The sequence below is a fragment of the Pseudomonas sp. 5Ae-yellow genome, assembly GCF_014077575.1.
Taxonomy (GTDB): Bacteria; Pseudomonadota; Gammaproteobacteria; order Pseudomonadales; family Pseudomonadaceae; genus Halopseudomonas; species Halopseudomonas neustonica.
The window spans coordinates 1-115,343 of record NZ_JACGWE010000006.1 but is presented as its reverse complement, the minus strand read 5'-3'; the positions used below and the strand labels follow the sequence as shown (position 1 = coordinate 115,343).

The following is a 115,343-nucleotide window of genomic DNA, read 5'->3' as shown; positions in this document are numbered from 1 at the left end:
ACCCTGCGCGTTGGCCCAGGTAACCACGATGCCACCGAGCAAAAAGGCCATGCCGGCACCGAGGTAAATACCCATGGCGTACACGCTGATGGCCGTGGCGCGGCGATCAGCCGGGAAGCTATCGGCAATCAGCGAATAGGCGGCTGGCGACAAGGCCGCTTCACCCGCACCGACGCCAATACGGCAAAGGATGAAGTGCCAGTACTGCTGCGCCAGACCGCAGGCAGCGGTCATCAGACTCCAGAAGGCCACGCCCCAGGCAATCAGCCCGCGGCGGCTCTTGCTGTCGGCGATGCGGCCCAAGGGGATACCGGCAATGGTATAGAAAATGGCAAACGACAGGCCCATCAGCAGGCTCATCTGGGTATCGTTGATGCCCAGGTCGGCGCGGATTGGGCCAACCAGCAGATTGAGGATCTGGCGGTCAACAAAGGAAAGAACATAGGCCACCAACAGGATACCAACGGTACACCAGGCGCGGACGGTTGTCGGATAACGAATCTGGTCGTTCACTCTACGCTCCCTTTTTGTTTGTATTTGGAGTTATCAGTTTGCAGACTATCAGGTTCGCACAGCGAAAGTCGATTTCGAAATACGCGCATTAGTAAGCACAATGCGTACTTATCAATGGGGGCTATGTGCGTAACAAAGTGCTATCAGCGTAGCCGGTGAAATGCAGGCCGACGACCCAATCCGACCAGCTGTGCACACTTCCCCTTGCCGCCCACAGCAGCTAGTCTTCAGGCATGCAAAAAAACACACCTAACGCTCCGCTGGTATTGGTTGGTGCGGGCCATGCTCATCTGGTAACCCTGGGCCAATGGGCGGCCAAGGGCTTCAGTGCACCTGCCGGTAGCCTGCTGATCAATCCCGATCCGCATGCCTGGTACTCAGGCATGATGCCCGGACTGATTGCTGGTCGCTTTCAGCCTGAGCAGTGCCGCATTCCCCTAGCTCCGCTCTGCGCGGCCAGCGGCCTTGAGCTTGTCTGCGCTGCCGTCAGCTCGATTACGGCAGACAATAGTGCGCTTGAATTGGCCGACGGGCAGCGCATCGCGTTCGACACGCTGTCACTCAACAGCGGTGCTAAAGCACCGGTGCTCTTCGAGCAGGACCAGAGCCTGGCGCTAATCGGTGCCAAGCCCTTCCCACACTTTATCCGCCAGTGGCAGCAATGGTTAACCACCCCACCCCGCCAACTCGCCATCGTTGGTGCTGGCGCTGCCGGCTTTGAGTTAGCTATGGCCTTACGCATAAGCCTGCCCGGCACACAAATCGACCTATTCAGCAGCGGTACACTGCTGGCTAGTCATCCGCCGAGGCTGGCGCGACTGGCCAGCAACCGGCTAAGAAAAGCGCAAATCACACTCCACGAGCACAGCCCAATTGATCGCATCACCAGCGGACAGCTTTATGTTAAGCAGCAACCGGTACTGCAACCGCAAGCCGTGATTCTGGCCACAGGCACCGCCGCGCCGGATTGGCAGCAACACAGCGGACTCAACTGTGATACCCAGGGCTTTATCCGTATCGACTCACACCTGCGAAGCCTCGACCACGACAACATTTTTGCCAGCGGTGATTGCGCCAGCCTGCCGCAAACGCCCCACTCTGGCGTCTATGCTGTAAGGCAAGGCTCGGTTTTGGCCGATAACCTCATTGCTCACCTGCAGGGCAGCCCACTGGGCAGCTTTCAACCGCAGAGCAAGGCGCTGGCTCTGCTGTCTTGCGCCGACGGCCGTGCACTACTGAGTTATGGCCCATTGGCGAGCGAAGGCAAACTGGCGGGACGCTTTAAAGACTGGCTGGACCTACGCTTCATGCAGCAACAGCGACTGACGTAAGGACAGCTTGATTGAATTGCACCGCAGGCAATGGCCTAATGACTGCCAGCACGCCTGTGTTAACAACAATAATGAGCAGTAGCGGTACCTAACGGACTATAACAATGCAAACAGGATTCATCGGCAAGGTCGCCCTGGCCATCATTCAGGCTGGCATGCTCGCCTGGCTTTTCTACAGTCACGGCGGCGATGCGGTAGCCCCTGCACTGGTACTCTGCATTATTCCCTGGCTAGGCCTGCCCTGGCGCTATCCACCAGCGGATCAGCCAATGGCAAAGGATAACCTGGCAGCCACAGAGACGATCAGGCAGCAAGGCCTGGCCGACGCAGAACAGAACAAGCAATATGCAGATCGTCTCGAGATTCTCGCGCACAACGCCAAACAACTGGCTCTCAGCCTCACTGCGCCGTGCAGTGAACTGGAGCAACTTCACAATCAACAGGCATCAGCCCTGCAAAGCCAGGGTGCAGCGCAGCAGTTGCATGCCGATACCACCGAGTCTGTCAGCCAGGTGCGCAGTGCAAACGCGCTCAACCGACAAACGCTGAGTGAGTGCGTCATCCTGAGCCAGAGTCTGACACTGCATAGCGACAACAGCCTGCAATTGCTTGCTCAACTGCAGGAGCAAAGCGCGCGAATCAGTCAGGTAACCCAGGTGATTGATAGCATTGCCAGCCAGACCAACTTGCTTGCGCTGAATGCAGCCATTGAAGCCGCGCGTGCCGGGGAAAGCGGTCGTGGCTTCGCGGTGGTCGCCGACGAGGTTCGCGCATTGGCCACCCGTACCACCAAGGCCACCGCAGAGGTGGGCGAGATTATCGAACAGATGAATCTGCAGACGGGCAAAGTGGATACCGAAATCAATGCACTCGGTAATCAGGTACAAAAAACCAACCTGCTAATCGAACAAGCCAGTACGCAGGCAGAGACAACCGAGCAGTTGAGCGATACCGCGCTGCAGCAATTGACGCAGGTTGAGCAGCACCACGCGGAACTTGGCCATGCGCAGTTGGCAGAGCAACTGTCGCAACTACAGAACGACCTGCAGCAAGGCCAGCACAGTCTTGAGCAACTCAGCTTTGAGATGGGCCAATTGAGTGCAGAGCTTCAAGCCTGATTGCCGGATGACTAGCGGGGCACTGGCCTCAGGCGCAGCTCTGCACTATTGGCTTTTGCTCGCTCAGTGCCAACAGTGTTTGCGCTTGGTCTGCGCCTGCAGCCAGCGCATCCAGACAACGACTGATCGATTCTGCATTCGTCTCACGGCGCAGCGCATCAAATAGCGGCTTGGCTTCGGCATAGGTCAATCCCAGCATGGATAACCACTGTTTCAGCCTGCCCGGTGCATGCCGATCCACTACCCGCTCGCGGGTCTGCTGAAAGAAATCGGCAATCCAGGGCAAGAGGCTGGGCCAAGGCGCCATAGCCGTATCAGCACAATCGGCTTGGCGAATCTGCCGGGCCAGATCAGGCCGCCGCACCAGCCCGCGGCCAATCATCACCCGTTCGCAGCCACTAATGTCGCGAATCTGGCGATAGTCCTCGGGCGTCCAGACATCACCATTGGCGATCACCGGCACGCTGACCGACTCACGGATACGCGCCAGCCACTCCCAGTGCGCTGGCGGTTTATAACCTTCAACCTTGGTCCGCGCATGCACCGTGATTTCGGCCGCGCCACCCGCCTCCAGCGCGGCAGCACACTCCAGCGTCAATCCGGTATCGCTATAACCCAGGCGCATTTTTGCGGTAACCGGAACAGACGCGGGCGTAGCCGCTCTGACACTGGCTACAATCTGTTGCAGTAGCTCAGGTTCGCGCAGCAGGCTGGCACCACCGCGGTGTCGGTTCACCGTCTTGGCCGGGCAGCCAAAATTCAGATCAATCGCTGGCGCTCCCAGACTTGCCAGCAACGCTGCGTTCTCACCCAGCCAGTGAGCATCCGAGCCAAGCAACTGTGGCCGTACCGGCACCCCGGCACGGGTTTTCCAGCCATGATCCATTTCCGGCACTATGCGCTGTAGTGTGCCGTGGTTAAGCAGCCCGGTCGTCACGCGGATGAACTCGCTGACACACCAGTCGATCCCGCCAATGCGGGTAAGAATATCGCGCATCGGCGGATCAACCAGGCCTTCCATCGGCGCCAGTACAATAATCTCGCTCATGGCTGAATGCCGTGTTCAGCCAGCAGACTCAGCAACCCTGCTTCATCCAGCACAGCCACACCCAACTGCTCGGCCTTGGCCAGCTTGCTGCCAGCGCCCGGCCCGGCGACCACGCACTGGGTTTTGGCCGATACACTGCCAGCCACCTTGGCGCCCAGACTTTCCAGGTGCACCTTGGCAACATCACGTGGCATAGCCTCCAGGGTGCCGGTCAGCACCCAGGTCTGGCCTGCCAGCGGCAAGCTGTCTGTCTCGGCGCGCGCCGACTCCCAGTGCATGCCGAAGTCACGCAACTGCTGCTCAACGGCAAGCGCCTGTGCACGCGCCTGATCATCCTGCGCAAAGGCCCGCAGCTCCTTGATGGCTTTATCGTTCAACCGCTCGACCTGCTTGAGATCGAGCCAGTCGGCAGCAAATATCGCTGCAAGACTGCCAAAGCGCGCAGCTAGTCGCTCGGCACCGGTCTTGGCAATATGCGGGATATCCAGGCGCGCCAGAAACTCGGCGAGCGACACACTGGCCGCGAACTCCGCGCCCAGCTCGCCTGTTTCCTTGGGCGTTACACCACGTGCCAGCAATTGATCGATGACCTGCTGGTTATGCTCGTCGGCAAAGAAATTATGGATCTCGTAAGCCACTTCGGCGCCCACATCCGGCAGGTACACCAATACCTGTGGTAATGCCTGGCGAATGCGCTCTAGCGAGCCCAGCGCACGTGCCAGCAACTTGGCGGTCTCTTCACCCACATCAGGAATGCCCAGCGCGTAGATGAAGCGCGCCAGTGCAGGTGCACGGCTATCGGCAATGGCCGCCAACAGGTTACGGCTGGACAGCTCGGCAAAGCCGTCCAGTGCCAATACCTGCTCAAAAGTCAGTTGAAACAGATCCGCAGGTGATGCGACCAAGCCGGTATCCACCAACTGTTCGACGCTCTTTTCGCCCAAGCCGTCGATGTCCATCGCTTTGCGCGAGACAAAATGAATGATCGACTGCTTCAGTTGTGCCTGACAGGTCAAGCGACCAACACAGCGATAGACCGCACCGTCCGAGGTGGTTTCCCGCCCCTTGCCCCGTTTGACCAATTGGGTGCGTTCGACCGCAGAACCGCATATCGGGCATTCGCTAGGCACGTCAACCGGGCGGGCATCCGCCGGACGACGCTCGCTCACCACCTGCATGACCTGCGGAATAACATCGCCGGCGCGACGGATGATCACGGTATCGCCGATCATCACACCCAGGCGGGCCACCTCATCCATATTGTGCAAGGTTGCGTTGGAGACGGTCACACCCGCGACCTGAACCGGTTTCAACCGCGCCACCGGCGTAATGGCCCCGGTGCGCCCAACCTGAAACTCGACATCCAATAACTCGGTTAACTCCTCGGAGGCGGGAAACTTGTGGGCAATGGCCCAACGCGGCTCACGCGCTCGAAAGCCCAGCTCACGCTGGTAGTCCAACCGATTAACCTTGAACACCACCCCATCAATCTCGTATTCCAGAGCAGCCCGTCGCTCACCAATATCACGGTAATAGGCCAGACAACCGGCGACGCCCTGTACCTGCTTGAGCTCGCGGCTAATGGTCAGGCCCCACTCCTTGAATGCCTGCAGAATGCTTACCTGAGTCGCTGGCAGCTCGCCCTCGACCCGGCCAAAACCATAGCAGCAGAACTCCAACGGACGACTGGCAGTGATGGCGGGATCAAGCTGACGCAAGCTGCCAGCCGCGGCGTTACGCGGATTGGCGAAGGTTTTGCTGTCGTTAGCGCGCGCGGCCTCATTCAGCGCCTCAAAGCCCGCCTTACTGATGAACACCTCACCACGCACTTCCAATACCGCTGGCCAACCCTCGCCGCGCAGCTTCAGCGGCACATTGCGAATGGTGCGCACGTTGCTGGAGATATCCTCACCGGTACTGCCATCACCGCGCGTTGCGCCCCGCACCAGCAACCCGTTTTCATACAGCAAACTGACTGCCAGGCCGTCCAGCTTGGGCTCACAGCAATACTCAACCTCGGCACCGTCACCGAAGAGGTCGCCAGCTGGCAGATCCAATCCCTCACGCACCCGGCGATCAAAGTCGTGCATGTCCTGCTCGGCAAAAGCGTTACCCAGGCTAAGCATGGGTACTTCATGCTGCACTTCGCCAAAACCACCCGCCGGCGCCCCACCCACCCGCTGAGTGGGTGAGTCCGGCGTAACCAGGTCGGGATACTCCGCTTCAATACGCTTGAGTTCGTTGAACAGGCGGTCGTACTCAGCATCCGGTATGGCGGGTTCATCCAGCACGTAGTAATTATGGTTGTGCTGGGCAATCTCGTCGCGCAACGCAATAGCGCGTTCGGCGGGCGTGGTGTGCTGAGTCATGGGTAACCGAAGTGATGGGAAACAGGCTGTTGATTGTAACCAAGCCAGCCGCACGCGGCGAGTGCCACCGCAGCCGCAGCCGCAGAGCTGCAAGCCTCAAGCTTTAAGCGGCAAGCTAAACCAAAAGCAGCAACCACTGCCAACCGGCGGGGTTTGCTTCTTGCTTCTAGCTTGAAGCTTGCGGCTTGTAGCTTGAAGCTTGAAGCTTGAAGCTTGTGGCTTGTGGCTTGTGGCTTGTGGCTTGTGGCTTGTGGCTTGTGGCTTGTGGCTTGTGGCTGGAAGGCGCACGCCTTCCAGCACTGTTTTTAACGCCGCTGACTGTAGTGCCGCCGCTCAAACTCCGCAATACGCTGGCGGTAGTGCTCGATGGTTTGTGCGGTAAGCACGCTACGCTGCTCGTCTTTCAAATCGCCGCCCAGCTCATGAGAAAGCTTGCGGGCAGCGGCGATCATCAGATCCAGCGCCTGCTTGGGATGCCGTGGGCCGGGCAGCCCCATAAAGAAACTAACCGCACGGACATGTCCCTGATCCATTTCATCCAGATCAAATACACCCGGCTTCAAGGCATTGGCCATGGAGAACAGCACGTCACCGTTGCCACTCATACTCTCGTGACGGTGGAAAATATTCATATCGCCAAAGCGCAGGCCACTTTCCAGAATGCTCTGATGTAGCGCTGAACCGACAAAACCCTGCTCATCACGGGCAACAACATTGATCACCAGCACTTCTTCAACCGGAGGCAAGTCTTGCCCGGCCTTGGCCTTCGGCTCTGGTTGCCGCGGCTTGCCCGGCTTACCCGCTGCAGGCCCGCGAGAGGCAACAGGGTCAACCAGTATCGGCGGTTCTTCCAGATCCAGGCCGCCCTGCTGCGGCTCACGCCAATCAGCGTCGGCCTGCGAGTCAGTCACGTCGTCCAGAGAAGAACCAAAGGACGGTTCTTCGCGCTCAGGTCTGCCACCGATAACCCTTGGTGGGCCCAGCAATTCATCACTTCCTGCTGCTTCTTCCGGCAAGTCGTTGAGGTTGCGCTCCAACTTGAAGCGAATGCGCGAACGCCCGCCCATACGACGCCAACCGTCGAACAGAATGCCGGCGATGACAAGAAGGCCAAAAATGAAAAGCCACTCACGCAAACCGAAATCCATGAATACCCGTTCCTGTTCTTACAATTCTGTGTGGGGCCAAGGCCCGCCTGATATCTGGCCGGATGCTAGCATGCCAGCTCTAAACTTTACACTGCCGCCAGTGCTGCTGCCTCTTCTACGTCTACTGTGACCAGTCTTGAGCAACCCGGTTCATGCATAGTTACTCCCATTAACTGATCTGCCATCTCCATCGCAATTTTGTTATGCGTAATGTAAATGAACTGCACCCGTGACGACATCTCCTTGACCATACGCGCGTAACGCCCCACGTTGGCATCATCCAGCGGTGCATCCACCTCATCCAGCATGCAGAATGGCGCGGGATTAAGCTGAAAGATAGAAAATACCAGCGCAATCGCGGTCAGCGCTTTTTCACCACCGGACAAAAGATGAATAGTACTGTTCTTTTTACCGGGTGGGCGCGCCATGATGGTCACGCCGGTGTCCAGCAGATCATCGCCGGTTAGCTCAAGGTAGGCATTACCTCCGCCAAAGACTTTGGGAAAGAGTGCCTGCAGCCCATGATTAACCTTATCGAAGGTTTCCTTAAAGCGTGCACGGGTTTCCCGGTCAATTTTGCGAATGACCTGCTCCAGCGTATTGAGCGCCTCTTCGAGATCCGCGTTCTGCGCATCCAGATACCGCTTGCGCTCTGATTGCTGCTCGTATTCTTCAATCGCCGCCAGGTTGATCGCGCCCAAACGCTGAATACGCGCATCCAGCTGGGCCAACTGCTGCTCCCAGTCGGCCTCGGTCGCCCCTTCCGGCAAGGTCTCAATAACGCCGTTGAGATCGTACCCCGACTCCAGCAACTGCTCCTGCAACCCCTGACGACGAGTCTGCAGATCACGGGCGTTGAGGCGCTGCTCGTCCAGTTGTTCACGCAGAACCTGAGCCTGCTGCTCGGCCTGCACGCGGCGGGTTTCCTGTGCCCGCATTTGCTGGTCGACTGTCTCCAGCTCGTGCCGCGCAGCAGTCAGCTGATGCTCGACATCAACCCGCTGCTCCAGCAAGGTTTCCAGCTCAATGCGTTGATCGTCTTCCGGTGCCTGGCTCTCTTCCAGCGTCATGCGCAACTGCTCACGGCGCTCGCCCAGTCGCTCGGCCTGCATCTGTTGCCGCTCCAGGCCCTGCGCCGTGCTGTTCTGCTGCGCCTTGAGCGACTGCACCCGCAAGGCCATTTGATGTGACCGGTCTTTCTGCTGACGGCCCTGCTGCCGTGCCTGATCCAGCGCTTCACGCGCCTGATCGCGCTGGCGCAGCAGCTCTTCGCGCTGGCCGGTGTCCTGCTCCATACTGTCGAGGGCGGCTTGCAGAGTCAGCCGCGCTTCACCAATCTGCTCCAGCTCATCGCTGCGCTGCTGCTTGATGTCCTGCAGATCGTCGCCAATGCGCTGCCTTCGCGCCGTAATCTGCTCCAGCCGTACCTGCTTGGCCGACCACTGTGCCTTTAGGTCACCTTGCTGACGGCTCAAGCCAGAGATTGCCTGCTGCAACCCTTCACGTTTGAGTTCGAGTCCGCGAATCCGCTCACGCAGGTCACCCAGGCGTTGTTGACTGCTCTCCAGTGCCAATTCCTGTTCAGCGAGTAGCGCCTGCAGCTGCTCCATCTCCTGTTGCCGGGCCAGTACGCCTGACTCGCTGGCCTCACCACGCCGATACCGCAACCAGTTGGGGCCAAGCCAATGACCTTGCGGGGTAATCAGCGATTCATGCGCTGCCAGTTGGTCGCGCTGGGCCAAGGCGTCTATGAGATGTTCAACCGGACGAATACTGCCGAGCCAGGGGCTGAGATCGATCGCGGATTCAACCTTGTCGAGCAGACTACCGGGGGAGCTGCGGCCCGCATTGCGCGCATCCAGCAAGCGCAGATTGCCCTGTTCGAAGTCAGCCAGTGCCTCAGTCAGGTTGGCAACGTCGTCCAGACAGACCGCTTGCAGGTCATCGGCCAGCACAGTCTCCACCGCCAATTCCCAACCGCTGGCAACCTGAATCTGCTCGGCGAGCTGACGACCGCCCGCCAGACCCTGCGCCGCCAGCCAGTCACCCACCTCGGTACCCTGATCCAACGCGGCTTGCTGCAAGGCCTCCAATGACGCCAGGCGACCGCTGCCGCGCTGCATTTCGCCACGTCGAATATCCTGCTCCTGCTGCAGCGCATTAAGGTTGTCGCGCTCGTGCTGCAGCGTTTCACCCACTTCTGCCAAGGCCAGCTGATCACCCTCACCACGCATTTCCAGTTCAGCCAGTTGCTCACCCAGCTCAGCCAGCTCGTCATCCAGTGGCCCAGCGTTCAAGCTACCGCGCTCTTCTTCCAGGCGCTGAATACGCTCGCCCAGGCGCTCAATGGATTGCTCCATGTGCCGGATACGCGACTGCTCGACTTCGGCTTGTTGGCGCGGTACCGCTGCCTGCTGATTGAACTGCTCCCACGCCTGCTGCCAGCTTTGCATGCTCTCTTCGGCTGCCTGCAGTTGCATGGCGGTGTCTTCATCGGCAGCACCCGCCAGTTCCAGCTCGGGCTCCAGCTCGCTCAGTTCGTTTTGCAGGTCGGCCAATAGCGCCTGGTCCTGAGTCAGGTGGCTCTGCGCTTCCTGCCAGGCATTCTCGGTCTGCTCGATATCGTCATGCAGCTGCCGCTGACGATCACGGTTGAATTGCAGCACCTGCTCGATACGGCTGATATCCGCACCCAGACTATAGAAGCGGGCCTGCACCTGATTAAAGCGCTCGTTCAGATCGCTGTGCTGGTCGCGGTGTTTTTCGATTTCGCTGTCAGCGTTACGCTGCTCGGCAATCAGGGCTTCGAGCGCGACCTCAAGATCACGCACCCGATGTTCGCGCTCACCCGTCTGCGCGTTCAGCCCCTGCCAACGCAGTGCCTGCAGCTGCGCCTTGAGCTGTCGCTCTTCAGTTTTGTATTCCTTATACTTCTCCGCGGCCTGCGCCTGTCGATGCAAGTGCGAAAGCTGGCGTTCGAGTTCTTCGCGCAGATCGGTCAGACGGGACAGATTCTCGTGGGTACGGCGAATGCGGTTTTCGGTTTCCCGGCGGCGCTCCTTGTACTTGGAGATACCTGCGGCCTCTTCGATAAACAGACGCAACTCATCGGGCTTGGCCTCGATCAACTTGGAGATCATGCCCTGTTCGATGATCGAGTAACTGCGCGGGCCCAGGCCCGTGCCCATAAAGATGTCGGTTATATCGCGGCGGCGGCACTTGGTACCGTTGAGAAAGTACTGATTCTGCGCCTCGCGGGTTACCCGGCGACGAATGGATATCTCGTTGTAGCCAGCGTATTCACCACGCAAGGTGCCATCGCTATTATCAAATACCAGTTCAATCGAGGCTTGGCCTACCGGCTTGCGCGTGTTGGAGCCATTGAAAATGACATCGGTCATGGACTCGCCACGCAGATTTTTGGCTGAGCTTTCACCCATCACCCAGCGCACCGCGTCGATAATATTGGATTTGCCGCAGCCGTTCGGCCCCACCACCGCTCCCATGTTGGTCGGGAAGTAAACGGTGGTAGGGTCAACAAAGGATTTGAAGCCTGCCAGCTTGATGCATTTCAATCGCATGGGTGAGGCATGTCCTTGCTCGACTCAGCGGCTGTCTCGGCCAAAAACCGCCGCAGACAGAATAAACGCCCATTTTTACTCACTATGCTGCGCAAAGAGAAGCCCCGCGCGGCAAAACAAGCATGATTGGCACTGCTAGCCAAGCGCCGACAACTGCGGCAAACTCTTGCGCCGACGTCGATAGCCACCGGAGAAGACCGCGCACCATGGCACTGGAACCTGATCTTAACGGCCTGTACAACAAGCTGATGAATGAAGAAGACGCGCGCGTGTGCAAGGATATCCCGGACGGTGCCTGCACCAACGTGCCGCAGAACTTCTTCCGGCAAGTGCTGGCCAACACCCTGACCAGCCTTGGCGACACGCTGACCAACCCGAAAACCACCCTGGCCTGGCTGATGGGCGTGGTGGGCGCGCCGGTGGCGCTGGTAGCCTGGCTGGTGCCGATCCGCGAATCCGGCTCCATGCTGCCGCAACTGCTCATTGCCTCTTACGTGCGCCGCTTCAAGTATCGTAAAGGCACCTGGATACTCGGCAGTCTGCTGCAGGCTGCAGCCCTGCTGGCGATGGGCGCGGTCGCTTGGGCGACTGAAGGTGCCTTGGCTGGCGGCCTGATCATTCTTTGCCTGATCATCTTCAGCCTGGCACGCGGCCTCTGTTCTGTGGCCAGCAAGGACGTGATTGGCAAGACGGTTCCCAAGACCCGTCGTGGCCGCCTTAATGGCCTGGCCAGCAGCCTGTCCGGCTGGGTTGCTCTGGCCTTCGGTGTCTACTGCCTGATCTGGCCACCTCAGGATGATGACATGCTGTTCTATGCCGTCCTGCTTGCCGCCTCGGCCTTGCTCTGGGTGCTCGCGGCGCTGGTCTATCAAACGATCGATGAAGCACCTGGGGCAACGGACGGTGGCGGCAATGGCATCAGCGAAGCTATTGGGCGCATCAGCCTGCTGCGCGATGACAAAGCCTTTCGCCGTTTTGTCATAACCCGTGCGCTGCTGCTGTGTTCGGCGCTATCCGCGCCCTATTACGTCATTCTGGCGCAGGATATCAACGCCGGATTTGGCATGCTCGGCGCTTTTCTGGTGGCCAACGGCCTGGCGAGCAGCTTGAGCGCAATGGTCTGGGGGCGGATGTCGGACACATCGAGCAAGCAGGTGATGATTCGTGCCGCCTTTATGGCCAGCCTGCTCGGGCCGCTGGTGATTGCCCTGCATGAGCTATCGGTACTGCCAGACAGCCTGCAGGCCTGGCTGTTTCCTGTCGCCTTTTTTATTCTCGGCATTGCCCATAGCGGCGTGCGCGTGGGCCGCAAGACCTATGTACTGGATATGGCGGGCGGCAGCAAACGCACGGATTACGTCGCGGTAGGCAACAGCGCTATCGGCCTGATTCTGCTGGCAACCGGTTTGTTCGGCTTGCTCAGCTCGCTCATCGGCGCGAGCGGAATGCTACTCCTGCTCTCAGGTATCGGCCTGCTCGGAGCGCTGCTGGCGTTCACCCTGCCAGAGGTGCAGCAAGACTGAACTCAGGCGCTCAACCGGCCTGCACCCAGTCGCGCGCCTCGTCTGTTTGATCAGACCGAAACACACGCACATCAATCGAGCTGAACAGCGTATCCGCCAGGCTAGCCATGGTTTCCATCCAGCGCTTATCGGTGACCACGGCTTCACGCTCGAAACGGCTCCAGTGACTGAAGCCATACTTGATGTCTTTATAGAAAGCTTCCACGGTGATGCCGTCAAAGCTTGGCATCTCGACATACAGCCTGACCTTGTCGTGCTTTTCTAGCGCGACCTCAATCAGCGCTATGGCCTGGTCCAGCACCTCAGTGGTGACTTTGCTTTCAATACGAAAACCAACCACCCGGTCGTCGGCAAAGGGAATTGAAACCAGCATCTCCCACCTCTCCTGCCTGCTAAACAGGCTGTCAGCGGCAGAACCCATCAGCCGCTTTGGTTGCCAGCGCCCGCCACGCGGGAGCTGGTCTCAGGTAACACAGATATTTTGACTGACACACTCACGTGAGGTTCACGCAAAAAAAATCGCCCTGCCGGTATCCGACAGAGCGATCATGGGCGCCGCGCAGTTAGCCCGGGTTAGTCAGCGGCCTGGTTGATAACCAACTCCAACTGCTCACCACTGCCAGCATGCACATCATCCAGCCGTCCCAGATGAGTGCCTTGGCGAGCATCACCTGTGGGCGAAACACGCGCCACTACTTCCAGCGTCTGTTCAGCGCTGAGCGTGACGCCGGGCAACATGGCATCAGCCTGGGTCAGGATAATATCCAGTGGCAACTGGGATAGCGTCAGCCGCTTGGCGATAAGCGGCATGGGTGGGCCATTGGGCTCACGAGCGAAGACGAACACACTGGCGTTGGGATCCAGCTGTGCCATCAGCTCTGGCGCCACACTGACCCTGAGGCTGATTGACGGCCCTTCATCCACTGCTGCCGGCGGCGTGCCACCCGCGGCTGCGAGACGCTCGCGAGCACGATCGATACCGCCCTGAATAGCCTCGACTCCTTGACTGCCCGGCTCAGTTGCCTGCAGCAAACGCTGCCAGTAGCCAATCGCGCCTGAATAGTCGCCGCCCTCAAATGCAGCGATGCCCAGCAAGCCCAAGGCAGTGGGGTTATTGGGTTGCAGCTCCAGGGTCTTGTCCAGCGCAGCCACCGCCTCTGGATCAAGCTGATTGCCATTGGCGAAGTAACGCGCCTGGGCCAATTGCGCCAATACATCCGGCGCTTCGCCCAACTGGTTCAAGCTATTACCAAAAGCTTGAACAGCGTCGGCTGGACGCTGCGCGCTCATATAGGCACGACCGAGCATATACCAGGCTTCGCCGTTGGTTGGCTGTACTTCCACCACCCGCTCGGTACGATCGATCAAGGCTTCAACGCTGCTCACTTGTGGGGTGTCCTGCATTTCGCGGTACAGCGCCAGACCGTCCGGATTACCCCATGCCTGATACAGGCCGACAACCGCCAGCGGCATTACCACCGCCGCCAGCAGCAATACACCTTTGATCCCCCGAGTTAACGGGGCGCGCTTGGCATCGGCTGCAGCAGTATCTTCCAGCAGCAAGCGACTGGCCTCCTGCTGGGCACTCTGTACCTGCGCCTCGGTTAATTCACCAGCGCGCTGTTGTGCCTGCAGTTCAGCCACTCGCTCTTCGTACAGCGCGACATTCAGCGCAGTACGATCAACCCGCTCATTGCTACGTCTGCGCCACAACGGCCAGACGACGACTACCACCGCCAGTAAAACCATGGCGGCGGCTATTAACCAGAAATCAATCATTTTGACTCTTCTTTTCTTCCAGCAGTTGATCCAGCCGTTGTTGCTCTTCACTGGTCAAGATAGTGTCCAGCGGGTCTTTAGCAGCACGCTGACGGCGGCGAACCAGCATGAACACCGCCAGAAAACCCGCGAGCAGGAAAAACACCGGGCCAAACCAAAGCACCAGGGTTTCGGCGTTCAACGCCGGTCGATAACGCACAAAATCGCCATAGCGCGCGACCATGTAATCAACCACTTCCTCATCACTGCGGCCGTCTTCCAGTAACCGATAAACCTCGTTACGCAAGTCATGAGCGATAGGCGCATCCGAGTCCGCTATATTCTGGTTCTGGCACTTGGGGCAGCGCAGCTCGGTACTGATCGCGTAAAAGCGCTCGCGTTCCAGCTCCGAGGAAAATTCAAAGGTGTCGACTGCTGCCTGCGCACTGAGTAGCACAGCACCCAGGGTCAGACCTGCCAGCCAGCGCTTCATGGTTTCACCTCATCAACCAGTGCCTGATAACGAGCAGCAAGTTCGCGCTCCCAGACCTTCTCGTCGATCACCCCAATGAACTTGTAGCGAACAATCCCTTGGGCATCGATGAGAAAGGTCTCGGGGGCACCGTATACGCCCAGATCAAGACCTAAACGGCCATCGGTATCACTGATATTCAACTGGTAGGGGTTGTGAAAATCACGCAGCCACTTCTGCGCAGCGGCGTTGTCATCCTTGTAGTTGACGCCATGAATAACCACGCCTTGCGCAGACAGCTTGTTCAACACCGGATGCTCAACTCGGCAAGCGACGCACCAGGTAGCCCAGATGTTGACCAGCGCAGGCTTGCCGAGCAAATCATCGCGTGACACGTGTTGCTGCGCATCCGGTACCGATGGCAGATTAAATGCGGGAAACGGCTGATTGATGAGCGGAGAAGGTAGCGTCAATTCGTTCTTGCCCTCCTCCTTACTCAGCAGGTCGCGCAAAAAGAACCCAGCCAGCACCAGAAACAGCAGAAAGGGAACAATCAGTAATAGCCGGCGCATCAGACAGCCTCCTCGGCATTGAGCGGCGCTGACTTGCGCTGCCGCACTTTCAGGCGGTAGCGCTTGTCGCTGGCCGACAGCAAGCCGCCCGCCATCATCAGCAAGCCGCCCAGCCACACCCAGCGCACAAACGGCTTGATGTGCACGCGGATGGCCCAGGCATCGCCTTCCAGCGGCTCGCCCATGGCAACAAACAGATCACGGGTGAAACCGGCGTCGATACCCGCTTCGGTCATCACCTGATTTTTTACTTTGTACAAGCGCTTCTCCGGATACAGCATGGTGACCTGACTGTCGCCTTGCATCACCCGCACCCGCCCCTGATCAGACACCCAGTTGGAGCCCTCACGGTGCTGCACACCCTCAAAGACAAACTCATAACCGCCCAGCTCAAGGCTGTCGCCCGGCGCCATACGCAGGTCACGCTGATTATCGAACAGGCTGGCGCCGATCACCCCGACCGCACACACAGCGATACCCAGGTGCGCCAGCGTCATGCCCCAGTAACTGCGCGGTAGCGCACGCAAGCCCTTGCGCAAACCCTTGTTGCGCGTCTTGTGCAGGATGTCGCGCACACTCGCGCCAGTTACCCAGAACACCAGCAGCAGCATGCTGCCAACGGCGAACAGATGATCACCAATCCATAGCGCGATGCCGATGGCGCCGACTGCCGCCAGTAACAGCACCCACTTCAACTGCCCGGTTAGCCAACTCAACGGCGTTTCTTTCCAGCGGCTGAGAATACCCGCGCCCATGGCTAACATCAGAATCGCCATTAGCGGCAGGAACATGCCATTGAAGTAAGGCGGACCCACCGATACCAGACTGCCAAAGGCCGACATGATCAGCGGATAAAGCGTACCCAGCAGCACCATCAGCGCCGCAACCACCAGGACCAGGTTATTGACCAGCAAGAGTGCCTCACGCGAGTTCCAGGCGAAGCCAATCTGACTTTTAACCACCGGAGCACGCAGGGCGTAGAGCAACAGTGAACCGCCCACCACAACCAGCAGGAAGCCAAGAATGAACACACCGCGCTCAGGATCGGTCGCAAACGCATGCACCGAGGTGAGCACGCCGGACCGCACCAGGAAGGTACCCAGCAGACTCAGCGAGAAAGCGGCAATGGCCAGCAGCACCGTCCAGCTCTTGAACACACCACGCTTCTCGGTCACTGCCAGCGAATGGATCAGTGCAGTACCCACCAGCCACGGCATGAAAGAGGCATTTTCTACCGGGTCCCAGAACCACCAGCCACCCCAGCCAAGCTCGTAATAAGCCCACCAGGAGCCGAGCACGATACCCAGACTCAGAAACGCCCAGGCGACGATGGTCCATGGCCGTGACCAGCGCGCCCAGGCGGCATCCAGACGACCGCCGAGTAGCGCAGCAATGGCAAAGGCAAAGGCAACCGAAAAGCCCACATACCCCATGTAGAGCATCGGCGGGTGCACGATGAGTCCAAAATCCTGCAACAGCGGGTTGAGGTCATTACCATCTGCTGGATGAAACGGCAGCTGACGATCAAAGGGGTTGGAGGTCATCAACATGAAGAGCAAAAAGCCAACACTGATCATGCCCATGATAGACAGCACGCGGCTCAACATATCTTCGGGCAAATCGCGCGAGAAGATCGCCACGGCAAAGGTCCAGGCAGAAAGAATCAGTGCCCACAACAGCAAGGAGCCTTCATGGCCGCCCCATACCGCGCTAACCCGGTAGTACCAGGGCAGTGCAGAGTTGGAGTTGAGTGCTACATAGGTCACGCTGAAGTCGTTGCTGACAAACGCCTGCACCAGACACAGAAAGGCGAAGAATACAAACAGGCACTGGGCCATGGCCGCTGGCTGCGCAAAGCTCATCGCCAGCGAGTCACCCCGCCAGGCGCCATACAGCGGGACCGTTGCCTGCAGCAGCGCCAGACATAGGGCAATAATCAGGGCAACTTGCCCAAGCTCGGGAATCATACGATCTCCACCTCAGTAATTGCTGGCCGGGGCGCCATCGGCAGCCTTCTTGGCCTTGGCGTCATTCATGGCTTTGGCCACTTCAGGCGGCATATACTCTTCATCGTGCTTGGCCAACACCTCGTCAGCCTGCAATACGCCCTCGGCATCCAGCCGACCCAGCGCCACTATCCCCTGCCCCTCACGGAACAGGTCAGGCAGAATACCGCTGTAAGCGATAGTTACGACGTGCGTGCCATCGGTAACATCAAAGTGCACATCCAGACTATCTTTGGCGCGTGTCAAACTCCCCTCGACAACCATACCGCCGGCGCGAATACGGGCGTCACCGGGCACCTCGCCAGCCACAATCTGACTAGGCGTATAAAACAGATTGATGTTCTGCTGCAGGGCCGACAGCGCCAACGCGACAGCCGCTCCCACACCAATGATCACCAGCAAAATCAAAATCAGGCGTTTTCTTCGCAACGGATGCATTACATACCCTCCCGCCGACGTCGGCGTGCTTCAGCCTGAACCAACCGACGCTTTCCCAGTATCGGTGGCAGGAACAACAGAATCAGAACCGTCGCCGTAATCCCGTAGGCAGACCAGACATACACACCATGACCACCCATCGCCAGAACATCGGGCAGATTGCTCATGAGCTTTTCTCCAGAATCTCGCGGACCCAACGCGCCTTGTACTCACGGCGGAGCACTTCAAGACGCATGCGCAGCAACAGGTTGAGCGCAAACAGGCCGTAAAAAGCGATCACCATCACCAGCAGCGGCAACCACATTTCCGGTGGCATCGCGGGCTTTTCAGTCATGGTAAACGTGGCCGGCTGATGCAGCGTATTCCACCAATCAACCGAGTATTTGATGATCGGGATATTCACTACACCAACAATCGCCATCACCGCAGTAGCCTTGGCGGCGGTATCCCGATTACTGATCGCCATGCGCAGCGCAATAATCCCGAAGTACAGAAATAGCAGAATAAGCATGGACGTCAGGCGCGCATCCCATTCCCAATAAGTACCCCAGGTCGGCTTACCCCAGATTGAGCCGGTGATTAGCGCCACGAAGGTCATCCAGGCACCAATGGGCGCCGCGCACTGCAGCGCCACATCAGCCAGCTTCATGCGCCAGACCAAGCCGACTATGCCGGCCACAGCCAGCATCATGTAGCATGATTGCGCCAGAATAGCGGCAGGCACATGGATGTAAATGATGCGAAAGCTATTGCCCTGCTGGTAATCCTCGGGCGCATAAAACAAGCCCCAGACAACGCCAATAGCCAACAGCAACACACTAGCCAGCGCAAGCCACGGCAGCAGTTTTCCGCTGATCTCGTAGAACCATTTGGGCGAGCCCAGTTTGTGAAAAAATGTCCAGCTCATTCGCTGTCAGTCTCCGCGCCTATTCACTCACGCCAATTCGCAAACCTGCTGCTATTGCCAGTGGCGCCAGGCTCAAAGCCAATAACGCCAGACAGCCAAGCCAGAGCAGATAACCCAATACCGGTAACCCCTGCAAAGCAGCGTCCATCGCACCCGTACCAAGAATCAGCACGGGGATATAAAGCGGTAGTATCAACAGTGCCAGCAGCATGCTGCCACTGCCTTTCAAACCGACGGTCAGTGCTGCGCCAATTGCGCCCAATAAACTTAAAACGGCGGTGCCTAACAAGAGCGTGAGGCAGAGTGTTGGCATAACCGACCAGGGCAGCGCGAGCATCAAACCCAGCACCGGCGCCAACAGTACCAGTAACAGGCCACACATCAACCAATGATGCAGTACTTTGACCAACACCAGCAGCGTCAGTGGGTGTGGTGACAGCACCCACTGCTCCAACGAGCCATCTTCAAAATCACTGCGAAACAGGCCATCCAGAGACAATAAGGTCGCCAGCAACGCCGCTACCCAGATAATGCCCGACGCCATGCGCTGCAATAATTGTGGCTCCGGCCCGACCGCCAATGGGAAAAGGGTAATGACCATGGCAAAGAAAATGAGCGGGTTGAGCAAATCGCCGGGGCGGCGCCAGGTCAATTGCCATTCGCGTTTGAGTAACAGCCAGATCATCTGTCGCATCAGTTGACCCGCCCCAGTTCCAGCCGCCGCACGCCGGCAACATGCGCCAGACTATGGTGGGTCGTTAGCACCACAGTGCCGCCGGACGCGGCAAAGCTCATAATGTGCTGCTCCAGCGTGAGCACGCCAGCCTGATCCAGCGCGGTAAAAGGTTCATCGAGAATCCATATCGGTGCGCCCGGCAAATACAAACGTGCCAATGCAACGCGGCGCTGCTGGCCGGCAGAAAGCTGGCGACAGGGCACATCCTCAAAACCGCGCAGCCCCACCTGATCGAGCGCCTGCCAGATAGCCTCGCTACTGACCGGCCGGGTCAATGCGCAGAGCCAGCTAAGGTTTTCTTCCGCTGTCAGCGCAGACTTCACGGCGGGAGCATGACCAATATAGAGGAGATTGCGGCGCCAATACTCTCGACCGCTACCGGACAGGATACTCTTTTCGGCAAAGCTGATATCGCCGGCGGTAGCGGGCATCAAACCCGCCATAATGCGCAGCAGGCTGGTTTTACCCGCGCCATTCGGGCCCGCAACCTGCAGGACGTCTCCTGGCTGCAGACAGAAGGAGACCGCGGAGAAAAGCTCACGCTCATCCCGCTCACAGGCCAGCTCGATGACGTCGATCTGCTGCTTGCTCACCGCTACTCCAGACACAGGCTATATCGCACCGATACCATTGCGTTCATGATTACGGCATGCTGGCCGCTATACTCAATGCAATAGCCGCCAGAAGCGGGCTTAAGAGCCCGTTCTCAGGGGCGCCATTATACATGCCCCCCTTGCCCGGGGGACCTCGATTTACATCAACATGTGACAACATGAGCCCGGATTTTCGCCTACCGCCAACCAGCACTATAACGCCCAGCGCGCCAACCACGCCTGTTGCGGCGCCGAGCGCGCGTAGCGCAGAGGCAATCAGTGTGGCCTTACAGCTGTTGCGGCCAATTGACGCACTGCAACTTGGCGCTGGCGCCAAGGTACCTGCCGAAGTGGTGCAAAGTAACCCGAGCACCAGCACTGGCGGACAGTTTGATGTGATGCTGCGCATCGCACGCGCTGACACCGGAGTCCCGGCCACGCTGCAGACGAGCAGCCCGCAGCCGTTCACTACCGGCACCCAGGTGCTGATTCAAGCGGTGAGCCAAACGCAGCTTCTGGCAGTACTGCAACCGAGCGGCACCGCAGCCACCACGGAGCCACTCACTCGCCTGGACCCTACTCAATTTCCGCCAGGCAGCGCAGTACAAGCCAAGGTACTGAGCCAGCAACCCGTTAACGACGCTGCGGGCAAACAGGTTGCCTTTGCCCTGCTGGCCAAAATCATTCAAGGCGCCGGTATGGGTAACCTGTTGAAGCTGACCAGCAATCAACCGGTAGAGCCCGGCACTCAGCTCAATGCCAGCGTAGGAGCACAAGGTGAGTTACGCGTACTAGCCAGCGGCGCTCAACAGCGCCAACTGGATTTGCTGCAAGGATTACGTGACACCTTGCAGAATCAAGCGTCCAGCGAGCCACTGCTGAAACGCCTGGATCAGCTGCAAGCGTCACCACGCGGGCTGCCCGCGGTGCCAGCCTTGCATCAGGCAATAAGCAATGTGCTGCAGCAGATCACCACACCGCAACAACTAACCACCGCTAACGGCGTCGCCAATGCAATAAAGCAGAGCGGCCTGTTTCTCGAACCCAATCTCGCCAAGCTGGCTGACTCTCTGATCGCTCAAGCCACCGCCAAACAAAATATCGGGCCCGCTGGCTCCGGGACCACAGACGCTGGCAGCCAACTAAATACCGCAGCGCAGCGAATCATGCCCGCACTGGATAAACTGCTTCCTCTACTGTCAGGTCTTTCAACGCCGCCCGGAACACACGAGCCCCTGGCCGGAGTCGACCTCAAGGGTACCCTGGTCAGTCTGTTGATCAACCTGCAGCAACAGTTGCCGCCCAGCAGCCTGAACGCGCTAAATCCCCCTCAAGGGCCATGGCAGCAAGCCAGCCAGGCGGCCACGCAACAGCAGCTCAAGGCTGGCTTGTTTCCCCTGCCAACCCGCGCCTTGCAAGCACTGGGAGAGGCCAATGATCTTGGCAGCCTGTTGCGCCTGACGGCGGCCCTGCTGTCACGAATACAGCATCATCAGCTTCAGAGTCTGGGGCAAACCCAGAGCTTTTCCGATGGCAGCACACAGACGACCTGGCAGCTGGAAATTCCGCTGCGCGACGGCCATCAGTTCAGCCACGTACAAATGCGTATACAGCGCGACAACCCGCCGCCCGATGCCAAGCAACAGGCCGAACCAGTAGCCCAATGGGAAGTCAGGCTTTCATTTAACCTGGATGAGCTCGGCAGCATGCAAGCTATTGCCAGGCTGCGAAAAGACAAAGTTAGCACCGAGTTTTGGGCCGAGCGGGCGGAGACCCTAAGCCTGCTGGATACACAAATGTCCGAGCTGCGCGACCGGCTGCTGGCAAAAGGATTGGACGTAGGTGAACTGAGCTGCCATCGCGGTTCCCCGCCACCACCTCGCCAAGCATTGCAGCAAACCTGGATTGACGAGGTAACCTGATGAGCAATTCACGTGAAGCCATCGCCCTGGTTTACGACGGGGAGAAAGCGCCGGTACTCACCGCCAAAGGCGAAGGCGAACTCGCCGAACAGATTATTCAGCTCGCTTTAGACTACGAAGTTCCCATCTACGAGAATGCGGACCTGGCTCGGATGCTCACGCAACTGGAGTTGGGCGACCAGATACCTGAGGCACTCTATCGCACCATTGCGGAAATCATTGCTTTTGCCTGGTACCTGAAGGGAAAACGCCCAGCGGGATTCGACCCCGATGGCGGCCAGCCGAAGCCCAAGCAGCTAAAACATGATCAGCCGAATCAGGGCTCAAAATAAGAATGCTGTAACAAGCTACCAACGGGATGGTGAAAGCCTGCCCTCAATTACGTCCGACGCCGTGCAGCTTTACGAAAAGCTCTGCTTCCGACTTGGAAAGCCCGCACGATTGAGTAAGGTCTTCTATGCTAGCGCCCATACCAACCAGGCGAGCGGCCTGGCTATAGGGCAACGACTGCGGGTCATGGGTTTCCAACTTGAGCTGCTTGTCTTCCAGCCGCTTGAGCTGCAGCCGCAGTGCCGTCAGCTCCTCACCCATACGAATACTGCCCTGTTGAAAAGTCGCAACATCACGCGACAGCTGCTCCTGGCGCAGACGGAGCTGCTCTGACTGGAGCCGAACTTCCATCGGCAGAGCACGAACCTTGGCGAACAGCACAATCAGTGCAGCTACAACCAGGCCCAGGACACTGCCGAGCAACAGCACTAGCCAAGGTTCATTCATCGCCATCAAAATCCGGACAGTTCAGCCCACTCATCCTCAGTCATCATCTTTTCGAGATCGACCAGAATCAGCAGTTCATTGTTCTTGTTGCATACACCCTGAATGAACTTGGCAGACTCATCGGTACCCACATTAGGCGCGGTCTCGATCTCGGATTGACGCAGATAAACCACCTCGGCCACGCTATCAACCAGAATACCCACCACCTGCTTGTCAGCCTCGATGATCACCACACGCGTGCTGTCAGTAATAGGTGCAGGCGTCAGTCCAAAACGTTGGCGGGTATCAATAACGGTAACAACGTTGCCACGCAGATTGATGATACCCAACACATAGGATGGCGCACCCGGAACGGGGGCAATCTCGGTGTGGCGCAGCACTTCCTGCACCTGCATAACATTGATGCCATAACTCTCGTTATCCAGGCGGAAGGTAACCCATTGCAGGATCGGATCTTCACTACTTTGTCCCGAATTATTTTTCATTATCTTGCTTCCCGATCATCGTTGATAGCGATCCAGCAGCCTGGGACGCCGGATGTTGGTTCTGACTCAGTAGCCAGAAGCCAGTGTAGTTATCCTAATGCTGGCGATGCGGCATTACCAGATTTCTGCGCGGCAACACCCTTTACTATCAGGCTAGCCAGCGCAGACACATCCAGCAAGGCACACATATGATCAATCACGGTACCGGCCAACCAAGGACGTTTGCTTTCTTGCGAACGCCATTTAATCTGCTCCGGTTGCAACCGAATGGATTGATGCACACCGTGCACGGCCATCCCCCAGTCATAACCCTCTACTGAGATGACAAAAGCCAGCCTGTCCTTCAATTCCTCACTGTAACGCTCCGGCATGACCCAACGTGCGGTATCCAGCACCTTAAGATTGCCCGCCTGGGTCGCCATTATGCCCAGGAACCAATCGGGCTGGCCAAACAACGGCGTGATTTCGGTATCCAGCGGGTAGATGGTGCCCAATGATACCAGCGGCACTGCGAGCTTTAAGCCACCCACATCAAAGAGTAAGGCTTCAAAAGACTGCTCGCGCCAGGCCGCGCTGGCTGCCGGCACAGGTATAGAAGTCTCTGGTTCTGGCTGAGACACCGCTGGCACAGATTCGACAACTGACGGCGTATTGTCTCGCAGGCGCTGGGGAGCCTCTGTTTTGAGGGCCTCTACCACGGGCACAGGCGCGGCCTGAACAGGCTGAACGCTAGGATCAACTTCAACTCGCGCGAGTTCCTCTGCCGCATCCTGCAGCAGCGCATCCAGATAATGCTGAATGGTTTGTTCCGGCACGAACTCCTGCACCGGCAATCTGGATTTACTCATAACACCTGCGTCGTCATTAGTTTGTCTGAAGCCTCAGCAATTGCTGACCTTAACAGTATATCGGCGGCGAAGATTAAAGCATTAGCCAACCTGACCGTGTTCAGGCTACCTGCTCGCTTCGCGACAGGCTCTGCGCCAGTAAATAACGCAGGAGCGCGCGATAAGCCAAAACACCGCGCGCGCTGCTATCTAGCTGCGAAGGCACCAGACCAGCCAGACTGGCGTCGCGCAATTTGGTATCAATCGGGATATAAGCCTGCCAAAGCTGGTCAGCATAATCGCGCCGCAACATGCGCAACGTGCTGAGCGAGGCCTGAGTACGACGATCAAACAAGGTAGGAACGATGGTATAAGGCAGCGCCTGTTTTCGTGACCGATTGACCATGTTCAATGTGTGCACCATACGCTCCAGGCCCTTAAGAGCCAGAAACTCGGTTTGCACCGGAATAATCAGCTGCTCACTGGCCGCCAAAGCATTGATCATGGACACACCCAACAACGGTGGACTATCAATAATTACAAACTGGAAATCGTTCCACAGCTGAGCCAGCGCGCGAGAAATAACCAGCCCGTAACCGCCCTGTGCCGCAGACTGCCGCTCTAACGTCGCCAGCGAAGTACTGGAGGGGAGCAGCTGAATATTGGGATGCGAGGTATCAAGCAACAACGCCGATGCCAAGCCTTCAGGCACCTGCCCATTGTGCTGAAATAAATTAAATACGCTACTGGTGAGCTGGTCAGGGTCATGCCCGAAATAACTGGTCATAGAGCCGTGGGGATCAAGATCCACCACCAGCACACGCTGCCCCTGGTCCGCCAAAAGCCCGGCCAACGCTACAGCAGAGGTAGTCTTGCCCACCCCACCCTTCTGGTTGGCTACTGCCCAGACTCTCATAGCTCACCTCCGGGGGCATTCCTGTTCGGATAGACCCGATGACACGTGATAAACGACAACATTTTGACTATCCAGATCTATTACAGCTAAGGAGTAGAGTTCGATGCAGAACCCGTGCCAGATGAATTAACCGTGTTCACAGGTGCCGCAACGTCACTACGGGCCTCACGCATTGCATTGACGGAGCCCGGCTCCCCGCCGTAAGGCTCATGCCGTTTATCGAGAAAACGAGAGACCAGCAACACGACCCTACGATTCGCTTTTCGGCCTGCTGCAGTCGTGTTATCGGCAACTGGCCTAAATTCACCATAGCCTATCGCAGCCAAACGGTCAGGATTGACACCGCCATTGCTCAGCATGCGCACCACACTCGCGGCCCGCGCTGCAGAAAGCTCCCAGTTAGTCGGGTAGTTGCCAGAACGCATGGGGACATTATCGGTAAAGCCTTCAACATGCACCGGATTTTCGTAGGGCGCCAGTATGTCGGCGATCCGGTCCACCAGACCAAATGCAGCATCCAGTGGTAAAGCATCCCCACTAGGGAACAACAAACCCGAACTCAGCTCGATTTCAACCCAGAGCTCGTTACCACGAACCTCTAGCTCACCGGATTGAATCAGCTCACCAAAGGCCTGCTGCATTGCCTGCGTAATATCCTGCAGCGCGTCACGTCCATCAGCCTGCTGTCCCGCCTGGGTTCCGCTGTTGTCCTGGGTGCCAACCCCGCGCGGCTTCTCTTGTCCAACCTGGATGGGGTCTATTGCCCGCGGAGGTTGGTTGAACGCGCCCTCCAGGGTGTCAGACAGCACTTTGTACTTGCCTTCATTAACCGAGGAAATGGAATACATAACGACAAAAAAAGCGAACAACAGCGTGATAAAGTCAGCGTAGGAAACCAGCCAGCGCTCGTGATTCTCATGTTCTTCCTGACGACGTCGCCGCATTACTCTCTCCAGCTAGTCCAGGAAGCCCTCGAGCTTCATTTCGATGGAGCGCGGGTTCTCCCCTTCAGCAATCGACATAAGGCCTTCGAGTAGCATTTCACGGTACCGAGACTGCTGCATCGCTACCGCCTTCAACTTGTGAGCTACCGGAATCAGAAAAAGATTCGCCAGAGCAACACCATAGATAGTTGCGACAAAAGCAACGGCAATGCCAGAGCCCAGCATTGACGGATCAGCCAGATTACCCATTACATGAATCAGCCCCATTACGGCGCCAATAATACCAATGGTTGGCGAGTACCCACCCATACTTTCATAGACTTTGGCCGCCATGAGATCGTGGTTTTCGCGAGTCATCAGCTCGACCTCGAGAATACTGCGCAGCGCCTCAGGCTCACTGCCATCAACCAACAACTGTAACCCTTTACGGGCATAAGGATCCGACTCGACATCAGCCAGTGCCTCCAGCCCGAGCAGGCCTTCCTTACGCGCTATCGTGCTCCAGTTGATAATCTGACTAATTCCCTCACGCAAACGACTTGAGGGCGGGAAGACAATCCAGCGCAGAATAGCCAGCGCACGCTTGAAAACCGTCAAGGGTGTCTGAATGAAGGCAGCGCCCAGGGTGCCCCCGATGACAATCAGCGCGGCAGGGGCGTTCAGCAAAGCGGAAACGTGACCGCCTTCGAGATGATTACCACCGATAATGGCGACGAAAGCCAGGATGATGCCGATGATGCTGAGGATATCCATCAGCCAATCTCTGCCAGATAACGCCCAATCTCATCCAGACTGTAAACACCGTCGGCAAGATTAGCCTTGGCAATAGCCATAGGCATACCGTAAATAACGCAACTGGCCTCATCCTGCGCCCAGACCGCACTGCCGGCCTGCTTGAGCATGCGCGCGCCCTCTCGGCCATCAGCGCCCATGCCAGTCAGTACCACTGCCAGCACCTTGTCTTGAAAAGCCTTGGCAGCCGAGCCAAAGGTGACATCGACGCAAGGCTTGTAATTTAGCCGCTCGTCACCAGGGAGAATGCGTACAACGCCACGACCATCAAGCATCATCTGCTTGCCGCCTGGCGCCAACAGTGCCTGGCCAGGACGCAAAATATCGCCATCCTCGGCTTCCTTCACGGAAATACGACATAGCTTGTCAAGACGCTCCGCAAATGCCTTGGTAAAAGCCGCAGGCATATGCTGAATAAGCAACAAAGGAGCCGGGAAGTTACTTGGCAGCTGGGTCAGCACCTTCTGCAAGGCAACGGGGCCACCGGTAGAGGTACCTATAGCGACCAGCTTGTAGCTGCGCTTGCGCGGCGCCGGGCTACTGCGCGGTGCGGCGACAGCCGGTTTCGCAGCAGTCGTTGACCCCGTCACGGGCCGAGCAACACTACTACTGGTATGGCTGGGAGCAGGGCTCGCTACCGGAGTAGAACTGAGACCCAGCGATCGACGATTGGTGCGGGCAAGTGCGTTAACGCGATCGCACAACAACTGCCGGACCTTGTCCGGGTTGCGAGAAATATCTTCGAAATTTTTGGGTAGATAATCGGCGGCGCCAGCATCAAGGGCATCAAGACTGACACGAGCACCTTCATACGTGAGCGAAGAGAACATGATCACCGGCGTAGGACAGCGCTGCATGATCTCCTTGACCGCGGTGATACCGTCCATCACCGGCATCTCATAATCCATGGTGATAACGTCTGGCCGCAGCGATAGCGTCTGCTCAATAGCCTCCTTGCCATTGGTTGCTGTGCCCACAACCTGGATCTGCGGGTCGCCCGCGAGAATTTCCGTCACCCGGCGGCGAAAAAAACCTGAGTCATCCACTACCAGAACCTTGACCGCCATACCCTCTCCTGAGCCCGCGTCGCCAATCGGTGAAACTACTGTGCGCCTTTTTCCTGAGCACCAACAACTGCTTGTTGCTTCAGCTCATCATGGCCACAGTAGGCGGCAGATGCGGTTGAAACAACAAGCTAGCGCTATTATGTGCGCCGTGCGTAACGATTAAGCAGGCTGGGAATATCCAGAATCAACGCGATACGTCCATCACCCGTAATAGTCGCACCCGCCATGCCCGCAGTACCTTGCAGCATACGACCCAACGGCTTGATAACAACTTCTTCCTGGCCGACCAATTGATCGACCACAAAACCGACTCGCTGAGTACCTACCGACACTATCACCACACTGGCCGCTGAATGATCACTGGTATCTTCAACACCAGGCATCAACCAACGCTTGAGATAGAACAGCGAGAGCGCCTTGTCACGAACGATGATGACTTCCTGACCATCAACGACATTGGTACGTGACAAATCAAGACTGTAAATTTCATTAACACTGACCAGCGGCAGCGCAAAGGCCTGATCTGCCAGCATTACCATCAGGGTTGGCATGATCGCCAGTGTCAGCGGCACCTTAATCGCGATACGCGAGCCTTGGCCCTTGGTAGACTCGATATTGATAGTGCCGTTGAGCTGGGAAATCTTGGTCTTAACGACATCCATGCCAACACCACGACCGGAGACATCGGATATCTCGGTCTTGGTTGAAAAGCCGGGCGCCAAAATCAGGTTAAAGCACTCGCTTTCAGTCAGGCGATCGGCTGCATCCTTGTCCATCATGCCTTTTTCAACCGCTTTGGCACGAAGCACATCAGGATCCATGCCGCGACCGTCATCGACAATAGTCAAGAGTATATGATCGCCCTCTTGCTGTGCAGCCAGTACCACCTTACCCGTGCGCGGCTTGCCAGCAGCCTCGCGCTCGGCGGGCAGCTCAACACCATGATCCACCGAGTTGCGCACAAGGTGAACCAACGGGTCTGCCAAGGCTTCCACCAGGTTTTTATCGAGATCGGTCTCTTCGCCAATCAGTTCAAGGTTTATTTCCTTTTTCAAGCTGCGCGCCAGATCACGCACAACCCTGGGGAAACGACCAAATACTTTTTTGATCGGCTGCATGCGCGTCTTCATGACGGACATCTGCAAATCAGCTGTGACTACATCTAAATTACCCACAGCCTTGTTGAGCTCTTCATCGCCGCTGCTCAAACCCAGGCGCACCAGACGGTTACGAACCAGCACCAACTCGCCAACCATATTCATGATCTCGTCGAGTCTGGCGGTATCGACCCGCACTGTAGTTTCTGCCGTCGAAGCAGGCGCTTCGACAGCCGGTGCTGTCTTCGCAGCGCTGGCGGCTGGGGCTGGCGTAGCAGCCTTGGCAGCTGGCTTGGGCTCAGGTTTGCTCGGTGTAGCCGCAGCCTTGGGAGTGGACGTGACGGGCGCTTGCTCAGCAGCATCCTGCTTGCCGGGCGCCGCACCGTGGCCGTGGAGCTGATCGAGCAAAGACTCGAATTCGTCGTCGGTTATTTTGTCAGGATCGGCAGGCCCGGACGCTGCTGGCGCTTTTGCTGCGCCTGACGAGCTCTGTTCCTCTTTACCAGGCGCCGCGCCCTTACCGTGCAGCTCATCCAGCAAGCTTTCAAACTCATCGTCTGAAATATCATCGCCATTGCTAGCTGCAGCCTTGGCAGCAGCGCCTGTCGGCGCTCCACCTTGGCCATGCAGCTCATCCAGCAAGGCATCGAACTCGTCGTCGGAGATCTCATCGCTGCCAGTGGATACAGCTGCGGGCGGAGCTGCAACTGCCGGAGAGGCCGCGGGCGTATCCCCATGCAGCGCATCAAGTAAAAGCTCAAACTCGTCGTCGGTTATGTCACCTTCACCGCTGGCAATGCTCTCAACTGCTGCAACGCTTGGCGGCGTCGATTCAGGCTCTGCGACCGGAGCCGGAGATGGCTCAGCAACAACATCGGCACTGGCTGGCTGCGCTAATGCTGCCAGCGCATCAAGCAATGCCGGCTCTGCAGGAGTGGGGTCTTGTTGATTGCGTACTTGATCAAACATCACGTTGACTGCGTCAAGCGCCTGCAGTACCACGTCCATCAAGTCGGAGGTAACAGGACGCTCGCCCTTGCGCAGAATATCAAACACGTTTTCCGCGATATGGCAGCAGGCTACCAGGGCATCGAGCTGCAGGAACCCAGCACCACCTTTGACGGTATGGAAACCGCGAAAAATGGCATTGAGCAGTTCCTTGTCTTCGGGACGGTTCTCCAGCTCAACCAGCTGCTCAGACAAAAGTTCGAGAATTTCACCTGCCTCGACCAGAAAGTCCTGGAGAATCTCTTCATCCGCATCGAAACTCATGCACCCACTCCCCTCGGGCGTGTTAACAGTAAACGGGCATACGTCGGGCGCTAATAGTGCTGCTTGCACGCAGTCCGTTGTTATCAGTCGTCAATCCGGAACCAGAAAACCTAACCACTCTACATTCTGCCTGACTGCAACCAGCACGCTGCGCGCTGGCGTTTATCTGTAGGAGTCAGAATCCCAAGCTGGATAGAAGGTCGTCAACTTCATCCTGACCGGATACAACGTCTTCTCTTGTATCGGCATGAATCTGCGGACCTTCACCTTTAGTTGTAGGTTTTTTTGTCTCGCTGACTGTTTCGGTATGACTTACGCCGGTAATACGGTCAACTTGACCGGCCATACGCACCAGGTTGAGCAAACTCTCCTCAACGTCATGCACCAGTGTAATAACCCGCTTGATTACCTGACCGGTCAAATCCTGGTAATCCTGTGCGATCAGAATATTGTTGAGATCGCCCGACACATCGGTGCTGGTAGTCTCGACCTTGTCCAGAAAGTCATCCATGCGCTTGTACAGCTCACGAAACTCATCAGCGGCCATTTCGCGGCGCTGCAACCGCTGCCAATCAGCACGCAGTGACGTTGCTTCCGCACCCAAACCAGAGACCTTGGGCGCAATATTTTCGACCAGATCCATAGTACGGTTAGCTGCTTTATCAGTCAGCTTTACGACGTAATCCAAACGATCAGAGGCGTCAGAAATCTTTGAGGTGTCGTTTACGTCATCCAGCGCGTGAGTGGTATCGATCTGGAAGTTGACGATGGAATTGTGCAGTGCTCGGGTCAGCTGCCCGACCTCATGATAGAGGCCGCGATCACGCGCCTGATTGATTGCGTGGATCACCAGCAGGGCTTCGGCAAAGTCGCCTTGCTCTAAATGATCGACCAGTTGGCGCGCGTTATCCTTCAGGGAATGTTCAAATTCCTGAGCAGTCGCCTGGCCGGGATCCTTACTTAACGACATAACCTGTACCCCGGTTGATTATTATTTTGCCTGTACGCGCTCAAAAATCTTTTCGATTTTTTCTTTCAAGGCTTGAGCGGTGAAGGGCTTGACTACATAACCATTAACGCCAGCCTGAGCAGCTTCGATGATCTGGTCACGTTTGGCCTCAGCCGTCACCATTAGCACCGGCAAATGTTTAAGCCGATCATCAGCGCGCACCGCACGCAACAGATCGATGCCACTCATGCCGGGCATATTCCAGTCAGTCACCAGAAAATCGAAATTGCCGCTTTGCAACATAGGCAAAGCGGTGTTGCCATCATCGGCTTCTGCCGTGTTGGTAAAACCCAGGTCGCGCAACAGGTTCTTGATAATGCGCCTCATCGTTGAAAAATCATCAACGATGAGAATTTTCATATTCTTGTCCAAGTCGACCTCCGTACAAACCAGGGAAAGTGCAGGCCTGCACCCCGAAACCCATTGCAATGGCCAAACTAGCCGTTAAAAGAAATTCTGAGCAGCCCACTGCGACACAACCCGCTGCTCACAACATCTTCATGTTTACGTCATTAAAACAGGATAAGGCGCAGTGCTGCTGTGTTGAGCAGCCAGTGCATTGTCCGGATGCTGGCGACAAAATCAATCATTTCGCCAACTTGTTAACCTTGCTCGCAACCGCGCGGCACACTGGCTGTGTAACTGACTGACGCGAGACTCGCTCACACCCAGTACAGCTCCTATCTCCTTGAGGTTTAACTCTTCGTCGTAATACAGCGACAGCAGCAATCGCTCACGCTCAGGCAAACTGTCGATAGCCTCAGCCAATGCCACGCGAAAACGCTCGTCCTGCAACCCCGAAAAAGGTTCATAGTCACCCTGGACATCAGCCGGCGCACCGCTTTCCAGCAAGTCATCAAAGCTAAACAACTTGCTACCGGCAGTGTCATTGAGAATTGAATAATATTCCTCAAGGCTCATATCAAGTTCGGCAGCAACCTCGTGATCTTTAGCGTCACGACCTAAACGAGATTCCACTGAGCGCATTGCATCACTCACCATGCGCGTATTTCGATGCACAGAGCGTGGCGCCCAATCGCCCTTGCGCACCTCATCAAGCATAGAGCCTCGGATGCGAATGCCAGCGTAGGTTTCGAAGCTGGCGCCCTTGCCAAAATCAAATTTCCGCGAGGCCTCGAGTAGACCTATCATTCCGGCCTGCATCAGATCGTCAACCTGCACACTGGACGGCAAGCGACCAAGCAGATGATAAGCAATACGTTTTACCAACGGAGCATATTGCTCAACGAGTCGATCCTGATTATTTGCAGAACTTTGTGCTCGTGTATACATGCTTAATCCGCCAGCCGCTGCAATCATAGGCCTGATCCAGTGGGCCGTACCAGGCGTTCGACAAAGAACTCAAGATGTCCGCGAGGATTCGCCGGCAAAGGCCATGAATCTACTTTTTGCGCAATCGAACGAATCGCCATGGCAGCCTTGCTGCGCGGAAACGCTTCGTAAACTGCACGCTGCTTCTGTACGGACTTGCGTACCGCCTCGTCGAAAGGTACGGCCCCGACGTATTGCAGCGCTACGTCGAGAAACCGGTCAGTTACTTTTGATAGTTTAGCAAAAACCATGCGACCTTCCTGCGGAGTTCCCACCATATTTGCTAATACCCGAAATCGGGTCATGCCATGATCCCGATTCAGCAGCTTGATAAGCGCGTAGGCATCAGTGATTGAGGTCGGTTCATCACAGACAACAACCAAGGCCTCTTGTGCAGCACGCACAAAGCTCACAACCGAATCACCGATACCCGCAGCGGTGTCGACAACCAACACATCGATGTTGTCGCCAATCTCACTGAACGCCTGAATCAGCCCAGCGTGCTCTTGATGGCTCAGGCTAACCATGCTGGCAGCACCCGAAGCAGCAGGTACCACACGAATGCCTCCGGGGCCGTTGATCATTACATCGCGCAGATCACACTTGCCTTCCAGCACGTCAGCCAGAGTAGCTTTGGGCTTTAGCCCCAGCAGTACATCGACATTGGCCAAGCCCAAGTCGGCATCCAGCAGCACTACACGCCGCCCGATATCCGCCAGCGCCAAGCTGAGGTTGACCGACACATTGGTTTTGCCGATACCGCCTTTACCGCCGGTGACCGCGATAACCTGAACCGGATGATTGCTACCCATCTACGATGATTACCTTGAGTTATTGATTTGCTTAACTTGCCCGCTGGCCATGCATCATGCCGGCAAACACATCTGCCATCGCCTGATCTGCCGGCGCCTCACTACTTCCCATGCTAACTGCGCGGGTGACCAACTGATGCCCTACGGCACGATTGATGTCGTCGGGAATTCGCTGGCCATCTGCCAGATAGGCTACCGGCAAACCCTGCTCCATAGCCAGCCCTAATGACTCACCCAAGGTAGCAGCCTCGTCGACCTTGGTCAGTATGCAGCCACTGAGACCGCAACTCTTGTAGTTGTGGTAAGCAGCCTTCATCACCCGATACTGACTGGTGGCAGCCAACACCAACAGATTGCGTACCTGCCGGCCCTGCTGCGCCAATGCGCTCAACTGGCTGCGCAGGTAAGGATCCTGGGCCTGCAGGCCAGCCGTATCTACCAGCACCAAACGCTTGCCGGAAAAGTCAGCCAGTACGTCCTGCAAACTGTTTTGTTCGTCAACCACCCGCACCGGCACATCCAGAATACGACCCAGGGTGCGCAGCTGTTCATGCGCACCAATGCGATAGGTATCCATCGTCACCAGAGCCACATGCTGACTACCGTGCTTAAGTACATAACGCGCAGCCAGCTTACCCAGTGTAGTTGTCTTGCCTGCGCCCGTGGGCCCAACCAACGCGATGATACCGCCTTGATCCAGCAGCTCTTCACGTAACGTAGGGATCCGATGCGCCAGGTGCGCCAGCAGCAGGCGCCAGGCTTGGCGCACATCTGGCACATCAGCCACCTGGCGCAGCAGATCCTGGCAGATTTCCGCTGGCAGCCCGAGCTGAGTCAGACGACGCCATAAACCCGCTTGTTTGGGCTGCTGCTGGTTGAGTTGCCCCCAGGCCATACCGCCCAATTGCGACTCCAGCATTTCACGCAGCCCAGCCAGTTCAGCACGCATAGCGCTGAGCCCGCCCGCGTCAGCCGACTCAGCGGCAGGCGCAGACGGCTCAACCGACTTGGCCTTGCGCTGCACTGAAGGCTCTTCGCTCGGCTCCTGCACAAGCCTGTCGAGTAAATCACGCGCCACGGGCGAGCCCTGCTCCGCAGCCGCACGCATGCTATCTCCAAATAATTGACGGTTAACCGTCGGCTGGTTGTGCGAGGCCATGCTCCCCACTTCCAGCTCAGCCCGAGCGGCAACAATGCGCTCCTGGGTTTTCTTCAGTTCCTGATCAAGCCCGGGAGTCGGAGGCGTAAGACGCGGCGCCACGTAGTCCAGCGCAGCGGTCAGCTCAACACCACCGGCAACCCGACGGTTGGCGATGATGGAGGCATCAGCGCCCAACTCATCACGCACCAGTTTCATCGCTTGGCGCATATCGGCGGCAAAGAAACGTTTGACTTTCATGGCTGACCTCATCAGTTACCAAAGCCCCGCGCATCGCGCCAGGCGGCTGTTGTTCTTTACTCTAGAGCCTTCGCTCAGTTCTGTCCGACCGTGGCGACAATGGTCACCTGCTTGCTGTCCGGAATTTCCTGATAGGACAACACATGAGCTCCGGGAGCGGCGTAGCGGACAAACTTGGCCATCATCATGCGAATCGGCCCAGCGACCAGCAGTATCGCTGGCTTGCCCTGCACTTCCTGGCGCTGCACTGCATCCGACAAGGAGCGCTGCAGTTTTTCTGCCATTCCCGGCTCCAGCAACATGCCATCATCGACACCTTGCCCGGCCTTCTGAAGACTCTGTAGCAACATCTGTTCCAACCTTGGTTCCAAGGTGATCACAGGGAGCTCGGAGTCAAGCCCTACAATGCTTTGCACGATGGAGCGCGAAAGCGCGACACGTACCGCGCCAATCACAGCGCCAGGATCTTGACTCTTGCCAGAGCTGTTAGCGATGGCCTCGGCAATGGTTCTGATGTCACGCACCGGCACCTGCTCCTGCAACAGCCCCTGCAATACCTTAAGCAGATTGGAAATGGAGATCAGCCCGGGCACCAGCTCCTCGGCCAGCTTGGGCGAGGCTTTGGCGAGAACCTGCAGCAGTTGCTGAACTTCCTCGTGGCCGATGAGCTCATGCGCGTGCTTATGCAGTATCTGATTGATATGGGTTGCCACGACAGTACTGGCATCCACGACCGTGTAGCCGAGGGATTGGGCTTGATCTTTCTGCGCGGGCTCGATCCATACCGCATCCAGCCCGAAGGCCGGGTCCTTGCCCGCCACGCCCTTGACCTCACCAAACACCTGGCCCGGGTTGATCGCCAGCTCACGATCCGGATAAATCTCCGCCTCGGCCACGCCCACACCCATCAGCGTCAATCGGTAGGCGTTGGGAGCCAGATCGAGGTTGTCGCGGATGTGCACTGAGGGCATCAGAAACCCCAGGTCCTGCGATAGCTTTTTGCGTACACCCTTGATCCGTGCCAGCAACTGCCCACCCTGATTACGATCGACCAGCGGAATCAGCCGGTAACCGACCTCAAGCCCAACCATATCGACGGGCGTAACGTCATCCCAGCCCAGCTCACGGGTTTCCGGCGACTGAACCGCTGGTGGTAACGCCTGCTGGCGCTCAACCTCGGCATCTTCCTCAACTTTCACCTGCTGACGCTTGGCAATAACGTATGCACCACCGGCAGCCAGCGCACCCAGGCCAATGAAAGAGAAATGCGGCATACCAGGGATCAAACCCATGATAATCATAATTGCTGCAGCAATCGCCAACGCCTTGGGCGAGGTAAACATCTGCCTCTGAACCTGGGCACCCATATCCTCTGAGGTGGATACCCGCGTCACCATAATGGCGGCGGCAGTAGACAGCAGCAGCGACGGAATTTGCGCCACCAGACCGTCACCAATCGTCAGCAGTACGTATATCTTTCCGGCTTCAGCGAACGGCAAGCCATGCTGCGCCATACCGATGGCCAGACCGCCAATGACGTTGATAAACAGGATCAGCAGACCAGCAACCGCGTCGCCGCGCACAAACTTACTGGCACCATCCATAGAGCCGTAGAAGTCTGCCTCTTGCGAAACCTCCATGCGGCGCGTTTTAGCCTGCTCCTGATCAATCAGGCCCGAGTTGAGATCGGCATCGATCGCCATCTGCTTGCCCGGCATGGCATCCAGAGTAAAGCGGGCGCTTACTTCAGAGATGCGGCCAGCACCCTTGGTTACCACCACAAAGTTGATGATCATCAAAATGGCAAAGACCACCAGGCCCACCACATAGTTACCGCCGATCACCACCTCACCAAACGCCTGAATAACCTTACCCGCTGCGTCGCCCCCCTCATGGCCGTACAGCAACACCACCCGAGTAGAGGCAACGTTGAGCGCCAGCCGCAGCAAAGTAGCCACCAGCAAAATAGTAGGGAATACGGCAAAATCCAGCGGGCGTAAGGCGTAGGCGCCAACCAGCAGAACCACCAGCGCCAGCGCAATATTGAAGGTAAAGAGTACGTCAAGCAGGAATGGCGGTACCGGCAACATCATCATGCCGAGCATGACCAGCAACAAAATGGGCACGCCCAGACTGCCATGTCGCAGGCCGGCCAGGTTGGTCCGCATGTTACCCATCATTTGTGCGCGATCGACTGCCATTGCTCGGAGCATCCCAGATCAATAATTTGACGCGAATTGCGTGCTTACGAAGCCTTACGCAAGAAGCGTTCCAGCTAGCAAAAAAATATCAGACAGATGACATTAAAAGGCCACTCATTAAACTCAAAGACCAGTGCTATGCTTTGCTCACGGCACCACTCTGTTACAATCGCGGCTCGATAACGGCAAGGGATGGCCAAGTTTAGTAATACCGCCATACCGGATCATCTGAGTAGCCTGTAAAGATGTTCCACCCAGCGTTACCGACCTTCATAGAGAGATTTCATGCGCGCACTTTTGGTTTTGCTGCTCGGCCTCACGGCAGCGTTGACTGGCTGCGAAAGCTTGTCTAAACCCGACGGACTGTTAGCGCGCTCAAGCGAAGTACTGCAAAACCAGCGCCAGCGCTTGGCTGAACTGGCATCCAGCTTGAGGAGTGACCCGCAAGAGCAGGCACGCCACACCGAAGTTCAAGCGCTATTCGATCAGCAATACATCGACCCCTTGACCGAGTATCTGCGGCTGCATAGCGAAGACATCGACTATGCCCCTTACCTGGATCTTGTTCGCGCCGAACGTAACGAGCGCTGCAGCGCTGTGGCTAACCGTTACGCTGGCCAGACAGCCTCTCCCGCCAGCCTGCAGCGCTTGAAACGCGGCTACAACCTTTCCTGCCCTGCCGTGGTAGACGCCTTTGCTCAGCGCGTCGCCAGCCAGCAACCAACAACCAGCAAACTGCCTGCCGCGGCGCAGTCCAATAGCAATCAGCCCACAAGAGCTGAAAGCACCTCACTCAGCGGCGAAAGCAAAGATTGCTACTTACTATTCAGCATCAAGAATTTCCAACAGGCTGCAGCGCCTTGCAGCGCCGCAGCGGCCAATGATGATGCCAAGGCTCAGCATCATCTTGCAGTGATCGCACAGGCCAATAATGATCAAGCGCAGGCCTTGCAGTGGGCAACCAGGTCGGCAGAACTGGGAGACCCTAATGGACAGCTGATGCTCGCCAACCTGCTCAGTCGCAAGGGTGATGACGAACAAGCCTTTCGCTGGCTGCAGGCCTCAGCAGAGCAGGGTCAACGTGAAGCTACTTACCTGTTGGCACGGGCATACCGTGAGGGCACAGGCACAGCGACCAACCCGTCACAAGCGCAGGTGTACCTGGAGCGCGCGGCAAATGCTGGTGACGTAAAGGCTATGTTGCAGCTAGCCAGTCAGGAAAAGGGATTGCCCAGCTCGCGCCAATGGCTAAAGCAAGCGGCCAACAAGAATGCGTCCGAAGCGCAATACCTGCTGGGCATGGATTATCTGGAAGGCAGCAGCGGCAATATTGATTTGCAGGAAGCCTACGTCTGGCTCAGTCTGGCGCTGGTCAATGGCGAGAACCGCGGCAGAGCTAAGCTTGAACAACTATCCAGCCGGTTAAGTGCGGAGGAGTTGACGCAGGCGCAAAACCGCATCCATTCTGGACTCAACGGATTTTAGCCTAGGAATGCCCATGCTCCCGGTCAAGCCAGCCATCATGCTCCTACTCAGCCTGCTGGTTGGGATCTTCATGTTTGGCACTTGGCTAATGTCCAGCTTGAACTTGAACTACTCGCAGAGCGCGATGGCGGAATTACGCCAGCGGCAGATAACCGACACGTTCTACGCCAACCTGGACCGAATCAATGCACACCATCGACAGATGGAGCACAACACCCAAGGCCTGGCGCGCATGGGTAGTTTGCTCGATAGTTTGCAGAGTAGCCCCAGCCTAACCACGCAACGCTTGCGTCAAAGCCTGCAGCAAACATTAACAGACTTTCCCGATAGTTACGGGGGCAGTGTCTGGTTTGCCAACGATCGAGCAGACAGAGCGCTCTACGCCTATCGCCAGGAAAACAACATACAGGTTGAGAGTATCCCGGCGGGCGAGCGTGAGATGATTGCGCAGTGGTTTGCGCGGCTTGCAAACCAATATCAATCAGGCGACCTACCAGACCCCGCAGATAGCTGGATGCCCGCTTACTACAAAGCCAGTATCGAGAGCGCCGTTATCAGCCACGCGGCCCTGATTACCAATAGTCAACAACAGCCAATCGGCTTGGCCATCACCGATTGGCGGGCAGAAGATATCGTCCGCACTGTAAGTCGTGTAGAAGTCACACCCGGCACTTTTTCGTTTCTACTCGATACCGAGAACCGCAACCTTTCCAGTCTCGCCGAAGCCGACAACGTGGCCAAGGCGCAAGAGCTGATCAACGCTATCATTGATTTGAATCTGTATGAGCAAGTAACGCCGCAAACGTCTGCGCAAATCGTCAGCACACGTCAACTGGCTTCACCGATGCAGCAATTGCGGATTAACCTGGATCAGCGAGAGTTCGCGCTGTTTTTTTCACGCACGCAAGCCGGCATGATGTTCGGGGTTGGCGTACCCCAGGCGGAAATCGATGCAGTGCTGGCACCCATGCGCAAGAGCAACTTCAAGATTGTCAGCCTTACCGCGCTGATTTTGCTGATTATCGCAGCGCTGATTCTCTATCTTGTAGCCGGCATCCTGCGCCAGCTACACAATCTCTATACCGACAGCCTCACCAATTTACCCAATCGTGAGCGCCTCATCGTCGATTTGAAAAAACGCCGCACCGCCTCACTAATCCTGCTCAACATTGATTCATTCAAAGAGATTAACGACGTCTATGGCCATGAGTGCGGCGACCATGTGATTGCCGAGTTGGCCCACTCTCTGGATCACTACTTGGCGGACGAGCCCGAGTGGCAACAAAGCCGACTGTACCGCATGCCCGCCGACGAGCTGGCGATCTGGCTACCAGGACAGCAAAGTGAAGACTCGCTGCACCCCCAGCTGAATCACCTGCTTGAATTCATCAGCGCGCTTAAGATCACTTGGCAAAACCAGGATATCCCGGTCAATGCGAGTATTGGTGCCGCGAGCAGCTCGCAGCGCAGTAGCGATGAGATCAATGGCGAATCACTGCTGCCAGGTGCAAATATCGCGCTGGAGCTGGCCCGCCTGAATAAGGACAACTACGTCATTTACGATGAGCGGCACAAGATTCGCGAGAGTTACGAGCAAAATCTGATCTGGGCCAATCGACTAAAAGGTGCGCTCGGAAGCGGCCGCATAGTTCCTTTCTTTCAGCCCATCATGGACCTCAAGACCAACCGAATAGACAAGTTCGAGTGCCTGGTGCGGCTACTGGATGAGCAAGGAGAGCCAATCGGACCTATCCACTTCCTGGACCTGGCAAAAAAGGTACGCCTGTACCGATCGATTACACGCTGTATGGTCGAGAGCAGCATGCGTCAATTTGCTGACCTGCCCTACACCTTCTCGCTGAACCTGTCCTGTGAAGACCTGCTGGATCAGGCGCTATCGGACCATATCATTGCCATGGTCGAAGAGTATCAAATTGGGTCGCGTGTCATTTTTGAAATCCTGGAATCCGAGGGTATCGAGAATTACGCGGAAGTCCGTCAGTTCATCGATCGCGCCAAAACCTTAGGCTGCCGGATCGCGATTGACGACTTCGGGACCGGTTACTCCAACTTCGAGCACCTGCTGCGCCTGGATGTCGACCTGATCAAAATTGATGGCAGCCTGATCAAGCAACTCGATACCAACCCGACAGCCATGACCATTTGTAATGGGATCGTGCACTTTGCCGAAGAGCTCGGCATGCAGACGGTCGCTGAGTTTGTGCATAGCCCAGCGATTCTTGCCAAGGTGCGAGAGCTGGGCATCAACTTCGCGCAAGGAGCCGCTATTGGCATGCCATCGGCCAGCCTTATCACGAAGGTCACCATGCCCGGCAAAGAGTCAGCAACAGACAGCGATTCGCCTGACTCCTAGCGGTATATGATGTCGTCCCGCATGGGCACCAGGCGTTGCAATAGTCTATTTTGCACCCGCACCGGGATCCCCTCATCGTCCATTGCGGCGATGAGGTCTTCCACCAACGCGTTAAAATCAGCCTCGTTGATATCGAAACCGGCATGCACCTGTTTCATGCTGTCGCCTGTGTATTCACAAGGGCCACCAGCCTCAACACAAAGTTGCTCCTGCAACTTCTCCTGCAGCCGCGCAATGTCGGTATCGGCAAAATGGTGCACGATGCGCGGATCATCCGCAATGCGATACAACAGCCCTTCTACCACCCGATTGATTCCCGCCTGCGACCCCAGATCCTGATAAAGGCTATCGTTTGCAGGTGGCGCACTAGTCATACAACCAGCCAGTCCCAAGAAAAGCAGGCTCAGACTGAGATCTTTGAAGGTAAACCGGCGCATACACTGCCTCAATAGCTTAGTTGCAATGAAAGATATAGCCCCTGCTGATCCTCAAGCGTAGCGATTTCACCCAGGTCGGCCCAACCCGCGACCAACCCGAGGCGTTTGCTGGGGAAGTAGCCAACAAATAGATCCTGCCAGTCACTTTCACCGGCGAACGACAGGTTGTCAGGCTTTTCACGATACTCGATACCCACTACCCATTGCGGACTCAGCAAAAGCGCTGCACTACCTTCCTTCAACAGACTGCGACTGTCTCGACGATCACCGCCAAAGCCCAGCAACCCAGTCTCGTTTGCCCGCGAGTAACGCAGCGTGCCATTCAGCAGCAGGTTATACCCGCCTGCAGCACCGACAAATAAACGCGATGCTGCCATGTAGTAGTCGGTGTCAGCGTCGCGTCGCGCCCCCACCAGCGAGGGAATCTGAAAATTGTTTTGGCGCTTGTACTGCGCGCCAAAGGAAACCTGCGGCAGCGAATCGTAGATAAGGTCACCAAACAGCCTCACCTTGAGTCCGAAAACATCCTGACTCAGGGTTCTTTCGGGCAGAGCAGCGGCTTTCGCAAGCGCGTCAATATCCAGGCGTTGGCGCGCCAGGGATAGCTCTACACGATTACCCAAGCTGAGCGCGGCGCCATAGCTGTCGAGACGATAGTCTCCGGTCTCGACCCGAGTAGCGAATACATCGCCGCCCCACTCATCGCGCGTACCGTAACCGGACAAGACCGCCCATGGCACTATTCCGCCACCGGCCGCGCCCTCAATATTGGTTGCGCCACCGGTAGCCAGCAACCGCCCCCCTGGTTGAGCAGAGGCGATGCCGGTAAAAGTCGATAACATCAGGACGAAAACTGTTTTTCTCATGTGCCCTCACCACCGCCAAAGGTGCCACGGGTATCTTCCAGCCATTGCTCCAAATCAGTTGCTGAAAGCGGACGACTAATAAAATACCCCTGCGCCACATCACAATGCCGCTCCTTCAGCCAGTTAAGGCTATAAAGGTTCTCTACCCCTTCTGCGACAACTTTGAGTCCCATATTGTGGGCAAGCTCGATAGTTGATTTGACGATCACTGCATCCTCGCTGCCTTCAGCCAGCTGCAATACAAAAGACTTGTCTATCTTAAGATCCTGCACCGGCAAACTCTTTAGCATCGCCAGTGAGGAGTAACCCGTCCCGTAATCATCAACTGCCAGGGCGATACCCAGCTCCCGCAGCACACGCAGACTAACAATGCTGCGCTCCGGGTCTGTCATCAACGCGCTTTCAGTCACTTCCATCGACAGATACGCCGGGCTAATTTGTTGAGCCAGCAACAAACCCTCGATGCGCTGCGGAAAAAGTGGGTCATCCAGATCCCGGGCGGAGATATTCATTGCCACTTGCAAACCGATGCCGCGATCTATCCAGTCGCGTAGTTGCGAAACAACTGCATCCATCATCCACTGCGTCAGCATCCCAATGCTGCCGGTCTGCTCCGCTAACACAATGAACTCATCCGGACCTATTGGCCCTAACTCACTATGAGTCCAGCGCATCAATGCCTCAACTTGCCGCACCTCACCTGAGGCCAGATCGAGCTTGGGCTGAAAGACGACGGACAGCTCCTTGTACTCTGGCGCATAGCGGATATCCCGCGCCAGCTGAATACGACGCTGGAAGGCTCGATCACGCTGAGCCTGATAGACTGCAACACGATCAGCACCGGGAGAGGCATCAGCGAGTGCGATACTGGCTTGGCGCAGCAGCTCATGAGGATCACTCCCGTTAAGCGGCCACTCAACCACACCCGCCACCCATTGCGAACTAAGCTTTATATCATCGACCTGCATCTTCTCGCTAAGCCGCGCCAGCAGGGCATCAATATCCACAACAGCCTGATCCAGATTAGCCCGCTCCAACAGCAGCAGAAATCCAACACCGGGCTGCCAGGCCAACAACGCATGCGCTGGCAGGTGATCAACCAGACGCGTCACTGACTGGCGAATAAATGCATCCATAAAATCCTGCCCGCGGGCGTTTATCAGCAACTCGGCAGACACGAGATCACATTGCGCAAGCACACCTGCTTGCCCATTCGCGATTGCACTCCTGAGCCGCTCACGTATCACGCTAACGTTAGGCAAGCCGGTAAGCGGATCATGCAGTGCGTTATGCGAAATCAATTTTTCACGTTCTGCGATACCCACCCGCATCTCGTCAATGCTTGTGGCCAGCATCCCCAGTTCATCTGTGCGCGGCAATGCCACCTTGCCACTATAGTCGCCGCGACCAATGCGCTCGGCAGCCAATGCCAGTAAGGTAACAGGGCGCGCCAAACTGCCAGACAGGCGCACTGCCAACAATGACGAGACCAACAAAGCAATCAGCGTGATGATCATCAGCTCACGCTTGAGGTAATCAAAACTGGCCAAGGCTTCGCTCAAGGGGCTGGCTAGCTGAGCAACCACGCTATAAGGTGCCTGATCCAGTAGAGTGATAGGGATAGTCAGGTAAATCTCTTCCGCAAATTGCTGAGTCCCCTCCTGCATGCTCATATTCTGCTGCGCGAATGGCATAGTAGAGAAAGCACTCATAACCTCTTGGTCACGACGACTGACAAAACGAATCTCCAGCCCCGTAATTGTCTGCAGCTCGTTGGCCAGCGCAGTGTCCAGCGCGAACGCCATCGCTACCTGACCGACCGGCACTGGAGCACGCACAACCGCCTCTACCAATAGGTAGGGCCGATTATCTATAACCGTGATCATTGCCTGATCAGACAAAGACTGCAGCGCTTGCACTTCGACCTTATCAGCCCCCGCAACCGTGGCAGTAGAAATGCGTAAAGCACCTTTGGCATCGAAGAAAAGGGCTTGATCTGCGCCTATTCGACCGACCTGATTAAGCAAAGCTGAGCGTATAGTCGCAAGATCACCGGTCGCAACCGCTTGGCGAAAGCCGAAATCAGCTACCAGAATCTGTGTGGCATTGGTTAGTTCACGGGCACGCGCCTCCAGCAGGTTACTGAAAACATTGCTACCGATCTCCAGCTGCCTCTGCGCCTGGCGCTGGGCTGAGAAGTTGGTACTCGCATACACCGCCAGAAAAACCAGGCCCAGCACTATCGCCAACAAACCAACCGCAGTCAGTATAAGTCGAGTACGCAGCGAGCGAATACGCATCAAGCTATTGAGTCGCATTCTTGAAGCGCTGTTGCAGCGGCGACAATGCGGGCTTCACCACTGAACCAGCTTGCGTAACAGGTAAGCTGATGATTTGACTGGCCTGACTCAGATCAAGTTCGCCCAAGGCAACTGGGGCTTGCTCAAACAAGGAGGGGTGCCACCACGCTACAGGCCACTTACCTGCAGGTAAATCCGCAAGAGATACCATGCCTTGTGTATCACTCACGGCGAAGCGCGGACTATCGGTGATCAGGATATAGCCAACCATGGCATCGTGAATATTACAGCCGAGCACCACTACCCCCGGACGCTCAAAGGACACCGGCGGCGCGTCAGAACCTTTGAACAAACCTAATTCGAAGGGTTTGGCGGAAGAGAACGAATAGACGTGATGACGGACATCATCACTATTGGGAAAGTCGACCAATGACCCACTGGGCACAACCAGCACGTGCGGCTCAAACTGTCGATCAATTTGGTCCATGACATAAGAGTGCGATGCGAGTGCCGGAACCTCGTCAACCATGAGAACGGCATTGGCCAAAGGCTCGCCTGCCTCATCGGTCAACATCACCTGGGCTGCAAAACCACATGCAGACCAAAACAACGATGCAAGTGACGCCATCCCCATAAAAAGGGGAACTTGCATTTGACTGCGACTGAAAAAATGCGGCATGGACTTTTCGCTCATCAGGTGCTCAATCAGGCAGTCTGAAACTGATCCGATCCTCCGACACTCAGACGCTTGCAGCAACCATTCAGGGGATTCATTGCCCAGTCATGATTAGCTGTGTTTACTGAGGTCATTCAACGTTAGCATAGCCTGATTGCAAACTGATGTGCAGGAGAAACCATGACTAGCCCGGCCGTAAAGTTATCCATACTGGATCTATGTTCAGTCACTGAAGGCGCAACCCCAGCTGATGCACTGCACAATGCCTTGGCGTTAGCTCAACTTGCCGAAGAGCTGGACTACAATCGTTTCTGGGTAGCCGAACATCACAACATGACGGGGATAGCCAGCGCCGCCACTTCAGTAGTGATGGGCTACCTAGCCGCGGGTACGCACAAAATCCGCATCGGCTCCGGCGGCATCATGCTGCCAAATCATGCGCCGTTGCAGATTGCCGAGCAGTTTGGCACGCTGGAATCGCTCTACCCAGGCCGCATCGACCTCGGACTTGGCCGAGCACCCGGCACAGACCAGTCAACAGCACAGGCTTTGCGCCGCGGCCGCACCGACGGCGAAGACTTTCCGCAAATGCTCGAAGAATTGCGCAAGCTGTTTGCCAGCCCCACACCTGAACAGCGTTTGCGCGCGGTACCCGGTTCTGGCCTCAATGTGCCTATCTGGTTACTCGGCTCCAGCACCTTCAGCGCCCAATTGGCCGGGCGCCTGGGCCTGCCTTTCGCCTTTGCCGGCCAGTTCTCGCCCGACTATCTGTTCAGTGCCCTGCGCCTGTATCGCGAGCACTTCACGCCTTCCGAGCAGCTGGAAGAGCCTTATGCCATGCTGGGCATCAACGCCTATCTGGCCGATGACCGCGAGCAGGCTCACTACCTGGCGACCTCACACCAGCAAGCGTTTCTGAATCTGATTCGTGGACGCCCTGGCAAGATGCCCGCGCCAGTGCATGATATGGAAAGCCTATGGCAGCCACATGAAAGACATCAGGTTATGTCGACCCTTTCCGGCAGTCTGATCGGTGACTCGCAAGCGGCAAGTGAGCAGATGGATCAGCTTTTGGAGCGCACAGGCGTCAATGAGTTGATCGTCAATAGCCCTATATTTGACCAACAAGCCAGGCAGCATAGTTACCGATTACTGATGCAACTCAACCGCGAGCGCCAAGCCTAAAATCGAGGGCGACGAAAACAAATATCGTCGCCCTCTTCCCCAGCGTCGGCGACTCTGGTAAAAAGAGCGCCTGTGCGGGTGTAGCTCAATGGTAGAGCAGAAGCTTCCCAAGCTTACGACGAGGGTTCGATTCCCTTCACCCGCTCCAGTAACTCCCTGTTTTTCAATAAAATCAACTGCGCTTTATGGGCTCCTGTCGCCAAAATGTCGACACCAGGAACGCTGAATACTGCCCACACCTTACAGATCAGAAAAATCGCTGATCGTCCCTCGAAAGCCAGGCCACCAAATCCAGATGACGCCTTGGTAGGGACGAGCCAACACAGCCCTCCCCTATAACCAGCAACAACTGGCGTATAAACACGTCAACAGTGCCAGTGCCAAACATATCACCAGCACTGAGAGGAACTGCAGCTAATGTCACCGTCGACACTAGAGCTCATAAAATAGGGTCGTCCGCACCTGCTACAATCAACATCATCAATGATGCTAACGCCATACTGCCAAGGCATTAGAAGCGAAAGAAAACCTTATTTCAGGATACTAAAACTTGCCTAATGTGGCGTGACACAACTATTAAGTTACGCGCAAAAGATACGATCAAGACTTACTCTCACCACGTTTTTCAATATCACAAATGAGACTATAACCCATTGTAAGTAAAAGCATTTAATTCATCATAATGATAGCAATACAAGTTTAATCTAGGCACAATTCCACTATATTCGAATAGCTGCAGGAGTACCGCACAATGCAAGGCCAACCAGAGGTTATCAATTGCCTGATCGAGCTACTGCGAGGCGAGCTGGGAGCTCGTGACCAGTACTTCCTGCATTCGCGCCTTTACGAGGACCTGGGCTACAGCAAGCTGTACGAACGCATCAACCACGAAATGGAAGAAGAAACCCAGCACGCCGATGCGATTCTCAAACGCATCCTCTTCCTGGAAGGCAAGCCGGACATGCGCCCCTCTGCCATTACCCCCGGCTTCACTGTGCAAGATATGCTGAAAGCAGACCTGAAACTTGAGTACGAGGTACGCGACAACCTGGCCAACGCAATCGCCTTGTGTGAACGGCATGGTGACTACCCCACTCGCGAGATGCTCGAGGTTCAGCTGAAAGATACTGAAGAAGACCATGCCTACTGGCTAGAGCAACAGCTGCGCCTGATTAAAATGGTGGGTGAACAGAACTACCTGCAATCACAGATGTGAGCGAGCGGTAGATCTTAGAAAAAAGGCCCCGACAACGACGTTGTCGGGGCCTTTTCATTTAGAGAGCCCGCCAATAATTTTCAGCGGGGCTGAGCAAAAAACACACTGCCATGCTACTAATCGAGCAAACCGCGCGGACGCTCGGTCGTATCCGCCTATCCATCGCCTGGACGATTGCTATATTGATGTAAGACAAAACCTGAGCGAACAATACTTGGCATGCTAGCGAGCATGGAAAGCAGCTGACAACTAAACAGTGTCAGGCAAGGGACTATACGCTGCTTGTGAATCAGCCAGTGACCAACTGACTTTTGTCAGCTGCAAAGACGGGGCTTAGTTCTTTAAAGCGCTGATTAATGCCTAGCAGGTGGCAAATTCGCTATTTTCACCATACCAAAATGCCGAGCAAGCTGATGTAATTGACGGTAGTGTTAATAGAAATATACCTACTAGCCGATCAAATAGTCGGCCCAGCCTTGGGTACTTGACTGCCACGGCATACAGGAAAGCAGGACACTAACGCTAAGCTTATCGTCTTTCTAATTAAAAATAATGAGGACTTACACTATGAAGTACCTGCTCTGCATCGTCGCCTTGTGCGCAATGAGTCAGGCACATGCCGAAGACGTGATTCGCGTCCTGAACTGGAATGACTACATTGAACCGACTCTTCTAGACAAATTTGAGCAGCAGACAGGGGTTCGCGTCGACTATCAAACCTTTGAGGAAGGCCAGGAACTCATCGCAGCAATGAAAGGGGAAGAATCTTACGACATCGTAGTGCCCTCGCATTACATGCTTAAGCAGATGATCGCAGAGCAGGCCCTGATGCCTATCGATAACAGCAAACTGAAAAACTATAACAACCTGGATATTTGGCTAGTCTCCGTTTTGGCCAGTATTCCTCGCGCCAGCGAGCACGCAGTACCCTATCTATGGGGCGCTAACGGTCTTGCTGTTAACGTGCCCCTGGCCGAAGCCGCGCTAGGCGAAAACGTGCCGCAGAGCTGGGCCCTGCTATTCGACGAGTCATATGCCTCGCGCCTGTCATCATGCGGCCTGGGTATGCTGGCAGCTCCGGAAGAAGTTGCTTCAGTGCTAATGAATTTCCACGGCAGACGTCTATCCGGAAGTACTAGCCGCAAGATAGCCCGCACCTTCGAATCAATTGATTATCTGCGCAACAGTGTGAGTGAAATCAATAACTGGGAGCACGTCGAAGCACTTGCGCAGAACAAGATTTGCGTGGCATTGACCTGGGGTGGTAACGCACTATTCGCCATGGCTGAAAACCCTGACATACAGTTTTGGATTCCGGAGGCGGGCTCGAGTATTTTCATCGATACCCTGGCCATACCGAGCAATGCACCAAACCCCGACCTGGCTTACCAATTTATCGACTTCTTGATGGAGCCGGAAAACGCCATTCTCAATGCAACTGCTTCCAACTTCTACCCCACAGTATCCAGTGAGTCAGCCGAAATGCAGGCGTTTACCGAAGCCAACCCATACCAGGTCATGACCGTGGAGCAACGCCGTCGGAGTTACTTGCTGGAATCTTTGACCGAAGAGCAGAAGTCCGCAGTCGATCAAGCATGGGAGCGCTTTGTAAGCCCGCGCCAAGAGCCGCAAGCGACCGCAGAGTAATGCACATGCTGCTTCGTTCTGGCGTGAATGCCGGGCGAAGCAACTAACGGCAAATCGAGCGGGCCCAGTACGGGGTAGAACCCGACCAAAAGGCCAGCTTTTATAAAAAGCTGACTTTCCGAAAAATAAATTCTGAAATCCTTCTCAAGCTAAGTGTTATTACACGCACAATAATGCTGCACTATTCAAGCGACTGCACCGTCATTTAGCCCACTTACCCCTCCTCTTCCTCTGCCTCTAACAGAGCACATCTTTTAGCTGACCAATCAGACAGCTATTCACAAAAACAGCACCAAATACAACAAGATGGCATTTTTCCTGCATAAACCAATAGCACCCCACTACTGGAGCCAGCAAGTGAATCTGATCAGGCCAGCAATGCAATTCCTATCGTGCCCATCAAGCCAATGACGATAGCCGTGACCGACCGCACTCAAACGCATATTCTGTTCCCACAGAGCGCTTTTGAAGCGGTTGCTTTGGCAGTACGCCATCAAGCGCCCTATATAGCTGGCGCGACCGCTCTTCAGCTAAGCTGGAACAAAACGGCGAACTGGCCCACTCAAGCTGTTGCACTCAGCGGGCTGAGCGAGTTGATCGGATGCAAGCGTTTGGCAAGCAGCTGGCAGCTCGGCGCCTTAACCTCATTGGCGGAGCTAGCCAATAACAGTGCGCTAGCCGAATACATGCCACTGCTTTCTCAGGCAGCCGTTAGCGTTGGCGCTGCCGGCGTACGTCAACTCGGGACTCTGGCTGGCAACATCGGTTTTGCTGGCGATCTAATGCCTTCGTTACTGGTACTGGATACCCAGGTTCTTTGGATTGATCAACATGGCAGGTCGCAACAACAACCGCTAACGCAGTGGCTTGAAGCGCCGCAGCCGCAGGGCTTGATCACTGCTTTGCAAATACCCGCCCCCCTGGCCGGTAGCATTACCCGCATGGAAAAACTCGCCAGTCGCAGCGCTTTCAACCCACCATTGTTGAACGTAGCCAGTCTGCAATGTTGGCAAGAAGGCCAACTGCAGAAACTGCGGCTGGCCATTGGCGGCAATGCTATTCAGCCTTCTCTGTTACCGATCAGCCCTCATTCGCTTCCGCTCCAGGACAGTCGTCGCGTGTTGAGCTCTGCCTTGCGCGCCAACCTCGACAGCATCCTGCCGCTCGGCTGCGCGCAGCGTGACTACCTGATATCAGCCGGCGCCAAGCTGCTGTGCGACCAACTGAGCCCAAATTTGTCATGAATAATGTCCCAACCGCCGTACCGCTGGACCAAAAGCATTTTGCCGAAAGATGGAACGCCCGCCCTGACAGCACCGAGAAAGCTTACGGACTCCAGCAGTACCCCACCGACGAATTGCACTGGCCCGGATTACTGCACGGCCGGATCCTGCGCAGTGCCTGGCCGCACGCGCACATCTTGCATATCGACTTGAGCCAAGCTCGCAGCCTGCCCGGTGTACGTGCGGTCGTTTGCGCTGAGGACATTCCAGGCACCAACAGCTACGGCATCATCTTTCGGGATCAGCCCGTATTCTGCACTGACAGAGTTCGCTTTCTTGGCGATGCTATTGCTGCAGTGGCAGCGGATAGCCCCGAAATTGCAGCTCACGCACTCACCCTTATCAAGGTAGTTTATGAGCCACTACCCAACATCGGCGATAGCCAACAAGCTCTGACCTCAGCAGCGCCCCGGCTGCACCCCGATGGCAATCTGCTGGATAGCTCACGACTGGGTCACGGCGATATTGACGCTGGCTTTGCTCAGTGCAGCTATATCGTCGACAGCCGCTACAGCACGCCGCGCCAGATGCATGTATTCATGGAGACCGAAGGCGGCGTGGCTATTCCCGAGCAAGACGGCAGCCTGACCTTTCGAGTCGGCTGCCAAAGTGGCCATCGCGACCGCGATCAGCTCGCTGATATTCTAGGATTACCCCAACATAAGGTACGGGTTATTGGCCTTTCTACCGGCGGCGGTTTCGGCGGCAAAGACGAGCTGACCATGCAGCCCGCTGCGGGCTTACTGGCCCTGAAAACTGGCCGCCCCGTGCGCATTCATTACGACCGCCAAGAGTCCACGCGGGCCGGTATCAAGCGCCATCCGATACAGATGTTTGCACGTACAGGCTGCGACGCCGAGGGCCGCCTGATTGCCCATCAGCTGCATGCTGTGCTGGATACCGGAGCCTATGCATCTCTCGGTCCCGCAGTGCTGACCAACTTCAGTGATCACGCAGCCGCGCCCCTGTATCGCATACCGCACGTTGACGTACAGGGCCAGCTGGTCTACACCAACAACAGCGTCGCCGGTGCCTTTCGCGGATTCGGTGGCAATCAGGCGACCTTCGCAGTGGAAAGCCAGCTGGACAAGCTCGCGCTGACTGCTGGACTGTCACCTGCGGAGCTGCGCCGGCGCAATCTGCGCACTCCGGATGACGACGGCGTCGAAGGCCAAAGCCAGCAAATGCCCTGTCACCCCAACACGCTGCTGAACGCTGCTATCGCATCACCATTATGGCAAATCAACCCCGCTGACGCAGAGCACGGACGCTGGCTGAGCGGCGTGGGCATGGCACTAGGCGCACAAGGCAACGGCTTGGGCAATGGCTTGCCTGATTCGGGCGGCGCCAGCCTGCGCCTGACCAAACAAGGCCACATTCAGCTAGCCTTTGGGTTTATCGAGTACGGACAAGGCGTAGTTGCCGCCGTTCAGGCTTTGGCCTGCGAAGCGCTTGGCTGCAGCGCGGAGGATTTGGATATTCGCTTGGGCGACTCAGACGGTCCCGATTCCGGCCCTACCAGCGCTTCGCGCAGCACCGTGATAGCCACAGAAGCACTGCGGCGGCTACGCGACGACTGGCAACAGCAGCTGATCCAGCTGGGCAAATCCTTACTGGGCGATCATCGGGCATTATGCACCGGTGCGGGCGGGCTCTGGTACGACGAGCCAAAGGGCAAGCGTGCTATCAGCTATCAAGCACTGGCGAGCGGAGTCAAAGACCTGTCACTGCCGGCGCTAAAAATCCATTTTGACTTTCCCACTGGCCCCGACGCTCAGCCCAAGGGGCGCTACCTGCAACTGCTTATTGCCACTGTTGCCCGCGTCAAAGTCGACCGTTTCACCGGACGCGTGAAGGTGTCCCATTTGCACCACATCGCCGCCGGCGGCAAGGTCATCCATCCCCCGAGCTATAGAGGTCAAATCGAAGGAGCGGCCGTCATGGGAATGGGTATGGCGTTGCTGGAAGACGTACCCATGCACAACGGCGAGTACCAACTCGATAACCTCGATGCCTATCTGATCCCAACCCTGGCCGATGTACCTGCGCAGCAAGTTGATGTGATCGAAACCATCGTCGCCGGCGATCAATACCCTGTGCGCGGTATCGGCGAGCTGGGCATTGAAGCCATCAGTCCCGCATTGATGGCCGCGATTCAAGATGCCACTGGTATACGGCCATGCGACCTGCCCGCTCGCCCCGCGGCACTACTAGCCGCTATGACCGCTGCCGAGGAAAACCTGCCATGAGCACCGAAAATACTACTCCGAACATGCAGCTAAATTTTACCTTGAACGGGCAGTTGCTGAATATGAGGGTCGGCCCGGCCCGCCGCTTGCTGGACATACTGCGCTTAGACCAAGGACTCACTGGCCCCAAGGAAGGCTGCAGCATCGGGCGCTGCGGGGCCTGCACGATTCAGCTCGACGGAGCGGCAGTGCCAGCGTGTTTACTGCTGGCCTATCAGGTGCAGGGCAAAGAGGTGATTACTGTTGAAGGGCTGCGCTCCAAACCTGCATTTCAACGGGTAGCGGACAGCTTGATCGAACACGGCGCGCTGCAATGCGGCTACTGCATCCCGGGGATAACCACTAGTTTAACCGCCGCCCTGACGCAACGCCCGAACGCCAGCGAAGGCGAGCTTGAGCAGGCGATGCACGGTAACTTGTGCCGCTGTACTGGGTACAGCGGCTTACAGCAGGTGATCAAGGACTTGGCGACCCCTGCGCCAAACAACTAGATACGGAAGCTACCCACCAACTCACGCAAGCGAGTAACCTGTTGCTCAAGCGAAGTGCATGCGCGCAGGGTCGCCTGCAGATTGTCTACGCCCTCCTGGTTGAGCATGTTGATATCGGTTATATCCACGTTGAGGCTTTCGATTACTGAAGTCTGTTCCTCGGTCGCAGTAGCAACTGACTGGTTCATGTTATCAATCTCGCCAATACCTAGCGTAATCTGATGCAATCGCTCCCCCGCTTGCGCGGCCACACTCACGCTGTGTTCACTATACTGCTGGCTATCGCTCATCAGGGTCACAGCGGAGGCTGCGTCACTACGCAATCCTTCAATCATCACCTGAATTTCCTGTGCCGAGCTTTGTGTGCGATGCGCCAGATTACGTACCTCGTCGGCGACCACTGCAAATCCTCGTCCGGTTTCTCCGGCTCGGGCTGCCTCAATCGCAGCGTTGAGTGCCAGTAGATTAGTCTGCTCGGAAATACCCTGGATCACCTCAAGAATGCGCCCAATGTCCTCGGTCTTATTACTCAACTGCTCTATCGTTTTGCTCGACTGACGGATCTTGTTCGACAACTCCTGCATGGCGGCAATGGTCTTGCTGACAACCTCGCTACCCTGCTCTGCACCGTCGCGGGCACCGCTGGCTTGCGTAGAGGCGTCTGCGGCATTACGAGCAATCTCTTGCGCAGCTGCGCCCAGTTGATTGATTGCCGCTGCCACGCTATTGGTTCGCGCAGACTGCTGATCCGAACTCGCCATATTCGCGTTGGAGGCATCGAGTACTCGCAGCGCCACATCATTCAGCTCACTACTGGTTTGAGCGACCTGACTGATAGATTCGTGAATACGCTCTACAAACTGATTGAAAGCCATAGCCAGACGGCCAAACTCGTCGCGGCTATGAACCGGCAACCGCTTGGTCAGATCGCCTTCCCCTTTAGCAATATTATCCAGCGCGTGACCAAGTGAATTGAGCGGCAGCAGCAGATAACGCATCAGTAGGCTGAGCAATAGGACAATGGCCGTCAAGGCAATAACAGCAGCAATCAGAGCTGAGATACGAAAGCTGGTCAGACTGGCAAATGCCTTGTCCTGATCCACTGACAATCCCACCTACCATTCCACGCCGGGTAAACCATGAACAGGGACGAAAGTGAGCATCCGCTTCTGCCCGTCAAGCACAGCTTCGCTTAAGGCGCTGTTGATCTGTGGTGTGTTTTGCGGATAAACATCCTGCAGCCTCTTCATCTGCAGGTCGGTGTCGGGATGAACTAGTATGTCGCCATCACCACTGACCAAAAACGCGTAACCCAGACCATTGAACTCCAGTGCGTTGATAATCCCCGAGATCACCTTGAGATTAAGATCGCCCCCCACCACATCAGGGCCAGCAGGCGTCGCTATGGTCATGATCAGATCGCCCGTTGCGGCATCGACGTAGGGTGCTGTCAGTATGGTCTTGCCTGAGGCTTTGGCATTTTTAAACCACGGACGCGTACGCGGATCATAATCCGCCGGCATCGCAGAGTCGGGACGCATGGTGAAGTCGCCGTTGGCAGCCCCCAGATAGCTGAACTCAAACGTCTGCTCGAGTGTTTTCTGTTGCAGCAGCGGCACCAGACGATAGGCCCCTTCGCTCTGGGTATTGGCCGCCAGATTTTCTAACAGAAGAATACGTCCGGATAGCCAGTTGCTGATATTTTCTGCAGTAAGACTACCGGCATCCGCCAGGTAGGTTTGCAGATTATCCTGCAACGTCTTGCGCTGCAGATAATCGTTATAAACAGAAAATGCAGCAAAAGCGGCGATAACCACAACACAGGCAGCACTGACAATTTTCTGGTTAAAACTCAATTGCACAGCCATATCTGTTGCCTCGGCGATAAAGTAATAACCTCTAATCGTCCGCAGCAGACAAAACTTTATCTAAAACCGATGAACAGCGTACAAAGGATGCAACAGCGCCGTTGCTACAAGCGTCACTCGATGACTCTTCGCGCAGAATACGTTCCAGCCAGCCAGGGCCGCCAATCGATCCGCCAGATTGCCCGCAACCCCTTGATTAGGAGATACAGGAACAACAACGGCAGTATCAACGTACGCAGTACAAAGAGCGTCATAGCCCTCAGCACGGTATCAACAGCACTATCCAATGCCTGTTTGATCGCCAAATAGGTTTCCGGATCGGCGGCACGCGCAAACTGTTCGCCCAAGGGTATGGCATCAGTAGCACCGTCCGCTTTAGCCTCCTGCACTGCCGCGCGCTCCTGTCCGATATCCGCTAGCCGCTGCACGAGTGGCCTAAGCTGATCCTCAACCGCCTGCTGTTGATCCTCCAAACGCTCAACCTGCCTGAGCAGGGCGATATGATCTTCGCTGCGAGAAAAGGGATTAAGACGCGCCATACCGCCAAGTTGCTGCTCCAGCTCAGTCAATGCCCGACGGCTCTGGGCCAGCGCGTGGCCCAGTCGCCCCTGCTCTGCCAGTAACTGATTACGTTGCTGTTGCAACGGCCGCTCGCGCTCTCGGAGCGCATTCAGCGCGGGCTCGGTATCCAACACAGTCGCGTTGCCGCCCAGGGTCTTTACTTGTGCCGGCAGGTTATCCAACTGCACCACCTGCTGCCGTGTTTGATCATCCAGAAAGTAGTGATCGACCACGCCGTTGAGCAATACGACGGCGGCCATGGCAAAACGCAGAAACAACAGCGCCAGGAATAACCTCAGAGAACTGGCAGCCCACCTTCCACGTCGCCACCACAAGCTGAACGCCAATAGAATCGCACTTAGTGTGATCAGTACTTTGAAGACGCTATGCGATACCACTCCGAGCAGGATTTTCTGGGTGAGCAGAGAACCAATAGCCCACTGCATTAGCGTGCCATATTGTTCAATCAGGTCATTGAAAGGATCGAGGAGCTCGCCAAGCGTCACTGCTACACCGCCAAATAAGCTAAAGCTCAGGGTAGTTGACTGCAGTACCGAGATCAGCGCGTTAAGTGCTCGCGCAGAGGCAAAGGCAACCGAGGCCTGTAGCAAGGCGCTATCGACATAGTCCACCGACGACCGGTCAGCGCTGCCCAACCACGACAGTAGCACTACTGCTGCCGCAAGGATCAGCAGTAGGGTACGAAACCAAAAAGACCGTTGCCTGCCCACATCGCTATGCATGAAATACCCCTGGCTGCTTGCTCCGAGGTATCCAGCATACCAGCACCGCTTAATTCAAGGCACAGAGGTTAGATGATGCGAGAGAACCGTTGCGCGCTTTGCTCACTCTGATAAGCATCAAACAGCATGCAGATAGAACGGATAAGCAAACGGCCCGCTGGCTGGACCCTGATGCTACCTGGAGTCAAGATCAATAGTCCGTCGCGCGCCATCTGCTCCAGCATGGGCAGGCAGTCGGCGAAGTACTCATGAAACTCGATACCAAAGCGCTTCTCGATGTCAGCGAAGGAAAGTTTGCAATGGCAGATCAACTGGGCGATTACCGCGCGCCGAATATGATCATCCGTATGGCACATCAAGCCGCGATGAGTGGCCAACCCACCTTCCTGCAGCACCTGTTGATAGTGCTTTATATCGCTACTGTTCTGGCTGTATAGATCGCCAATCTGGCTGATCGACGACACACCGAGACCAATCAGGTCACAATGACCATGGGTTGTGTAGCCCTGAAAATTACGCTGCAGCTCACCACTGTCCTGGGCAATACTAAGGCTATCATCAGGCAAGGCAAAGTGATCCATCCCGATATAGCGATAGCCTGCGGCCAGCAACTGTCGCACGCTGTTTTCAAACATCAGCAATTTATCTTGTGGCGTTGGCAGATCAGCGCTGTTGATGCGGCGCTGCGGCATGAAGCGCTCGGGTAAATGGGCGTAATTGAACACCGACAGACGATCCGGTTTCAGCGCAATAATGGCATCGACCGTTTCCGCAAATCGCTCCGGCGTCTGTTTAGGCAGCCCGTAGATAAGGTCAATATTGATTGAACGGTACGCCAGGGTGCGCGCTGCATCCATCACCGTTTGCGTCTGCTCCTGACTCTGCAAGCGGTTTACCGCTCGCTGCACTTCGGGGTCAAGATCCTGCACGCCAAAGCTGACGCGATTGAAGCCCAGCTCACGCAATAGCCCCATGGTCGCCCAATCGGCTTCACGTGGGTCGATCTCGATACTGTAATCCCCACCATCATCATCACGCAGTAAAAAGTGTTCGCGCAAACTCCCCATCAGCTCACGCAACTCGGCATGGCTGAGGAAGGTCGGTGTGCCGCCACCAAAATGCAATTGCTCAACGTGCTGATCCGGCCCCAGCTGCTCGCTGACCAGTTCTATCTCACGCTGCAGCGCTACAAGGTATTCACGGGCTCGGCTACGGTCCTTGGTGATGACCTTGTTGCAGGCACAGTAATAGCAAATATTCGCGCAGAACGGGATATGTATATAGAGCGACAGACTGCGCTGGTTTGCTCGACTATTTTCCAGCGCATGCACATAGTCCGTCGAGCGAATGCCATCATGAAATTGCACGGCCGTAGGATAGGAGGTGTAACGCGGACCGGCGTGATCGTAGCGACGAATCAGGTCTGCGTCCCAACGAATAGAGCTGAGCATTAGGTTCTCCGGCGTTTGAAAGTCTGAGCATGCAGACTACGCCGCCACCGGGTTTAAGGTGTTGACCCGGATCAATAGAGCAAAGGGAAGCAAACAGGCACCAAAAGCGCTACAACGCGATCAGCCGCCTGTCGCGTTCATAAAGCGCAGGACTTGAACCTCACCATCGACAGCGAACTCGTGACGGGCAGGCTTATGCTGCAGAGCACGCTCCAATGCGGCGACAATTGGCGCATCGTCATCAGGATAGCGACGCACCAGATCACGCATATCAAGCGCGTTCTCATGCCCAAGACACAGCAGCAACCTGCCTTCGGTCGTCAAGCGAACACGGTTGCAGGTATCGCAGAAATTATGCGAATGCGGCGAGATAAAGCCAATACGGCTATCGGGATACCCCTCAACCCGCAGGTAACGCGCGGGGCCGCCACTGCTTTCACTGCTGTCGATCAAGCTATGGTGCTGACTGATCATCTCACGCACTTCGGCGCTTGAGCAGAAGGCTTCGCCGCGCTCGCGCCCTACATCACCGAGCGGCATTTCTTCAATAAAGGTGATATCGAGCCCACGCTGCAGGGCGAAATCGGTCAGCGCGCTGACCTCATCGTGATTACGGCCCTTCATCACCACGACATTCAACTTGGTCCGTTCAAAGCCCGCTTTGCGTGCAGCTTCAATACCCGCCAGCACCTGGCTAAGCTCACCCGTACGGGTAATGGCCTTGAACTTATCCGCCTGCAGGCTATCCAGGCTGATATTAAGGCGCTTGACGCCGGCGTCGACCAGCGGCTGGGCCAACTTATCGAGTTGTGAGCCGTTGGTAGTCATAACCAGCTCATCCAACCCAGACAGCGCGCTGATGCGCGCGCAGAGATCGACGATACCTCTGCGCACCAGTGGCTCGCCGCCGGTCAGGCGTATCTTGCGCACACCCTGTGCAACAAAAAGCCGGGCAACACGCTCGATCTCTTCGAGACTGAGAATCTGCGCACGCGGCAAAAAGGTCATGTCTTCGGCCATGCAATAGACACAACGAAAGTCACATCTGTCAGTCACCGAGAGGCGCAGATATTCGATGCGGCGTCCCTGACCGTCCTGTAACCGACCTTGTGTCATACCTTGCTCCGTTTGCTGCTTGTCTGCCACTCTATCACGGCTGAATCATGGCTGGGACGACCAGCGCTCCAGTGCCTGTTCATCACTTTCTCGCGATTCAACCCAGCGCTCGCCTTGCGGCGTATTCTCGCGCTTCCAGAACGGCGCGCGGGTCTTCAGGTAATCCATAATGAATTCGGTAGCCGCAAAGGCCGCCTGACGATGCGCCGAAGCAACGCCGACGAAGACGATAGGCTCGCCCGGCTCAAGCTGACCTACACGGTGGATTAACTGCACGTCCAACAATGGCCAGCGCACAGCGGCCTGCTCAGCAATACTCAGCAGCGCTTTTTCGGTCATGCCCGGATAATGTTCAAGCCACATACCAGCAACGCTGTTGCCATCATTATAGTCACGCACGTATCCGACAAAGCCAACCACTGCACCCGTACCCTGGTTGTCACCTTGCATACGATTCAGCCATTCACCCGGATCAAAGGTCTCGTGCTGCACAGCGATACGCATATCAGCCCCCGGTAACCGGAGGAAAGAACGCCAGCTCATCACCATCAACAATTGCAGTATCTAACGCACACAACTCCTGATTGCGCGCGCACATGATGCGCGGCTCGGAAAGCACCTGCCAGGCCTCACCGCGCGCCAGCAGATGCTGACGTACATCACCCATGGTACGAAAGCTGGTATGCCAGGGTAATTGTTCGGTATCACAGCCTAGCTGCTCACGGTAACGCGCAAAGAATTGAAGATGAATCATGCCGGAGCCTCTGCTTGATAGTCGCCACTTTTACCACCCGACTTCTGCAGCAGGCGAGTAGCTTCTATGACCATGCCTTTGTCGACTGCTTTGCACATGTCATAGAGCGTAAGCGCTGCCACGCTGGCGGCAGTCAATGCTTCCATCTCAACGCCAGTCTGACCAGCCAACTTGCAACGCGCCTGAATGCGCACGGCGTCCGGCGCCTCCAACAGCAGCTCTACTTTGACGCTGGTCAGCATCAGTGGATGGCACAACGGAATTAGCTCAGAGGTTTTCTTGGCAGCCTGGATCCCCGCTATGCGGGCGACCGCCAGCACATCACCCTTGGGGTGTCCGCCGGATTGAATCATCTCGAATGTGTGCGGGCGCATGCGCACCAGCGATTCCGCCAGTGCTTCGCGTGAGGTAACCGCCTTTTCGGTCACATCGACCATATTCGCGCGGCCTTGTGCATCAAGGTGAGTCAGCATACATTTGCTCTATCGGGTTCAGTTGGCCCTACTTTACTGGATTCGCCGACCGCTATCAGCCTCGGGAACCCACAACCAGGCCAAATGGTCACAAAGCTCAACGAACCTGAACAGAAAAACCGGGCATTTTCCGCACATGCCTGACGTAATAAAATGGCTGGTGAGCTTGAATTACAGCGTATTGGCCTCAGATAGTTAAAATCTATCTGCAATTTAGTTGAAATTTATTTTAAGTATCCTGGCGAGGAGCCTATTATTGCTCCTGTCTTCTTAACCAACCAGACAAACAACTCAATAAGGAGTTTATCGATGTCAGTTATCAACACCGAAATCAAACCGTTCAAGGCTCAGGCATTCAAGAACGGCGAGTTCATCGAAGTCACTGAAGCCGATGTAAAAGGCAAATGGGCTATCTTCTTCTTCTATCCAGCTGACTTCACCTTCGTTTGCCCAACCGAGCTGGGCGACGTTGCCGATTACTACGAAGAACTGCAGAAGATGGGCGTAGAGGTTTACTCCGTATCCACCGATACTCACTTCACCCACAAAGCCTGGCACGATGCGTCTGAAACCATTGCCAAGATCAAGTACACCATGATCGGCGATCCTACCGGTGTCGTTACCCGCAACTTCGACAACATGCGCGAAGAAATGGGCCTGGCTGACCGCGGCACTTTCATCATCGATCCACAGGGCATCATCCAAGCGGTTGAAGTAACCTGCGAAGGTATTGGCCGTAACGCTGAAGACCTGGTACGCAAGGTCAAGGCTGCTCAGTACATTGCAGCGCATCCGGGCGAAGTATGCCCAGCCAAGTGGAAGGAAGGCGAAGCCACCCTGGCTCCTTCTCTAGACCTGGTCGGCAAAATCTAATATTACCTGATGACCCGGCCCGCTGCGGAGCGCTATGCGCTCCCGGTTGGCGGGCCGGGTTTTTTTCGCCCAAAATTTGACCAATTTCTTTTAAGGACACGCACATGTTGGACGCTAATCTGAAGAAACAACTGGACACGTACCTGCAGAATATCGTTAAACCGATAGAAATCAGCGTGTCCATTGATGACAGCCCCAAGGGCCAAGAATTAAATGAACTCGCGGTCGAAATAGCAGAAATGTCGAGCAAGATCGACTTGGTTTCTGCCGACGACAAGCGCAGCCCGAGCATGGCTATTGGGCCAAGCGGCCAGCCGCCCCGAGTGCGCTTTGCCGGTATTCCCATGGGCCATGAGTTCACCTCGCTGGTACTGGCATTGCTGCAGGCCGGTGGACACCCATCCAAGGCAGACCCGGCTTTGCTTGAGCAAATCCGCAACCTGGAAGGCGAGTTCCACTTTGAGACCTACATTTCTCTGTCCTGCCAAAACTGCCCGGATGTCGTGCAAGCGCTGAACCTGATGGCGACGCTAAATCCCAACATCACTCACGTCATGATTGACGGAGCCTTGTTTCAGGATGAAGTCGACGAACGCCAAGTCATGGCAGTGCCATCGGTCTACCTCAATGGCGAGCACTTTGGCCAAGGCCGCATGACGCTGGCTGATATCGTCAACAAAGTCGACAGCGGTGCATCCAAGCGCAAAGCTGCCGAGCTGAATGAGAAAGCACCTTACGATGTGCTGATTGTCGGCGGCGGCCCAGCGGCTGCTTCTGCTGCCATCTATGCTGCACGCAAGGGTATTCGTACCGGTATCGTCGCTGAACGCTTTGGTGGCCAGGTATTGGATACTGTCGGTATCGAAAACTTCATATCGGTGCCTTATACCGAAGGTCCTAAGCTGGTTGCCAACCTGGAACAACACGTTAAGGAATACGATGTTGACCTGATCACCGAGCAGACAGCCCAGCAAATCAGCACCGGTGATTACGTTGAGATTGCGCTGAAAAGCGGCGCCACGCTGCTGAGCCGAGCCGTGATCCTGGCTACCGGCGCGCGCTGGAGAGAGATGAACGTGCCGGGTGAGCAGGAATACCGTGGTAAGGGCGTGGCTTACTGCCCTCACTGTGATGGCCCGCTATTCAAAGGCAAGCGCGTAGCAGTGATTGGGGGTGGTAACTCAGGTATTGAGGCGGCAATCGATCTGGCAGGTATTGTCGAGCACGTGACCGTTCTGGAGTTTGCCGACACCCTGCGCGCCGATGAAGTATTGCAACGCAAGGCACGCTCCATGCGCAATATCGACATCATCAAGAGCGCACAGACCACAGAAGTGCGCGGTGATGGCAAAAAAGTGGTTGGTCTGACCTACAAGGACCGTGCAACCGAGGAGCTAAAGCAGGTAGATGTAGCAGGTATTTTCGTACAGATCGGCCTGATACCCAATACCGAGTGGCTTAAAGATAGCGAGCTGAACTTGACCCGCTTCGGCGAGATCGAAATCGATGCACGCGGCGCGACCAACATTCCCGGCGTCTTTGCCGCCGGTGACGTTACCACCGTGCCGTTCAAGCAGATTATCGTCGCCATGGGAGCTGGCTCTACCGCCTCACTGGCTGCTTTCGATCACCTGATTCGCACAGCGGACCCGGCAGAAGCCGGCAAGCAGGCGGCCAACGCCTGATAAGTAAATGGAATAGAAAAAGCCGCTCTTTGAGCGGCTTTTTTGTGTGCAGGCGGGCACTCAGCTTGGCAACCACAAGCGGTCCAGATTTTTGAAAGGCCAATCCTCCGGATTTTCGCGCCCCACTATCTTGTCCTTCTCAGCCGGATCAGCCAAATCCAGCAAAGTAACGGGAAGCCCCTGCTTGAGGCGCACCGAATAAAATACGCTGACTTTAGGCATCAATAACGAGGCGGTACTCTGTTCAACCACCACTCCCAGACGCTGAGATTCCAGGCGCACCAAAGAGCCAACCGGGTAAATACCCAACATCCGCACAAACAACTTGAACAGTGCAGGATCAAAATGACCTTTCCAGCCAGCCATCCGGCTAAGCGACTCGGATGGGTCCCAGCCCACTTTATATGGGCGGTTGGAGGTAATCGCATCATACACATCGCAGATCGCCCCAATACGTGACAACAATGAAATACCCTCTCCCTCCAAGCGCTCAGGATAGCCGGTACCATCGAGCTTTTCGTGATGGTGCAAACAGACATCCAGTACCGCCTCTGGCACGCCCTCCCAGTCCATAAGCAGCTTGTGACCCTCAACAGGGTGCGTTCTCATCACCACAAACTCTTCGTCAGTCAATTTACCCGGTTTGTTGAGGATCGCTTCAGGCATTACAGCCTTGCCCATATCGTGCATCAGCCCGGCCATGCCTGCTTCCAGTACTTCAGGCTCGCCCAGCCCGACAGCGCGAGCCATACCCACCATCATTGCGGCAACAGCCACCGAGTGCAGATAGGTGTATTCATCCTTGTGCTTGATGCGGGCAACGCTGATGAGCGCGTGTGGATTTCGGCTCAGAGAGCCATTCATCTCAGCTATCAACTCATTAAGCCCATGGGTGTTAACCACCTGCCCCAGGCGAGCATCCTTGAACATATCCTTAACCGCCTGCTTGCCTCGACTGAATATCTGCCGAGCGCGCAAAATCTCGTCCGCCATGGAACTGGTAGCCGAGTTTTTAGCGGAGGTAGGTTTGGGTGGGGATTCAGCCGGCGGCTGTTCAGCGATGATGCCCTCATCAGACACAATCTCATCAGCAGGGGCAGGCAAAACAACATCAAGTCCCTTGCTCACATCTATCACCAGCTCGGTGATGGCACTTTCCTGAATACGCTGCAAAGTCTGCCGATCTTCAATCAGCAGTTTGCTGGACCAAAAGGGATGATCGATCCAGGCGCCACAAAAGCGCTCGACATACATGCCAATACGCACCTGGTCAGTTGTTATTTTTTTCTGCATCGTAACTGAGAGCCCTTTTAAACAGGGTAAGTTGAACTCTATCCTTACCAGCTCTTAAGCAGCAGCTGTCTCTGCAACCAAGCACCCAAGCACCAGCGCTTTTTGGCATAGCCCTTTGCCAGCTTCAGTATAGGCAAACCCCGGCCCAAATGACCAACCCCATTATTCAGACTTGGCTAATGGCGGCTGCGCGCGCTCATCAATGGAAAAGTCTGCACCCATTTCGTCATTCAGGTCATCAGGCGCAAAGCGCAGGAGGCAGCCCTCGCCCTGCATCCCCGGCATGCTCGCCGAGCCTGCCGCCAAGGGATCGAGGCTGTCTTCATCGCTATCGTCAAAAGGTGAGGAGTTCATTTTGGCGCCGCATGCTCATTATACTTCTGCATGGCGCGCAGAATGTCTCGTCGGCTGATTTGCCCTACCAGTCGACCTTCGTCGATTACAGGTAAGCGGCGCCGACGCATACGTATAAAGTGCTCAGCGGCTTTGACGATATCAGCATCCGCATCAATGGTCTCGACCACGACCGTCATGACCGATGCCACCGTACCACCCACTTCCTCAAAGTAACTGCCAGCGAGAATCCCCTTGAGACAATCGCCCTCGGATAACAACCCAACCAAGTTGCCGTGCTCATCCAATACCGGCGCACCGGAAATCTGGTTGACCAATAGGCGATCAATCGCCCGAAACAAATCCATGTCTGCGGTAAAAGTAACCAGATCAGACGTCATATAGTCACGTACTTTGATCGATTTCAGCATAAAGCCTCCTGCTTCGGGTTGTATCCTTTTAGCTTAGCTGAACACCACCGTCTTGTTGTCGTGGACCAGCACACGATCTTCCAGGTGATAACGCAGACCACGTGACAGCACCATTTTTTCGACATCCTTTCCTAACCGGACCATGTCATCGGCGTTGTGGCGGTGCGTTATACGCACCACATCCTGCTCGATGATCGGACCCGCATCCAACTCTTCCGTCACATAATGGCAGGTCGCTCCAATCAGTTTCACACCACGCTGGGCGGCTTGATGATAAGGACGCGCGCCCACAAACGACGGCAGGAAACTATGATGAATATTAATAATGCGATGAGCATAACGCTGACAAAGCTCAGGCGGTAATATCTGCATATAACGCGCGAGAACAATACAATCTGCCTGCTGCTCGGCAACCAGTTCGTTTACCTTGGCAAAAGCCGGTGCTTTATTGGCAGGATCGACAGGTACATGATGGAAAGGAATACCATGCCACTCGACCATACTGCGCAAGTCATCGTGATTGGAAATAACGCTGGTAATATCACAGGCAAGTTCACCACTATGCCAACGATGGAGTAAGTCGGCCAGACAGTGGGATTCACGACTCGCCATCAGAACGACTTTTTTGCGCTCAGCGGAATCACTAACGCGCCAGTCCATCTGAAACTCGTTACCAATAGGCGCAAACGCCGTGCGCAAACCATCAACATCAAAAGGCAGCGAATCGGCTCGTATTTCATGCCGCATGAAAAACCAACCAGACAAATTGTCGGAATGGTGATTGGCCTCAGTGATCCAGCCGTTATACGCCGCCAGTACATTACTCACCTTAGCGACAATACCAACCCGGTCAGGACAGGCAATTACCAACCTGAAAGTACGCATTTCCACTCCTCGCTCAGTTGTCATAACAATGATCACACTATTTTAATGTAAGTAGAGACACAAAGTAGGCACGCCAAGTCAGCCACCCACCCTGGAACTAAATGAAAAAGCGCCAACACGCCTCTACTGTAAAACAGTGTATTTTAACCGGTCCGCCGATTCAGGTGCAGATAAATAATCACTATCCCACTAAGGTTTACCGCCCGAACAACCTGAGGATGGCTAAAAACAGCTATTCTTTGTCATGGACAAGTTGCAACTTGTTGTAAGCCAGAGCTGCTTAAACTAACATTGAGCGGTTTCCAGCTATTTAACCTCGTTTTAAAAGGTAGACTTCCATGTCCATGCTTCAAGAATATCGTCAAATTGAAGAAACCATTCGCGAACTTAATGAGCGCCTTCAGTCGCTGTCCAATGATGACAAGCTGAAAAAAGAGATCGAGTTTGAAGAAAAACTGCGGACTCTGATGGGTCAGTACAACAAATCACTGAAAGATGTTGTCTCCATTCTTGATCCTGATAACAAAGCGGGCACAGGTAAGAAAGCCGCTGGTGGCGTCAAGCGTGCTCGCAAGGTCAAGCAATACAAGAACCCGAATACCGGTGAAGTAATCGAGACCAAAGGCGGCAATCACAAAACGCTGAAAGCGTGGAAAGAGCAGTATGGCTCCGAGAAAGTTGAATCCTGGATGACCATCCTGGGCTGAAGCCATTTGCGTTGAATAAAAAAGCCGATGCTTGCATCGGGTTTTTTATTGCCTTAATCAAATCAGGCTGGCGTTATTCCCAGCGCAATAGCTCGCGCTTTTGCTTCCGCTTGCCAAGCCACTAGCAACGCATGTTGCTCACCTTCTACTGTAGGCAATAACTCATCAATATGCTGCATAAAGTCGGCTAGCGTAATGGGAGCACCGGGCTCCTCTCCAGTCAAACGCTCTCTACAGAAGCGCCTCCATTGTTCGTGCTCCTGCTCATTCAATGAGTCAGGAAAATTGCGCGCTCGGTAGCGGAACAGCATATCGACCAGGCGCTGATCGCGCAGTGGCCAGCTGGTGGCTGCCAGCGTCCTGCCATCCGCCTCACGAATAGCGGGCAACAAACGGCGATCAACATCACTGATAAAGCTGCCATACAGCTGCTGTTCAGGATCGTCTTCATCCTTGCCGACAGACGACTGCTGTGCGTAAACCTCTGCCAGCAGCGCTTGCGCGCCTTCGCGCCAGCGTGCCAGTTGCTCGGCCCGCTCGTGCAGTAAAGGCATATCCAGTTGCAAGCGCTCAATGTCGGCTGGTAGCAGCACCTTGGTATCGGCCAGAACCGGACACTTGTTAATGTGCACCAGCTTCAGACCCGGACGTGCCTCCCCCTCAGCCAGCTCATCGTTACGGGTATAGAGTAAGCGTCTAATATCATCAGCACTCTGCGCCATCACCAGCGATGGATCTGTACCCAGATCGTAGACAATCAGGGCGTTGCGATTCGTTGGATGCCAGCCCAGTGGCAGCACTAATGCCAAGCCCCGTCGCTCGCGACCAAAACGACCCGACACATGCACTAACGGGCGCAGCTGCTGCAGGTCAATCAACTCGGTCACACGGTGCTTGCTGCGCAGGCTTAGCAAATAATCAAACAACTTTGGTTGTGCCTGACGCAGCAGTCGCGCCATGGCGATAGTGGCACGCACATCAGCTAACGCGTCATGGGCTTGCCCATGATCAATACCGTTGGCCGCAGTCAATAGTTCCAGCCGGAGACTGGTGAAACCATCCTGCTGAGGCCAAACAATGCCGTCGGGACGCAGCGCATGGGCGGCACGCAGCGCATCGAGGAGATCCCAGCGGCTGTTGCCACCCTGCCACTCACGGGCATAGGGATCATGGAAATTGCGATACAAGGTAAAGCGAGTCATCTCATCGTCAAAGCGCAGGCTGTTATAGCCCACGCTACAGGTGCCCGGCTGCATCATCTGCTCGTGCAAGAGATGGATAAACTCCGGCTCACTCAGCCCGTTGGCCAAACGCTCAGGACCAATACCCGTCACCAGACACGCCATGGGATGCGGCAGAACGTCCGCTGGCAAACGACAGTCAATACATAGCGGCTCACCAATTTCTTCCAGCTGCTCATTGGTGCGTACACCCGCTACCTGCACCGGGCGGTCGCGGCGCGGATCTATTCCTGTGGATTCAAAGTCGTACCAGAAAAAACTCTTGCTCATGCCCTGCCCCCGTTAATCATCTGCTGCAGGGTAACGCAATGCAGCCCTTCAGGCATCCGGCGCCTGGCCAAAGCTGAAATACCCACGCAACATTAACGCCAAATCAGAGAAGGTATTGGGGTTGGACACAATACTGAAACCGCAATCATAGAAACCGGGGCTGATATCCTGACGACACCAATGACTGTGCACCCGTAAAGGCACAGGCTGGAAACCCAGGCCGTTCAAGGCAGGTAGTTTTAACATCAGCTGGTATTCCTGCTGAAGCATCACGGGCAAAGGGGTAATCAACATCACGCCCAGCCGTGAAACATTGCCGATATAGCCAAAGGGTCGATCGGTCTGGCTATTGTAAACGCGCAGAAATGCACTGAGCTGATGGCGCGGAATCTGTCGCTGCTCCAGGATTCTTTCGCTACGCGGCTTAGGGGTAGCATGCATGTCAGCACTGCTCCTGAATCTGCTTATTCAGGCTAGCCTTGCTGGCTTTTACCCGCTCGTTCGAGACCTCGACACGGCGCCCGCTGGCATCTTCCTCATACCAGTAAACGCGGTTATCGTAGCGTGCCAGTAGCTCACGCATTCTACTGCAACGACCCGCTTGCTGCTCGCGTAACCGCGCACTCTGCTCTCGCTGCTCTTCTCGCTCCTGCTCGCGCACATCAAACAGACGCGCTCGGTTCAGCTCGCTCTGCCGCACGTGATCTTCGCGCTGAATAACCTGCGGCTTTACCTCAACCTGCTCAGATCCCTGACGCGGGCGCTGCTCAAAGTGCACTTGCCCCTGGGCATCGACCCAACGGTATATTTGTGCATCAGCCAGGCCGGACCAGCTAAACGCGAGCAAGGTAAAAAGAGTAAAAGGTAGCTTCATGGTGGCTCCAGGCGCATATCTGACCAGTCAGTCGAGAATAGCCTACTGCCATCAACGATCCAAGCGCGTTTTCCTCGCGCGCCGCCTCAGCGAATACGCGGCGCCAGCGCCTGCTCAGGATCGTAATGACCTAACTGACGGAGCGTTTCCAGCCGAGCCCCCGCACGATAGGTGTATTCGTTTTGAGGATAATGATCAACCAAGTAACGATAGGTCTGAACCGCATCCAGATAAAGCGCCTGACGCTCCAGACACTGGCCACGCAGCAGGGATATTTCCGGCTGCAAGTAAGGCCGCGAACGACTCAAGCGCTCGGTCTGCGACAGCTGTCTGATAACCTCAGCACAATCGCCTATTTCGTAAGCACTGTAAGCTTTACTCAGATGCTTGCTGTAGGCTGAAGAACAACCGGTTAATACGAGTAGCAAGGCGAGCAAGAGTGAGAGCTGGTTAGTCATGAGGTTCTCTGAAAAAGACACTATTTACGGCGTATCGGCACCAGAATGAAATTCTTCAGTTCAACTAACATTTGACTTGAGTCAGTGGCCGTACGCAATCATAGGACTACCTTACTTAAAACCCTAGATTCGCTGTTTATATACTCTATTCAATGAAAACGCACGGCGTACCGCTCCATTTGCAGCTTCAGCCTGCGCCGACTGTCGGAGACAGCACCATGAATATTCGTCACATGCTTGTTGTAGTAGATCCCAGCACCGAAGACAAACAACCCTGCCTGGAACGCGCGGCAAATCTTTGTCGACACTATCCACAGGCGCGACTCACATTATTGGCCTGCGATTACGTGCCCGCACTGGATGGTGGCGCTCTATTCGAGAGCACAGGCCTGGAGAAAGCCCGCGCCTCGTTGCTAAAACACAATCGTGAACTTCTAAACAAACTGGCCGAACCGCTGCGGGCCAAGGGCATAGAAGTTGAGGTGGACTCAGTGTGGGGTAAGCGTCTTGACCGGCACATTCTGCAGGCCGCGCAAAAATGGCAGCCCGACCTGGTCATCAAGACGACGCATCATCACAACCCACTCAAACGGCTTTTTCTGACCAATACTGACTGGCAGCTGATCCGTCACTGCGAGGCACCACTCTGGCTGGTTAAACGGGGTGAGCAGTCCATCACGCAAATCTGCGCTGCGGTTGACCCACTGCACGTGGACGATAAACCAGCCAGCCTTGACCTAAAGCTGATCAGCGATGCCAAGACGCTGGCAGAAGAAACCGGCGCCAGCCTTAACCTGGTCCACTGTTACAACCCCTTGCCACGAACCATGGTTATTGACGCTACGCTTGTCGTTGATTATCAGGGCTACGCCGATGACGTCAAAAAACACCATGCTGAGGCCCTCGCGGAGCTACTGAAGCGGGCCAATGCTGACAACGCGCAGCATCAGCTACTGGAGGGCTATCCCGAAGAAGCGATTCCCAACATGATTGAAAAACAGGGAATCAATTTACTGGTAATGGGCGCAATATCACGCTCCAGACTGCAAAGCGCTCTCATCGGTCATACGGCCGAGCGACTACTGGACGAGGTCAGCTGCGATCTGTTGATCATCAAGCCAGACGGATTCAGCGACCCCAGCAAACCCTGATGATTGCGCTACCAGCTCAGCCACGACCTTTGGCTAAGCTGGTAGCAGCAAGACTGAGCCGCGTGACTTCGGCCCAGTCTTCGGCTGCGATGCTGGCCTTGGGCACCACCCAGCTACCACCCACGGCCATCACATTGCCCAGGGTCAAATACTCACCAATATCCTGCTGCCCAATACCGCCAGTCGGACAGAAGCGCACATCACTAAAAGGCCCGGCGAATGACTTCAGCAGAGCCGCGCCGCCCAGCACCTGAGCCGGGAACACCTTAAAGCGGCGGTAGCCCAAGCGGTAACCGGCAAGAATCTCGGAGGCAGTTGCGATACCCGGCAGTAGAGGAATGGTGCTCTTCAGGCCTAACTGAAGCAACTCATCGGTAATGCCCGGTGTTACCACGAAGTGCGCGCCAGCGCGCTCTACCGCAGCAAACTGTGCCGCATCAATCACGGTCCCCGCGCCTACCTGCAGCGCCGGGCGCTCGCGCCGCAACAGCTCGATGGCTGGCAGGCCGAATGGCGTTCGTAGCGTCACTTCCAGCGTGGTAATTCCCCCGGCGGCAAGCGCGTCGGCCAGCGGCAGAATATCCGCTTCACGCTCGATACTGATGACCGGCAGCAGCGTGACCTCGGCAAACAATGTATCCAGAGTCTGTGTCATATCCATTGCGGCGCCATTCTCCTAACTGCCATCGGGGCTATAGATAATTTCCAGCGGGGCCCGCAGAAATGAACTGATCGGCCATTCCGGGTGCTGCCCCGCCAACGCAGCGCACAGGGTCATGGCCTTATCCTCGCCCCTGACCGCAAGCAACTGCAAGCGCGCGGAGTGTAAAGCAGCGCCGCTGAGGGTCAACCTTTGCGCACCAGAAGTAGACAGCGCAGGCATACAAGGTGCCGACGCATCTGGTGCGAGCATCTGCATGATGTCATGTGCACCAGGAAATAACGACGCTGTGTGGCCGTCAGCTCCCATGCCCAAAACGACCGCATCCAGCGGCAACAGGTCTGCGATCAGAGCGCTGCTGGCTGCGGCGTCCTCGGCAAGCCCAATCCCGCGGTAGAGCGGTAACCAGTTGACCTTGTTCATGACCGCGGGCATGTGTCGCCAGAGTAGCCCAGCATTACTGTCGGCGTGCTCGGGTGCAACCCAGCGTTCATCCACCAGGGTGAGAGTGACCTGCTCCCAGTCAAACTCGACGGTATTCAAGCGACGCAGCATTGCTTTAGGGCTGCGGCCACCGGATAACGCCAGGCTTGCACGTCCGCGCGCATCTATCGCGGCGCGCAGCGCAGCAAGCACCCTATCCACCACTTGCTTTGCGTGTTCATCGGCTGATGCAGTGATCTGGATAGACAGACCTCGCTGAGCAGCCAACTCCTTTAACCCGATCATCATTGGTCCGCTTGCTGCAAACTGGCGGTAAAGACGCTGCCGCCCAGCTCTGCCGGACTAGCCTCGGCGCGCATAAAGGCAAACAACTCGCGACCCGAGCCTCGTCGTACTGGTTTTCGATGCAGCGCTGGCGCCCTTGCCTGCCATTCATCTTCGTCGATCATCAACTGCAGACTCCCTTGTCCCGCATCCAGCGTAATCCGATCGCCGTCGCGCAAGCGCGCAAGCGCGCCGCCATCAGCCGCTTCAGGACAAAGGTGAATGGCCGCCGGAACCTTGCCGGACGCGCCAGACATGCGCCCGTCAGTGACCAGCGCAACCTGGTATCCACGATCCTGTAGCACGCCAAGATAAGGTAGCAGCTTGTGCAACTCCGGCATGCCATTGGCGCGCGGCCCCTGGAAACGAAGTACAGCAACACCATCGCAATCCAGTTCGCCCGCCTTGAACGCGGTAACGAAATCATCCTGGTCGTCAAAGACCCGGCAGGGGGCGCTAACCTGCCAATGCGCTGGATCGACCGCCGATACCTTGAGCACGCCACGCCCCAGGTTGCCCTCCAGCAAGCGCAAGCCTGCGTCGGGCAAAAAAGGCGACGCTAGCGGACGCAAAATACTCTCATCCAGACTCGTCTCGGCCCCATCTCGCCAGCTCAGCTTGCCATCCTGTAACACCGGTTCCTGGCAATAGCGCGCGAGACCGAAACCGGCAACCGTCTGTACCTGTTCGTGCAACAGCCCGGCGTCGAGTAGCTGGCGAAATAGCCAGGCAGTGCCGCCGGCGGCCTGAAACTGGTTGATATCAGCCTTGCCGCTAGGGTAAATGTGCGCCAGCGTGGGTACCACTGCCGAGAGTGCCGCCATATCTTCCCAGCGTAATTGCAGTCCCGCCGCCTGACCGATGGCAACCAGGTGAATGGTCAGGTTGGTTGAACCACCGGTGGCCAGCAGCATCACCAGCGCATTGATCAGTGCGCGCTCGTCGAGAATATCGGCCAGTCGTACTTCACCCGCACGCGCCAGCCGCACCACCTGTTCTGCCGCATGCGCAGTGAGCGCATCGCGCAAAGGAGTAGAGGGATGCACGAAGGAGGCGCCGGGCAGCTGCAACCCCATGGCCTCCAGCAACATCTGGTTGGTATTGGCCGTACCGTAGAAAGTGCAGGTGCCCGCACTGTGATAGGAGGCACTTTCTGCCGCCAGCAGTTCCTCGCGGCCGACTTTGCCCTCGGCAAACAACTGGCGTACACGCGCCTTTTCACTATTGGGCAGACCGCTAGGCATAGGGCCCGCAGGCACAAAAAGTACCGGCAGGTGACCAAAGCGCAATGCGCCCATCAACAAGCCTGGCACTATCTTGTCGCAGATCCCCAAACAAAGCGCACCGTCAAACATGTTGTGTGACAGAGCAATCGCGGTCCCCATGGCAATCACGTCACGGCTGGCCAACGACAACTCCATGCCCGGCTCGCCCTGGGTCACACCATCACACATGGCAGGCACCCCACCGGCTACCTGCCCCGTTGCACCAATGCCACGCAATATCTGTCTGATCTGCTGCGGATAACTCTCATAGGGCTGATGCGCGGACAGCATATCGTTGTAGGCTGTGACCAGGCCGATATTAACCTCGTCCATCATACGAATGCGGCTTTTGTCCTGCGCCGAGCAGGCCGCCATGCCGTGCGCCAGATTGCCACAGGACAAGCCACTGCGACCTTCGGGAGCATCATGCATTTGCGCGAGATACGCTGCACGCGACACCTTGCTGCGCTCGCGCACCGCCTGTGTAACCGCTTCGACCTGTGGATGCATACAACTCTCCTGTGCCAACCAACCTACCCGCAATGGTCAATTATGTTCTATTGTAGAGCCCATTCCCAACAGCCCGCCTAACATACAAGGACTTGAGCATGTCGCTGCGCCGCACCAAAATCGTCGCCACCCTGGGACCAGCAACCAGCAGCCCGGAAAAAATTGCCGAACTGATCGCCGCTGGTATGAACGTCGCCCGGCTCAACTTTTCCCACGGCAGTGCCGACGAACACCGCCGTCGTGCCCGACTGGTACGAGAAATTGCCGAGGAAAACGGCCAACATGTGGCTCTACTGGGCGATTTGCAGGGACCCAAAATCCGCATTGGCCGCTTCACCGATGGCCGCATTGAGCTGGATGTAGGCGACAATTTCCGGTTATCCACCGTACATGATCTGGAGAATGGTAACAGCGATATCGTTGGCTTGGACTACCCCGACCTGGTGTCCGATTGCCGTGCGGGCGACGAGCTCTTGCTCGACGATGGTCGCGTGGTATTGCAGGTCGAAAGCGTCGGCCGGGACGAAGTGCGGTGCCGCGTTACCGTCGGCGGCCCACTGTCCAACAACAAAGGGATCAACCGTCGCGGCGGTGGGCTTTCTGCGGCTGCCTTGACCGACAAGGACCGCAACGATATCAATCTCGCCGCCGAGCTGGAGATGGAGTACGTCGCGGTATCTTTTCCGCGCGACGCTGCTGACATGAACCTCGCACGCAAGCTACTGCGCGATGCCGAATCCGAAGCCTGGCTGATTGCCAAGATCGAACGTGCCGAAGCCGTCGCTGACGATGAGACGCTTGATGGATTGATTCAGGCAAGTGACGGCGTCATGGTGGCGCGCGGCGACCTGGGTGTCGAAATCGGTGATGCCGAGCTGGTTGGCATCCAGAAGCACATCATCAGTCGTGCACGCAAACAGAACAAGGTCGTGATCACTGCCACTCAGATGATGGAGTCGATGATCTCCAGCCCGATGCCAACACGTGCAGAGGTATCCGATGTAGCCAACGCAGCATTGGATTACACCGATGCCGTCATGCTGTCCGCTGAGACCGCAGCAGGTGATTTCCCGGTCGAGGCGGTCAGGGCTATGGATCGCATCTGCCGCGGCGCGGAGAAGCACCCGACCAGCCAGAAGTCCGGCCATCGCTTGTATCAGAAAACTGAGCGTTGCGATGAGACCATAGCACTGGCGGCCATGTATGCCGGCAACCACTTCCCCGGTGTTACCGCGATCATCACGTTGACCGAAAGCGGCTTTACGCCGCTGATCATGTCGCGTATTCGCTCGCACCTACCGATCTTTGCCTTCTCACCCAACGCGCAGACACTAGGCCGGGTCGCACTCTATCGCGGGGTACAGGCAATGCCCTTCAATCCAGCAGACATGCCCTCCAGCGACATCAATCAGCAGGCCGTGAACAAGCTGCTTGAAGGCGGTTACGTGCAGCCCGGTGACTGGGTCATTCTGACCAAGGGTGATGTCTACAACTCACGTGGCGGCACCAACTCCATGAAACTGCTGCACGTGGGTGAATCATTGGTTTAACCCGGTAGCAAGCAACTGGCTGGCGAGCCTGGTGGGTAGCTAATGACCCGCAAGCACTCGCCATACCAGACGGCTTCTAGCGCAGCCCCAGGACGGGCGATGACAAAAAAAGGGCCTCGCAAGCGAGACCCTTTTTACCAACTTCTTAGCGCTTACTTCACTTCTACTGCCAGGCTCTCGGCAATCTTCTTCTGCCAAATCGCCGGGCCGGTGATATGCGCCGACTCACCTCGGCTGTCTACCGCGACAGTCACCGGCATATCTTCCACATCAAACTCATAGATAGCTTCCATACCCAACTCAGGGAAGGCAACCACCTCTGCTTTTTTGATCGCCTGCGCCACTAGATACGCGGCACCACCCACCGCCATCAAGTAGGCAGCCTTGTAGTCCTTGATCGCTTCAATGGCGATAGGCCCACGCTCGGCTTTACCGATCATGCCCAGCAATCCGGTCTGATCAAGGATCTGGCGGGTGAACTTGTCCATCCGTGTAGCGGTGGTAGGCCCAGCAGGCCCGACTACCTCTTCGCGTACCGGATCAACCGGGCCAACGTAGTAAATGAAGCGACCTTTAAGATCTACAGGCAGCTCTTCGCCCTTGTTCAGCATGTCGACCATACGCTTGTGCGCAGCATCGCGGCCGGTCAACATTTTGCCGGAGAGCAGAACAGTTTCGCCGGACTTCCAGGTCTGCACGTCTTCCGGCGTCAAAGTGTCCAGGTTAACGCGGCGCACGCCATCACCTACTTCCCAGGTAATATCCGGATAAGCATCCATCGGCGGCGCCTTGAGTACAGCCGGGCCAGTACCATCAAGCGTAAAGTGCGCGTGACGGGTCGCGGCGCAGTTGGGGATCATGCACACGGGCAAACTGGCGGCGTGGGTCGGATAATCCTTGATCTTGATATCCAGCACGGTGGTGAGACCACCCAGGCCCTGAGCACCAATACCCAGCGCATTGACCTTATCCATGATTTCCAGGCGCAGCTCTTCAACCCGGTTCTGCGGGCCACGGGCGCGCAGCTCATGAATATCGATGGAATCCATCAAGGACTCTTTGGCCATCACCGCCGCTTTTTCAGCGGTGCCGCCAATACCAATCCCCAGCATGCCCGGCGGACACCAGCCAGCCCCCATGGTCGGTACGGTTTTCAATACCCAATCGACGATAGAGTCAGATGGATTGAGCATCGCCATCTTGGACTTGTTCTCTGACCCGCCGCCCTTGGCTGCAACGTCGATTTCAACGGTATCACCCGGCACCATCTGGTAATGAATAACAGCAGGTGTGTTGTCTTTGGTATTGGTACGCTTACCCGCCGGATCAGCCAGAATCGAAGCGCGCAGCACGTTTTCCGGCAGATTATAGGCCTGACGCACGCCCTGGTTGATCATGTCATCCAGGCTCATGGTGGCACCTTCCCAGCTGACATTCATGCCGATCTTGACGAACACGGTAACGATACCGGTGTCCTGACAAATCGGCCGATGACCGGTGGCGCACATGCGCGAATTGATCAGAATTTGAGCAATCGCATCCTTGGCTGCCTTCGACTCTTCACGCTCGTAGGCTTCATGCACTGCCTGAATGAAGTCAACGGGGTGGTAATAGGAAATATACTGCAGCGCATCAGCTACGCTCTGAATCAGATCATCTTGTTTGATAACGGCCATGCTCGGACAGGCTCCTCTCTTTAGGCGGCTGACAGGGACTGCGCTATGTCAGACCAGTCTCACGGAATCGGACAGGCTTGGATGGTTGTAGTCACACCCTGGAAAAACAGTAGCCAAGTATACCTGAGCTAGCCGTTTGGCATAGCGCCGGGACCTTATTCTCTGACGAAATGAGGCAGCATGGCCGGGGCAGGCACGTTAAGACTACCACCGGGCATTTTCAGCACGGCCAGGCCGTGGGCAGTCACTTTGCAGCCAGCAGCAAGATACTGCTTCCCAAACCAGGGCTTAAACGATAAATTGACGTCATAATGCCATCACATAAAGTCGAGCCTATCGTGAACGAAACCCAGGCCGCAGATAACAATAAATTTCAGGCACTGAGGCTACAGCGCTTCTTCCTGGCGCAGGTTAATTACCTGATAACCTACCTGGTCATTGGGGTTGCCTGGGCCGCTGGTCACTATGACGGCTCCGCCTGGATGGCCTTTAGTCACGTGCTTCTGGGGCTGCTTACCCAGAGTGTATTTTTGCTGCTATTCAAAACCGGCCTCAACCTCCGCTTCTCGGAACCCAGCCTCAGCAACGCCCAGATCGCCGTAGCCATTTTGTTAACCACGTATATGCTGGCTTTTTCAGACAGCCTGCGCGGCAGCCTCATCTTGGTCTACGCCAACATTCTGGTGTTTGGCATATTCCAGCTATCGCGCCGCGATCTGCTGCTGCAAGCAGGTCTGGCGCTGGTCTGCTTTGGCAGCGTTATTGCCTTTGATTACTACAGCTCTCCCAGCTCGCAGAATCTGACACTGAGCCTGGTACAGTGGTTTATTCTCGCTTGTTTTCTCGGCTGTCTAACCATCACCGGCAGCTATATCCGTGAGCTCCGCGAGCGCTTGCAGCAGCGTCACAGCACACTGCAAGCGCACCAGGAAACCCTGCGCGGCATGATGGGGCAGCTGCAGAGTCTGGCCACTACCGACAGCCTTACCGGACTGGCAAACCGCCGCTACTTCATTGACGAGGCACGCCGCCGAATGACGCTAATGCGGCCCAATCAGACGCTCGGTGTAGCCCTGATTGACCTGGATCATTTCAAACGCATCAATGACCTCTACGGCCACGCGGCTGGAGACGAGGTATTACAGGGCTTCGCCAAACTGGCGACAGACAGCCTGCGCGAAGGCGATCTGGTCGCGCGCTTTGGCGGCGAGGAATTTGTTATTCTGCTGAGCAATACCGATCTCGACATTCTGTACCAATGCCTGGAGCGTATACGTGTCAGCTTTGCCAAAGCACATTTCCCCAGCTTGCCTGAAGGCGTAAACTGCACCTTATCTGCAGGCCTGAGTATGATCCACCAGGAAGATGACCTGGAAGTGCGCTTGAACAATGCCGATCAAGCGTTATACACGGCCAAAAACAGTGGCCGGAATCGCTGCGAACGCTACCAACCCAGCCATGAAAAACTCACCCAAGCCTGAATTGACCGATGCCTGAATTGATCGTACAAGGCCGCCATCTGCAAGTGAGCCAAGGTGACAACCTGCTGACGGCACTGCAGGGCGCAGACCTGCCAATCAACTGGTCCTGTCGTGCCGGTCACTGCCACAGTTGCCTCATCCAGGCTCCCGCAGAATCGATTCCAGCCGCCGCACAGCAAGGCTTGAGTCCAGCGCAGCAAGCCGAAGGTTGGTTGCTCGCCTGCCAATGCAGTGTCGAGCAGGATATGCATCTGACACTGCATGACCCGGCCAGCGATGGCTTACCCGCGCAGATTGAGAGTCTGGAAACCCTACCTGGCGATATCGTGCGCCTGCGCTTGGCTCCTCAGCGCCCCCTGCGCTACCGCGCAGGTCAACACGTCACCCTATGGTTATCGTCGCGACTGGGGCGCAGCTATTCGCTGGCAAGCCTGCCCGGCGACGCGCTGCTCGAGTTTCATATTCAGGTGCGCGACAACGGTGCCTTCTCACACCAATTACAACAGGCCTGCGTAGGCCAAACGCTCTATCTTGGCGCCCCTGGCGGCCATCTGTGTTACGACCCCGCCTGGCATGACCGCCCACTGCTGCTGCTAGCCAGCGGTACCGGTCTAGCCCCGCTGCAGGCGCTTGCGCGCGACGCACTGCAAAGCGGGCACAGCGGCGGTATCAATCTGTGGCACTGGTCAGCCGCCAAACAGGGCTGCTACTTGCAACAACCACTGACGGATCTGGCAGCGAGTGAACCCCAACTGCATCTCAATTTGCGCCAGCGAGCAGATTTGGATGCAGACCTGCGCAGTCTGCGTATTCGCTCACGAGCGACCCTGGCATTAGTCTGTGGCGGCGCCGAGTTTACCGAGCAGGTACGCCGACCACTCTTTATGGCCGGCCTGGCCGGACCGCAGGTTATCGACGAGAGCTTTCTCGCGCGGAGTTAGCTTGAATAGCCACCCATCGATTGATCCGGCATCGTTATGAGTACTCATTCGGCAGGCCATGGTTGCTGCGGCAGCAATTCAAATCATGCGACCATGCTTGGCAAAGAAAAACCGAGTGAGAGACGCTGGAGACAATATGAGCGAACACGTACTGATTGAGCACAGCGGCGGCGTGCTGACGCTAACGTTGAACCGTCCCGATAAAAAGAACGCCCTGACCCAGGCTATGTACGGTGCCATGGCCGAGGCGATCAACGCAGCACAACAAGATAACCAGATTCGTGCCGTAGTGATTCAAGGCAGCGACAGCTGTTTTACCAGTGGCAACGACGTCGGCGACTTCGTCAACTCACCGCGCAGCGACACCAAGAGTCCGGTCTATCATTTTTTACGCGCTATCTGTCACGCAGAAAAACCCCTGATCGCCGCCGTGAACGGTCCTGCAGTCGGTGTCGGCACCACCATGTTGCTGCATTGCGACCTGGTGTTCGTTGCTGACAATGCACGCTTGAAAATGCCGTTCGTCAACCTTGGCCTCTGTCCCGAAGCAGGCTCCAGCTTCCTACTACCGCGCCTGCTGGGTCACCTGCGCGCCGCAGAACTGCTGCTGCTAGGCGAAGAATTATCGGGGCAGCGCGCAACTGAAATCGGCCTGGCCAATCACGCCTTGCCGGCAGGATCAGCCGTACTGCAAGCCGCTCAGGATGCCGCCAGGCGCATTAGTGAATTGCCGCCGGGCTCGGTCAAGCTAACCAAGCAGTTGATCAAAAAAGGGGTGGCCCAAGTGGCAGAGCAGACTATGGATGCGGAAGGCGCCCATTTCACCGAGTTACTCGGCAGCGCAGATGCGCGCGAAGCGCTCACCGCCTTTATCGAGAAGCGCAAACCGGTATTTGCCAGCCAGTAAAGCGCACAACTGCTCCACGCTTGACGTGGAGCAGGTCTCAACGATGAATACCAAAAATCCGCATCACCCATCGATTGATTTGCCCCCACACCCGAATTTTCAGGCGATGACTCAAGGGTAAATTACGCCAGCGCTCCAACGTCCATTCGTAACTTTGCGCGAAATCGTTCTCAAAGCTCTCGGTCACCGCGCTCGCCAAGCCAGGATCAACCGCTTGCTGATTCGCTTCCAGATTCCAATGCAAGGTCCAGTGGTCAAAGTTACAGGAACCAAGCGACACCCAGTTATCAACCATAGCGGTCTTCAAATGGGTAAAACGGGGTTGAAACTCGTAGATGCGCACACCGGCTTTCAATAGGCGACGGTAATACCGCTGGCCAGCGTAAAGCACTGCAACGTGATCGACACTGGTGCCACACAATAGCAGACGGACATCGACGCCGCGCCGTGCGGCGCGGATCAACGACCGACGAATGCGCCAGGAAGGCAAAAAATAAGGCGTTGCCAACCAGACTCGTTGTTCACTATGAGCCAATGCACCAAGCAAAGAGGCAACCACCTCTTTCTGCTCACGCGCCCCGATGTAGGACACCCGCGCGTGACCGCCACCCTCCTGCGGACGGGACGGTATTTTTACTCGCCGAACAGGTGAGAAGCCACGGCGTTGATACTTGCCTACCCGCGCCCATTCAATTTCAAACAAATCCAGCCAGTCAGCAACCACCGGCCCCTGCACTTCGAGCATCTGCTCATGCCAGCGAGGGCAATCACTCCCCTCCTCTTGCTGACAAAACTCATCAGTAAATCCAGTACCGCCGACAAAAGTGATCTTCTGGTCGATGATGATCAGTTTACGGTGATCGCGATGAAACATGCGCGTGCCGTGGTACCAGGATGTCGGATTATAGATGCGCGTTGCAACGCCGCCATCGCTGAGTCGGTCACGATCCGGCTGCTTCATCTTTTCACTGCCGATCGCATCAAACATGAAGCGAACCTTTACGCCTCGCGAGACCGCTTGCAGAAGAGCATCCACCACCTGATCGCAACTGGTGCCCGAGGAGACCAGATACATCTCAATATCAATGCTGGACTCGGCCTGCTCAAAGGCTTCGAGTATGCGCGGAAAGTAGCGGTGCCCATCCACGCGCAGATTGAATTCGTTGTCCTGATGCCACTCATACACACGCGACGACATAAATATCCTTGTAGCGGACGCCGCTCAAGGAATTCGGTAATCGTCCTGCGTTAGCAGATCTACCCCGCACTCGAGCTGGCTAATCCAGTCCAGAAAAGCATTGATCATTTCAGGGCCGTCAAAGGGACGACCGTGTTGAGGTACCAGCATGGTCGGTGCCAACTGACGAACCATATTAGCCCACAGACGGCATACTTTGTTCCCCGCCATGTAGCGACGGTGAAAGCCCTCCATACTGGATTTGTGAGTAGCAAAGTCGGTCACTGGTTCCGCATCGTCCAACATTGATGCTCCCATATCGCCGGAAAACAGGATGCCGCTGATCGGATCAAAGAACTGCAGGTTACCCACGGAGTGCAGAAAATGCGCTGGCAGTATCTTGATTGAGGACTTACCCAGCGGCACGTCGGCACCGCGATCAGGAATGGCTATCATCCGATCGGTAGTCGACATACCCATCTGCCGATTCAGAAAACCGGCACTCAGGTGCGGCAAGAAACGCGCCCACAGTTTTGAGCAAACCACTTTACAGCGGGTGTGCAAAAACCATTTATCCAGCGACGCAATGATGTCCGGATCCTGGTGTGACGCAAACACATAGGTCAGGTCAGGCAGGGGTATATACCGGCTGACTGCCAATGAAAGCGGCATGTACGTCAGATCTCCACCCGGATCAAGCAGCGCATGCTCGTCGTGATCGATGATCAGAAATTGATTCGACTGCACCCCATCGCCGGTGACCAACTGGTCAAAACACAACACCTTGTGCGGTCCGTTATCGAACAAAACTCTTGCCGTGGCCATACCGAGACTCCCTACAGGTTAAATTCCAGCCCACCTTATAAATCAGCAATGCGGTCAGGCCACTGACCTGCATCAAGATGTACGCAGTCACAGGAACGTAACCAAGGATTCACAATCCTGACACCCCAGCGCCATAGGCTCAGCTTGTACATCAAATAACAGATGCCCGGACGGAGGTGTCCATGTCACAAGCAGCGCTCGCCCTCGAAGAATCCAACAGTCGCCAGTTGCTGGTAGAACTGGCTACCGACGCACGCAGCCTCAGAGCAGCACAGGCTCTCAGATACCAGGTCTTCGCTGAAGAATGTGGCGCGGTCTTGCATACGGCCGAAGCTGGCCTGGATCAGGATCATTATGACCTGCACTGCGAACACTTGATCGTGCGCGACCAGAACACCGGTCGCGTGGTCGCGACCACCCGCATCCTGGATAGCCGCCGCGCCCCAGAGGCAGGCGGTTTCTATAGCGAGAGTGAGTTTCAGCTGGTTGGCCTGACTGACCTGCGTGGCGACATCATGGAGATCGGTCGCACCTGTGTGCACGCTGAGTACCGCAATGGCGCGACTATTTCAGCGCTCTGGTCGGGCTTGGCGCAGCTGATGAATGAGCGCCATTACGCATACCTGATGGGCTGCGCCAGCATCGATATGCGCGACGGCGGCCTGCAAGCGCACGCCATCATGCAGCGGTTGCGTGGGCGCTATCTGAGCCGCGAGTACCTTAATGCGATTCCACGCTTACCCATTCCCGAGCGTGACTTGCCAGCCAACCTGACCGCACAGCTACCACCGCTGCTCAAAGCCTATATGCGCCTAGGTGCGAAGGTCTGCGGTGAGCCCTGCTGGGATCCGGAATTCAACGTTGCCGATGTTTTTATCCTGCTACGCCGTGAGCAGCTTTGCCCACGCTACGCTCGCCATTTCAAGGCAGTCTGAGGATGACGCCGGGTAAAGCGCTGCGTTTGGCTGGCGTCATTGGCTGGATCATCTGTGGCCTGCTGCTCGCAACCTGGGTCGCGCTGCTGCAGCCTTTCAAGCCGGCCTTTCTGGATGGTCAGCGCCAGCGCCTGACACGCTGGTGGCTGCGCAATCTGATCCGTCTATTGCCATTGAGGCTGCACGTGCATGGCTCCCCGGTGAGTGATACCGCGCTCTGGGTCAGCAACCACGTGTCATGGCTGGATATCGTCGTACTCGGTGCGCAAGCCCCGGTGCATTTTCTGTCCAAGGCCGAGGTGCGGCAATGGCCCGTCATCGGCTGGCTGGCAGCAGCTGCCGGGACCTGCTTTATCCAACGCGGGAAGTCGGTGTCGCAATCCTTGCAGGCACAACTGACCCAGATCCTGAACCAGGGCCGTAGTCTGGTCATTTTTGCTGAAGGCACTACCACTGCCGGCGACCGGGTACGTACTTTTCACGGCCGCTTGCTGGGCAGTGCAATAGACGTCAAGGCACCGATACAACCCGTCGCTGTGGCTTACCGGCTCGATGGTGAGGCTGACCGCTCCGCGCCCTTCATCGATGACGATGAGTTTTCACAGCACCTGGTACGCTTACTCGGCTCCAGGACCATAGACGTACATGTGTATTTTCTTGCGCCCATCGCTAGCCAGGACCGCAACCGAAATCAGCTGGCCAGAGAAGCACAATCGGCAGTGAGTCAGGCTCTGGGATTGCCGGACGGCACGGTAAAGTCAACGGCACCCGAGCTCAAAAGCGCCGCCTGATCAGCAGCGAAGGCCTGAACCTGCGGCATAAAACGAAAAAAATCCTGCTCAAAGGCGGCGTAATCTGCCTCCAGCTCCGCAACCGAGCCAGGCATTGCATTATCGCGCCGCAGTCGCTTGGACATATTATCCAGCGCGCGATGCAAGTGCGGTAACTGCGCATAACTGGTGAGCCAGTCGTGCTCACTCATGTGCCGAATAACCGGCCACGCATTTTCCGGGATAATGTCGCGCTGCTGCAGCAGGTGCCGATAGGACTGCTGACTGAACTCCGCCAGCGGTAGCTCGGAAAATTGCTGCCAGTGACGCGCCAGCAAGTGATCATAGAACATGTCCACCATGATGCCGGCAAAGCGGCGGCGCTGAGGGCTAACCCGCGCCTTGCTTTGCAGCACCAACGCATGACTATCCGTGAAGCCATCAATACGCCTATGCAACCAGATGCCGCCGCGCACCCCTTCGGGCAACGCAATCTGCTGCACCGGCCCTTTGACAAAATCGCCAAGCAGGCTGCCCAGGGCCTGCTCCGGCGAGTTTGACCCCATCAATAAGTGGGCAAGGAAGTTCATCAGTTACCCTGTACCTGCGCATGCAGACTAGCCAACTGGTTTTGCAGAGTACTGATGCTACGGTTGGTTTGCAGGCGAAAACTGTCAATCGAATCCAACGCCTGCTCGGTCGCAGCCGCGCGCTGATCAAGCTCGGTGCGCATCACCAGCAGACTTTGCTCAACGTCACCGCCGCCTTCCTGCTGCAATGCCTGTAACGCCTGTTTTTGGCTGGTCAGCTGGGCGGCCTGAGCCGCTAACTGTGATTGCAACTCTTCCAGCCCTGCCAGTTGCCCCTGCAGTTGCGTCAACTGCGCTGCCGCTGTCTTGGCCTGCTCTGCGGCAGCTTGCAGCTGCCTCGATTGCTCGCTCAGGCGCTCAGCAAAATCGGCAGTGCCAGCAGTCAAGCTAGTCAGCTGTGCCTGCTGCGCCTCGACCTCTTTGCTCAACTGCGCGTTCGCTGTCCTGGTGCTGAGCAAACGCTCATCATGCTCGCTCAGCGTCTTCTGCAATGCGGCCACCTGACTTTCCAGCTTGCCGATGCGAGCGCTCCTGGCCTGCTCAGCCTGACCGAGACTGGATTCGGTGGCACTGAACTTGCCGTTAATATCCTGAATACGTCCCGAGGCTTCCTCACTGATGCGCGCGAAGCTGGTTTGCGTCGCGACCAATTGCTGTTTAAGCATGCTTTGCTGCTGATAAGTCCAATAGCCCAGCGCAACAAGTGCTAAAGACAGTGCCGCAGTCAGCGCCCAGAGTGGGCCGTTGCTCGCACCCGACACTTGGGGTGGAGGATCAGCGCGCAAGCTCCCACTGGAACTGCTGCGCTGAGGCGCGACCGATACTGGATCAAAGCCATCATCGCGACTTGCTCGCAGACTAGGTAAATCATCATCCAACTCTTGCTTCTTCATTCGTCCCCAACTCCCAATCTTGCCCAAAAGCTCGCGCCAGAGCGGTGCAAGCCCGCACCACGGAATAGCACATAATGGCCTTTTACCCGCAACCAGCAGGTTTATGACCCTCGCCTGGCGGCATATATCCAGCACTTATGCGAATTGGTACACATTCTGCTTGCACTTAACTCACTTGGCTACCGCACCTTGCGAGACCAGTGATTAATTGGGGGATGGATCCATGATTGCAGACGCACAGTTCAACCGCGCAACACTTGACTGCATGACCACACTGAGACGCCATTTAAAACGCTCACTCGGGGTGACCGTTCACTTGGGCGACCCGGATGCAGTGGAAAGCATGATCGGCTTGAGCCGCGATTGCCCGAATGCCGATATTCGCGACCTGGGTAACCGGCTGGCGGATATGGTTGCCCCCGTTGTGCCCGAACCGGAAGAAAGCATGGTAGCGCAAGGCGCCATTGCCGCGCGGCAATACCATGTTAACGCACAGCGCCAACGTGACATGCCGGCAGAACCGACTCCAGCATCCCCGAGTGGCAGCGTGCGCATCTACCGGGGCCAGGTTATTCGCTGAGGCATGCCATCAGGCTTGTCGATGGCGTGTCTATGTCGCATATCCGAACCTGCGTAACCCACAAGCCGCTGGCGCATACGCACCACAGACATTACTCTGAGCCATCCAGGGTCTGAGGAGTAATTGAATGTCTGAATGGATGATTTACGGTGCCAATGGCTATACCGGCGAACTGTTAGCACGCGAGGCGCTATCTCGCGGCTTGACGCCGGTACTAGCTGGACGCAATCAGCAAGCCGTTAGCGCACTGGCCAGCGAACTTGGATTACAGGCGCGTCACTTCACCTTAGACGATCCAGACGCAGCCAATCAGGGCATGCAGGGGATGAATATAGTCGTCCATTGCGCAGGGCCGTTCTCAGCTACCAGTCAGCCCATGATTGATGCCTGCCTGCACAACCATTGTCACTACCTCGACATTACCGGCGAGATCGACGTGTTTATCGCAGCTCAGAGCCGACATAGCGAAGCAGCCGAGGCCGATGTGGTCATTTGTTCAGGCGTTGGCTTCGACGTCATTCCCACCGACTGTATTGCCGCACGCTTAAAAGAAGCAATGCCAGATGCCGACCGCCTTGCACTGGGGTTCGACTCACGTACTGGCTTTTCCCCCGGCACAGCTAAAACCTCAGTAGAAGGTTTGAAATATGGCGGACGTATCCGCCAGAACGACAAGATAAAAACGGTTCCTCTGGCGTATCAAAGCCGAGATATAGACTTCGGTAACGGGACAAAACACGCCGTCACCATTCCCTGGGGCGATATCGCGACGGCGTGGTTCTCTACCGGCATTGATGACATCGAGGTGTACATCCCCATGGCGCCGAGTGCTGCCACGCGGCTGCGCCGCCTGGATCGTTTACGCCCGTTGCTCGGCCTCCCGCCAGTCCAGGCCTTGCTCAAGTATCTGGTAGGCCGACGTATTCTTGGACCTGGCAGTGATCAACGCTTGAACGCACGGTCTTTCGTCTGGGGCGAGGCACAAAACCGCGTCGGCAAGAAAATCACCGCGCGTATTGAAACCGCCAATGGTTACGACGTGACCGTCGAGGGAGCCCTTTTTGCCGTTGATTTTCTTCAACAAAACGAACCTGCTCCAGGCTATTACACCCCTTCACGACTGCTCGGCGCTGACTGTATCGAGAAACTGGCTGGCTCAGGTGAGATGCAGCTGGATTGATTAGCCCAATAGGGCTGGCACCTTCCGTGCCAGCTCGCTGGTCAACCCTGCCAACAACTGTCCGCCATTGCGCCAGTAGTGCCAATATAACGATACCGACTGCGCCTGCCCCGGCACCAGCTCGGACAACTCTCCACGCCGTAATTCGCCTGCCACTTGCATCGCCGGCACCATACCCCAGCCAACGCCCGCGCTGAGCATACGTACGAACCCCTCGGATGAGGGACACAGATGGTATTCAAACTCACCCGGCAAACCCAACTGCTGCATAAACCGGTGCTGCAGCTGATCATCCGGGCCAAATACCACAGCCGGTAAGCCTGGTAACCGCGCTGGCACCACGCCAGCCGGAAAATGACGATCAATAAATACGCGACTGGCTACGGCCAGGTATGGCATTTGCCCCAGCAGTAAACTACGCGCGCCAGCCACCGGCTGCTCGGTAGCGCAAACGCAGGCAGCGACCTCACCATTACGCATGCGTCGCAAGCCTACGTCCTGATCCTCTACCTGCATATCCAGCAGCACCCGCTCAGCACTGCACCAGCCGCTGACGGCCTCTGCCCACCAGGTGGCCAGACTGTCGGCATTAAGCGCAATGCGCAGCCGACTCATACCTCCTTGCGTATCTATTTCCGGCAGGTCGCTGCGCAAATCGCGCTCCAGCAGCCGCACTTGCTGCACGTGATTGAGTAGCCGTTGGCCTGCCGCGGTCGCTTGAGGCGGCGACACTCTGACCAATACCGGCGAGCCCAGCCGTGACTCCAACAACTTGATCCGCTGCGAGATCGCTGATTGCGACAAACCCAAGCTCAATGCCGCGCGCTCGAAGCCACCCTGCTCTATTACAGCGGTCAATGCCGCCAACAGCTTATAATCCAGCATCATCAATTTCTCTAATATGACATCAGCATTATTGTCTTTTCTGATATCGATAACCACTCCAAAATCACTTCCTTCCACTAATCACAAGGCGCTATCCATGCCCACTCTGTTGCACAGCTACACCAACGGCCTTTTTGTTGCCGCCGGACTCATCATGGCGATAGGTGCACAAAACGCCTTTGTGCTGGCTCAGGGTCTGCGCAGAGAGCATCACATCAGCGCCGCGCTGATCTGCATGAGCTGTGATGCGGTATTGATTCTCGCCGGCACCTTCGGCTTGGCGGCATTACTGCAAAGTCATCCGCTGGCCATGGAGATTACGCGTTGGGCCGGGGTTGGCTTTCTCTCGCTTTATGCCTTACAGGCACTGAAACGTGCGGCCTGGCCAGCGGCAATGCATGCCGGCCAGCAACCCAAGCGATCGCGCCGTGCGGTATTGCTTAGCACCCTGGCAGTCACTCTGCTAAACCCGCACGTTTATCTGGACACCATGGTGTTAATCGGCTCAGTAGGCGCACAGAATCCTCTACCGTTGATCTTTGCCTTGGGCGCCGTCAGTGCATCGATTATCTGGTTCAGCCTGTTATCGCTGGGCTCCGCGAGATTAGCGCCCTTGCTGAGTCGCCCCCTGACCTGGCGCTGCATTGACCTGGCCGTCGCAGCAATGATGCTGGCGGTTGCCTGGTCTTTGGCTAAACCGGCGTTGCAGACACTCTGAAGGGCTATAACCCTATACTTGGTACGTGGATAGCTGCGCTTTCAGGTGCTATCATCGGGGCTTCCCGATCGCAAGACGGGCAGCGCCCTCTGGAGCCTGTATCAGTTCCAGTAGAAAAAAGAGGCGTCGCAGATTGTCCACTCTGCCCACGTGGCAACCGTGGTCAACGAAGTCGAACTGAGGCATACATTTGATGTCGCACAGTTAAGTACTATTCCGTTTCTGGACCCTGATACCTGAAGATGGAGAATAACCATGGCTTTTGAATTACCAGCACTCCCTTACGAGAAAAATGCACTGGAACCACACATTTCTGCAGAAACTCTCGAATACCATTACGGCAAGCATCACAACACCTATGTTGTGAACCTGAACAACATGGTTCCGGGCACCGAGTATGAAGGTAAGAGCCTGGAAGACATCATCAAGACTTCCAGCGGCGGTGTGTTCAACAACGCAGCGCAGATCTGGAACCACACCTTCTACTGGAACTGCCTCAGCCCGAACGGCGGTGGCGAACCTACTGGCGCACTAGCCGAGGCTATCAACAAGTCTTTCGGTTCCTTCGCGGCATTCAAAGAAGAGTTCAGCAAAACCTCCATCGGCACCTTCGGGTCTGGCTGGGGCTGGCTGGTTAAAAAGGCTGACGGTTCACTGGCTCTGGCCAGCACCATCGGTGCCGGCAACCCTATCACCTCAGGCGACACGCCGCTGCTGACCTGTGATGTGTGGGAACATGCCTACTACATTGATTACCGCAATGCCCGTCCCAAGTACGTTGAGGCATTCTGGAATCTGGTTAACTGGGACTTTGTTGCGAAAAACTTCGCAGCCTGAACAAAGTTGCAGTGCAGTAAGTTAGGCCCACAACACCTCGCTCCGGCGAGGTGTTGTGCTTTCAGCAGAGCAAAAAGTGATTTCACTTTGACGTCACCGATCAGTTTGTCGATACTCGACATATCGCTGTTGAAAAAATAACAAATCGTGCGGGTACTGAATGCCTAGCGCAACCTCCCACGATGATCCTACCGCTTAACGCATTCACGATAGGAATAACAAGACTTTGAAGCTAGAGCGCCGACACAGCCTTTCCATAAAGTTGCTTCGCTTGGTGCTACTTTGGGCTTTGGTAGTGGGCGTCGTTCTGAGCATGGGTCAGATTGCCTACGACTTGCGCAAGGAAAGTACGCTGATCGACAGCAATGCCGAGCAGATCCTGGCCATGTCCCAAGATCCGGCTACCCAGGCTGTCTACAGCCTGGATCGCGAAATGGCACTGCAGGTCATTGGTGGCCTGTTCGAACACGAAGCGGTTCGCTACGCCGCTATCGGCCACCCGGACGAGACACAGCTGGCCAGCCGCGAGCGCCCTCTAAGAGACGCAAGTTATCGCACCTTGACCGACTGGCTGTTCGGCATAGAGCAGCAATACAGCATCGAGCTCTATGGCCGCGAGCCCTACAATGAGTACTACGGCGACTTGCAGATCACCCTGGACACGGCGCCTTATGGTAAAGACTTCCTGCAAAGCTCTCTGATAATTTTATTATCGGGCGTGCTGCGTGCCATGGCCATGGCCTTTGCCCTGTATATGCTTTATCACATACTACTGACCAAGCCACTTGCCAGCATTATCGATCATATTGCCGATATCAATCCTGACCATCCAGGCAAGATGCACATCCCCATGCTGCGCGGCCAGGAAAAGAACGAACTGGGACTCTGGATCAGAAAGGCCAACGAACTACTGGAGTCAATCGAGCGCAACAGCAGCCGGCGGCGCGAGGCGGAAGCCAACTTGCTGCATTTATCGCAGCACGATCATCTAACCGGCTTGCCCAATCGCACTCTGCTGCAGGAGCAGCTCACGCGCATTCTTGCTGACGCTGGCCGCAGACAACGCGGTGTAGCAGTACTGTGCTGCGGCCTGGACGACTTCAAGGAAATCAATGAGCAGTTCAGTTACCAATCCGGCGACAGCCTGCTGATCACCGTAGCGGATCGTCTACGCGCCAATAGTGGCCGCTTGGGTAGCCTGGCCCGCCTGGGTGGAGATCAGTTTGCCCTGGTACAAACCGGCGTAGGCGAGCCATACGAGGCCGCCGAGTTGGCACAAACCATTCTCGACGACTTAAGCCGCCCGATTGAGATCGGCGAGCTCACCGTCAGCCTGCGTGCGACAATAGGCATCACCCTGTTCCCCGACGATGGTGATGACGCCGAGAAGCTCTTGCAGAAAGCCGAGCAAACCATGATGCTGGCCAAAGCCCGCTCACGGAACCGCTATCAGTTTTATATTGCCAGCCTCGACAGCGAGATGCGCGTAAGACGCGAACTCGACAAGGAGCTCAGAGGCGCACTGGAGCGTAACGAATTTCACTTGGCCTACCAGCCTCAGGTAAGTTACGCAACCCACGAGGTCGTGGGCGTGGAGGCGCTGCTGCGCTGGCAGCATCCCGAACGCGGCCTGGTGCCGCCAGATCTGTTCATTCCACTGGCAGAACAGAACGGTATCATCATCAATATCGGTGAATGGGTATTGGATCAAGCGTGCAAGCAACTGCGGGTCTGGCACGATCAGGGACTCACCGGACTGCGCATGGCAGTCAACCTGTCGACTGTGCAATTGCACCATAGTGAGCTGTCACGCGTCGTAACCAATCTGATGCAGCGCTACCAACTACCCGCGCATTGCCTGGAGCTGGAAGTAACAGAAACCGGTCTGATGGAAGATATTGCAGCTGCGGCAAGCCATCTTAATAGCCTGAAAAAGATCGGCGTACTGATCGCCATTGACGACTTTGGCACCGGCTACTCTTCGCTCAGTTATCTACGCGGCCTGCCGCTGGATAAGATCAAGATCGATAAAAGCTTCGTGCAGGATGTGCTGCGGGACGAAGATGACGCAACCATTGTACGCGCCATCATTCAGTTGGGCCGCAGCCTGAATATGGAAGTCATCGCTGAGGGCGTAGAGTCCGCAGAGCAAGAGGCTTATGTCATCGCCCAAGGTTGCAACGAGGGCCAGGGTTACTACTACAGCCGACCGCTTTCAGCCGCAGCCTTTGATATCTGGATACGCCAATATCAGACCAGTAAGCTTGATGTGCGCAATAGCTCGAAAATCAGCTAAAAGGTGGCTTCATTTACGCCAGCCATAACCAGCACGCCAGCACAGCACTGACAGCCAAGCCTGACAGCGCCCACCTGCTTTTACCTCTCAATCGACGACTAAGATCATCCTGATGATGATCCGACAAAACAAAAGGCAAACCGCGCCGAGCCGGTTTGCTCAACGCATGCACTACCGGCGCCTGGCCAGCCGCTCTTGCCTGTTTCTCAGCTGATTGGCTCGCGGCGCGGCGCACCCGCTCCCACTCTTCCAGATCAATCTTACCGTCACTATTACGATCAAACCGCGCCAGCAAATTCGGATAGTCGGCTTTCCAGCTACTGATCACCTGGCGCGAAATTGCGTCCAAGTCCACCGCTTCACGTCCACCACCGCGGCTCTCGAACCAGCCAATGGCATAGAGCGGCTCCTCCGCCATAAACCACTCCTCGGTATAGCGGTAGCGCTTGCTGAGCAGCATACCCAGGAGCCCTTTTGCTGCTGACGACTCTGCGGGCCAACGCTGGTTACCCTCCCAACGTCGGCGGTGCTTGGGATAAACATCAGCGCCCACCGGATCGATCCAACAGGTACCTGTTGGGTCGCGCAACAGAAAAGGCCGCTCGGAAACACCCTGCTCTACCGTGCGCCACTGGCTATCTCGATCAGAGCGTCCCCGATACTCCTCAACACGAAAGCGATACCAAAGGCATGGTTTGTTGGATAACGGAGAAAGCAGCGGCTCATGACCGCCGGCATCCAGCATACCGTTGAGCTCTACCAGCCCTTGCGCGGCTGAGCGAATTCGCGAAGTCGGCGTATCCTCTATCCAGCGTGCCCGCTGCAGGCGGCTTAGCATAAGATAAAGGCAACCTAGAGCACAAAGAGTCGCCATCGCGCAAAATAGATAGTAAATCGATGGCGACAGCAGCATCACGCCGTGCACATCAATCATGAAAACAGAGCTCGAATACTGACGTCAGCTTTCTCCTCGGCAGTAAACTGCAGCAAATCAGCTGATTTGAAGTTGAATAGCCGTGCCAGCAATACCTCGGGAAACTGCTCAATACGTACGTTATTGATGTTTACAGCGGCGTTATAGAGCTCACGACGATCAGCAATGCCATTTTCAAGGCCGGTGATGCGTTGTTGCAGATGCTGGAAGGATTCGCTGGCTTTTAGTTCAGGATAATTTTCCGCCAAGGCAAACAGCTGCCCCAAGCCGCTGCGTAACGCCGTCTCGGCTACGCCAACGCCCTTTACATCACTTTGCTGGCGGGCATTGGCAACAGCGCTCCTGGCGGCGATGACGCGCTCCAGCGTTTCACCCTCATACTGCATGTAACGACGGCAGGCCTCGACCAACTTGGGCAATTCATCATGCCGCTGCCGTAATAGCACATCAATGTTGGACCACGCCTGGCTCACCGCGTGCTTCACACTCACCAACTGGTTGTAAAGCATAATGGCGTAGATCAAGGCCACCGCGAGAACAACAAGAATAACCAGAGTTGTCAGTTCCATTGAGTCCAATCCTCTCGAGTTGCACTAGCAAAGCAAAGTCGCCAAGTATTGATTGCGGCGTAGCCGCCGTACCTGGCTACTATAACGGCAGACGCAGCGAAGTGGCATGGCCTTTTCGCCTGCAAAAAAAAAGCATGGGAAATAGCACCAAGCGAGAACCGCTCGATGCACCACCGCCGAGGGCGGTGGGATGACTTTAAACAGCGGCTAGCCTACTGAAACAGCGACTCACTGGACAGGCCATGTTGCTCAAAAATATCGCGCAATCGCTTCAATGCCTCAACCTGAATCTGACGTACACGCTCACGCGTTAACCCAATCTCGCGGCCAACTTCCTCCAGCGTGCTGCTCTCGTGTCCGCGCAGACCAAAGCGGCGTGTTACTACCTCACGCTGTTTTTCGGTTAACTCGGAGAGCCAGCTATCAATACTGGTATTGAGATCATCGTCCTGCAATTGATCACAGGGATCGTTACCGCGATCATCCGTCAACGTATCGAGTAGCGTCTTGTCTGAGTCAGGGCCTAGCGACATATCGACAGAGGCGACGCGCTCGTTCAAACCCAGCATACGCTTGACGTCTGCCACCGGCTTGTCGAGCAACAGCGCTATCTCTTCCGGTGACGGTTCGTGATCAAGCTTCTGGGTCAACTCACGGGCCGCTCGCAAATAGATATTAAGCTCTTTCACCACATGAATCGGCAGGCGGATGGTGCGCGTCTGATTCATGATTGCACGTTCAATCGTTTGTCTGATCCACCAGGTGGCATAAGTCGAGAAACGAAAACCACGCTCCGGATCAAATTTTTCAACCGCCCGAATCAAGCCGAGATTACCTTCCTCGATCAAGTCCAGTAGCGTCAAACCACGATTGACATAACGCCGAGCGATTTTGACCACCAAGCGCAAATTGCTTTCTATCATGCGCTTGCGACCTGCAGGATCGCCCTTCTGCGCCAAACGCGCAAAATAGACTTCTTCTTCGGGGGTCAGTAAGGGGGAAAAACCGATTTCGTTGAGGTAAAGCTGAGTCGCATCCAGCTGCTTGGTAAACTCAAACGCATTTTCACGCTTGTGGTTACGCGGTGTAGCGCGTTTTGCGGTAGTTGAAGGTAGAGGCTTCGCCCTGTCTTTAGCATCAATGTCACCACACTCATCAGGCGTGGGTTGATCCGTTATGGTCTGCCGTGGCTGTTTCTTATTCTTGACTGCCATATACACATGCCCCATTTCCAGTCCAAACGCGGTATGAACACTGTTGCAGCAGCGGCAAAAGCTTGATCAATGAAAAAGTTGACCGAACCGCCCCAACATTCAAACCTGTGCACACATCTGTGTTTGTTCGAGCAGCGTGCACTGGCGGCATGACATTTAGATGTCAGTCCCACCGACGTCACATCAAGATTTAGGTAAATAGGCCAGAGGATCTACCGGTTGGCCCTTACGCCTGATCTCGAAATGCAGCTTCACCCGATCTGTACCACTACTCCCCATCTCGGCGATCGTTTGCCCTACTTTAACCTGATCACCTTCACTTACCAGCAAGCGGCTATTGTGTGCGTACGCGCTCAAATAGGTCTCGTCATGCTTAATGATTATCATCTCGCCATAACCTATGAGGCCACGTCCTGCGTACACTACAGCGCCATCTGCCGCCGCTTTCACAGGCTCACCTAATTGCCCTGCAATATCAATCCCTTTATTCAAACTACCGTTTGATTGAAAGCGTGCCAGCAAGGTACCGCGAGCAGGCCAATTCCAGCCAGCGACACTGGCCGGCACGCTGGGTTGCGGGGCAGCAGGTCGTGCGGGCGTAGCCGCTGGGCGGGTGGTGGTGGTAATTCCTGGTCTGGCTGCGGGGGCTGGTGCTGTGGCCACCTGCGGGCGAGATGCCGACGAATTCTGCGTAGCTGCACGCGGCGAATTAGACGAAGGTCTGGAGATAACAGGACCACGTGAAGCGGTTCTGGTATTCAGGTTGATACGCTGTCCAGGGTAAATAGTGTAAGGCGCGGCCATACGGTTATTGCTAGCGAGGGCCTTCCAGTCCCAACCATAGCGAAAGGCTATTTGATACAGCGTTTCGCCACGTCGCACCGTATGGTAGCCAGATGTTACTGATTCTGCCCGCTGACCACCGCGACCGCGCTCGTCTATGGGAACAGTGCCCGACGGGCCAGCGCAGGCAACCAGCAGCGTAGCCAACAAAGAGATACCAAGCTGTTTGATTTTAACACCCGCCTGTAACCTGTAACGCACATACCACCCCATTTCCAGGCTGGCTCCCGTTCTTTCAATACCAGGCTGTAAAAATACAACCCGCAAAGCCAGTACTGCTTACAAAGCAGCTAAAAGTGACTTACAGCTGGTAAATCTGTTGGTCATCCTTGCCTGGCGCCCGCTTTGAAAACCGCTGATTCGACAATCGTTTTCAGTCGAAGTGCTGGCCTCGGGAAGCTGAGCGATGACCACACCAGTCTAATAGCAATACTAATACCACGGCCACCACCATCAATGCCAATCCAGCCTGCCAGAGCGAAGGCTCACCACTGACGCTCTGATACTGAGCAGGGAGCAAATTGCTCTGCAATAAAGGCACCTGTTCACCGTGACTATTGATACGCCAGCTAAGCGTTTGTTTCCAGGGCCAGACCTTATTGAGTGAACCAATCAACAAGCCGGTAAGAAAGGCCAAAGTGACGTTACGGGCATGGCCAAGCAGCCAGGATAGTAAACGGGAAAAACTGAGAATACCTATCACGCAGCCCAACATAAAGCAGCCCAGCAGAGTAAAATCGAAGCTCTTCACCGCCTGCAATACGCCGCTATACAAGCCCAGCAACAGGAGAATGAAGCTACCGGAAATGCCCGGCAGTATCATCGCGCAAATCGCGATGCTCCCGCCAAAAAATAACGTGAGCGGCGTCACACTCATTGCCAGCGGAGAGGCGACCGTGATCAGGTAGGCGAAGATAACGCCGCCAACAGCAGCCAGGATAGCCCATAGGTTCCAGCGCTGGATCTCACGACCCACCAGATATACCGATACCAGAATCAGGCCAAAGAAAAATGACCACACCAGTAAGTCATGCTCTGCCAGCAGATAACTGATAACGCGTGCCAGGGTGGCGATACTGCAAAGAATGCCCGCCAGCAAGGTAAACAAAAAACCACCGTCAATAGCCTGCCAGGTCTCACGAAAGCGCCCACGTAACAGCCAAAGCAGCTTATCCGGGGTACAGGCTGCAATCGAAGCCAACAAGCGGTCGTAGATACCGGAGATAAAGGCGATGGTGCCACCGGACACACCGGGGACCACGTCTGCCGCACCCATGGCGATGCCACGCAGAAAAATCAGAATGTATTCCCTCAACCTGCACCTTCCTTTAGAGACCAATTCAGGACCGAATAGCGCCCGCTAAAAGAGGCACGAAACGAACCGGCTCAACCTGCTGGTAAATAAACTCTTCTCCGTCGCGCACAACCAGCATAAGGTGCTGCTCCTGCTCACCAACCGGAATCACCATGCGGCCACCGTCAGCAAGTTGCCCGAGGAGTTCGGGTGGAATCTCAGCCGGTGCAGCCGTCACCAGAATCGCGTCGTAGGGTCCGTACTGGGGCCAACCCCAGTTACCGTCAGCGTGACGAAAGACCACATTACGTATATCAATATCCTTGAGCACCGCCTTCGCGCGCTCCTGCAGCGGGTAGATGCGCTCCACACTGAATATACGTTCGACTACCTGCGCCAGGATCGCGGTCTGATAACCCGAGCCGGTGCCCACTTCCATGACCTTGTCGAGCGGCCCGCCACCCAGCAGCAATTCGGTCATTCGCGCGACAATATAGGGCTGTGACAGGGTCTGGTTGTGACCGATAGGCAAGGCTGTATCTTCGTAAGCGCGGTGCGCCAGCGCCTCATCAACGAATAGATGCCGCGGCGTGCGGCGAATAGCTTCCAACACGTGAAGGTTGCGAATACCCTCTTCGAACAGTCGCTCAAGCAAGCGCTCGCGCGTGCGCTGAGAAGTCATGCCAATGCCGTTTTTATAAAGTTCGTCGCGCAGCATGTTCAGCCCAAATCACCCAGCCAGTTTTGCAGACGATCAAAGACTTCATAGTGAGTCTTATCAACGCGCAAAGGTGTAACCGATACATATCCCTGCATCACCGCGTGAAAGTCGGTTCCCTCGCCACCGTCTTCAACGTCACCGGCCACCGAGATCCAGTAACCCTCCTTCCCCCGCGGGTCGGTCCACTTGATCGGGCGAGCGGCGCGCGCACGATGCCCCAACCGGGTCAAGTGGATACCTTTGATTTCGCTCAACGGCAGGTTGGGAATATTCACGCTCAGTACCGTACGCGGCGGCAAGTCCAGCTTGTCGTGAGCCTCAACCATTTGCCGCGCAATAGCCGCTGCTGTGGGCAGGTTGTCCGTCTGGCGACCTACCAGTGAGAAGGCCATGGCCGGTCGCGCTAGAAAACGACCCTCCAGGGCAGCAGCAACGGTACCGGAATAAAGTACGTCATCACCGAGGTTAGCCCCTAGGTTAATACCGGAAACCACCATATCAACGCTGTCTTCATAGAGCGCGTTCAAGCCCAGATGCACGCAGTCGGTCGGCGTACCGTTCAAGCCGATAAAACCATTTTCGTGCAGAAAGGGGCGTAGCGGTCGATCGAGGCTCAGAGCGCTGCTAGCGCCACTACGATCTTCTTCGGGGGCGACTACAACACAGTCGGCATAATCCGACAGTGCACCGTGCAGGGCTTTGATTCCCGGCGCCAGCACACCGTCGTCATTGGCAATCAGAATACGCATCAGTTTTCGCTTTCTATCCCACCGCCAGCCTGGCTGACCAGCTCTACCAGCTCGCGCAATACCGCCGTCGCAAAGCAACCGGTGGGCAAGGTGAATTCAAGTTCGAGACAATCCGAGGATGGATAATGCCACGTAAGACCGGTTATGGGGAGGCGTAAAATACGACGCGCCTGATCCAGTCCGGCCTGTGCCAACCACTCTGCCAGATCTGGGTGCTGCGCCGCTACCGCCTGTTCCATTTCTGCCTGCATATCGCTGCTGGCCAGCTCGCCCGCACCCCACAGCGCCGCAGTAGGATGCAAATCCAGTTGCGCTACCCGCTGATCATCAGCGGCCAACTCAGCGGCCGGAAACTGGCTACGGCTTTGAGTAAACGCCAAACAATCTCCCGCAACCACGACGTTCCAGCTGCCTGCGGCAACCCGCTCGTTGAGCATCTGATTAAATAGATAACTGCGCGCAGTTGAGAGCAGCCGTGAGCGCGTGCCACGGGCCGGTGGATAGGCACTGCGCTGCGCCCAGCTGCGCGCGTCAAACAGATTACCGCCGTCATAGCCAAAACGCTGCGGCCCGAAGTAGTTGGGTACGCCCTGCTCAGCCAGTAACTGTAAGCGCTCGTTCAATAGAGACTGATCCGCCTGCAGTTCAGTCAAACGGATAAGAAAACGGTTGGCGCTATGTGCGCCACGCTGCAACTTGCGTTTATGACGCAGCTGCCGAAGGCAACGTAGATTGTCGTTCCAGAGTGAAGACAAATCCGGGTCGGCCTTGCCTGGCAACTGCAGACTGAACCACTGCTGCGTCACCGCCATCCGGTCCTTGAGGCCCGCATAACTGATATTGCGCAAGGAGACGCCAGTGGCTTTCGCCAGCTTACGCGCGACCTCTTCGGTATTCAGGCCACGCTTTTCCAGCAGCAACCAGAGGTGTTCACCCTCACCCGAGAACTCGATATCCAGCACTTCCGTCACGCGGAAATCTTCCGGAGCGGCCTTCAGCACCGCCGCTCCGCAAAGTTCACCCCAGGCACGTGCGCCCAACAACTCGGCTTCAGTCATGGGCAAGCAACAAGGCAACGGCATGCACAGCAATACCTTCTTCACGGCCGGTAAAACCGAGCTTCTCGGTGGTAGTCGCCTTGACGTTGACCTGATCAAGTGTGACTTGCAGATCGTCAGCAATCAGCTCGCGCATCCTGGCGATGTGCGGCGCCATTTTGGGCGCCTGTGCCACTATGGTCGCGTCAACATTACCCACCTTCCAGCCTTTACCGTGAAGCAGGCCAAGCACATGACGCAGCAGCACTCGGCTGTCGGCACCAGCGTAATTGGCATCGGTATCAGGGAAGTGTTGACCAATATCACCCAACGCCGCCGCACCCAGCAGTGCATCGCTGAGGGCATGCAGCACCACATCCCCATCGGAATGCGCCAGCAAGCCAAACCGATGGGGAATGCTGACGCCACCGAGGGTGACGAAATCGCCCTCGGTAAAGCGGTGAACGTCATAGCCATGACCAATGCGCATGCTGCCACCTTACCCAATGAAATGTGGCAGGGATTCTAACCCCTTGGCATAGCCAGGGACAGACCGACGCAGCGCATAGACACAGTGCTTAACGCAAACCCAGCGCCTCAGCATGATGGCGCAGGTGATCGTCGATGAAGCTGGCGATAAAGAAATAGCTGTGGTCGTAACCCGGTTGACGTCGCAACGTCAACGGATGCCCCGCCGCCTGCGCCGCCGCTTCCAGCGCTTCCGGTTTAAGCTGCTCGACCAGGAAGTTATCTGCTTCGCCCTGATCGACCAGCAGCGGCAGGCGCTCCTGAGCATTGGCGATCAGCTCACAGGCGTCCCACTGTTTCCAGCTTTCACGGTCACTGCCCAGGTAATTACCCAAGGCTTTATGCCCCCAGGGGCAGTCCAGCGGATGGGTAATAGGGGCGAAGGCCGATACCGAGCGATAGCGACCGGGATTGCGCAAGGCGCAGATGAGCGCACCGTGACCGCCCATTGAATGACCACTGATGCTGCGCTGGTCACTGACCGGGAAATGCTCTTCGATCAGCGCTGGCAGCTCCTCCACCACATAGTCGTACATCCGGTAGTGCTCAGCCCAGGGCTGCTCAGTCGCATTAACATAGAAACCGGCACCCAAACCGAAGTCGTAGGCACCTTCAGGATCGTCCGGTACGCCGTCACCACGCGGGCTGCTGTCCGGCATGACCAACACCATACCCAACTCGGCGGCCAAACGCTGTGCGCCCGCCTTCTGGCTGAAGTTTTCATCATTGCAGGTCAAGCCCGATAACCAGTAAAGCACCGGCAAAGGCTTGCCTTGATCCGCCTGCGGCGGCAGATAAATCCCAAACACCATATCGCAGCGCAGTGCCTTGGAATGGTGCTTGTAACGCTTCTGCCAACCGCCAAAACTTTTGTTGGCTGAAACCAGTTCAAGAATCGAATCCATCGAAACCTCGCTTGAGCTAGAAGCTAGAAGCTAGAAGCCTAAAGGGTCGAGTAAACCTCGCACTGCTTCCAGCTTTCCGCTTCAGGCTTCCCGCTATTTTTTAAAAGTGAATCACAGTCCTGATGCTCTTGCCTTCATGCATCAGATCAAAGGCCTTGTTGATGTCTTCCAGGCCCATGGTATGAGTGATGAAGGTATCCAGCGGAATCTCGCCGCTTTGCGCCTTCTCAACATAACCCGGCAGTTCAGTACGCCCTTTTACGCCACCAAAGGCGCTGCCACGCCAGACGCGACCAGTCACCAGCTGGAACGGACGTGTGCTGATTTCCTGGCCAGCACCGGCGACACCGATGATGGTCGACTCGCCCCAGCCCTTGTGTGCGCATTCCAGCGCAGCGCGCATCAACTGCACGTTGCCGACGCACTCAAAGGAATAGTCCACACCGCCATCGGTCATATCGACGATGACTTCCTGAATCGGCTTGTCGTAATCCTTTGGATTAACGAAATCAGTCGCACCCAGTTCACGAGCAATGTCGAATTTGGCCGGATTGATATCAACCGCAATAATGCGGCTGGCCTTGGCCATGGTCGCACCGATGATCGCCGCCAGGCCGATGCCGCCGAGCCCGAAGATGGCAACAGTGGAGCCCTCAGTGACCTTGGCGGTGTTCAGCACTGCACCAATACCCGTGGTCACCCCACAACCCAGCAGGCACACCTTCTCCAGCGGGGCTTCTTTAGGAATTTTGGCCAGTGAAATTTCCGGCACTACTGTGTACTCAGAGAAGGTCGAGGTACCCATGTAGTGGTAGATAGGCTCGCCTTTATAAGAAAAGCGCGACGTGCCATCAGGCATCACGCCCTTGCCCTGGGTAGCGCGCACCGCCTGGCAGAGATTGGTTTTGCCGGAGGTACAGAATTTACAGGTGCGACATTCGGCGGTGTACAGCGGGATGACGTGATCCCCCACTTCCAGCGAGGTAACACCCTCACCTACCGCCTCTACAATACCGCCACCTTCGTGCCCCAAAATGGCCGGAAAAATACCCTCTGGATCATCGCCCGACAGGGTGAAGGCATCGGTATGACAGACACCACTGGCGACGATACGTACCAGCACTTCACCCTTTTGTGGTGGCGCGACATCAACTTCAACGATTTCCAGTGGCTTGCCTGGGCCAAAAGCCACGGCGGCGCGAGATTTGATCATACGAATACTCCTCGGGGTGTTTACGATGCCATGCAGTGTAGTAGACCTTCGTTTTGTGGATAATAGCCAGATCAGCAAAACATTATTGCTACACAGGGATAAAGCATGAATCAGTGGGACGGCATAGACGAGTTTGTCTGCGTAGCCGAGCTTGGCCACTTCAGCGGCGCCGCAGCGCGCATGGGGTTATCCTCGTCACATGTCAGCCGGCAAATCGCACGCCTGGAAGATCGCCTGCAGACCCGCCTGTTCTACCGCAGCACGCGCAAAGTCAGCCTCACAGAAGCCGGCCAGACCTTTCTGCAACACTGTCAGCGACTGCAAGATGCGCGCGACGAAGCCCTGCAAGCCATCACCGACCTGAGTAGCGAACCCAAAGGGTTACTGCGCCTGACCTGCGCTGTGGCCTACGGCGAGAGCTTCATAATGCCCCTGGTGGACGATTTCATGCAGCGCCATCCGCAACTGCGGGTGGAAATGACCCTGACCAACCAGACACTCGACCTGCTCCACGGCAGCTACGATCTGGCGATTCGCCTGGGCCGCCTGCAGGATTCCAGCATGATAGCCACGCGCATCGCGCCCAGGCACATGTATCTTTGCGCGGCACCCAGTTACCTAGCTCATCATGGCGCGCCGCACAGCTTGTCGGAACTGCCCCGCCACAACTGCCTGATCGGCAGTAACGATCTATGGAGTTTTCAGCAACGAGGAAAAGAAGTCCCCGTTCGCGTGCAGGGCAACTGGCGCTGTAACAGTGGGCAGGCGGTATTGGAGGCGGCGCTGCGGGGGTTTGGCCTGTGTCAGCTACCCGACTACTACGTGCGTGAACATCTCCGCAGTGGTGCATTACGCGCGCTGTTGCCACAACATCAGCCCCCGCATACCGCCGTGTGGGCACTCTACCCACAGCAACGTCACCTCTCACCCAAGGTACGCCAACTGGTGGACTACCTGAAGTGGGGGCTAGCGCAACGGCCTGAATATATAGACGCCAACTAACACGACCGAACACACAGCAAAAAGGGGCCGAAGCCCCTTTCTGAGATCTAACCGTACTGGCGCTTAATTGACCTGCTGAGCGCGCTGACGCAGCTCCATGTCAGTTTGCATGCGTGAAGCGATCTCGTTGTAACGGGGAATATCAAGATCCTCGCCTTCTATAGCCTCGACCATATCTTTCTGGGCCCCCATCTGCATTTGCTGGGCTTCTTGCTGGTCACCGGCGCTGCTCAACTCATCGGTAAGCTCTTCACGGATCTCGTTAACTTTCTTTTCCGCATTGACGAACTTTTCCAGATCAGCCTCGCTAACCGGCGCTGCAGCCTGCGCTGTACCGTAACCTTGCTGCGCGCCGCTATCCATGGATTGCGCCATAGCGACAGGAACGCCGGCGGTCATGGTGGCGATGATAAGAGCAGCACTGAATTTTTTAATGTTCATCATGAGTATCTCCTTCGGTTGAACTCACTGAAGGTAATACAGAGTCCGTGCCAACTTTGCACAAAACACTTCAAGACACTGATTTATATATAAAACATAAAATTAAAGTATAAAAAATAGCCCCCCACTATTGGCAATCCACCGCTTTATATGTATCTTTTTTAAACATGAGCAAAAATGAACCGTTTAAATTTGGCACACTAACTCAGCGCTGGCCCTTACCTAGACTCAGCGGCCTGCAACGCACCCTACTGTTATTTGTCGTGCTCCCGCTGCTGGTATTGACGGCGCTGGGCATCCGCTTCGGGCTAGAGCAAGCCAACCAATTCCAGCAACAGCGATTAAAGAACGACCTGGAGCTAATCGGCCGCGCTATCAGCATTCCGATTGGCACTGCGTTAGGCGAGAACGACCGCCAGGCAATAGAGCTGGCACTGGGCTCGGTCTTTGTGCTGGGCGAGGTCTACGGTGCGTCAGTGTTCGATGTCAACGGCGTAAGGCTAGCCTCGGCTGGCGTCACCGAAAGCGATCTCACACGAACCAGGATTCCCGACCTGATTGTTACTACCGGACAATCCCAGCAAGGCTTTAGCCAGGTCGGGGGCCGACATCTGTTTTCGCACTTCATGCCACTGTTTGATGTGGGCGGCAATATTCAAGGTCTGATTCAGATCACTCGGCGCGCCAGCGATTTTGGCCGCGCCCTGGACCAGCTCACTATTATTGCCTGGGCAGCATGGGGCCTGCTGGGCTTGACCATTATCTGCGCCGTCATGCTTGGTCACTATGGTGGCGTCGGCCGACACGTGGACAAACTGCTGGCGCACATGCAACAAGTGGCGCAAGGCGATCACTCGCACCGTGCCGCGCGGGAAGGGCCAACCGAAGTAGCCGCACTGGCGACAGGCCTGAATCATATGCTCGACAGCATAGAACAGGCGCGCAGGGAGGTTGATGGCCACCGCGCGGCAGAAACCGCTCTGCTGGCTCAACTCAAAGATAACGAGAAGATGGCAGCCATTGGCGGTATGGCGCGGGGTGTTGCGCATGAACTGGGCGCACCGCTGAGCGTGATTGATGGCCGCACTCATCGCCTGCAACGCAGCAGCGCCAATGACTCACCACAACAGCGCGAATTTGCCGCCATTCGCGCCCAGGTCGCCCGCCTCACCAGCACCGTCAAGCAACTGCTGGACTACAGTCGCCCGGCAGCAGCAACACTGCGTAAAACCGATCCAGCTCAACTGACCGCCACCGCAATCGATGCCATCACCCCCGAATTTGAACAGACCGCAATAGCGCTGCAAAGCCAATATGAAACTGATTTGCCAGCACTATTCGGTGATCCGGCGAGACTGGAACTGGCACTTCTCAACCTGCTACGGAACGCACTGCAGGCAGCCAGTAGCAAGGTAACGGTCGGCCTTGAGTATCAGGATCAGCATTTACTGATCAGCGTCAGTGACGACGGTCCCGGGCTGCCGGAAACCAACCGAGAAAAGCTAATGGAACCCTTCTACACCACCAAGCCCCCCGGCGAAGGCACTGGCCTGGGCCTGGCCATAGTGCAAACCATTGTAGAAGAACACGGCGGCGAGCTGCTGCTGAGCAACCATCCCGACGGCGGCTGCCGGGCCAGCATGCGATTACCGATACACAAGGAGGCAAGCGTATGAGCCATACCGAACACTTGCTGCTGGTCGAAGACGACAGCGGCTTGCGCGAGCTACTACAGGAAGAGCTGGAAGCCGAGGGCTATCAGGTGACCGCCTGTGCCAGCGCAGAAGAGGCACTCATACCATTGCAGCAGTCTGATATCGACCTATTGATCAGCGACTTGCGGCTACCCGGTGCTGACGGTCTCAGCCTGCTACCGCCCGCACAGGCACTGTCGCCCGCACCCGCCGTACTGATCATCACCGCCTTTGGCTCGGTACAGCAGGCGGTCAATGCACTACAAAACGGGGCCGATGATTTTCTCACCAAACCCCTGGAAATTGATCACTTTCAGCTTACGGTCAAGCGGTTACTGGAGAATCGGCGCCTGCGTCGTGAGGTTCAGCGCTATCGCTCGATCATGGCCGTGGAGCAATTCCACGGCATCATCGGCCAGAGCAGCAGTATGCGCAGGCTGTTTCAACATATAAGGCAGATGGCGAGCGCCGATGGTCCCGTGCTGATTCAGGGTGAAAGCGGCACAGGTAAAGAGCTGGTCGCCCGCGCGGTGCATGAAGAAAGCGTGCGCAGCGGCAAACCTTACATGGTGGTGAACTGCGGCGGCATTCCGGCAGAGCTCATGGAGAGCGAATTCTTCGGCCACGCAGCGGGGGCCTACACTGGCGCCCGCAAGGCACGAGCCGGACTCTTTCAGCAGGCCGAGGGCGGCACCCTGATGCTCGACGAGATTGGGGAAATGCCGCTGGCACTGCAAGCCAAATTGCTCCGTGCACTACAGGACGGCAATGTGCGGCCGGTCGGCAGCGACCACGAAATTCAGCTGGATGTCCGCGTCATCGCAGCGACCAACCGCAACCTGGCCGAGTGCGTTGAACAGGGCAGCTTTCGCGAGGACCTGTTCTACCGCCTGGAGACCTTCAACCTGCAGGTCCCGCCGCTAAGGGAACGCAGCGATGACATCCACTATCTGGCGGACTTTTTCCTGGCACGCTTCAACGCGCGCCAACAACGCGAACTCAAAGGGTTTAGTGACGCCGCCCTGCAGGCATTGCTGCACTATGCGTTTCCCGGCAATGTGCGTGAATTGCAGAATGCAGTTGAGCGCGCTGCGACTTTTTCTCAGGGCGCTTTCATCGAATTACAGAACCTGCCTGAGCGTATGCAGAGCGCCAGCAGCTCAGCTATCGATACCACCTTGAGCGATCCACTCAAGGCTATCAGCAGCTCGCCATCACTGGCACAACTGCCCAGCCTTGAAAGTGTGCAGCGCCGCTATATTCATCAGGTTCTGGACGCCACCGACGGCAATAAACGCAAGGCAGCCGATATTCTTGGTATTACCCGGCGCACGCTATATCGCTGGATCGAGTAAACACCGATATGCAAGCCCACTAGTCAGTGCGGTAAGCTAATCAACTGCAGCGCCACCCAACCAGGAGAAATCAGTGTCCAGCGTGCTACGGCTCAATACTTTGCTCGACCGCAGTTTCAAAGGCGGTGATCGCCGGTTAGAGGCGATCAGTGCCGAAATAGGCGCGCTGGACCGACTCTGCAAGACATTGGGTGTAACCGAGCTGAGCCGCTTCATCGACACTACCGCAATCGAATTGATTCAGGCCGTCGAGCTGATTGACGACAACGCTACTGCGCTACCTACTACAGAGCCAATCACTGATCCGGAAACCGGCCTGGCTTATGGCATTGAGGATATGAGCTGGCAACCCATTGCTGCCGGAATGAGTAGCCTGGAGGCACTGCAGCAGCACATTGAACGCGGCCTGCACGTGAGCAGCCAACAACCGCAACTGTTGCAAGAGCTGACCTACTGTATTCAGGCCCTGGCTCCACTCGAAGCCGAGGGCGGCCAATTTCATCTGGCCGTTATACCCGCATGACCTCACTAGTCATGCAACAAACCCCAGTCGCGTAGCTGCCCGACACACGCCTCAACATCGATCTCATCCCTTTGCTCGGTCGCCAGAAAACGCTCAGCGTAGTGACGATACGCGCCAGAGCGCAAAAACAAGGCCAGCAGCGTTGCATCAATGTGCTGATCGCGTGCCATAAACAACATAATCCTTACCGATTCAGATAGCGTTTTAGCCTTTTTATAAGGCCGGTCCGCTGCCGTGAGCGCTTCAAATATGTCGGCAATAGCCAATATGCGGTCTTCTACCGACAAGTGGTCACCACTCAGGCGACGCGGGTAGCCGGTACCGTCCAGTTTTTCGTGATGAGTGGCGGCCAGCGCTGGCACTTTGGCCAGTGACTTGGGAAAGGGCAGCGTCGACAGCATGATCAAGGTTTGCACGATGTGATCATTGATCTTGAAACGCTCCTCGGCCGTGAGAGTGCCACGCGCGATACACAGATTGTAGAGCTCGCCAAGGTTCTTGCTGTGCTCCGGCAATTGCATATCAAATCCCCAACGGTTGGCTGGATCTCCTGCCACCACCGGTGGCTTACGCTCGCCCCAGGCAAACAGATGCTCTGGCCGATCCGCGAGTAGCTTTTCCTCGGCAGGTAACGGCGCGATAGGGACGCCGGACAGCTGCCGTTCCTCTTCACCGGATAACCCCAAACGATTATCAAAATGGCGCAACCAGCTCTGCTGAGCAATGGTTTCAAGCCGCTGCACGTCGGTGTCAGCCATGAACTCGCCACCGGTATTGGCTTGGGCAACCAATGCAAAATCGTCGCGCAGACGGCCCTGTTCAAGCTCGCGTTGCCGCTGCAGTAAAGATTCATCTTCACCTGCAGCACGGCCCTGCCAATAACGAATATCGGCATCACGCCACAGCACTTCAAAACGGGTGCGAATCTCATGGATACGGTTGTACAGCGTTTCCAGCTTGGTGGCCTTATCAACCACATATTCGGGGCTGGTGATTTTGCCGCAGTCGTGCAGCCAGGCAGCGATTCTAAACTCATAGCGCTGCTGCTCATCAAGTTGAAAGCCGGCCAATGGGCCCTGCTGAGTTGCCTCCGCCTCCTTGAGTAGCATCTCGGCCAATTGCGGAACCCGGTCGCAGTGCCCGCCGGTATAAGGTGATTTGGCATCGATAGCGGTAGCGAGCAAGCGGATAATTGACTCCAGCAAAATCTGTTGATCTGCAAAGAGCTCACGGGTTTCGATCGCCACTGCCAGCGTCCCGGCCAGACTACCCAAAAATCGCCTCAGACTGCCGACAGAGTCCTCGGGCAACAGCGGTGAGACCTCCACAACCAGAACACCTTGCAGTACATGCTGGCGATCATGCAAAGCCAGCGTCAGGTAGCGATGTTCATCGTCCAGCAGAGCCGCCAAGGTGCGCGCTGGCGCATCGTAAAGAGCATCAGTCAGTGGCAACTGCGCTGGATAGTGTTCCGCATGCGAGCTGCCAGTGCGGCGCAGAACCTCGCCATCCTCGTCGCATAAATAAACCGCGCCACCGCGCCCGCCGGCAATCTCGACCAGTTGCGCCAGCACCACATCCAACATTCGCTCGAGCTGGGTTTCATGATTAAGCGTATGCGTGATCGTTTGAAAGTTACCGATCGCCTTAGCCATCTGAGCCACCATCTTGCTCAAACTATTCACCTCGCGAATGCGCGAGCGCACACCGATAGGCGTATTGAAATCCAGGCTGGCCAACTGATTAACCTGGTCGCCCAGCAGCTTCAGGGGCTGGCCGAGGCGCTGACCCAGCGCCCAGCCAATCAACAACAATACCGCGGCCACCACCAAGGCCCAAAGCGCTTGCCGCTGTAAACTATCACGGACCCCTGCCAGCATTTCGGCTTCCGGTATGGCAATAAGAATATGTCCTTCGCTATCGCCTATGCGGCTCAAAGGCAAACTCAGCACATACCAATCCTCACCGTTTACGCTCAGCAACATTGGCTGGCGTGGCGGCTCAGGGAGATACTGAATTTGCTGGAGAACAGGCACCCCCAACTCCTCAAGGCTGGCTAAATGCACGCCCTGGCTATCGCGCTGAAAAACACGCTGCAGATCCGTATAGGCAATCACCGTATCATCACCGCTCAATAGGACGGTCTCGGTGCCCGGTGTCAACCTCAGCTCAGTCACCTCGCCGCCCAGATCACTGACCGACGCGTCCAGGCCAATCACCGCCCCGCTGGCACTGTGCTTGGCCATGGTGATACCCACCTGACCCGTGGTAAAAAATACATAAGGTTCGGTCAGAATCAAACCTGGGGAAACAACGGCCTCCTGATACCAGGGCCGGTTACGCGGGTCGAAGTCGTAGTCAGGCAGGCGCCTGCTCTCCAAGAGCCCGCCCTGATTGTCATAAAACAACCAACGAGCAACCGGGTTTTCGCCAGCAGCCGACTGCTCAATCGACTGCACAACAAAAACCGAGTTTAGCGGTATTTTCTGGCGACCAAGCCGCACTCCTTCATGCAGCCGCCGCAGCAAAAAAAAGTCGCCATTGGCGTAGCCGATATAAACAGCGCTTAAGGTGTGATTACTGCGCAGGGTTTCAAACATGACCGGCAGGCGCTGAAGCCGCTGCTCAAGATTCTGTGACTGCACTAACGGGTCGAAGGTCAAGATACGCAGAGCGCCTTCAGCCGGGTCAAGCAAACGCTCTGCTCTTTCATTGAGCAAGGCCCCCAGTTGCTGGGCAGAGTCGTTGGCGGTCTCAATCAGCAGCGTCTGCGAGCTACGATAACCTTGCCAGGCGGTAATGCTCAGCATCGCCAGCAAACACAAGACGATGGTACTGGCTATAAGCCACTGCAAGCTGACCCCATTCCTGGATCCTTTCATACTGAGCATTTCTCCTTCGCTCTTCGAAACCGCGTCGTCACTGAGAATAGTTCAGCTATGCGCTCCACGACATATCTACCAAGGCATAAAATCTTCCGACATCCACTGCACGCATGACGCACACTTCGGCTGATGAATAGCTAAAGCAAGGAGCAAGCCAAGGACCTGTACTTTTGCGATAGTGTCCCCAGCACACACCAATGGAGCACCCCGATGGATCAGTTTGAGCACCAGCTGGTACCCACCAATAACATAAAACTAAGTCTGTATACCGCTGGCCCCCGAGACGGTCGGCCCGTCTGGCTGCTGCACGGTTTTCCAGAGTGCTGGTACTCCTGGCGACATCAGGCGAAAGTGCTGGCCAACCAAGGCTACCGAGTGCTCATCCCTGAAATGCGCGGTTACGGTGCCAGCAGCGCTCCTGAAGCGGTCGAAGCCTACGATCTGATTACTCTTTGCGCCGACATTCAGGGAGCGATGAACTACCTGGGTCATGAACAAGTAGCGATGATAGGTCACGATTGGGGGGCCCCCATCGCCTGGCATCTTGCCTTGCTTGAGCCCGCGCGGGTGAAAGCGGTATGCGGAATGTCGGTGCCCTTTGGGGGGCGCCCGCGGCAACCGGCAATCAATATGATGCGCGAAGCCTACAAGGATCGTTTTCACTACATCGTCTACTTTCAACAATCAGGACTGGCAGAAGCGGAAATGGCAGCCGACATACCGCGCACCATGCGGTTGATGATGCATGGTCTGTCCAACAGCCAGGAAGGCAATACGCTAGTGCAGGACAAACCCGCCGACGCAGCCTGGCTGGAGGATTACATCGATCCCGGTAGCCCACCGCATTGGTGCTCAGAAGAAGCCTTCGCCGTTTATGTAAAGACCTTTGAGCAGAGCGGATTTCACGGCCCCATCAACTGGTACCGCAACTTTGAACGTAACTGGGAGCGCACGGCACCACTGGCCGGCAAACAGATCGAGCAACCTGCCTTGTTTTTAATCGGTGACCGCGACCCAGTAGGTTCTTTGGAGGCATACACCATCAAAAAAATGCCCAGCGTTATCCCAAAGGTTGAACAACACGTCATCGCTGATTGCGGGCATTGGATTCAAGCCGAGAAACCAGCAGAGGTGAACGCCCAACTGCTACCCTTTCTGGCTGCACACTTTGCCGCATACTAAAGGTTGTCGACGAGAGCAGGAGACTGGCTATGACACTTTGCAACCTTGACGGTAAGCGTATTTTGCTAACCCAGGCCAATGATTTTATGGGCCCCTCACTGAACGCAATCCTGCAGGCTTGTGGTGCCACAGTGATAGCCGATCAACGGGACTTTCTGGATCCAAAAGCACCAGCTCAGGCGATCAAAGAAGCCGGGGAGTTGGATGTTTTGCTGCTCAATCTGGGCGTACCCGCTCCCAGCACAGCAGCCAGCGAGGTCGAAGACGAAGAGTGGGGGCTGCTGTTTCGCCACATGGTTGATCCCTTACCGCGTTTTGCTCGCGCGGTGCTGCCCGGGATGATTGCACGCCAAAAGGGCAAGATTCTGCTTATGGGCAGCGCCTCGGCGCTGCGCGGTATGAAGCGCGCGTCCAGTTACAGCGCCGCGCGCGGTGCTCAGTTGGCCTGGATTCAGGCGGTAGGGGCCGAAGTGGCCAGCAAAGGAATTCAAGTCAACGCGATTGCGCAGAACTTCGTCGACAATCCCACTTATTTTCCCGACGACATCCAGGCGAATCCGGCGTTCCAGGCGCGCCTGCAACGCGAGGTTCCGCTAGGCCGATTGGTATCAGCTGAAGAAGACGCCAGTTTCGCCGCCTATCTTTGCAGCGACGCCGCCAACTGCTTTGTCGGCCAGGTATTTCCCGTCTGCGGTGGCTGGAGCCACTGAGGCCCGTATTTTGAGGAATCGCTATGCAGCATAAAGAACAGATCATCACCATCAACTCACGCTTCTGCGGACCACCCAACAGCGGCAACGGCGGTTACGTTTGCGGGCTGCTGGCCAACGCGCTAGGCATGCCATGCCAAGTCACGCTGCATGCGCCACCGCCACTGGATACACCTCTGCAACTAGTCGTTAAAGCTGACGGCGCACAGCTCAAGCTCGGCGAGCAGCTACTGGCTAGCGCCAAGCCCTACAACCTCGAACTCAAACTGCCGGACGCTGTGAGTGCGAATACAGCCAAGAAAGCTCAGCAAGGTTTCAAAGGATTTGAACAGCACAACCTGCCCTGTTGCTTCGTCTGCGGGACGGACCGCGAACCCCTGGATGGCCTGCGTATTTTTGCCGGTCCGACCGAACAAAGAGAAGAGCACGTCGCCGCGCTCTGGACGCCAGACGAGACATTGGCAGCTGAAGATGGCGTGGTCGCTAGTGAATACCTTTGGGCGGCGCTGGATTGCCCGGGCTACTTCGCTGTGCGCGACCAGGCAGGCACCGCTCTACTCGGGCGTTTTGCCGCCCACATCGATCAGCCCATCCGGGCCGGAGAGCAATTGGTAGTGAGCGGCTGGGCACTGAGCCACGATGGCCGCAAACATTTTGCTGGTACCGCCCTGTATAACCAGAGCGGCCAGGCTGTTGCCTGGGCTGAGGCGACCTGGATCAGCCTGGCCGCCGCAGCCTGATCACTACTCGGCGCTAAGGTAGGACGAACGAGTCAGGCCCAGACGCAGCGCATCCACAAAGCGGGTGCGCTCCGCGGGACTCAGCTTGGCCCCTGCGACCTTATCGCGATACAAGGTCACCAGTTCATCCGGAGCAAAGTGCACGTAGCGCAACATATCTTCGATGGTGTCGTGGGTCTCGATACCGCCGTGCACTACTTTACCGTCCGGGCGCAGGTAGACATTGACCGAATCGGTATCACCGAACAGGTTGTGCATATCACCCAAGATCTCTTGATAAGCACCCACCAGGAAGATACCCAACAGATAATCCTCACCCTCGCGCAACTCATGCACCGGCAGACTGTTTTCGATGCTCTGCTCGTCCACATAGTGGCGAATCTTGCCATCAGAGTCACAGGTCAGATCCTGCAAAACAGCGCGACGCAGCGGCTCCTCTTCAAGTCGATCCAATGGCACGATCGGCAGCACCTGGTCAATCGCCCAGGTATCCGGCAGGCTCTGGAAGACCGAAAAGTTACAGATGTACTTATCGGCCATTTTGTCGTTTAGCTCGTCCAGCACCTGACGATGAGAACGCTGGCGCGCCTTCAACTGCGTGTGCAAACGGTTGCAGAGCGCAAAGTAACACTGCTCGGCTAGTGCCTTCTGTGACAGCGTCAGCTTGCCCTCAGCGTACTGCGCCGCCACATCAGCCATGTAGTGCGTCGCCCGCCAATAGGTCTCAGTGACCATTTCGATATCGTGCTGATCCTGCAGACCCACCAGATTGCGCACCACCTGGGGCAGCTCTTCAAGATTGTCTATCTGCGGCAGCACGTCGTTGTAGCGTTCCACATCAGTAACCTGAACCACCAGCACCGCGTGATGCGCCGTCATGGCACGACCGCTCTCGGAAAAGATGTGCGGGTGTGGCAGACCCTGCTCGTCGCAGAAGTCCTTCAGCATGCCGACGACCGTCTGCGCGTACTCGTTGACGTCATAGTTGATCGAGCTGGCATTACGCGAATGGGTACCGTCGTAGTCCACACCCAGACCACCACCCACATCAATGTGATCGACCGGCAAGCCCAGCGCACGCAGTTCGCCAAAATAACGAATGGCCTCGCGAAAACCGTGCTGATAATCCGCCAAATTGGCAATCTGTGATCCCATGTGGAAGTGCAGTAACCGCACACCATCCTGCAGACCCGCCGCAGTAAACGCGTCTACCACGCGAAGCAATTGCGCAGCCGACAAGCCGAACTTGGATTTTTCCCCACCGGTATCGGCCCATTTGCTGGAAGCCAGTGATGAAAGCCGCACACGTAGTCCGACCTGTGGCGTGACACCGAGCTTCTCCGCCTCTTCAATTACCAAGCGAACCTCGGATTCCTTTTCAATAACCAGAAACACGTTATGGCCCAGCTTCTGACCAATCAGCGCCAAATGGATGAACTCGCGATCCTTATAGCCATTACAGACGATGGTGCCGCCCTTGGGCGCAAGTGCCAGCACGGCCATCAGCTCGGGCTTGGAGCCCGCTTCCAGGCCGATAGACACGTTTTCGGTCGCAATGATGCTTTCGACCACAGTCTCCTGCTGGTTCACCTTGATTGGATAGAGCGCGGTGTAGCCGCTGCTGTAGTCCAGCGCGGCGATGCTTTGGTCGAAAGCGCCCGTCAGCTGCTTTACACGCGATTGCAAAATATCCGGGAAGCGCACCAAAAGAGGCAGGTCCAAACCACTGTCACGCAACTGACCGACCAGCTCATGCAGATCAATGCTGCCAGCATCTGCGCCGCGCGGCATGACTTCTACATGACCCGCATCACTGACATTGAAATAGCCTGCACCCCAGTGCCGAATACCGTAGACGCTGCGGCTGTCTGCCACTGTCCAGGCTGATGCATCTTCCTTGCGTGAACGCCTTACTGGGCCCATGACCACCTCGTTTACCAGTTGATTGATGCAGACACTCAGATACGCAGGCAGACAAACAGTTCATTTACCCGGCGCACCCGTGACGCGATGGCAACAGGATAAAGCAAAAGCGGCTAAAGCGCCTGATCACCCGACACGTATGAGGCAGCATTTGTACTCTGGATAACCCTCCTCTTTGCTTGGGGAGCGCGAGACCCGCGTATTAAGGTGTCAGTAACAGCCAAACCGGCTTTCCAACCAACAACAAGGAGTCATCACATGCAGCAATACTTTAGCCTCGAAGGCCGCACGGCATTGGTTACCGGTGGTAGCCGCGGAATTGGCCGTATGATCGCGCAGGGTTACTTGGAGGCTGGCGCTAAGGTCATCATATGCTGCCGCAAGCTCGCCGAGGGCCAACAGACAGCAAAAGAGCTAAGTCAGTACGGCGAGTGCATTGCCATCGGCGCAGACCTGTCGAGCGAAGCTGGAGCCAAGCAGCTCGCTGCTGACGTTGCTCAGCACACCGACCACCTCGATATTCTCGTAAATAATGCAGGTACCAGCTGGGGAGCCCCACTGGAGGATTTCCCGGTATCAGGCTGGGAAAAGGTCATGCAGCTCAATGTGACATCGGTATTCAGCTGCATTCAGCAACTGCTGCCCATGCTGCGTAAAAACGCTAGTGCGGCGAACCCGACACGCGTGATCAACATTGGCTCGGTTGCCGGAATCAGTTCCTTTGGTGAAGAAGCATATTCTTACGGCCCTAGCAAGGCAGCCGTACACCAATTGTCGCGCAACCTGGCGCGTGAGCTAGTGAGTGAGCATATTAATGTTAACGTTATTGCGCCCGGCCGTTTCCCGAGCAAAATGACCCAGCACATCCACAGCGACCCCGAGGCAATGGCAGCAGATTGCCAGCACATCCCGATGAAACGCTGGGGACGTGAAGAAGAAATGTCGGCACTGGCCATTATGTTGGCAAGCGCTGGCGGCGCTTACATGACAGGCAACATCATTCCTATTGACGGTGGCTTTACCCTCTAAATAGCCGTTAACGAAGCTCGGCATCAGATACGGGTGCCGAGCGCCCCCCCCTGCTCTATATCCCCG

Annotated in this window: 105 protein-coding genes, 1 tRNA gene and 2 pseudogenes (1 of these 108 running past the window's edge); 37 read left to right on the top strand and 71 right to left on the bottom strand. The window is 56.2% G+C overall.

Going from position 1 to position 115,343, the window contains the following annotated elements:
• Positions 1-513, bottom strand: the start of a protein-coding gene (locus H4J77_RS06125; RefSeq protein WP_182247496.1) for an MFS transporter. Its footprint begins 822 nt before the window's first position; 513 of the gene's 1,335 nt are visible here — the first part of the coding sequence; its start codon is at positions 511-513; the stop codon falls past the left edge of the window.
• 233 nt (positions 514-746) lie between these two features.
• On the opposite strand from H4J77_RS06125, the gene H4J77_RS06120 reads away from it, so the two are divergent.
• Together H4J77_RS06120 and H4J77_RS20315 are read left to right on the top strand one after the other, a co-directional pair.
• A complete protein-coding gene (locus H4J77_RS06120; RefSeq protein WP_182247494.1) occupies positions 747-1,844 on the top strand; it encodes an FAD-dependent oxidoreductase in 1,098 nt (365 codons plus the stop codon).
• A 647-nt stretch (positions 1,845-2,491) separates the two neighbouring features.
• A pseudogene (locus H4J77_RS20315) lies at positions 2,492-2,962 on the top strand (methyl-accepting chemotaxis protein); the annotation flags it as partial.
• Between the two features lie 28 nt (positions 2,963-2,990).
• Here H4J77_RS20315 and H4J77_RS06110 read toward each other — a convergent pair.
• The 4 genes from H4J77_RS06110 to smc all read right to left on the bottom strand — a co-directional run bounded on the left by H4J77_RS06110 (position 2,991) and on the right by smc (position 11,108).
• Positions 2,991-4,010, bottom strand: a complete 1,020-nt coding sequence (locus tag H4J77_RS06110; RefSeq protein WP_123887956.1) for a tRNA-dihydrouridine synthase — start codon at positions 4,008-4,010, stop codon at positions 2,991-2,993.
• Complete coding sequence (ligA, locus tag H4J77_RS06105) at positions 4,007-6,379, bottom strand: NAD-dependent DNA ligase LigA (protein WP_182247492.1); 2,373 nt, start codon at positions 6,377-6,379, stop codon at positions 4,007-4,009. The genes H4J77_RS06110 and ligA overlap by 4 nt, the downstream gene beginning before the upstream one ends.
• A gap of 305 nt (positions 6,380-6,684) precedes the next feature.
• Positions 6,685-7,527, bottom strand: a complete 843-nt coding sequence (gene zipA, locus H4J77_RS06100; RefSeq protein ID WP_123887954.1) for a cell division protein ZipA — start codon at positions 7,525-7,527, stop codon at positions 6,685-6,687.
• 86 nt (positions 7,528-7,613) lie between these two features.
• Entirely contained in the window at positions 7,614-11,108 is a 3,495-nt protein-coding gene (gene smc, locus H4J77_RS06095) for a chromosome segregation protein SMC (RefSeq protein WP_182247491.1), read from the bottom strand.
• A 206-nt stretch (positions 11,109-11,314) separates the two neighbouring features.
• On the opposite strand from smc, the gene H4J77_RS06090 reads away from it, so the two are divergent.
• Entirely contained in the window at positions 11,315-12,631 is a 1,317-nt protein-coding gene (locus tag H4J77_RS06090; RefSeq protein ID WP_182247490.1) for an MFS transporter, read from the top strand.
• Between the two features lie 10 nt (positions 12,632-12,641).
• On the opposite strand, the gene H4J77_RS06085 is transcribed toward H4J77_RS06090, so the two are convergent.
• The 10 genes from H4J77_RS06085 to ccmA all read right to left on the bottom strand — a co-directional run bounded on the left by H4J77_RS06085 (position 12,642) and on the right by ccmA (position 20,113).
• Entirely contained in the window at positions 12,642-13,004 is a 363-nt protein-coding gene (locus H4J77_RS06085) for an STAS/SEC14 domain-containing protein (protein WP_158611225.1), read from the bottom strand.
• Positions 13,005-13,204: 200 nt separating this feature from the next.
• Positions 13,205-14,410: a c-type cytochrome biogenesis protein CcmI gene (gene ccmI / locus H4J77_RS06080; protein ID WP_123887950.1), complete on the bottom strand. Its 1,206-nt coding sequence runs from the start codon at positions 14,408-14,410 to the stop codon at positions 13,205-13,207.
• Positions 14,403-14,882 carry a cytochrome c-type biogenesis protein gene (locus H4J77_RS06075; protein WP_182247489.1) on the bottom strand — a complete coding sequence of 160 codons (480 nt, stop codon included), beginning with the start codon at positions 14,880-14,882 and terminating at the stop codon, positions 14,403-14,405. Before H4J77_RS06075 ends, ccmI begins: the two co-directional genes overlap by 8 nt.
• Positions 14,879-15,433, bottom strand: a complete 555-nt coding sequence (locus H4J77_RS06070) for a DsbE family thiol:disulfide interchange protein (RefSeq protein WP_182247488.1) — start codon at positions 15,431-15,433, stop codon at positions 14,879-14,881. Before H4J77_RS06070 ends, H4J77_RS06075 begins: the two co-directional genes overlap by 4 nt.
• Entirely contained in the window at positions 15,433-17,400 is a 1,968-nt protein-coding gene (locus tag H4J77_RS06065) for a heme lyase CcmF/NrfE family subunit (RefSeq protein ID WP_182247486.1), read from the bottom strand. The genes H4J77_RS06070 and H4J77_RS06065 overlap by 1 nt, the downstream gene beginning before the upstream one ends.
• Before the next feature lie 12 nt (positions 17,401-17,412).
• Complete coding sequence (ccmE, locus tag H4J77_RS06060) at positions 17,413-17,877, bottom strand: cytochrome c maturation protein CcmE (protein ID WP_123887946.1); 465 nt, start codon at positions 17,875-17,877, stop codon at positions 17,413-17,415.
• A complete protein-coding gene (ccmD, locus tag H4J77_RS06055) occupies positions 17,877-18,044 on the bottom strand; it encodes a heme exporter protein CcmD (RefSeq protein WP_123887945.1) in 168 nt (55 codons plus the stop codon). The genes ccmE and ccmD overlap by 1 nt, the downstream gene beginning before the upstream one ends.
• A complete protein-coding gene (locus H4J77_RS06050) occupies positions 18,041-18,784 on the bottom strand; it encodes a heme ABC transporter permease (RefSeq protein WP_123887944.1) in 744 nt (247 codons plus the stop codon). Before H4J77_RS06050 ends, ccmD begins: the two co-directional genes overlap by 4 nt.
• Positions 18,785-18,803: 19 nt before the next feature.
• Positions 18,804-19,469, bottom strand: coding sequence for a heme exporter protein CcmB (ccmB, locus tag H4J77_RS06045; RefSeq protein ID WP_123887999.1), 666 nt, complete (start codon positions 19,467-19,469; stop codon positions 18,804-18,806).
• Positions 19,470-19,477: 8 nt separating this feature from the next.
• A complete protein-coding gene (ccmA, locus tag H4J77_RS06040; RefSeq protein WP_123887943.1) occupies positions 19,478-20,113 on the bottom strand; it encodes a cytochrome c biogenesis heme-transporting ATPase CcmA in 636 nt (211 codons plus the stop codon).
• Positions 20,114-20,292: 179 nt separating this feature from the next.
• Between ccmA and H4J77_RS06035 the strand changes: the two genes are divergently transcribed.
• Together H4J77_RS06035 and H4J77_RS06030 are read left to right on the top strand one after the other, a co-directional pair.
• A complete protein-coding gene (locus H4J77_RS06035; RefSeq protein WP_182247484.1) occupies positions 20,293-22,035 on the top strand; it encodes a flagellar hook-length control protein FliK in 1,743 nt (580 codons plus the stop codon).
• The gene (locus H4J77_RS06030) at positions 22,035-22,367 is read left to right on the top strand and encodes an EscU/YscU/HrcU family type III secretion system export apparatus switch protein (RefSeq protein WP_123887941.1); all 333 of its coding nucleotides are present in this window, start codon (positions 22,035-22,037) and stop codon (positions 22,365-22,367) included. The genes H4J77_RS06035 and H4J77_RS06030 overlap by 1 nt, the downstream gene beginning before the upstream one ends.
• 43 nt (positions 22,368-22,410) lie before the next feature.
• On the opposite strand, the gene H4J77_RS06025 is transcribed toward H4J77_RS06030, so the two are convergent.
• The 14 genes from H4J77_RS06025 to flhA form a co-directional block, all read right to left on the bottom strand.
• Entirely contained in the window at positions 22,411-22,818 is a 408-nt protein-coding gene (locus tag H4J77_RS06025) for a DUF2802 domain-containing protein (protein WP_235869598.1), read from the bottom strand.
• Positions 22,818-23,297 carry a chemotaxis protein CheW gene (locus H4J77_RS06020; RefSeq protein WP_182247482.1) on the bottom strand — a complete coding sequence of 160 codons (480 nt, stop codon included), beginning with the start codon at positions 23,295-23,297 and terminating at the stop codon, positions 22,818-22,820. The genes H4J77_RS06025 and H4J77_RS06020 overlap by 1 nt, the downstream gene beginning before the upstream one ends.
• Before the next feature lie 89 nt (positions 23,298-23,386).
• The gene (locus H4J77_RS06015; RefSeq protein ID WP_182247480.1) at positions 23,387-24,145 is read right to left on the bottom strand and encodes a CheW domain-containing protein; all 759 of its coding nucleotides are present in this window, start codon (positions 24,143-24,145) and stop codon (positions 23,387-23,389) included.
• Positions 24,146-24,245: 100 nt separating this feature from the next.
• Complete coding sequence (locus H4J77_RS06010; protein ID WP_123887938.1) at positions 24,246-25,040, bottom strand: ParA family protein; 795 nt, start codon at positions 25,038-25,040, stop codon at positions 24,246-24,248.
• Between the two features lie 86 nt (positions 25,041-25,126).
• Complete coding sequence (gene motD / locus H4J77_RS06005) at positions 25,127-25,984, bottom strand: flagellar motor protein MotD (RefSeq protein WP_182247478.1); 858 nt, start codon at positions 25,982-25,984, stop codon at positions 25,127-25,129.
• A gap of 12 nt (positions 25,985-25,996) precedes the next feature.
• The gene (locus H4J77_RS06000) at positions 25,997-26,737 is read right to left on the bottom strand and encodes a flagellar motor protein (protein WP_123887936.1); all 741 of its coding nucleotides are present in this window, start codon (positions 26,735-26,737) and stop codon (positions 25,997-25,999) included.
• Positions 26,737-27,843 carry a chemotaxis response regulator protein-glutamate methylesterase gene (locus tag H4J77_RS05995; RefSeq protein WP_123887935.1) on the bottom strand — a complete coding sequence of 369 codons (1,107 nt, stop codon included), beginning with the start codon at positions 27,841-27,843 and terminating at the stop codon, positions 26,737-26,739. Before H4J77_RS05995 ends, H4J77_RS06000 begins: the two co-directional genes overlap by 1 nt.
• A gap of 137 nt (positions 27,844-27,980) precedes the next feature.
• The gene (locus H4J77_RS05990) at positions 27,981-30,212 is read right to left on the bottom strand and encodes a chemotaxis protein CheA (RefSeq protein WP_123887934.1); all 2,232 of its coding nucleotides are present in this window, start codon (positions 30,210-30,212) and stop codon (positions 27,981-27,983) included.
• A 175-nt stretch (positions 30,213-30,387) separates the two neighbouring features.
• A complete protein-coding gene (locus tag H4J77_RS05985; RefSeq protein WP_182247475.1) occupies positions 30,388-31,182 on the bottom strand; it encodes a protein phosphatase CheZ in 795 nt (264 codons plus the stop codon).
• Between the two features lie 21 nt (positions 31,183-31,203).
• Positions 31,204-31,581 (bottom strand): chemotaxis response regulator CheY, encoded by a 378-nt coding sequence (locus tag H4J77_RS05980; protein WP_172830643.1) that lies wholly within the window; start codon positions 31,579-31,581, stop codon positions 31,204-31,206.
• A gap of 222 nt (positions 31,582-31,803) precedes the next feature.
• Positions 31,804-32,538, bottom strand: coding sequence for an RNA polymerase sigma factor FliA (locus tag H4J77_RS05975; RefSeq protein WP_123887997.1), 735 nt, complete (start codon positions 32,536-32,538; stop codon positions 31,804-31,806).
• The gene (gene fleN, locus H4J77_RS05970) at positions 32,538-33,365 is read right to left on the bottom strand and encodes a flagellar synthesis regulator FleN (protein ID WP_123887932.1); all 828 of its coding nucleotides are present in this window, start codon (positions 33,363-33,365) and stop codon (positions 32,538-32,540) included. Before fleN ends, H4J77_RS05975 begins: the two co-directional genes overlap by 1 nt.
• Positions 33,366-33,396: 31 nt before the next feature.
• Complete coding sequence (flhF, locus tag H4J77_RS05965; RefSeq protein WP_123887931.1) at positions 33,397-34,764, bottom strand: flagellar biosynthesis protein FlhF; 1,368 nt, start codon at positions 34,762-34,764, stop codon at positions 33,397-33,399.
• 74 nt (positions 34,765-34,838) lie between these two features.
• Complete coding sequence (gene flhA / locus H4J77_RS05960; protein WP_123887930.1) at positions 34,839-36,965, bottom strand: flagellar biosynthesis protein FlhA; 2,127 nt, start codon at positions 36,963-36,965, stop codon at positions 34,839-34,841.
• Positions 36,966-37,250: 285 nt separating this feature from the next.
• Between flhA and H4J77_RS05955 the strand changes: the two genes are divergently transcribed.
• Both H4J77_RS05955 and H4J77_RS05950 read left to right on the top strand, forming a co-directional pair.
• Positions 37,251-38,450, top strand: coding sequence for a tetratricopeptide repeat protein (locus H4J77_RS05955; protein WP_182247473.1), 1,200 nt, complete (start codon positions 37,251-37,253; stop codon positions 38,448-38,450).
• Between the two features lie 13 nt (positions 38,451-38,463).
• Positions 38,464-40,824 (top strand): bifunctional diguanylate cyclase/phosphodiesterase, encoded by a 2,361-nt coding sequence (locus H4J77_RS05950; protein ID WP_259364747.1) that lies wholly within the window; start codon positions 38,464-38,466, stop codon positions 40,822-40,824.
• Here H4J77_RS05950 and H4J77_RS05945 read toward each other — a convergent pair.
• Genes H4J77_RS05945 through H4J77_RS05930 form a run of 4 tightly spaced genes read right to left on the bottom strand, consistent with a single transcriptional unit; the run spans position 40,821 to position 45,121 of the window.
• On the bottom strand, positions 40,821-41,261 hold the full coding sequence (locus tag H4J77_RS05945; RefSeq protein WP_182247469.1) for a group 1 truncated hemoglobin: 441 nt from the start codon (positions 41,259-41,261) through the stop codon (positions 40,821-40,823). The two genes, H4J77_RS05950 and H4J77_RS05945, sit on opposite strands and share 4 nt — an antisense overlap.
• A gap of 8 nt (positions 41,262-41,269) precedes the next feature.
• A complete protein-coding gene (locus tag H4J77_RS05940; protein WP_182247467.1) occupies positions 41,270-42,127 on the bottom strand; it encodes a DUF3034 family protein in 858 nt (285 codons plus the stop codon).
• Entirely contained in the window at positions 42,124-44,445 is a 2,322-nt protein-coding gene (locus H4J77_RS05935; RefSeq protein WP_182247465.1) for a bifunctional diguanylate cyclase/phosphodiesterase, read from the bottom strand. Before H4J77_RS05935 ends, H4J77_RS05940 begins: the two co-directional genes overlap by 4 nt.
• Positions 44,432-45,121 carry a methylamine utilization protein gene (locus H4J77_RS05930; protein ID WP_123887924.1) on the bottom strand — a complete coding sequence of 230 codons (690 nt, stop codon included), beginning with the start codon at positions 45,119-45,121 and terminating at the stop codon, positions 44,432-44,434. Before H4J77_RS05930 ends, H4J77_RS05935 begins: the two co-directional genes overlap by 14 nt.
• A 162-nt stretch (positions 45,122-45,283) precedes the next feature.
• On the opposite strand from H4J77_RS05930, the gene H4J77_RS05925 reads away from it, so the two are divergent.
• From H4J77_RS05925 to H4J77_RS05895, 7 genes are all read left to right on the top strand, one after another.
• A complete protein-coding gene (locus H4J77_RS05925) occupies positions 45,284-46,288 on the top strand; it encodes an LLM class flavin-dependent oxidoreductase (protein WP_123887923.1) in 1,005 nt (334 codons plus the stop codon).
• Between the two features lie 74 nt (positions 46,289-46,362).
• Positions 46,363-46,436 (top strand) — tRNA-Gly (locus H4J77_RS05920).
• Between the two features lie 603 nt (positions 46,437-47,039).
• Positions 47,040-47,504 carry a bacterioferritin gene (bfr, locus tag H4J77_RS05915; RefSeq protein WP_182247463.1) on the top strand — a complete coding sequence of 155 codons (465 nt, stop codon included), beginning with the start codon at positions 47,040-47,042 and terminating at the stop codon, positions 47,502-47,504.
• 567 nt (positions 47,505-48,071) lie between these two features.
• Positions 48,072-49,151, top strand: coding sequence for an extracellular solute-binding protein (locus H4J77_RS05910; RefSeq protein ID WP_182247461.1), 1,080 nt, complete (start codon positions 48,072-48,074; stop codon positions 49,149-49,151).
• A gap of 419 nt (positions 49,152-49,570) precedes the next feature.
• On the top strand, positions 49,571-50,395 hold the full coding sequence (locus tag H4J77_RS05905) for a xanthine dehydrogenase family protein subunit M (RefSeq protein WP_182247459.1): 825 nt from the start codon (positions 49,571-49,573) through the stop codon (positions 50,393-50,395).
• A complete protein-coding gene (locus H4J77_RS05900; RefSeq protein WP_182247457.1) occupies positions 50,392-52,683 on the top strand; it encodes a xanthine dehydrogenase family protein molybdopterin-binding subunit in 2,292 nt (763 codons plus the stop codon). Before H4J77_RS05905 ends, H4J77_RS05900 begins: the two co-directional genes overlap by 4 nt.
• Positions 52,680-53,174, top strand: a complete 495-nt coding sequence (locus tag H4J77_RS05895; RefSeq protein WP_182247455.1) for a (2Fe-2S)-binding protein — start codon at positions 52,680-52,682, stop codon at positions 53,172-53,174. The genes H4J77_RS05900 and H4J77_RS05895 overlap by 4 nt, the downstream gene beginning before the upstream one ends.
• Here the strand turns inward: H4J77_RS05895 and H4J77_RS05890 are convergent.
• The 7 genes and pseudogenes from H4J77_RS05890 to moaC form a co-directional block, all read right to left on the bottom strand.
• Positions 53,171-55,042: pseudogene (locus tag H4J77_RS05890) on the bottom strand (methyl-accepting chemotaxis protein). The gene H4J77_RS05895 and the pseudogene H4J77_RS05890 sit on opposite strands and share 4 nt — an antisense overlap.
• A gap of 113 nt (positions 55,043-55,155) precedes the next feature.
• Positions 55,156-56,346, bottom strand: coding sequence for a hypothetical protein (locus H4J77_RS05885; protein WP_182247453.1), 1,191 nt, complete (start codon positions 56,344-56,346; stop codon positions 55,156-55,158).
• Positions 56,347-56,414: 68 nt separating this feature from the next.
• Positions 56,415-57,797 (bottom strand): oxygen-independent coproporphyrinogen III oxidase, encoded by a 1,383-nt coding sequence (hemN, locus tag H4J77_RS05880; protein WP_182247451.1) that lies wholly within the window; start codon positions 57,795-57,797, stop codon positions 56,415-56,417.
• 120 nt (positions 57,798-57,917) lie between these two features.
• Positions 57,918-58,913 carry a GTP 3',8-cyclase MoaA gene (gene moaA, locus H4J77_RS05875; RefSeq protein ID WP_123887854.1) on the bottom strand — a complete coding sequence of 332 codons (996 nt, stop codon included), beginning with the start codon at positions 58,911-58,913 and terminating at the stop codon, positions 57,918-57,920.
• 45 nt (positions 58,914-58,958) lie between these two features.
• Positions 58,959-59,417, bottom strand: a complete 459-nt coding sequence (gene moaE, locus H4J77_RS05870; RefSeq protein WP_123887853.1) for a molybdopterin synthase catalytic subunit MoaE — start codon at positions 59,415-59,417, stop codon at positions 58,959-58,961.
• A gap of 1 nt (position 59,418) precedes the next feature.
• Positions 59,419-59,667, bottom strand: coding sequence for a molybdopterin converting factor subunit 1 (gene moaD / locus H4J77_RS05865; protein WP_123887852.1), 249 nt, complete (start codon positions 59,665-59,667; stop codon positions 59,419-59,421).
• A complete protein-coding gene (gene moaC / locus H4J77_RS05860) occupies positions 59,664-60,140 on the bottom strand; it encodes a cyclic pyranopterin monophosphate synthase MoaC (RefSeq protein WP_182247449.1) in 477 nt (158 codons plus the stop codon). The genes moaD and moaC overlap by 4 nt, the downstream gene beginning before the upstream one ends.
• 309 nt (positions 60,141-60,449) lie before the next feature.
• On the opposite strand from moaC, the gene ahpC reads away from it, so the two are divergent.
• Together ahpC and ahpF are read left to right on the top strand one after the other, a co-directional pair.
• Entirely contained in the window at positions 60,450-61,013 is a 564-nt protein-coding gene (ahpC, locus tag H4J77_RS05855; RefSeq protein WP_123887850.1) for an alkyl hydroperoxide reductase subunit C, read from the top strand.
• A gap of 104 nt (positions 61,014-61,117) precedes the next feature.
• Positions 61,118-62,698 carry an alkyl hydroperoxide reductase subunit F gene (gene ahpF / locus H4J77_RS05850; protein WP_123887849.1) on the top strand — a complete coding sequence of 527 codons (1,581 nt, stop codon included), beginning with the start codon at positions 61,118-61,120 and terminating at the stop codon, positions 62,696-62,698.
• 60 nt (positions 62,699-62,758) lie between these two features.
• Here the strand turns inward: ahpF and H4J77_RS05845 are convergent, their stop codons facing one another.
• From H4J77_RS05845 to purU, 4 genes are all read right to left on the bottom strand, one after another.
• Entirely contained in the window at positions 62,759-63,991 is a 1,233-nt protein-coding gene (locus H4J77_RS05845; RefSeq protein ID WP_123887848.1) for an HD-GYP domain-containing protein, read from the bottom strand.
• 162 nt (positions 63,992-64,153) lie between these two features.
• Complete coding sequence (locus H4J77_RS05840; protein WP_123887847.1) at positions 64,154-64,345, bottom strand: hypothetical protein; 192 nt, start codon at positions 64,343-64,345, stop codon at positions 64,154-64,156.
• Positions 64,342-64,755, bottom strand: a complete 414-nt coding sequence (locus tag H4J77_RS05835) for a CBS domain-containing protein (protein ID WP_123887846.1) — start codon at positions 64,753-64,755, stop codon at positions 64,342-64,344. The genes H4J77_RS05840 and H4J77_RS05835 overlap by 4 nt, the downstream gene beginning before the upstream one ends.
• A 33-nt stretch (positions 64,756-64,788) precedes the next feature.
• Positions 64,789-65,640: a formyltetrahydrofolate deformylase gene (gene purU, locus H4J77_RS05830; RefSeq protein ID WP_123887845.1), complete on the bottom strand. Its 852-nt coding sequence runs from the start codon at positions 65,638-65,640 to the stop codon at positions 64,789-64,791.
• Positions 65,641-65,978: 338 nt separating this feature from the next.
• Between purU and mvaT the strand changes: the two genes are divergently transcribed.
• Positions 65,979-66,347 (top strand): histone-like nucleoid-structuring protein MvaT, encoded by a 369-nt coding sequence (mvaT, locus tag H4J77_RS05825; protein ID WP_123887844.1) that lies wholly within the window; start codon positions 65,979-65,981, stop codon positions 66,345-66,347.
• Positions 66,348-66,409: 62 nt separating this feature from the next.
• Here mvaT and sbcB read toward each other — a convergent pair whose 3' ends face one another.
• The 4 genes from sbcB to H4J77_RS05805 form a co-directional block, all read right to left on the bottom strand.
• Positions 66,410-67,858 (bottom strand): exodeoxyribonuclease I, encoded by a 1,449-nt coding sequence (sbcB, locus tag H4J77_RS05820; protein WP_123887843.1) that lies wholly within the window; start codon positions 67,856-67,858, stop codon positions 66,410-66,412.
• Positions 67,859-67,906: 48 nt separating this feature from the next.
• Complete coding sequence (locus H4J77_RS05815; protein ID WP_123887842.1) at positions 67,907-68,299, bottom strand: PilZ domain-containing protein; 393 nt, start codon at positions 68,297-68,299, stop codon at positions 67,907-67,909.
• A gap of 1 nt (position 68,300) precedes the next feature.
• The gene (locus tag H4J77_RS05810; protein ID WP_123887841.1) at positions 68,301-68,732 is read right to left on the bottom strand and encodes a DUF4124 domain-containing protein; all 432 of its coding nucleotides are present in this window, start codon (positions 68,730-68,732) and stop codon (positions 68,301-68,303) included.
• A gap of 86 nt (positions 68,733-68,818) precedes the next feature.
• Complete coding sequence (locus H4J77_RS05805; protein WP_123887840.1) at positions 68,819-69,190, bottom strand: tol-pal system YbgF family protein; 372 nt, start codon at positions 69,188-69,190, stop codon at positions 68,819-68,821.
• A 218-nt stretch (positions 69,191-69,408) separates the two neighbouring features.
• Here H4J77_RS05805 and H4J77_RS05800 point away from each other — a divergent pair, with 218 nt between their 5' ends.
• A complete protein-coding gene (locus tag H4J77_RS05800; protein WP_158611218.1) occupies positions 69,409-70,341 on the top strand; it encodes a universal stress protein in 933 nt (310 codons plus the stop codon).
• Positions 70,342-70,357: 16 nt separating this feature from the next.
• Here the strand turns inward: H4J77_RS05800 and H4J77_RS05795 are convergent, their stop codons facing one another.
• From H4J77_RS05795 to edd, 3 genes are read right to left on the bottom strand one after another with little or no spacing between them, the layout of a single operon-like run.
• Positions 70,358-71,002 (bottom strand): bifunctional 4-hydroxy-2-oxoglutarate aldolase/2-dehydro-3-deoxy-phosphogluconate aldolase, encoded by a 645-nt coding sequence (locus tag H4J77_RS05795; protein WP_123887838.1) that lies wholly within the window; start codon positions 71,000-71,002, stop codon positions 70,358-70,360.
• Positions 71,003-71,017: 15 nt separating this feature from the next.
• The gene (pgl, locus tag H4J77_RS05790; RefSeq protein ID WP_123887837.1) at positions 71,018-71,734 is read right to left on the bottom strand and encodes a 6-phosphogluconolactonase; all 717 of its coding nucleotides are present in this window, start codon (positions 71,732-71,734) and stop codon (positions 71,018-71,020) included.
• The gene (gene edd, locus H4J77_RS05785) at positions 71,731-73,545 is read right to left on the bottom strand and encodes a phosphogluconate dehydratase (protein ID WP_123887836.1); all 1,815 of its coding nucleotides are present in this window, start codon (positions 73,543-73,545) and stop codon (positions 71,731-71,733) included. Before edd ends, pgl begins: the two co-directional genes overlap by 4 nt.
• 98 nt (positions 73,546-73,643) lie before the next feature.
• Between edd and pyk the strand changes: the two genes are divergently transcribed.
• Positions 73,644-75,095: a pyruvate kinase gene (gene pyk / locus H4J77_RS05780; protein ID WP_123887835.1), complete on the top strand. Its 1,452-nt coding sequence runs from the start codon at positions 73,644-73,646 to the stop codon at positions 75,093-75,095.
• Positions 75,096-75,247: 152 nt separating this feature from the next.
• Here the strand turns inward: pyk and H4J77_RS05775 are convergent, their stop codons facing one another.
• The gene (locus H4J77_RS05775; protein ID WP_123887834.1) at positions 75,248-76,771 is read right to left on the bottom strand and encodes a fumarate hydratase; all 1,524 of its coding nucleotides are present in this window, start codon (positions 76,769-76,771) and stop codon (positions 75,248-75,250) included.
• A gap of 311 nt (positions 76,772-77,082) precedes the next feature.
• Here H4J77_RS05775 and H4J77_RS05770 point away from each other — a divergent pair, with 311 nt between their 5' ends.
• The 3 genes from H4J77_RS05770 to H4J77_RS05760 all read left to right on the top strand — a co-directional run bounded on the left by H4J77_RS05770 (position 77,083) and on the right by H4J77_RS05760 (position 80,100).
• On the top strand, positions 77,083-78,252 hold the full coding sequence (locus tag H4J77_RS05770; protein WP_123887833.1) for a diguanylate cyclase: 1,170 nt from the start codon (positions 77,083-77,085) through the stop codon (positions 78,250-78,252).
• An 8-nt stretch (positions 78,253-78,260) separates the two neighbouring features.
• Positions 78,261-79,193, top strand: coding sequence for a 2Fe-2S iron-sulfur cluster-binding protein (locus tag H4J77_RS05765; RefSeq protein ID WP_123887832.1), 933 nt, complete (start codon positions 78,261-78,263; stop codon positions 79,191-79,193).
• 136 nt (positions 79,194-79,329) lie between these two features.
• On the top strand, positions 79,330-80,100 hold the full coding sequence (locus H4J77_RS05760) for an enoyl-CoA hydratase (protein WP_123887831.1): 771 nt from the start codon (positions 79,330-79,332) through the stop codon (positions 80,098-80,100).
• A gap of 37 nt (positions 80,101-80,137) precedes the next feature.
• Here the strand turns inward: H4J77_RS05760 and H4J77_RS05755 are convergent, their stop codons facing one another.
• Both H4J77_RS05755 and H4J77_RS05750 read right to left on the bottom strand, forming a co-directional pair.
• Positions 80,138-81,298, bottom strand: coding sequence for a phosphatidylserine/phosphatidylglycerophosphate/cardiolipin synthase family protein (locus H4J77_RS05755; protein WP_123887830.1), 1,161 nt, complete (start codon positions 81,296-81,298; stop codon positions 80,138-80,140).
• A 24-nt stretch (positions 81,299-81,322) separates the two neighbouring features.
• Positions 81,323-82,102 (bottom strand): MBL fold metallo-hydrolase, encoded by a 780-nt coding sequence (locus H4J77_RS05750; protein ID WP_123887829.1) that lies wholly within the window; start codon positions 82,100-82,102, stop codon positions 81,323-81,325.
• A 182-nt stretch (positions 82,103-82,284) separates the two neighbouring features.
• Between H4J77_RS05750 and H4J77_RS05745 the strand changes: the two genes are divergently transcribed.
• Positions 82,285-83,037: a GNAT family N-acetyltransferase gene (locus tag H4J77_RS05745; RefSeq protein WP_123887828.1), complete on the top strand. Its 753-nt coding sequence runs from the start codon at positions 82,285-82,287 to the stop codon at positions 83,035-83,037.
• A gap of 2 nt (positions 83,038-83,039) precedes the next feature.
• Complete coding sequence (locus H4J77_RS05740) at positions 83,040-83,828, top strand: 1-acyl-sn-glycerol-3-phosphate acyltransferase (protein WP_123887827.1); 789 nt, start codon at positions 83,040-83,042, stop codon at positions 83,826-83,828.
• Here the strand turns inward: H4J77_RS05740 and H4J77_RS05735 are convergent.
• Positions 83,762-84,397: an ACP phosphodiesterase gene (locus H4J77_RS05735; protein ID WP_123887826.1), complete on the bottom strand. Its 636-nt coding sequence runs from the start codon at positions 84,395-84,397 to the stop codon at positions 83,762-83,764. The two genes, H4J77_RS05740 and H4J77_RS05735, sit on opposite strands and share 67 nt — an antisense overlap.
• A complete protein-coding gene (locus tag H4J77_RS05730) occupies positions 84,397-85,290 on the bottom strand; it encodes an ATPase (RefSeq protein WP_123887825.1) in 894 nt (297 codons plus the stop codon). Before H4J77_RS05730 ends, H4J77_RS05735 begins: the two co-directional genes overlap by 1 nt.
• 223 nt (positions 85,291-85,513) lie before the next feature.
• Between H4J77_RS05730 and H4J77_RS05725 the strand changes: the two genes are divergently transcribed.
• A complete protein-coding gene (locus H4J77_RS05725) occupies positions 85,514-85,870 on the top strand; it encodes a hypothetical protein (RefSeq protein WP_123887824.1) in 357 nt (118 codons plus the stop codon).
• 127 nt (positions 85,871-85,997) lie between these two features.
• Positions 85,998-87,050 carry a trans-acting enoyl reductase family protein gene (locus H4J77_RS05720; protein ID WP_123887823.1) on the top strand — a complete coding sequence of 351 codons (1,053 nt, stop codon included), beginning with the start codon at positions 85,998-86,000 and terminating at the stop codon, positions 87,048-87,050.
• Here H4J77_RS05720 and H4J77_RS05715 read toward each other — a convergent pair whose 3' ends face one another.
• Positions 87,051-87,935 carry a LysR family transcriptional regulator ArgP gene (locus H4J77_RS05715; protein ID WP_123887993.1) on the bottom strand — a complete coding sequence of 295 codons (885 nt, stop codon included), beginning with the start codon at positions 87,933-87,935 and terminating at the stop codon, positions 87,051-87,053.
• A gap of 97 nt (positions 87,936-88,032) precedes the next feature.
• On the opposite strand from H4J77_RS05715, the gene H4J77_RS05710 reads away from it, so the two are divergent.
• The 3 genes from H4J77_RS05710 (at position 88,033) to H4J77_RS05700 (ending at position 91,786) form a co-directional block, all read left to right on the top strand.
• On the top strand, positions 88,033-88,653 hold the full coding sequence (locus tag H4J77_RS05710; protein ID WP_123887822.1) for a LysE/ArgO family amino acid transporter: 621 nt from the start codon (positions 88,033-88,035) through the stop codon (positions 88,651-88,653).
• 255 nt (positions 88,654-88,908) lie between these two features.
• Complete coding sequence (sodB, locus tag H4J77_RS05705) at positions 88,909-89,490, top strand: superoxide dismutase [Fe] (protein ID WP_123887821.1); 582 nt, start codon at positions 88,909-88,911, stop codon at positions 89,488-89,490.
• A gap of 226 nt (positions 89,491-89,716) precedes the next feature.
• A complete protein-coding gene (locus H4J77_RS05700) occupies positions 89,717-91,786 on the top strand; it encodes a bifunctional diguanylate cyclase/phosphodiesterase (RefSeq protein ID WP_123887820.1) in 2,070 nt (689 codons plus the stop codon).
• A gap of 13 nt (positions 91,787-91,799) precedes the next feature.
• Here the strand turns inward: H4J77_RS05700 and H4J77_RS05695 are convergent, their stop codons facing one another.
• The 11 genes from H4J77_RS05695 to H4J77_RS05645 all read right to left on the bottom strand — a co-directional run bounded on the left by H4J77_RS05695 (position 91,800) and on the right by H4J77_RS05645 (position 101,793).
• A complete protein-coding gene (locus tag H4J77_RS05695) occupies positions 91,800-92,624 on the bottom strand; it encodes a GIDE domain-containing protein (RefSeq protein WP_235869590.1) in 825 nt (274 codons plus the stop codon).
• Positions 92,625-92,716: 92 nt separating this feature from the next.
• A complete protein-coding gene (locus H4J77_RS05690; RefSeq protein ID WP_123887819.1) occupies positions 92,717-93,289 on the bottom strand; it encodes a LemA family protein in 573 nt (190 codons plus the stop codon).
• Positions 93,290-93,501: 212 nt separating this feature from the next.
• Positions 93,502-94,503 (bottom strand): RNA polymerase sigma factor RpoS, encoded by a 1,002-nt coding sequence (gene rpoS, locus H4J77_RS05685; protein WP_305955048.1) that lies wholly within the window; start codon positions 94,501-94,503, stop codon positions 93,502-93,504.
• Between the two features lie 183 nt (positions 94,504-94,686).
• On the bottom strand, positions 94,687-95,559 hold the full coding sequence (locus tag H4J77_RS05680; RefSeq protein WP_123887817.1) for a peptidoglycan DD-metalloendopeptidase family protein: 873 nt from the start codon (positions 95,557-95,559) through the stop codon (positions 94,687-94,689).
• A 160-nt stretch (positions 95,560-95,719) separates the two neighbouring features.
• Entirely contained in the window at positions 95,720-96,661 is a 942-nt protein-coding gene (locus tag H4J77_RS05675) for a DUF368 domain-containing protein (RefSeq protein WP_123887816.1), read from the bottom strand.
• A gap of 25 nt (positions 96,662-96,686) precedes the next feature.
• A complete protein-coding gene (locus tag H4J77_RS05670) occupies positions 96,687-97,322 on the bottom strand; it encodes a protein-L-isoaspartate(D-aspartate) O-methyltransferase (RefSeq protein ID WP_177412286.1) in 636 nt (211 codons plus the stop codon).
• Between the two features lie 38 nt (positions 97,323-97,360).
• Positions 97,361-98,110 (bottom strand): 5'/3'-nucleotidase SurE, encoded by a 750-nt coding sequence (gene surE / locus H4J77_RS05665; protein ID WP_123887814.1) that lies wholly within the window; start codon positions 98,108-98,110, stop codon positions 97,361-97,363.
• Positions 98,110-99,168: a tRNA pseudouridine(13) synthase TruD gene (gene truD / locus H4J77_RS05660; RefSeq protein ID WP_123887813.1), complete on the bottom strand. Its 1,059-nt coding sequence runs from the start codon at positions 99,166-99,168 to the stop codon at positions 98,110-98,112. Before truD ends, surE begins: the two co-directional genes overlap by 1 nt.
• The gene (gene ispF, locus H4J77_RS05655; protein WP_123887812.1) at positions 99,161-99,637 is read right to left on the bottom strand and encodes a 2-C-methyl-D-erythritol 2,4-cyclodiphosphate synthase; all 477 of its coding nucleotides are present in this window, start codon (positions 99,635-99,637) and stop codon (positions 99,161-99,163) included. The genes truD and ispF overlap by 8 nt, the downstream gene beginning before the upstream one ends.
• An 88-nt stretch (positions 99,638-99,725) precedes the next feature.
• Complete coding sequence (gene fghA, locus H4J77_RS05650) at positions 99,726-100,580, bottom strand: S-formylglutathione hydrolase (protein ID WP_123887811.1); 855 nt, start codon at positions 100,578-100,580, stop codon at positions 99,726-99,728.
• A 100-nt stretch (positions 100,581-100,680) separates the two neighbouring features.
• Positions 100,681-101,793, bottom strand: coding sequence for an S-(hydroxymethyl)glutathione dehydrogenase/class III alcohol dehydrogenase (locus tag H4J77_RS05645; protein WP_123887810.1), 1,113 nt, complete (start codon positions 101,791-101,793; stop codon positions 100,681-100,683).
• Positions 101,794-101,898: 105 nt separating this feature from the next.
• Here H4J77_RS05645 and H4J77_RS05640 point away from each other — a divergent pair, with 105 nt between their 5' ends.
• Entirely contained in the window at positions 101,899-102,795 is an 897-nt protein-coding gene (locus H4J77_RS05640) for a LysR substrate-binding domain-containing protein (protein WP_123887809.1), read from the top strand.
• Between the two features lie 63 nt (positions 102,796-102,858).
• Here the strand turns inward: H4J77_RS05640 and H4J77_RS05635 are convergent, their stop codons facing one another.
• Complete coding sequence (locus H4J77_RS05635; protein WP_123887808.1) at positions 102,859-103,239, bottom strand: DUF4168 domain-containing protein; 381 nt, start codon at positions 103,237-103,239, stop codon at positions 102,859-102,861.
• Between the two features lie 164 nt (positions 103,240-103,403).
• Between H4J77_RS05635 and H4J77_RS05630 the strand changes: the two genes are divergently transcribed.
• From H4J77_RS05630 to H4J77_RS05620, 3 genes are all read left to right on the top strand, one after another.
• A complete protein-coding gene (locus H4J77_RS05630; RefSeq protein ID WP_182247447.1) occupies positions 103,404-104,912 on the top strand; it encodes an ATP-binding protein in 1,509 nt (502 codons plus the stop codon).
• Entirely contained in the window at positions 104,909-106,285 is a 1,377-nt protein-coding gene (locus H4J77_RS05625) for a sigma-54 dependent transcriptional regulator (protein WP_123887806.1), read from the top strand. The genes H4J77_RS05630 and H4J77_RS05625 overlap by 4 nt, the downstream gene beginning before the upstream one ends.
• 73 nt (positions 106,286-106,358) lie before the next feature.
• A complete protein-coding gene (locus tag H4J77_RS05620; RefSeq protein ID WP_182247445.1) occupies positions 106,359-106,808 on the top strand; it encodes a hypothetical protein in 450 nt (149 codons plus the stop codon).
• 5 nt (positions 106,809-106,813) lie between these two features.
• Here H4J77_RS05620 and H4J77_RS05615 read toward each other — a convergent pair whose 3' ends face one another.
• Positions 106,814-109,690, bottom strand: a complete 2,877-nt coding sequence (locus H4J77_RS05615; RefSeq protein WP_182247443.1) for an HD domain-containing phosphohydrolase — start codon at positions 109,688-109,690, stop codon at positions 106,814-106,816.
• Positions 109,691-109,903: 213 nt separating this feature from the next.
• On the opposite strand from H4J77_RS05615, the gene H4J77_RS05610 reads away from it, so the two are divergent.
• From H4J77_RS05610 to H4J77_RS05600, 3 genes are read left to right on the top strand one after another with little or no spacing between them, the layout of a single operon-like run.
• Positions 109,904-110,875 carry an alpha/beta fold hydrolase gene (locus tag H4J77_RS05610; protein WP_182247441.1) on the top strand — a complete coding sequence of 324 codons (972 nt, stop codon included), beginning with the start codon at positions 109,904-109,906 and terminating at the stop codon, positions 110,873-110,875.
• 29 nt (positions 110,876-110,904) lie between these two features.
• Positions 110,905-111,585, top strand: coding sequence for an SDR family NAD(P)-dependent oxidoreductase (locus H4J77_RS05605; protein WP_123887802.1), 681 nt, complete (start codon positions 110,905-110,907; stop codon positions 111,583-111,585).
• 23 nt (positions 111,586-111,608) lie between these two features.
• Positions 111,609-112,325, top strand: a complete 717-nt coding sequence (locus H4J77_RS05600) for a hypothetical protein (RefSeq protein WP_123887801.1) — start codon at positions 111,609-111,611, stop codon at positions 112,323-112,325.
• A 3-nt stretch (positions 112,326-112,328) separates the two neighbouring features.
• Here the strand turns inward: H4J77_RS05600 and speA are convergent, their stop codons facing one another.
• Positions 112,329-114,248: an arginine decarboxylase gene (gene speA / locus H4J77_RS05595; protein ID WP_123887800.1), complete on the bottom strand. Its 1,920-nt coding sequence runs from the start codon at positions 114,246-114,248 to the stop codon at positions 112,329-112,331.
• Positions 114,249-114,506: 258 nt separating this feature from the next.
• On the opposite strand from speA, the gene H4J77_RS05590 reads away from it, so the two are divergent.
• Positions 114,507-115,277: an SDR family oxidoreductase gene (locus tag H4J77_RS05590; RefSeq protein ID WP_123887799.1), complete on the top strand. Its 771-nt coding sequence runs from the start codon at positions 114,507-114,509 to the stop codon at positions 115,275-115,277.
• Positions 115,278-115,343: the final 66 nt, after the last annotated feature.

Excerpts from the sequence above, each read along its gene's own strand:
- bfr (WP_182247463.1), top strand. The coding sequence starts at position 47,040 with ATGCAAGGCCAACCAGAGGTTATCAATTGCCTGATCGAGCTACTGCGA.
- flhF (WP_123887931.1), bottom strand. The coding sequence starts at position 34,764 with ATGAAAGTCAAACGTTTCTTTGCCGCCGATATGCGCCAAGCGATGAAA.
- ccmD (WP_123887945.1), bottom strand. The coding sequence starts at position 18,044 with ATGAGCAATCTGCCCGATGTTCTGGCGATGGGTGGTCATGGTGTGTAT.
- H4J77_RS05955 (WP_182247473.1), top strand. The coding sequence starts at position 37,251 with ATGCGCGCACTTTTGGTTTTGCTGCTCGGCCTCACGGCAGCGTTGACT.
- zipA (WP_123887954.1), bottom strand. The coding sequence starts at position 7,527 with ATGGATTTCGGTTTGCGTGAGTGGCTTTTCATTTTTGGCCTTCTTGTC.
- H4J77_RS05715 (WP_123887993.1), bottom strand. The coding sequence starts at position 87,935 with ATGCTGGATTATAAGCTGTTGGCGGCATTGACCGCTGTAATAGAGCAG.
- edd (WP_123887836.1), bottom strand. The coding sequence starts at position 73,545 with ATGCATCCACAGGTCGAAGCGGTTACACAGGCGGTGCGCGAGCGCAGC.
- H4J77_RS06065 (WP_182247486.1), bottom strand. The coding sequence starts at position 17,400 with ATGATTCCCGAGCTTGGGCAAGTTGCCCTGATTATTGCCCTATGTCTG.
- H4J77_RS05990 (WP_123887934.1), bottom strand. The coding sequence starts at position 30,212 with ATGAGTTTCGATGCGGATGAAGAGATTCTCCAGGACTTTCTGGTCGAG.
- H4J77_RS05610 (WP_182247441.1), top strand. The coding sequence starts at position 109,904 with ATGGATCAGTTTGAGCACCAGCTGGTACCCACCAATAACATAAAACTA.
- surE (WP_123887814.1), bottom strand. The coding sequence starts at position 98,110 with ATGCGTATTCTGATTGCCAATGACGACGGTGTGCTGGCGCCGGGAATC.
- ispF (WP_123887812.1), bottom strand. The coding sequence starts at position 99,637 with ATGCGCATTGGTCATGGCTATGACGTTCACCGCTTTACCGAGGGCGAT.
- H4J77_RS05630 (WP_182247447.1), top strand. The coding sequence starts at position 103,404 with ATGAGCAAAAATGAACCGTTTAAATTTGGCACACTAACTCAGCGCTGG.
- H4J77_RS05590 (WP_123887799.1), top strand. The coding sequence starts at position 114,507 with ATGCAGCAATACTTTAGCCTCGAAGGCCGCACGGCATTGGTTACCGGT.
- H4J77_RS05935 (WP_182247465.1), bottom strand. The coding sequence starts at position 44,445 with ATGCGACTCAATAGCTTGATGCGTATTCGCTCGCTGCGTACTCGACTT.
- H4J77_RS05895 (WP_182247455.1), top strand. The coding sequence starts at position 52,680 with ATGAGCACCGAAAATACTACTCCGAACATGCAGCTAAATTTTACCTTG.
- sodB (WP_123887821.1), top strand. The coding sequence starts at position 88,909 with ATGGCTTTTGAATTACCAGCACTCCCTTACGAGAAAAATGCACTGGAA.
- H4J77_RS05775 (WP_123887834.1), bottom strand. The coding sequence starts at position 76,771 with ATGGCCGTTATCAAACAAGATGATCTGATTCAGAGCGTAGCTGATGCG.
- purU (WP_123887845.1), bottom strand. The coding sequence starts at position 65,640 with ATGCGTACTTTCAGGTTGGTAATTGCCTGTCCTGACCGGGTTGGTATT.
- H4J77_RS05695 (WP_235869590.1), bottom strand. The coding sequence starts at position 92,624 with ATGCTAAGCCGCCTGCAGCGGGCACGCTGGATAGAGGATACGCCGACT.
- H4J77_RS06070 (WP_182247488.1), bottom strand. The coding sequence starts at position 15,433 with ATGCGCCGGCTATTACTGATTGTTCCCTTTCTGCTGTTTCTGGTGCTG.
- moaD (WP_123887852.1), bottom strand. The coding sequence starts at position 59,667 with ATGATTCATCTTCAATTCTTTGCGCGTTACCGTGAGCAGCTAGGCTGT.
- H4J77_RS06110 (WP_123887956.1), bottom strand. The coding sequence starts at position 4,010 with ATGAGCGAGATTATTGTACTGGCGCCGATGGAAGGCCTGGTTGATCCG.
- smc (WP_182247491.1), bottom strand. The coding sequence starts at position 11,108 with ATGCGATTGAAATGCATCAAGCTGGCAGGCTTCAAATCCTTTGTTGAC.
- H4J77_RS05840 (WP_123887847.1), bottom strand. The coding sequence starts at position 64,345 with ATGAACTCCTCACCTTTTGACGATAGCGATGAAGACAGCCTCGATCCC.
- moaA (WP_123887854.1), bottom strand. The coding sequence starts at position 58,913 with ATGACACAAGGTCGGTTACAGGACGGTCAGGGACGCCGCATCGAATAT.
- ccmI (WP_123887950.1), bottom strand. The coding sequence starts at position 14,410 with ATGATTGATTTCTGGTTAATAGCCGCCGCCATGGTTTTACTGGCGGTG.
- motD (WP_182247478.1), bottom strand. The coding sequence starts at position 25,984 with ATGCGGCGACGTCGTCAGGAAGAACATGAGAATCACGAGCGCTGGCTG.
- H4J77_RS05995 (WP_123887935.1), bottom strand. The coding sequence starts at position 27,843 with ATGGCGGTCAAGGTTCTGGTAGTGGATGACTCAGGTTTTTTTCGCCGC.
- H4J77_RS05725 (WP_123887824.1), top strand. The coding sequence starts at position 85,514 with ATGATTGCAGACGCACAGTTCAACCGCGCAACACTTGACTGCATGACC.
- H4J77_RS05945 (WP_182247469.1), bottom strand. The coding sequence starts at position 41,261 with ATGCGCCGGTTTACCTTCAAAGATCTCAGTCTGAGCCTGCTTTTCTTG.
- H4J77_RS05600 (WP_123887801.1), top strand. The coding sequence starts at position 111,609 with ATGCAGCATAAAGAACAGATCATCACCATCAACTCACGCTTCTGCGGA.
- H4J77_RS05835 (WP_123887846.1), bottom strand. The coding sequence starts at position 64,755 with ATGCTGAAATCGATCAAAGTACGTGACTATATGACGTCTGATCTGGTT.
- H4J77_RS05885 (WP_182247453.1), bottom strand. The coding sequence starts at position 56,346 with ATGCATAGCGATGTGGGCAGGCAACGGTCTTTTTGGTTTCGTACCCTA.
- H4J77_RS05740 (WP_123887827.1), top strand. The coding sequence starts at position 83,040 with ATGACGCCGGGTAAAGCGCTGCGTTTGGCTGGCGTCATTGGCTGGATC.
- pyk (WP_123887835.1), top strand. The coding sequence starts at position 73,644 with ATGTCGCTGCGCCGCACCAAAATCGTCGCCACCCTGGGACCAGCAACC.
- H4J77_RS06075 (WP_182247489.1), bottom strand. The coding sequence starts at position 14,882 with ATGAAGCGCTGGCTGGCAGGTCTGACCCTGGGTGCTGTGCTACTCAGT.
- H4J77_RS05605 (WP_123887802.1), top strand. The coding sequence starts at position 110,905 with ATGACACTTTGCAACCTTGACGGTAAGCGTATTTTGCTAACCCAGGCC.
- ligA (WP_182247492.1), bottom strand. The coding sequence starts at position 6,379 with ATGACTCAGCACACCACGCCCGCCGAACGCGCTATTGCGTTGCGCGAC.
- H4J77_RS05845 (WP_123887848.1), bottom strand. The coding sequence starts at position 63,991 with ATGCAGAAAAAAATAACAACTGACCAGGTGCGTATTGGCATGTATGTC.
- H4J77_RS05640 (WP_123887809.1), top strand. The coding sequence starts at position 101,899 with ATGAATCAGTGGGACGGCATAGACGAGTTTGTCTGCGTAGCCGAGCTT.
- ccmB (WP_123887999.1), bottom strand. The coding sequence starts at position 19,469 with ATGATCTGGCTGTTACTCAAACGCGAATGGCAATTGACCTGGCGCCGC.
- H4J77_RS05625 (WP_123887806.1), top strand. The coding sequence starts at position 104,909 with ATGAGCCATACCGAACACTTGCTGCTGGTCGAAGACGACAGCGGCTTG.
- H4J77_RS05940 (WP_182247467.1), bottom strand. The coding sequence starts at position 42,127 with ATGAGAAAAACAGTTTTCGTCCTGATGTTATCGACTTTTACCGGCATC.
- H4J77_RS06025 (WP_235869598.1), bottom strand. The coding sequence starts at position 22,818 with ATGGCGATGAATGAACCTTGGCTAGTGCTGTTGCTCGGCAGTGTCCTG.
- H4J77_RS05770 (WP_123887833.1), top strand. The coding sequence starts at position 77,083 with ATGCCATCACATAAAGTCGAGCCTATCGTGAACGAAACCCAGGCCGCA.
- H4J77_RS05735 (WP_123887826.1), bottom strand. The coding sequence starts at position 84,397 with ATGAACTTCCTTGCCCACTTATTGATGGGGTCAAACTCGCCGGAGCAG.
- H4J77_RS06120 (WP_182247494.1), top strand. The coding sequence starts at position 747 with ATGCAAAAAAACACACCTAACGCTCCGCTGGTATTGGTTGGTGCGGGC.
- H4J77_RS05760 (WP_123887831.1), top strand. The coding sequence starts at position 79,330 with ATGAGCGAACACGTACTGATTGAGCACAGCGGCGGCGTGCTGACGCTA.
- H4J77_RS05805 (WP_123887840.1), bottom strand. The coding sequence starts at position 69,190 with ATGACTAACCAGCTCTCACTCTTGCTCGCCTTGCTACTCGTATTAACC.
- hemN (WP_182247451.1), bottom strand. The coding sequence starts at position 57,797 with ATGCTCAGCTCTATTCGTTGGGACGCAGACCTGATTCGTCGCTACGAT.
- H4J77_RS05800 (WP_158611218.1), top strand. The coding sequence starts at position 69,409 with ATGAATATTCGTCACATGCTTGTTGTAGTAGATCCCAGCACCGAAGAC.
- H4J77_RS05670 (WP_177412286.1), bottom strand. The coding sequence starts at position 97,322 with ATGACTTCTCAGCGCACGCGCGAGCGCTTGCTTGAGCGACTGTTCGAA.
- sbcB (WP_123887843.1), bottom strand. The coding sequence starts at position 67,858 with ATGAGCAAGAGTTTTTTCTGGTACGACTTTGAATCCACAGGAATAGAT.
- H4J77_RS05900 (WP_182247457.1), top strand. The coding sequence starts at position 50,392 with ATGAATAATGTCCCAACCGCCGTACCGCTGGACCAAAAGCATTTTGCC.
- pgl (WP_123887837.1), bottom strand. The coding sequence starts at position 71,734 with ATGATGATCGGGTTAAAGGAGTTGGCTGCTCAGCGAGGTCTGTCTATC.
- H4J77_RS05925 (WP_123887923.1), top strand. The coding sequence starts at position 45,284 with ATGACTAGCCCGGCCGTAAAGTTATCCATACTGGATCTATGTTCAGTC.
- H4J77_RS06050 (WP_123887944.1), bottom strand. The coding sequence starts at position 18,784 with ATGAGCTGGACATTTTTTCACAAACTGGGCTCGCCCAAATGGTTCTAC.
- H4J77_RS05680 (WP_123887817.1), bottom strand. The coding sequence starts at position 95,559 with ATGGGGTGGTATGTGCGTTACAGGTTACAGGCGGGTGTTAAAATCAAA.
- H4J77_RS05635 (WP_123887808.1), bottom strand. The coding sequence starts at position 103,239 with ATGATGAACATTAAAAAATTCAGTGCTGCTCTTATCATCGCCACCATG.
- H4J77_RS05690 (WP_123887819.1), bottom strand. The coding sequence starts at position 93,289 with ATGGAACTGACAACTCTGGTTATTCTTGTTGTTCTCGCGGTGGCCTTG.
- speA (WP_123887800.1), bottom strand. The coding sequence starts at position 114,248 with ATGGGCCCAGTAAGGCGTTCACGCAAGGAAGATGCATCAGCCTGGACA.
- H4J77_RS06035 (WP_182247484.1), top strand. The coding sequence starts at position 20,293 with ATGAGCCCGGATTTTCGCCTACCGCCAACCAGCACTATAACGCCCAGC.
- ahpF (WP_123887849.1), top strand. The coding sequence starts at position 61,118 with ATGTTGGACGCTAATCTGAAGAAACAACTGGACACGTACCTGCAGAAT.
- H4J77_RS05730 (WP_123887825.1), bottom strand. The coding sequence starts at position 85,290 with ATGAAGAAGCAAGAGTTGGATGATGATTTACCTAGTCTGCGAGCAAGT.
- H4J77_RS06010 (WP_123887938.1), bottom strand. The coding sequence starts at position 25,040 with ATGAGAGTCTGGGCAGTAGCCAACCAGAAGGGTGGGGTGGGCAAGACT.
- fghA (WP_123887811.1), bottom strand. The coding sequence starts at position 100,580 with ATGGATTCGATTCTTGAACTGGTTTCAGCCAACAAAAGTTTTGGCGGT.
- fleN (WP_123887932.1), bottom strand. The coding sequence starts at position 33,365 with ATGGGTAGCAATCATCCGGTTCAGGTTATCGCGGTCACCGGCGGTAAA.
- H4J77_RS05755 (WP_123887830.1), bottom strand. The coding sequence starts at position 81,298 with ATGTCGTCGCGTGTGTATGAGTGGCATCAGGACAACGAATTCAATCTG.
- truD (WP_123887813.1), bottom strand. The coding sequence starts at position 99,168 with ATGACTGAAGCCGAGTTGTTGGGCGCACGTGCCTGGGGTGAACTTTGC.
- H4J77_RS06000 (WP_123887936.1), bottom strand. The coding sequence starts at position 26,737 with ATGGATATCCTCAGCATCATCGGCATCATCCTGGCTTTCGTCGCCATT.
- H4J77_RS06030 (WP_123887941.1), top strand. The coding sequence starts at position 22,035 with ATGAGCAATTCACGTGAAGCCATCGCCCTGGTTTACGACGGGGAGAAA.
- mvaT (WP_123887844.1), top strand. The coding sequence starts at position 65,979 with ATGTCCATGCTTCAAGAATATCGTCAAATTGAAGAAACCATTCGCGAA.
- H4J77_RS06090 (WP_182247490.1), top strand. The coding sequence starts at position 11,315 with ATGGCACTGGAACCTGATCTTAACGGCCTGTACAACAAGCTGATGAAT.
- H4J77_RS05750 (WP_123887829.1), bottom strand. The coding sequence starts at position 82,102 with ATGGCCACGGCAAGAGTTTTGTTCGATAACGGACCGCACAAGGTGTTG.
- H4J77_RS05615 (WP_182247443.1), bottom strand. The coding sequence starts at position 109,690 with ATGAAAGGATCCAGGAATGGGGTCAGCTTGCAGTGGCTTATAGCCAGT.
- H4J77_RS05815 (WP_123887842.1), bottom strand. The coding sequence starts at position 68,299 with ATGCATGCTACCCCTAAGCCGCGTAGCGAAAGAATCCTGGAGCAGCGA.
- H4J77_RS05720 (WP_123887823.1), top strand. The coding sequence starts at position 85,998 with ATGTCTGAATGGATGATTTACGGTGCCAATGGCTATACCGGCGAACTG.
- H4J77_RS05745 (WP_123887828.1), top strand. The coding sequence starts at position 82,285 with ATGTCACAAGCAGCGCTCGCCCTCGAAGAATCCAACAGTCGCCAGTTG.
- moaE (WP_123887853.1), bottom strand. The coding sequence starts at position 59,417 with ATGCGTATCGCTGTGCAGCACGAGACCTTTGATCCGGGTGAATGGCTG.
- H4J77_RS05930 (WP_123887924.1), bottom strand. The coding sequence starts at position 45,121 with ATGAGCGAAAAGTCCATGCCGCATTTTTTCAGTCGCAGTCAAATGCAA.
- H4J77_RS06015 (WP_182247480.1), bottom strand. The coding sequence starts at position 24,145 with ATGAGTAAATCCAGATTGCCGGTGCAGGAGTTCGTGCCGGAACAAACC.
- H4J77_RS05765 (WP_123887832.1), top strand. The coding sequence starts at position 78,261 with ATGCCTGAATTGATCGTACAAGGCCGCCATCTGCAAGTGAGCCAAGGT.
- H4J77_RS06085 (WP_158611225.1), bottom strand. The coding sequence starts at position 13,004 with ATGCTGGTTTCAATTCCCTTTGCCGACGACCGGGTGGTTGGTTTTCGT.
- H4J77_RS05810 (WP_123887841.1), bottom strand. The coding sequence starts at position 68,732 with ATGAAGCTACCTTTTACTCTTTTTACCTTGCTCGCGTTTAGCTGGTCC.
- flhA (WP_123887930.1), bottom strand. The coding sequence starts at position 36,965 with ATGGCAGTCGATCGCGCACAAATGATGGGTAACATGCGGACCAACCTG.
- H4J77_RS05710 (WP_123887822.1), top strand. The coding sequence starts at position 88,033 with ATGCCCACTCTGTTGCACAGCTACACCAACGGCCTTTTTGTTGCCGCC.
- moaC (WP_182247449.1), bottom strand. The coding sequence starts at position 60,140 with ATGCTGACTCACCTTGATGCACAAGGCCGCGCGAATATGGTCGATGTG.
- H4J77_RS05980 (WP_172830643.1), bottom strand. The coding sequence starts at position 31,581 with ATGAAAATTCTCATCGTTGATGATTTTTCAACGATGAGGCGCATTATC.
- H4J77_RS05645 (WP_123887810.1), bottom strand. The coding sequence starts at position 101,793 with ATGATCAAATCTCGCGCCGCCGTGGCTTTTGGCCCAGGCAAGCCACTG.
- H4J77_RS05795 (WP_123887838.1), bottom strand. The coding sequence starts at position 71,002 with ATGGATATGACACAGACTCTGGATACATTGTTTGCCGAGGTCACGCTG.
- ahpC (WP_123887850.1), top strand. The coding sequence starts at position 60,450 with ATGTCAGTTATCAACACCGAAATCAAACCGTTCAAGGCTCAGGCATTC.
- rpoS (WP_305955048.1), bottom strand. The coding sequence starts at position 94,503 with ATGGCAGTCAAGAATAAGAAACAGCCACGGCAGACCATAACGGATCAA.
- H4J77_RS06020 (WP_182247482.1), bottom strand. The coding sequence starts at position 23,297 with ATGAAAAATAATTCGGGACAAAGTAGTGAAGATCCGATCCTGCAATGG.
- H4J77_RS05985 (WP_182247475.1), bottom strand. The coding sequence starts at position 31,182 with ATGTCGTTAAGTAAGGATCCCGGCCAGGCGACTGCTCAGGAATTTGAA.
- ccmE (WP_123887946.1), bottom strand. The coding sequence starts at position 17,877 with ATGCATCCGTTGCGAAGAAAACGCCTGATTTTGATTTTGCTGGTGATC.
- H4J77_RS05950 (WP_259364747.1), top strand. The coding sequence starts at position 38,464 with ATGCTCCCGGTCAAGCCAGCCATCATGCTCCTACTCAGCCTGCTGGTT.
- H4J77_RS05910 (WP_182247461.1), top strand. The coding sequence starts at position 48,072 with ATGAAGTACCTGCTCTGCATCGTCGCCTTGTGCGCAATGAGTCAGGCA.